This window comes from Blastococcus capsensis, from assembly GCF_030165005.1.
Classification (GTDB): Bacteria; Actinomycetota; Actinomycetes; order Mycobacteriales; family Geodermatophilaceae; genus Blastococcus; species Blastococcus capsensis.
The window spans coordinates 1-106,691 of the sequence record NZ_JASNNW010000023.1 but is presented as its reverse complement, the minus strand read 5'-3'; the positions used below and the strand labels follow the sequence as shown (position 1 = coordinate 106,691).

Here is a 106,691-nt window from a genome sequence, read left to right as displayed (position 1 = left end):
GGCTCTTCACGATCGAGGGTGTAGTCGACTCCTGAACCCGCCGGTCTCGAGAAGCGATCGGGCGATGTAGTTGGTCAGGTTGCGGAACCCGAGCGCGGAGCCTCGGAGGTGCTCGAGTCGTCCGTTGATCGCCTCGGTCGGTCCGTTGGAGGTACCGGGCCGGTCGAAGTAGGCCAGCACGTCGGCAGCGCGCTTCTTCAGCGTTCGGCCCAGCGTGATGACCTCGCTGAGCGACTTCGGCACGCCGGTGCTGACCGAGTCGATCAGGTCGATCATCAGCTTGCGGCCGCGCCGCCGGTCGTCTTCTCGGTAGGCAGCGATCATCCGCTGGTAGATCCCCCACGTGGCCTCGACCTCGACGTGCTCATCGGCAGCGAAGAGGGCTCGAAGGCGTTGGGTCTGCTTGTCGGTGAGCAGGTCGGCGCCGGTGTGCAGCGTCCGCCGGGCGCGGTAGAGCGGGTCGTTCTTCATGCCGCGGTGGCCGTGCAGGGCCTGCTGGACCCGTCGGCGGCACCGGTCCAGCGCATCGCCGGCCAGGCGGACCACGTGGAAGGGGTCCATGACCGCGACCGCCTCGGGCAGTTCCTCGGCCGTGGCGGTCTTGAAGCCGGTGAACCCGTCCATCGCGACCACCTCGACCTCGTCGCGCCAGGCTTTGGGGCGCTCACCGAGCCAGGTCTTGAACGCCTGCTTGGAGCGGCCCTCGACCATGTCCAGCAGCCGAGCTGGGCCAGTGCCGTCACGGATGCCGGTGAGGTCGATGATCACGGTCACGTACTTGTCGCCACGGCGGGTGTGGCGCCACACGTGCTCATCGACCCCGAGCACCTGCACGCCATCGAACCGGCCGGGGTCGTCGATGAGGACCCGCTTGCCCTCGGCGAGGACGGCGTCGTTGGCGGTGTTCCAGGCGACTCCGAGGCCCTCGGCGACCCGGGCGACGGTCAGGTGCTGGACCACGATGCCTTCCAGCGCCCACCGCAGCCCACGACGCGACAACTTCGCTCGCGGCTCGGCCGCCTTGCTGGTTTCTTGCCGCCACACGTGCCCACAACCGGAGCACCGGTAGCGGCGGATCGTGATCAGCAACGTGGTCGGTCGCCAGCCCAGCGGTTCGTGGGCCAGCCGCCGGGTCACGGTGTCACGCGGCGCGCCCTCGCACCCGCAGCGACGGCACCACTGGTCGGGTTCGACGACCCGGCAGGCCAGGACCGCACGGTCTGGGGAGAGCCGCTGCCCGACGACCTCGAGACCCAGCTCGTCCAAGCCGGCGAACGTGGTCAGGTCAGGGCAGCCGAAGGTAGCGTCAGGCACGTCGAGGTCTTCCGGATGGGCAGCGTGAGAACTCCCATCATCGGAAGGCCTCGACCCCTACCCGGCCAACGACGCGCCGCCTCCCGCTACACCCTCAACTGCGAAGAGCCGATCAAGACCGGCCGGGTCAGCACCGCGCTGGGCGCCGGCCCGCGCCGGGGCGCGACCCGGCTGCCGTTCACGATCGGTGACGGGATCGCCGCCGGACTGGACGTCGGGTCGGGGAACCTGATGGTCACGGTGGAGGCGTTCACGCTGCCGCGCCGGGCGGCCGCACCCATCCGGGTCGGGCTGACGCACAACAGCGTGACCGGTCTGTCCTCCGCCGACTTCGCCGGCTCGACCGGTCCGGCGAGCACCGGGTGGCGGCTGTCCACCGGCGCCGATGTGCGGCTGCGCCACGTCGCCGGGCACGGCGCTATCGTCCTCTCCGGCGAGGGCGGGCTGACCGGTACGTTCCTGCCCAACCCCGCCGCGCCGGGCACCTACACCTCTCCGGCCGGACTGAAGATGGACCTGACCGGCGATGAGGCCAACGGCTGGACCCTGCGCGACCGCGCGAGCATGACCAAGCGGCACTTCGGCACCAGCGGGCGGCTGCGCGCGATCGAGGACCGCAACGGCAACCAGGTGACCTTCGACTACACCTCCGGTGGAGCCCTGGCCTCGATCACCACCGACGTGGGCCCGGCCGACGCCCGCACCCTCGAGGTGATCACCACCGGCAGCGGGATCGGGCAGATCACCGGCATCACACAGCGGGCCACCGACGCCGCCGGGAACCCGATCAGCCGGTCGGTGGACTTCGGCTACGACAGCAGCAACCGGCTGATCAGCATGACTGACCGGCTGGGCCGCACCACCGGCTTCTCCTACGGTTCCGGGGATGTGCTGGCCAGCGTCACCGCCCCGGGTGGTGCGGTGACCTCCTTCGGCTACGACAGCAACCGGCGGGTGGTGTCGGTGACCCAGCCGGCCGCCGGCGGCGGCAGCGCGCTGACCCGGGTGGACTACCGCTCCTTCGGCGCGGACGTCGCCGGACCGAACACCGACCCCGCGGTCGCCGTCGGTTCCGGCCCGCACACCCGCTACCGGCTCACCGCCGACGGGATGCTGCTGGTCGCCAGCGTCACCGACCCGACCGGCGCGGTTCGCTCGGCCACCTACACCCCGGCCATGGACGTCGCCACGGCCACCGACAGCGCCGGCACCACCAGCTTCGGCTACGACCCGGCGGTCAACGCCGGTGAAACCCTCACCGGCACCACCGCGGCCACGGGGGCGGCGACCTCGTATGCCTACCAGTCCCCCTCGGCGGCGTACTCCCCGTCGGCGGGCACCGACGCGCAGCAGAACCCCACCAGCTACGGCTACGACACCGCCGGCAACCGGGTGAACGCCGCCGACGGCACCTCGGCGACGGCCAGCGTCACCTACAACCCCGACGGAACCGTGACCACCAGCACCTCCCCGTCCGGTGCGGCCACCAGCTACAGCTACGACACCGCCGGGCAGCTGGTGGGCATCACCCCGCCGGCCGGCAACAGCCTCGGCGCCCGCTCCTACACCCACGACGGCTACGGCCGGGTCGCCACCTACACCTCCGGGCGCGGGATCACCCAGACCTACCGCTACGACGCCGCCGACCGACTGCTGCAGGTCACCTACTCCGACGGCACCCCGCCCGTCGACTACGTCTACAACACCGCCGGACAGACCGAGTCCCGCACCGACGCCAGCGGCACCACCAGCTACACGTACGACCCGCTGGGCCGGCTGGCCTCCCGCTCCCACACCGCCGCCGGCGGCGTGCTGTCCTACGCCTACGACCTGGCCGGGAACCTGGTGTCCGAGACCGACGCGGCCGGCACCACCACCCACGGCTACGACAGCCGCAACCTGCTGACCAGCACCACCACCCCCGACGGGCTGACCATCGCGTTCGCCCACGACGCCGATGGCCGGCGCACCGACACCTGGTTCGCCACCAACAGCACCAACACCACCTGGGGCGCGCACACCCACACCGACTACGACGCCTCCGGCCGGCCTGTCCGGGTCTGGTCAGCCCGGGCCTCGGACGACACGCTGCGGGTCAGCGACCTGTCCTACTCCTACACCTCACCGGGCACGGCCTCCTGCGCCACCGCGCCGGCGGCCGGGGTGGACACCGAGCTGAAGTGGAGCATGACCGACCACCTCACCGGAGGCACCACCGCCTACTGCTACGACGACGCCAACCGGCTCACCTCCGCGTCGACCCCGGGCGGGGACTCCTGGGCGTACACCTACGACGTCAACGGCAACCGCACCCAGACGGTCAAGAACGGTGTGGCGGTGCAGACCCAGACCGTCAACAGCGCCGACCAGCTCACCGGCAGCGACCACGCCCACGACGGATCCGGGAACCGTACCGGCGCGCCGAGCAACGTCACCCTGGCCTACAACGGCAGCGAGCAGATGACCGCCCGCACCGACGCCAACGACGTCGGCTCCTACACCTACGCCGGCACCACCCAGAACGAGCTCATCTCCCAGACCATCCCCAACGGCGACAGCTTCACATACACCTGGGGCCGCACCGACAGCAACAACCTGCCCCTCATCGACACCATCGACAGCCCCAAGGGCAGGTCCCACCTGACCTACGACGACGCCGGCACCCCACTGGCCATCAAATCCTGGACCGGCACCACCGGCTACTTCATCCTCGACGCCGTCGGCTCCCCGATCGCGCTGGTCAAGCCCAACGGCGCGGTGGCCTCGGCCTACACCTACGACCCCTACGGGCAGATCACCAGCGAACAGGACATCACCGATAACACATTGACCGCGCTCAACCCCTACCGCTTCGCCGGCGGCATGCGCGACCGCACCACCGGCTACGTCAAATACGGCCAGCGCTGGTACGACCCCGAAACCGGCCGCTTCACCCAGCAGGACGCCCTCGAAACCCTCGCCGACCCGTCGCGCGCTAACCGCTACGAATACGCCAACAGCAACCCGGTCAACTTTATTGACCCCACCGGATTGCTCAGCAACGAGGCGATCGGCAGTATCATCGCGTCAGTCGGATGCTTCGGTCTCGGTCTGCTGGGAGGGCCTGTTGGGGCCGTTCTGGTGGGAGCTACCTGCCTTATAGACGGAACAATAATTACTGTTGGAAGCGACGACTAGGAATAGGCCGATGAAGAACCGCAAGTTGACGATGTTAGCAATATTGGTTTTCTCGGCCGCAGTAGCCCTGCAGTTGTGGGCCGCGTCGTCGAATAGCTACGATCTCGAAAAGGGCTTGGCAGGCGCCGTGTTGCTCTTCGTGTCCATGCTTATCTTGTCGAAGAGGTCTCCTCCGAAGGGTCCCTGAAGGGGTGCGTAGGGCATCGCGGTTAGAAGGCCCTCAGAGCTGAAGCGCCCAAAGTTGGCTGCCGCCTCCCCTTTTGTGAATGAGACTGCGAGTGGATTTGAGTTGGGTGCATGGAGCGCACTCGATTACACCCGCAGTAGAGCAAATTTGGTCTAAGAGAAGCTCACTCGGATCCTCGATGGTGTACTGCAGGACGTAACGATCCTGACGAGCGATGACCCGAACAGAGGAGCAACATTTCCAACGGCAAGATCCGCGTCTATCCCGGTTGAATTCTGTCCGCTGAACGACAACGCGCTGATGGAGAGCATGATCGGGCTCTACAAGACCGAGTGCATCCGCACTCGCGTCTTCCACGCCGGCCAGTACAAGACGATCGCCGACGTCGAGTACGCCACCGCCGGCTGGGCAGACTGGTGCAACAACCGCCGCCTGCGCGGGGCACTAGGCATGATCATCCCATCCGAGGTCAGGCACCCTCACTACGCTGCCCTCATCCCGCAGGAGCAGCCCGCATGAGCCCGGCACAGATCCCGGGACGGTCGAACGCTTCCAGCAGACGCTCGAGAAGTGGCTGCGCGCCCAACCCGCCCGCACCACCATCGCCGGACTGAAGGCACTGCTCGACCGCTTCACCGTCGAGTACACACCATCGACCCCAGCCGCGATTACCAGCCCACCGGCAAACCACCCGGCCCAGCACGTAAATGACGGACGCCCAAACCCAAGATTCGTGGGTCCGGGCGTCCGGAATGTCCTGAGACATCACATGGTGCCCCCGGCAGGATTCGAACCTGCGCACCCGCCTCCGGAGGGCGGTGCTCTATCCCCTGAGCTACGGGGGCTCGGTGGTGGGGCAGAGGAGAAGTTACCAGCCCCCCGAGGCGGTCCGGGCAGCGGCTCCCGGCCCGCCGGTCACGGCGCCGGGAGAGGGGTACCACCCCGAGCGGCGAGCATGTCGGTCATCGTCGCGGTCTCGGTGCCCTGCGACTGCACGATCGACCGGGCGAGGTCGCGCACGGCCTCCTCCTCGGCGTGCTGGGCGGCGTAGTCGGCCATGTCGAAGCCGCCCTGGTGGTGGCGGATCATCAGCTGCAGGAACTCCGCGTCGAACGCGGTGCCCGACAGGGTGCGCAGCTCCGCCAGCTCCTCCTCGGTGGCCATGCCCGGCATCAGGGCGCCGGCGCCCATCTCCATGTCCGCCATGTCGTGCCCGCCGTGGCCGCCCTCGCCGGCGGGCATCCAGGCCATCGTGTCGCCGCCGGAGAGCGGGACGTCCCAGAGCGTCAGCCAGCCCTGCATCCGCCCGGTCTGGTTGGTCTGGGTGGCGGAGATGTCGAAGGCCAGCGACTCGACCTCGGGGTCCTCGCTGCGCTCGGCGACCAGGTTGGCCATCTCCACCCCCTGCAGGTGGTGCAGGGACATGTCGCGTGCGAAACCGGCATCCACCGAGTCGGCCGCGGGACGGTCGTCCCGGCCGATGCCCAGGGCGACGGCCAGCCCGCCGCCCAGGAGGACCAGCCCGACGCCGATGACGGCGAGCAGGACGGTGCGCAGGGGACTGCGCGGGGTGCTGCTGGGTGCGGTCACGTGGTCACCTCCGCGGCGCTGTCGGTACGGGTCAGGGGGCGGTGGTGGTGCCGGCGTCGGCCGGGTCCTCCGCCGCGGCGGCCGGGTCGTCGTTCTCCAGGGGCGGGTCGGCGAGGAAGGTGGGCTGCTCGCACGTGGCGCCGGGCTCCGGGAAGTCGTCGGACTTGTAGGTCATCAGGTCGGCGAACTGCTTGATCCGCTCGTCCTCGGCGCTGTCCACCTGGAGCTGCTCGCCCCAGGACTGGACGCTGATCGGGGACTCCTGCCCCTCGGAGGGCGAGAGCATCCGGCCCGAGACGCCGTCCACCAGGCCGGCCAGCGTCTCGACGTCGGCGTCGGAGACCTCGTCGGGGTTGTAGGTGATCCACACGGCGCCGTGCTCCAAGCTGTGCACCGCGTTCTCGTGCCGGATGTCGACGTCGTAGACGGTGCCGGTGCAGTCGGCCCAGACCGGGTCGTGCTGGCCGCCCACCGGCGGGAACTGCTCGTAGTCGACCGGGGTCTGGACGTGCTCCCCGCCCTCGTACTCGTAGGCCACGGCCCCGGCGATCTCGTCGATCGAGTCGACGCTCAGGGCGTCGGCCTCGCGCACCTGCACCACGGCGTAGGTGATCACGGCCGCGGCGAACACCACGACGGCCAAGGCTCCGGCGATGAGCCCCCACGGGCGCTGCTGGGCCACGACCTGCGTCGGGGGCCTGGTCCGGCCGCCCGTGCCGCGCCCGCCGGAGCGGGAGGCCCCACTGCCGGTGGCTCGGCTCTTGTCGGGCGTGCTGTCCTTGGCCAAGGCCTCTCCTCGTGACGGGGCGCGTCCGCGCCGGTGCCGCGGGGCCCCGGACAGCCCCTCGTACCGGCGGCGAGTCTAGGTCGCGGACCTGTACGTCAGCTGGGAGCCGGGCGGCCCGCCGGGCGCGCCGGAGCCGGTCAGTACGCTCGCCGGGTGACACCGGAGCAGCTGCAGGACGCCGTTCGTACCGCCGTGGCCGCGGTGGTCGAGCGAGGTGCGCTGCCCGTGGAGGTGCCCGCCGACGTCGTGGTGGAGCGTCCGAAGAATCCCGAGCACGGCGACTACGCCACCAACCTGGCCATGCGGCTGGCCAAGCCGGCCGGGCGGCCGCCGCGCGAGGTGGCCGACCTGCTGGCGGCCGAGCTGCGCGGGCACGCGGGCATCGCCCGGGTGGACATCGCCGGGCCGGGCTTCCTCAACATCACCCTCGCGCAGGGCGCGCTGGGGAGGATCGCCGTCGACGCGGTCACCGCGGGCGGGGCCTACGGCAGCACCGCGACGCTGGCAGGTCAGAGGCTGAACCTGGAGTTCGTCTCGGCCAACCCGACCGGCCCCGTGCACATCGGTGGCACCCGGTGGGCGGCCGTCGGGGACGCCATCGCCCGGCTGCTCCAGACCAGCGGCGCCGACGTCACCCGGGAGTACTACCTGAACGACGCCGGGGCCCAGATCGACCGGTTCGCCCGGAGCCTGCAGGCCGCGGCCAACGGCCGGGAGGTGCCCGAGGACGGCTACGCCGGCAGCTACATCGGCGACATCGCCGCGCAGGTCGTCGCGGCCGAGCCCGGGCTGCTCGACCGGCTCGAGGGCGAGCAGTTGCCGGTGTTCCGCGCCCGCGGCGTGCAGCTCATGGTCAGCGAGATCCGCACCACCATGGAGGGCTTCGGGGTCCACTTCGACGTCTGGTTCTCCGAGACCTCGCTGCACCAGGCCGGTGCCCTCGAGAAGGCCGTGGCGCGGCTGCGCGAGCACGGGCACGTCTACGAGTTCGAGGGCGCAACGTGGCTGCGGACGACCACCTTCGGCGACGACAAGGACCGGGTCCTGGTCAAGGCCGACGGCGAGCCGACCTACTTCGCGGCCGACTGCGCCTACTACCTGGACAAGCGCGGGCGCGGCTTCGACAAGGTCGTGATCATGCTCGGCGCCGACCACTCGGGGTACGTCGGGCGCTACAAGGCGCTGGTCGCCGCGGCCGGTGACGACCCCGCGACGCACCTGGAGATCCTCCTCGGCCAGTTGGTGAACCTGCTGCGCGACGGGGAGCCGGTCCGGATGAGCAAGCGGGCGGGCACGGTGGTCAACCTCGAGGACCTGGTCGACGCGATCGGCGGCGACGCCGCCCGGTACGCGCTGGCGCGGGCGTCGGTCGACCAGCAGATCGACATCGACATCGATCTCTGGACCCGGAAGACCAACGACAACCCGGTCTTCTACGTCCAGTACGCCCACGCCCGCATCTCCTCGGTGCTGCGCAACGCCGGCGACCTCGGCCTGGCCCTCGGCGAGCCCGGCGACGTCGACGCCGGGCAGCTGACCCACGAGCGCGAGAACGACCTGCTGCGGGCGATCGGCGAGTTCCCACGCGTTCTCACCACCGCCGCCGAACTGCGGGCGCCGCACCGGGTGGCCCGGTACCTCGAGGAGCTGGCCGGCACCTACCACCGCTTCTACGACGTCTGCCGCGTGCTGCCGCGCGGCGACGAGGAGGCCGGCCCGCTCACCACCGCCCGGTTGAGGCTGTGTGCGGCCACCGCGGTGGTACTGCGCAACGGTCTCGCGGTGCTCGGCGTCTCCGCACCGGAGCGGATGTGAGCGCGCGGGCACACCCGGCGGGGCCGCTCCACGGGAACATCAGCCCGCCGTCGGCCGCCGGCGCGCCGCCGGCCGAGCTGGGCGTGCTCGACCCCCAGGTCTGGCCGCGGTCGGCGGAGCGGATCGACGGCGAGCTCCACCTGGGTGGCCGGGCGGTCACCGACCTCGCCCGCGCGCACGGCACCCCGCTGTTCGTGCTGGACGAGGCCGACTTCCGGAGCCGCGCGGCCGACTTCGCGACCGCGTTCGCCGGCGCCGACGTGCACTACGCGTCGAAGGCCTTCCTCTGCGGCCAGGTGGCCCGCTGGGTCGCCGACGACGGTCTGCACCTGGACGCGTGCAGCGGCAACGAGCTGGCGCTGGCGCTGGCCGCCGGTTTCCCGGCCGAGCGGATCGCGCTGCACGGCAACAACAAGTCGCTGGTGGAGCTGCAGCTGGCCGTCGACTCGGGGATCGGGCACATCGTCCTCGACTCCTTCGACGAGATCGACCGGCTGGTCCCGCTGGCCGCGGCCCGGGTGGCCGAGGGGAGCAGCCCGGTGCCGGTGCTCATCCGCTCCACCGTCGGCATCGAGGCGCACACCCACGAGTTCATCGCCACCGCCCACGAGGACCAGAAGTTCGGCTTCTCCCTCGCCACCGGCGACGCGCTGGAAGCCGCCCGCCGGGTGGCCGCCGAGCCGGCGCTGCACCTCGCCGGCCTGCACAGCCACATCGGCTCGCAGATCTTCGACACCGCCGGGTTCGAGGCCGCCGCGCACCGCGTCGTCGGCCTGATGGGTGCCGTGCGGGACGCCACCGGCCTGGTGCTCGGCGAGCTGAACCTCGGTGGCGGTTTCGGCATCGCCTACCTGCCCGAGGACGATCCCATCAGCCCGGCCGACGTCGCCGCCCGGCTGCGCGCCGTCGTGGCCGCGGAGTGCGCCGAACTGGAGCTCCCGGTGCCGCGCCTCGCGGTGGAGCCCGGGCGGGCGATCGCCGGCCCCGGGACGGTGACGCTCTACGAGATCGGCACCATCAAGCCGGTCCGGCTGGGGGCCTCCGGGGCACCGGGCACCCCGCTGGTGCGCAACTACGTCTCCGTCGACGGCGGGATGAGCGACAACATCCGCACCGCGCTCTACGACGCGTCCTACACCTGCGTGCTGGCCAACCGCGTCTCCGACGCCCCGCCGGCGCTGTGCCGGGTGGTGGGCAAGCACTGCGAGAGCGGCGACATCCTGGTCCGGGACCTGTGGCTGCCCGCCGACGTGCAGCCCGGCGACCTGCTCGCCGTCGCCGCCACCGGCGCGTACTGCTGGTCGATGGCGAGCAACTACAACTACCTGCTCAAGCCTCCGGTGGTCGCCGTCCGGGACGGCCACGCCACGGAGATCGTGCGACGTCAGACACTGTCCGACGTGTTCGCCCTCGACGCGGTCCTCGCCGACCGCCCCGCCCCCTCGCCGGCGATCGACCAGCCGGCGCCCGAGCACCCCGCGGGAGCGACCTCGTGACCGGACCCCTCAAGGTGGCCCTCCTCGGCTGCGGCACCGTCGGCAGCGCGGTGCTGCGCGTGCTGCAGGACCAGGCCGGCGATCTCGGTGCCCGCATCGGCCGCCCGGTCGAGGTGGCCGGCGTCGCCGTGCGCCGCCCGGCGCACCACCCCGACGTGCCGGCACACCTGCTCACCACCGACGCCCACGGCCTGGTCACCCGCGACGACGTCGACCTCGTCGTCGAGGTGATCGGCGGCATCGAGCCGGCGCGCTCGCTGATGCTGGCGGCGTTCGAGGCCGGCAAGTCGGTGGTCAGCGCGAACAAGGCGCTGCTCGCCGAGGACGGCGTCGCGCTGCACGCCGCGGCCGCCAAGGCAGGGGTGGACCTCTACTACGAGGCCGCCGTGGCCGGTGCCATCCCGATCCTGCGGCCGCTGCGCGAGTCGCTGGTGGGGGATCAGCTGTCCCGCGTCGTGGGCATCGTCAACGGGACGACGAACTACATCCTGTCGCGGATGGCCGAGACCGGCGCCGGTTTCGGCGAGGCGCTGGCCGAGGCGACGGAGCTGGGGTACGCCGAGGCCGACCCGACCGCCGACGTCGACGGGTTCGACGCGGCCGCGAAGGCGGCGATCCTCGCGTCGCTGGCGTTCCACACCCCGGTGTCCGCCGTCGACGTGTACCGGGAGGGCATCTCCACGGTCACCGCCACCGACGTCGCCCGGGCGGCCGAGATCGGCTGCACGGTGAAGTTGCTGGCCATCTGCGAGCGGGTGGGCAACGGTTCCCCCACCCACCCCGGTGACTCCGTCGCCGTGCGGGTGCACCCGGCGATGATCCCGACCTCGCACCCGCTGGCCTCGGTGGGCGGCGCGTTCAACGCCGTCTTCGTCGAGGCCGAGGCCGCCGGGCAGCTGATGTTCTACGGCCAGGGCGCCGGGGGAGAGCCCACCGCCAGCGCCGTGCTGGGTGATCTGGTCGCCGTCGCCCGCAGCCGGGTGACCGGTGCCCCCGGGCCGGGGGTGACCGGGTACGCCAACCTCGCCGTCCGCTCCATGGCCGAGACGCCGACGCGGTACCACGTGAGCCTCGACGTGGCCGACAAACCGGGTGTGCTCGCCGCCGTCGCGCAGGAGTTCGCGCGGCACGAGGTGAGCATCTCCACCGTTCGTCAGACCGGCCGCGGCGACGCCGCCACGCTGGTCATCGTGACCCACAGCGCCCCGGACGCGGCGCTGTCGGCCACCATTGCCGCACTGCGGGAGATGCCCGCGGTCCGGGGGGTCACCAGCGTGCTGCGCGTGGAGGGATTGTCATGACGGTCTCGTCGATCGTGTCCCCGGGCTGGCCGGGCCTCATCGAGGCCTACCGCTCCCGGCTGCCGGTGACCGACACGACCCCGGTGGTCACCCTCCAGGAGGGGGCGACCCCGCTGGTGCCGGCCCGCGAGCTGTCGGAGCGGACCGGCTGCGAGGTGTACCTCAAGGTCGAGGGTGCCAACCCGACCGGTTCGTTCAAGGACCGCGGCATGACGATGGCCATCACCAAGGCCGTCGAGGAGGGGGCGCAGGCGGTCATCTGCGCGTCCACCGGCAACACCAGCGCCAGCGCCGCCGCCTACGCCGCGCGAGCCGGCATCACCTGTGCGGTGCTGGTGCCGCAGGGCAAGATCGCGATGGGCAAGCTGGCGCAGGCCCTGGTGCACGGCGCCCGGCTGCTGCAGGTCGAGGGCAACTTCGACGACTGCCTGGCCCTGGCCAGCAAGCTCGCCATCGACTACCCGGTCAGCCTGGTCAACAGCGTCAACCAGTACCGCATCGAGGGGCAGAAGACGGCGTCGTTCGAGATCGTCGACGTGCTCGGGGACGCGCCCGACATCCACTGCCTGCCGGTCGGCAACGCCGGCAACATCACCGCCTACTGGCAGGGCTACCGGGAGTACCTCGTCGACTCCGTGACCCCCGGCCCCGCCTCGCGCACCCCCCGGATGTGGGGCTTCCAGGCGGCCGGCGCGGCGCCGATCGTCAGCGGGCAGGTGGTGGAGAACCCGAGCACGATCGCCACCGCGATCCGGATCGGCAACCCCGCGTCCTGGACCAGGGCGCTGGCCGCCCGCGACGAGTCCGGCGGTCGCATCGACGCCGTCACCGACCGCGCCATCCTGTCCGCGTACCGGCTGCTGGCCCGCAGCGAGGCCGTGTTCGTGGAGCCGGCGTCGGCGGCCTCGGTCGCCGGCCTGCTGCAGGTGGCCGCCGCCGGTGAGCTCGAGCCCGGGCAGCGGATCGTCTGCACCGTCACCGGCAACGGGCTCAAGGACCCGGAGTGGGCGATCACCGGGGCTCCCGCACCGGTCACCATCCCCGTGGACGCCGCCGCCGCCGCGTCCCAGCTCGGCCTGTGAGCCGGCTCGATCCCTTTCGGGTCCGCGTGCGGGTGCCGGCCACCAGCGCCAACCTCGGGCCGGCCTTCGACTGCGCCGGTCTGGCCCTGGCCCACCACGACGTCCTGCACTTCTCGGTGCAGGCGAGCGGCCTGACCGTCGAGGTCAGCGGCGTGGGCGCCGGGGAGCTGCCCACCGACGAGTCGCACCTCGTCGTGCGCGCCTTCCGCGCCGCCTGCGCGGAACTCGGCTGGACGCCGCCCGGGCTCCGGGTCGTCGCCGAGAACGCCATCCCGCAGGGGAGGGGCATGGGGTCCTCGGCCGCGGCGGTGGTCGCCGGGGTCATGGGCGCGTGGGCGCTGTGCCCGGAGGTCGACACCATCGACGGGAACGCAGTCCTGCGCCTGACCACCGCGATGGAGGGGCACCCGGACAACGTCGCCGCCTGCCTGCTCGGTGGGCTGACGCTGTCCTGGACGGGGGGCGAGGGCGTCGGCGCGGACAGCTTGACCGTGCACGAGGACGTGCTGCCCGTCGTCCTGGTCCCGGACGCGACCCTGTCGACCGAGGTGGCCCGCGGGCTGCTTCCCGACGTCGTGCCGCACGCCGATGCGGCCTTCAACGCGGGGCGGTCGGCGTTGCTCGTGCACGCCCTGACCTCGGGCGGCCTCCTGCTGGAGGCGACCGAGGACCGGTTGCACCAGCGGCAGCGCGCCGCCGCGATGCCGGGCACCCTCGCGCTGATCGAGCGCCTGCGCGGCGCCGGGCACGCGGCCGTCGTCTCCGGTGCGGGGCCGTCCGTCCTGGTGCTGGCCCGGCGGACGGTGCGGAGCGCGGACCGGGCACCCGGGGCGGAGGAGATCGAGGACGTCGCCGCGCTCGTCCCGGACGGCTGGCGGGTGCTGCCGCTGGACATCGATCCGACGGGTGCCCGGATCGACCGTCCGCGGCGGCAGGTATCGTCTCGATAACGAGGAACACGCCGAGATCATCCGGTGTTGTCACGCCCGTGAGCTGCGGCTAGGCTCACGGCGTAGCCGCCCACTCGGGTGTGCCTCGCGCGGGGCCGAAGCAGACGTTCGATTCTCTTCGCCGCTGATCCGCCTCGCACCTCTCAACCTGTCACCTGACGCGCACCCGTCCACTCCTCGGGCCGGTCCGCCGGGGACCGGGCATCCTCTGTGCCGACTCGGCGCAGGTCACCGCAGGGAAGGACCTGTACGTGAGCGAAACCACCGACCTCGCAGTGAACGGCGCGCCCGACGCAGCCGCCTCCACCGAGGACGCTGCCGCTTCTGGGACGGCGGGACGCCCCCGCCGCCGCGGCAACGGACTGTCGGGCATGCTCCTGCCCGAACTCCAGCGCCTGGCCGGTGAGCTCGGCATCCCCGGCACCGGCCGGATGCGCAAGAGCGACCTGGTCGCCGCCATCTCCGCGCGTCAGGTGGGCGGGGACCCCGGGGCCGCCGCCCCGGCTGCGCGCACCGAGATCGCCGGCACCGACACCGCCGGCACGGGCACCGCCGCCGGTGGCGCCGACACCGCCCGCGGTGTCGCCGCCTCCTCGGCTCCCCTCGAGGCGCCGATCAGCGGCGGTGCCAACGGTGGCCCGCTGACCGGTGAGAGCACCTCCGCACCGGTGCGCACCCGTCGTGGCGCGCGCCGGCCCGCGGGCTCGCCCGAGTCCACCACCGGGACTCCCGCGACCGAGGCGGCACCGGCCGACCCGTCCGCCCCCGCCGAGAACGCCGCTCCGGCCACCACCGAGCCCCGCGAGAGCGAGGTGCGCGAGGACGAGCAGCGCGACGGTGACCGGTCCCAGCGCAACCGCAACCGCAACCGCGGTGAGCGGGACGGCGGTCGCGACGGCGCCCGCGAGAACAGCGACCGCGGCGAGCGCGACAGCCGGGACGGCGGCAACCGCGACGGAGGCGACCGCAACGAGCGGGACCGCAACGAGCGGGCGGGCCGGGACGGGGGCGACCGCAGCGAGCGCGGCAACCGTGAGGGCAATCGTGAGGGCAACCGTGGCCCCGACCGGGACCGCAACGACCGGGGCGGGCGTCCGGACAACCGGAACGACAACCGCAACGACGGTGGCCGCGGTCCCGCGTCCAACGACGAGGACGACGACGACTTCGAGGGCGGCCGCGGCCGTCGCGGGCGCCGGTACCGCGACCGCAACAAGCGCGGCAACAGCCGGGACCGCTTCGACCAGGGGGAGCCGACCGTCAGCGAGGACGACGTCCTGCTGCCCGTCGCCGGCATCCTGGACGTCCTGGAGAACTACGCGTTCGTCCGCACCTCGGGCTACCTGACCGGCCCGAACGACGTCTACGTGTCCCTGTCGCAGGTCCGCCGCTACGGCCTGCGCCGAGGCGACGCGATCACCGGCGCCGTCCGGCAGCCGCGGGAGGGCGAGCGGAAGGACAAGTACAACGCGCTGGTCCGGCTCGACACGGTCAACGGCCTGGATCCCGAGCAGGCCCGGAACCGGCCGGAGTTCACCAAGCTGACCCCGCTCTACCCGCAGGAGCGCCTGCGGCTGGAGACCGAGGCGCACCTGCTGACCACCCGGGTCATCGACCTGGTCATGCCGATCGGCAAGGGGCAGCGCGCGCTGATCGTCAGCCCGCCGAAGGCCGGCAAGACGATGGTGCTGCAGTCGCTCGCCAACGCCATCACGACCAACAACCCCGAGTGCCACCTGATGGTCGTCCTGGTCGACGAGCGGCCCGAAGAGGTCACCGACATGCAGCGCTCGGTGAAGGGCGAGGTCATCGCCTCGACCTTCGACCGGCCGCCGTCGGACCACACCACGGTCGCCGAGCTCTCCATCGAGCGGGCCAAGCGCCTGGTCGAGATGGGCCACGACGTCGTCGTCCTGCTGGACTCGATCACCCGCCTGGGCCGCGCCTACAACCTGGCGGCGCCCGCCAGCGGGCGCATCCTCTCCGGCGGCGTCGACTCCACGGCGCTCTACCCGCCCAAGCGTTTCCTCGGCGCGGCCCGCAACATCGAGAACGGCGGGTCGCTGACGATCATCGCCTCGGCGCTGGTCGAGACCGGCTCCACGATGGACACGGTCATCTTCGAGGAGTTCAAGGGCACCGGTAACGCCGAGATCAAGCTCGACCGCCGCCTGGCGGACAAGCGGGTCTTCCCCGCGGTCGACGTGAACGCGTCGGGCACCCGCAAGGAGGAGATCCTCATGTCGCCCGACGAGCTGGCCATCGTCATCAAGCTGCGCCGGGTGCTCTCCGCACTAGAGCCCCAGCAGGCGCTGGAGCTGCTGCTCGACAAGCTGAAGAAGACCCGCAACAACGTCGAGTTCCTCATGCAGATCCAGAAGACCACGCTGGGCCCCGGCGGCGAATGAAGGATCCCGCTGCACCCCGTCACTCGCGAGCTCGCGGCGGGGCCCGGCAGCGGGGCCGGGTGCCGGCGGGGCACGGCGATCAGGGATACTGGTCGACCGAGCCCCGCCCCCGGCGCGGAATACCTCGCGCCGCCCGGCGTTCCACCACGTGAACCGCACAGACTTCTCGGAAGAGGCAGCAGGCATGAAGCCCGACATCCACCCCACGTACCACGAGACCACCGTGACCTGTGGTTGCGGGAACACCTTCACCACCCGCAGCACGTCGCCCAGCGGTCAGCTGACCGTCGAGGTCTGCTCGGCGTGCCACCCCTTCTACACCGGCAAGCAGAAGATCCTCGACACCGGTGGCCGCGTGGCCCGCTTCGAGAAGCGCTTCGGCAAGCGCAACGCCGGCGCGGCGGTCGACGCCCAGTAGCACCCCTGACGGCGCCCGTTCCACCTCACGGTGGGGCGGGCGCCGTCGTCATGTCCGGACCCGACGTGAGCCTGAGAGGCACCCCCTGATGAGCAGCACCGAGACGTCGGCACCCGACCGGCTGGCCGGGCTGCTCGCCGAGCACGCGCGCCTGGAGCAGGAGCTCGCCGACCCGGCGGTGCACGCCGACCAGTCGCGCGCCCGCCGGATGGGACGCCGCTACGCCCAGCTGGCGCCGCTGGTGGAGACCGCCCGCGGCCTGGACCAGGCGCGTGACGACCTGAGCGCCGCCCGCGAGCTGGCCGCCGAGGACGTGTCGTTCGCCGCCGAGGCGACGGCGCTGGAGCGCCGGATCTCCGAGCTGACCGACCGGTTGCGCGAGCAGCTGCTGCCCAAGGACCCCGACGACGACAAGGACGTCATCCTCGAGATCAAGGCCGGGGAGGGCGGCGCGGAGTCCGCGCTGTTCGCGGGCGATCTGCTGCGCATGTACCTGCGGTACGCCGAGCGGCGTGGCTGGGCCACCGAGGTGCTCGACGCCGTCGACGCGGAGCTGGGCGGGTACAAGGACGTCGCGGTCGCCATCAAGTCCCGCAACGATGAAGGCATCTGGTCCCGGTTGAAGTTCGAGGGCGGCGTGCACCGGGTCCAGCGGGTGCCGGCCACCGAGAGCCAGGGGCGCATCCACACCTCGGCGGCCGGCGTCCTCGTGCTGCCCGAGGCCGAGGAGGTCGACGTCACCGTCGACCCGAACGACCTGCGGATCGACGTGTTCCGCTCGTCGGGCCCTGGCGGGCAGAGCGTGAACACCACCGACTCCGCCGTCCGCATCACCCACCTGCCCACCGGCATCGTGGTCAGCTCGCAGAACGAGAAGAGCCAGCTGCAGAACCGGGAGTCGGCGCTGCGGGTGCTGCGCTCCCGGCTGCTGGCCGCCGCCCGGGAGGAGGCCGCGGCCACCGCCAGCGACCAGCGGCGCAGCCAGGTCCGCACCGTCGACCGCAGCGAGCGGGTGCGCACCTACAACTTCCCGGAGAACCGGATCTCCGACCACCGGGTCGGCTACAAGTCGCACAACCTCGACCAGGTGCTCGACGGTGACCTCGACGGCGTCATCGGCGCCCTGGTCAGCGCGCACACCGCCGAGCTGCTGGCGGCGGGCGCCTAGAACGCCATGCCCCTCACCTGCAGAGCCCTGCTCACCGCGGCGGCCGCCCGGCTGGCCGGGGCCGGCGTGGAGTCCCCGCGCGTCGACGCCGAGCTGCTGCTGGCGCACGCGCTCGGCGTGCCGCGCACACGGCTGGTCACCCTCGAGGACGTCGACGACGTGGCGGCCGCCCGGTTCGAGGCGCTGCTGGTCCAGCGGGCCGACCGCGTCCCACTGCAGCACCTGACCGGTCGGGCGCCGTTCCGGTACCTGGAGCTCGCGGTCGGGCCGGGCGTGTTCGTCCCCCGGCCCGAGACCGAGCAGCTGGTGGGGTGGGCGCTGCGGCAGGTGGCCGGCAGCGTCGATCCGGTCGTGGTCGACCTGGGGTCCGGCTCCGGGGCGATCGCGCTGTCGATCGCGCACGAGCACCCCGGTGCGCGGGTGACCGCGGTGGAGCGCGATCCCGGCGCCGTCGAATGGACCCGGCACAACGCGCGCACCCGTGCCGCCGCCGGGGACACCGCGGTCGATGTGCTCGCCGGGGACATGACCGACGGCGGGCTGCTGCGCGACCTCGACGGCACGGTCGACCTGGTCGTCTCCAACCCGCCCTACGTCCCCGACGGGGCACGGGTGCCGCGCGAGGTAGCCGACCACGACCCGCCGCTGGCGCTGTGGGGTGGGCCCGACGGGCTCGACGTCGTCCGCGGGCTCCTGGTCACCGCCGCCCGGCTGCTCCGGCCGGGCGGGGTGCTGGGCATCGAGCACGCCGACCAGCAGGGGGAGAGCCTGCCGGCGGTCGTCCGGGCGCACGGCGGCTTCGCCGACGTGGACGATCACCCGGACCTCGCCGGACGCTCGCGGTACACCACGGCCCGACGGGAGTGAGCGGGGCACCCGGACGGGTGCCCCGGGCCGGTTCGACGATTGCGGGCGGCGGTGCCGTGGCACCGGGGAACCGACGGCAGGGAGGCGCGATGCGACCGCGGACGGATCTGCTGGCGAACCGGTACGAGCTGAGCTCACCGATCGCCGGCGGCGGCATGGGCCAGGTATGGCGCGGGCGCGACACGCTGCTGGACCGGCCGGTCGCGGTGAAGGTGCTGCGCGACCAGTTCGCAGGGAACGCCACGTTCCTGGCGCGGTTCCGGGCCGAGGCGCAGCACGCCGCCCTCCTCACCCACCCGCACATCGCCGCGGTGTTCGACTACGGCGAGGTGCCGGCGGGCCCTGACGGTTCACCGCTGGCCTACCTGGTGATGGAGCTCGTCGAGGGCGAGTCCCTCGCCGACCTGCTCGCGAGGGAAGGGCGCCTCGACGCGGCACGGACGGTGGACGTCCTGGGGCAGGCGGCCGACGGGCTCGCGGCCGCGCACGCCGCCGGGGTCGTGCACCGCGACATCAAGCCGGCGAACCTGCTCGTCACCCCGCAGGGCGTCGTGAAGATCACCGACTTCGGGATCGCCCGGTCCGCTGCCAGCGTCGCGGTCACCGGCACCGGCCAGGTGATCGGGACGGCGCACTACTTCTCACCCGAGCAGGCAGCGGGCGGGCAGTCGACCCCGGCCAGCGACGTCTACGCCCTGGGGACGGTCGGCTACGAATGCCTGGCCGGGCGACGCCCGTTCGAGGCCGAGAACCCCGTCCAGATCGCGGTCATGCACATCCACGACGTGCCGCCTCCCCTACCGCCCGGGGTCCCGGCCGGCGTCCGGGCTCTCGTGGAGCGTGCCATGGCCAAGGACCCGCACGTGCGGTTCCCCGACGGTGCGGCGCTCCGGGATGCCGCCGAGCAGTTGGCCCCGGGCATGCCCACCTCCCCGACGCGACGGGCGACCACGGCGGTGCTGCCGGTCCTCGGCCCGGGCACCGCCCCGATGGCCGCTCCGCCGACGGCTGCGCGGGCGCGCCGCCGCAGGGCGATCCCCGTGCTGGCGGGGCTGGCCGCGATCCTGCTCGCCGTCGCCGTCGCCGTCGCCGTCCTGGCGGTAGTGCTCACCGGCCGCTCAGATCCTGTGCCTCCCGGCGACGCCCCGGTCGCGACGACTCCCGCCGGGATCGAGGTGGCCGCCGAGGACCACCTCGGCCGGCCGGTCCAGGAGGTCCAGGCAGAACTCGTCGGACGCGGTCTGCGGGTGGAGCTCGCCGCCGTCGAGACGGCGGACGTGCCGGCGGGTCAGGTGACCGCGCTGGATCCGGTCGGGACCCTCGCCCCAGGCGATCTCGTACTCCTGTCCTACGCGGTGCCGCCGGTGCCCGTGCCTGCTCCGGTGCCGCCTCCGGCCGACTCGCGCGACGACGAGCGCGAGGACCGGAGGGAGGCCGAGGAGGAGGCGAGGAAGGAGGCGAGGGAGGAGGCGAAGAAAGCCGAGAAGGAGGCGAGGAAGGAGGCCGAGGAGGCGAGGAAGGAGGCGAAGGAGGAGGCCGAGGACGAGCGGAAGGACGCGGAGGAGAGGAGGAAGGAGAGGGAGGGCGAAGGCGAGGACTGACGTCGTCCCCATGCGGTGCACCACCGGCTGCCGCCGCTGCTGGCTACGACCTCGTCGTAGGGGCGGCCTACCGGGCGGTGGACGAAGCGGGACACGACCACGGGCCGGATCGTCTCGATGAAGGAATCCCCGGGGCCGTACGAGGGCGTTCGCAAGGAACGATGACGTCCCGCCCGTTCGGTGTGGTCACCGTCCTCTGACGCCCGCCCGCGCGAGCAGTGTCAGACTGCTGCTTCGTGGCCGACATCTACGACTGCTCCGAACCCACCGCCCGCGCCGCGGGGCTCGACGCCGCCGCCGCGGCGATCGGCCGAGGTGAGCTGGTGCTGCTGCCGACCGACACCGTCTACGGCGTCGCGGCCGATGCCTTCACCCCGCCGGCGGTCACCCGCCTGCTGGCCGCGAAGAACCGGGGGCGCGCGATGCCCGTGCCGGTGCTGATCGGCGAGGCGTCCACGCTGGCCGGTCTGGTGCTGCAGACCCCGGAGACGGCGACGCGGCTCGCGCAGGAGTTCTGGCCCGGCGGACTCACGTTGGTGCTGGAGCACGCGCCGTCCCTCGCCTGGGACCTGGGCGACGCCGAGGGGACGGTCGCGATCCGGCTTCCGGACGACGAGCTGGCCCGGGACCTGCTGCGCCGCACCGGTCCGCTCGCGGTCTCCAGCGCCAACCGCTCGGGGCGTCCGGCGGCTGCCTCCGCCCAAGAGGCCGACATGCAGCTCGGCCCGCACGCTGCGGTGATCCTGGACGACGGCCCCCGCACCAGTTCTGCGGCCAGCACCATCGTCGACTGCACCGGTCCGACGCCGCGCGTGCTCCGCGTCGGTGCGGTCCCGGTGGACCGGCTGCGGGAGGTCGTCCCCGAACTCACGGACTGAGACCGATGAGTGGACCCCGGAGGGGTTCGCGAGGAGGGCTCGACCGCAGGTCCAGGGGTGCGGGGCGCCGACGAGGTGGGCCCGGAGGGTCCGGCGAGGAGCGCGCGGACGCGCTCAGCGCAGGCCGGGGACGGCACCTGGCCGCGGTGCGACGCGGAGCGTCGCGATGTGACAGCCCGCGGTGCGACGCGGAGCGTCGCAGTGTCGCCTTGTCGCAGTGTCATAGTTGTACGACCGCCGCGCCGCCCGAGCCCGGGCGTCGCGGGCGCCCGCACCGACTCCTGGAGTGCGCCTGAGATGAGCACCCCCGCCATGACACCGTATTGGGGGCCGGACTTCGACGCCCTGGCCGCCTTCGACCCCGACATCGCCGGTGTGGTCACCGGAGAGCTGGACCGGCTGCGCGGTGGGCTGCAGCTGATCGCCAGCGAGAACTTCACCAGCCCGGCCGTGCTGGCCGCGCTCGGGAGCACGCTGTCGAACAAGTACGCCGAGGGTTACCCCGGCCGGCGCTACTACGGCGGCTGCGAGGTCGTCGACGTCGCCGAGGAGATCGGCATCGCGCGGGCCAAGGAACTCTTCGGCGCCGAGCACGCCAACCTGCAGCCGCACTCCGGCGCGAACGCGAACCTGGCCGCCTACGGCGCCTTCCTGAAGCCGGGCGACACGTTCCTCGGCATGGCGCTGCCGCACGGCGGCCACCTGACCCACGGCACGAAGGTCAGCTTCAGCGGCAAGTGGTTCAACGCCGTGCAGTACGGGGTCGACGAGAAGACCGAGCACATCGACTACGACCAGGTGCGCGACCTGGCCCGAGAGCACCGGCCCAAGCTCATCGTGGCCGGCGGATCGGCGATCCCGCGGCTGATCGACTTCGCCGCGTTCCGCGAGATCGCCGACGAGGTCGGCGCGATCTTCATGGTCGACGCGGCGCACTTCATCGGCCTGGTCGCCGGCAAGGCGATCCCGAGCCCGGTGCCCTACGCCGACGTGGTCACCTTCACCACCCACAAGGTGCTGCGTGGTCCGCGCGGTGGCGCGATCGTCTGCAAGGCCGAGCACGCCAAGGCCATCGACAAGTCCGCCTTCCCGATGATGCAGGGCGGCCCGCTCATGCACGCCGTCGCCGCCAAGGCGGTGAACTTCAAGGAGTGCCTGCAGCCTGCGTACCAGGCCTACGCACGGCAAGTGGTCACGAACGCGCAGGCGCTCACCGAGGGCCTGGCGGCCGAGGGGCTGCGGCCGGTGGCCGGCGGCACCGACACCCACCTCGCGCTGCTGGACCTGCGGGAGACCGGCGTGACCGGGGCGGACGCCGAGGCGCGGTGCGGTGCCGCGGGCATCGTCCTGAACAAGAACGCGATCCCCTTCGACCCGCAGCCGGCCTCGGTCGCCTCGGGCATCCGGGTCGGCAGCCCCGCGGTGACCACGCAGGGCATGACGGAGACGCACATGAAGGAGATCGCCTCGCTCATCGGCACCGCCATCCGCGACGCCGACGGCAGCCGCACGGCCGAGGTCGCCGCCGGCGTCCGTGAGCTGGTCGGCGCCCACCCCGCATACCCCGAGCCCGCGCGGACCGACTGAGTCGTGCGCGAGTACGTCGTCGTCCTGCTCACCGCGGCGCTGGTCACCTTCCTGGCCACGCCCGTGGTGCGGATGACGGCGATCCGGCTGCGCATGATGGCCGCTCCGCGGGAGCGTGACGTGCACGTCATCCCGACCCCGCGGGGCGGTGGCGTGGCCATGTACCTCGGGGTGGTCGCCGCCGTCCTGGTGGCCTCCCGGCTGCCCGCGCTGCAGCGGACGTTCGAGGACACCCAGGTCTACGCGGTGCTGGTCGCCGGCGGGCTGATCTGCCTGCTGGGGGTGCTCGACGACAAGTGGGCTCTGGACGCACTGACGAAACTCACCGGGCAGATCGCCGCGGCCGGCGTCATGGTGCTGCTCGGTGTGCAGCTGGCCTTCCTGTTCCTGCCGTTCGCGGACATCGGGACGCTGATCCTCGGCCCGGACGTCGGCGTGCCGCTGACCATCCTGCTGACCGTCTTCGCGGTGAATGCGCTGAACTTCATCGACGGTCTGGACGGGCTGGCCGCGGGGGTGTCGGCGATCGCCGCGCTGGCGTTCTTCGCCTACAGCTACAACCTCGGCCAGATGCGGTACGAGGAGGCGGCGAGCGCCCCGGCGCTGATCACCGCCGTGCTGGCCGGCGCCTGCCTGGGCTTCCTGCCGCACAACTTCAGCCCGGCGCGCATCTTCATGGGCGATTCCGGGTCGATGCTCGTCGGGCTCATGCTGTCGGCGGCCGCGGTGACGGCGACCGGGGGAGTGGACGCCCAGACCTTCGGGTCGGCGGCCAGCCTGCTGCCCCTGACCCTGCCGCTGCTCGTGCCGATCGCGATCCTCTTCATCCCATTCATCGACCTGGTGCTGGCGGTGGTGCGGCGCACCCGCAAGGGCCGGTCGCCGTTCTCGCCGGACAAGATGCACCTGCACCACCGGCTGCTGTCGATCGGGCACTCGCACCGGCGGGCCGTGCTGGTCATGTACTTCTGGGCCGCACTGCTGTCCTTCGGCGCGGTCGGGGTGTCGATCACCGGCGGCCGGGTGGAGCTGCTGGTGGCCATCGCGGTGCTGCTGGTCGTCGGCGTCGTCGTGGTGCTGAGCCCGCGCGCGCGACGGGCCGCCCGCGAGGCGCGGGCCGCCGAGCTGGAGGCGCAGCGCCGCCGGAGCCGCGCCGACCACCCGACCTCCCGCGTGAAGCGGACCGAGGCGGGGGCGTCGGAGGTGCGCGAGGTGCTCCGCTGAACCGGGGGGTCCGCCGGGTCACCGCCGCCTCGAGGACCTTCGCGGCGAGCCGGATAAGGTAGGGCGTGATTGCTGAGCCGAGGGCCACAAAGCGCCCCGACCCCTACGGCGCCATGCTGCGCGGCGGGGCTGTGCCCTCGCTCGCGGTCGCCGTCGTCGCCATTGCGGTGTTCACCGTGCTGGAAGGAGCGCTCGGCGCGGCCGGCAGTGCCCTCGCCGCCGTCCTCGTCGTGGTGAGCGCCGCCTCGACCATGATCATCCTGGGACGGATGGCTGGGTTGGATCCGCGTGTGGTCTTCCTCGGCGCCATGGTCAGCTACTTCTTCAAGGTCGGTCTGCTCGGGGTCTTCCTCCTCCTGTTCCGGAATGCCGAGTGGCTGTCCCCGATCGCGTTCGCGGTCACGGCGATCGTGGTGTCCCTCGCCGGCACGATCGGGGAGATCGTCGCGTTCACCCGGGTCCGCACGTACATCTACGACGAACCGTCCTCGTCGCCCGAGGTGCGCTCTTGACCGGCGGTGCCGCGGACCCACCCGAGGGGCCGTCATCGGTGCACCACCAGATGGTGGCGGGGGCGCACCTCCGCGAGGGGTGGGACGCGCTGGGCACCATGCTCTCCGCGATGCTGGTCTTCGGGCTGCCGGCCTGGTGGCTCAGCGAAGCGCTCGGTCAGGTGTGGGTGCTCCCCGTGGCCCTGGTCCTCGGGATGGCCGCCGCGATCACCACGATCTGGGTCCGCTACTCTGACCACGGCCCGTGAGGAGTGCCTCGCCCCAGGAGCGTGGGGCGGCCCCTCCGGGCCGTGGTACGCATCCACCCGCAGCAGTTCATGACGGAGGCTGAGTAGTGACGACCGTGGTCTCGGCCGCCGAGGAGTTCGTACCGCCGAGCGCGCCAGACTTCTGGCAGCCGCTCATCGGTGACGGCGCCTTCGCCGTCACGCGTGCGATGGTCGTGATGGTGCTCGTCACCATCGGCCTCGCGGTCGTCATGATGCTGGCCACGCGTCGCCTGGCGGTGGTCCCCGGACGTGGTCAGTTCCGGCTCGAGGGCGTGTACGGCCTCGTCCGTAACTCGATCGGCCGGGACATCATCGGGACGGCGCACTTCCGGCCCTACGTCCCGCTGCTGTTCACCCTGTTCACGCTCATCCTGGTGAACAACCTGATGGGCATCATCCCGCCCGTCCAGTTCCCGACGATGAGCCGGATCGGCTTCCCGCTCGCCCTCGCGCTCGGGGTCTACGTCGTCTACCTGGTCGCCGGCGTCCGCCGTCGCGGGCTCGGGGGCTTCCTCAAGAACCTGGTGCCCAGCGGGCTTCCCTTCTGGGTCGTGCCGGTCGTCTTCGTCCTGGAGTTGGTGACGTTCCTCGTCACCCGTCCGGTGACCCTCACGCTGCGGCTCTTCGGCAACATGTTCGCCGGCCACATCCTCCTGCTGCTGTTCGCGCTGGGCGGGGAGTACCTGCTGCTGCACGGCGAGGGCCTGCTGAAGCTGGTGTCGATCCCGGCCTTCCTCATGTTCTTCCTGTTCAGCGCGTTCGAGATCCTGATCTCGTTCCTGCAGGCCTACGTCTTCATCCTGCTGGCCTCCGTCTACATCGCCGAGGTCTACGCGGACGACCACTGACGTCCGCGGAGCCGCCCGCCCAGAGTTGCACCACCGATGTGCGCCACCCGGCAGCACAGACCGACTGAGAGGAACGGACACACCCAATGGAAGGCAATCTTGCGATCATCGGCTACGGCCTGTCGGCCATCGGGCCGGGCGTGGGCATCGGCCTGATCTTCGCTGCCTACGTGAGCGGCGTGGCACGTCAGCCCGAGGTCCGCGGTGTGCTGCAGACCATCGCCATCCTGGGCTTCGTGCTCTGCGAGCAGCTGGCCATCTTCGGCATCGCCCTGGCCTTCGTCTTCTCGGGCTGACCGAGGACCGGAAGGAGCACACGTGATGGGCGCGATCGACAACGCGGCCGGCGTCCTGGCGGCCGAGATTGGCGAGGGCGGCTTCTGGGAGGACGCCTACCCCGTCATCCCGCACCCGGGTGAGCTGATCGTCGGAATCATCTCCTTCGCCATCCTCTACCTCCTGTACAAGCGCTACGTGGTCCCGCGCCTGGAGGCCATGCTGGCCGAGCGCCAGCGCGCCATCGAGGGCGGCATCGAACGCGCCGAGGCGATGCAGGCCGAGGCCAAGGCGGCGCTGGAGCAGTACCGCGCCCAACTGGCGGAGGCTCGGAACGAGGCCGCGCAGATCCGCGACCAGGCACGGGCCGAGGGCCAGCAGATCCTCGAGGAGCTGCGGGTCCAGGCGCAGGAGGAGTCGGCACGGATCGTCGCCCGCGGCGAGGAGCAGATCGCCGCGTCGCGCCAGCAGGTCGTCAACGAGCTGCGCGGGCAGGTCGGGGCGCTCGCCGTCGAACTGGCCGGCCGGGTGGTCGGGGAGTCCCTCGCCGACGACGCCCGCCGCCAGGGCACCGTCGACCGGTTCCTCGACGATCTCGACGGGATGGTCGGCACCGGGCACGGGGCAGTCGCCGCCGAGGGCACCCGCTGATGGAGGCCTCGAGCCGGGATGCGCTGGCAGTCGCCCTCGAGCGGCTGGAAGCGCTGACCCGGGACCCCTCCGGCCTGCTCGGCAAGGCCCGTGACCGGCTGACCGGTCAGGCCCGGGCCACCACCGCCGAGGGCCAGCTCGCGCTGGCCGAGGAGCTGTTCGCGGTGGCCCGGTTGCTCACCGGCCAGCCTTCGCTGCGCCGGGCGCTGTCCGACCCCTCGGGCAAGCCCGAGGAGCGGGTGGCCCTGGCCCAGCGGCTGTTCGGGGCGCGGCTGTCCCCGATCGCCCTCGAGCTGGTCGAGGTGAGCGTCCGGCAGCGCTGGTCGCGGCCGCTCGACCTGGTCGAGGCCGCCATGACGTTGGGCACCGAGGCGGCGCTCGACGCGGCGGACGTGCGCGGCGAGCTGGACGGCGTGGAGGACGAGCTCTTCCGCTTCGGCCGGATCGTCACCGGCGACCGCGAGCTGTCCCGCGTCCTCAGCGACCGCACCGCATCGTCGCAGGGCAAGACCGAGCTGCTGGACCGGTTGCTGTCGGGGCGGGTCAGCCCGGTCACCGAGCTGCTGCTCCGGAACGTCCTGACCGGCTCGCACGCCGGTACCGCCGGGGTCGCGATCGAGCGGCTCTCGGAGGTCGCCAGCCGTCGCCGCGGTCAGTCGGTGGCGCGGGTGACGACCGCCGTGCCGCTCACGCCGGCGCAGGAGCGGCGGCTGGTCGACGTGCTCTCCCGCCTCTACGGGCGGACCATCGGGCTGCAGGTGACCGTCGACCCGGGCATCGTCGGGGGACTCGTCGTCCAGGTGGGCGACGAGGTCATCGACGGCAGCATCGCCCACCGGCTGGAAGCCGCCCGCCGGCAGCTCGCCGGCTGACCGCCCACCACCACAGATCACCATCCCCGCAGGGAAGAGGACTCAGAGCCATGGCCGAGCTGACGATCTCCGCAGACGAGATCCGCAGTGCCATCCAGAACTACGTCACGGAGTACTCGCCTGACGTCTCCCGCGAAGAGGTCGGGATCGTCACCGAGGCCGGCGACGGCATCGCCCGGGTCGAGGGCCTGCCTTCGGTCATGACCAACGAGCTGCTCGAGTTCGAGAGCGGTGTCCGCGGTCTGGCGCTGAACCTCGACGTCCGCGAGGTCGGCGTGGTCATCCTGGGTGACTTCTCCGGCATCGAGGAAGGCCAGCAGGTCCGCCGCACCGGTGAGGTGCTCTCCGTCGCCGTCGGCGACGGCTACCTCGGCCGTGTCGTCGACCCGCTGGGCAACCCGATCGACGGTGCGGGCCCCATCGCCGCCACCGGTCGCCGCGCCCTGGAGCTCCAGGCCCCGACCGTGGTGCAGCGTCAGTCGGTGCACGAGCCGATGCAGACCGGTATCAAGGCCATCGACGCCATGACCCCGATCGGCCGTGGTCAGCGCCAGCTGATCATCGGCGACCGGCAGACCGGCCGGACCGCGATCGCGATCGACACGATCATCAACCAGAAGCAGGCCTGGGCCACCGGCGACCCGACGCAGCAGGTGCGCTGCATCTACGTCGCCGTCGGCCAGAAGGGCTCGACGATCGCCGCGATCCGCGCGTCCCTCGAGGACGCCGGCGCCCTGGAGTACACGACGATCGTCGCGGCTCCCGCGTCCGAGTCCGCCGGCATGAAGTACATCTCCCCCTACACCGGCTCGGCCATCGGCCAGCACTGGATGTACGAGGGCAAGCACGTCCTGATCGTCTTCGACGACCTGTCCCGGCAGGCCGAGGCCTACCGCGCGGTCTCCCTCCTGCTGCGCCGTCCGCCGGGTCGCGAGGCCTACCCCGGCGACGTCTTCTACCTGCACTCCCGGCTGCTGGAGCGCTGCGCCAAGCTCTCCGACGAGCTCGGGGCCGGTTCCATGACCGGTCTGCCGATCGTGGAGACCAAGGGCAACGACGTGTCGGCCTACATCCCGACGAACGTCATCTCGATCACCGACGGGCAGATCTTCCTCGAGACCGGTCTGTTCAACTCCGGCGTCCGGCCCGCCATCAACGTCGGCATCTCGGTGTCCCGCGTCGGTGGCTCGGCGCAGATCAAGGCGATGAAGTCGGTCGCCGGACGCCTGCGGCTCGACCTGGCCCAGTACCGCGAGCTGGAGGCCTTCGCGTCCTTCTCCTCCGACCTCGACGCCTCCAGCCGGGCCACGCTCGAGCGCGGGCAGCGTCTGGTCGAGCTGCTCAAGCAGGGCCAGTACTCGCCGTACCCGGTCGAGCGCGAGGTCGTCTCGCTGTGGCTGGGCACGACGGGCAAGCTCGACCGCGTGCCGGTCTCCGAGGTGCGCCGCTTCGAGTCGGAGTTCCTCGACTCCATCGGCCGCGGCGACAACGGCATCTTCGACACCATCCGGGAGTCGAAGAAGCTCGAGGACGACACCGTCGCCGCGCTGGAGCGGGCCGTCGATGCCTTCTACGGCCAGTTCACGACCTCCGAGGGGGAGTCGCTGGTGGTCAACGAGCCCGAGGCGGAGGCCCTGGACGCCTCGCAGCGGGGTCAGGAGCGCGTCCAGGTCAAGCGGGGCAGCTGACCCATGGCCGGCTCTCTCCGCGCGCTGCGGCGCCGCATCCGTTCCACGCAGTCGACGAAGAAGATCTTCTCGGCGCAGGAACTGATCGCCGGTGCGCGCATCGTTCGCGCCCAGGCCCGGGTGGAGGCGTCCAAGCCCTACGCCCGGGAGATCACCCGGGTGCTGTCGGCGCTGGCGTCGTCGGCGTCGCTGGACCACCCCCTGCTGACCGAGCGGCAGAACCCGCAGCGGGCGGCCGTCCTGGTGATCACCTCCGACCGGGGGTTCGCCGGGTCGTACAACGTGAACGTGCTCCGGCGCACCGAGGAGCTGCTCTCCCTGCTGCGGCAGGAGGGCAAGCAGCCGCTGCTCTACGTGGTCGGCCGGAAGGGAGAGACCTACTACTCCTTCCGCAACCGCGAGGTGACGGCGACGTTCACCGGTTTCTCCGAGCAGCCCAACTACACCGACGCGCAGGAGGTCGGCCGCCAGCTCATCGACGCCTTCACCGCCGGTGAGGACGATGACCGGGAAGCCGGAGCGGGCGGCTCCGCTGGTCGTGATGGCATCCTCGGGGTGGACGAGCTGCACATCGTCTACACCGAGTTCCGCTCGCTGCTCGCCCAGGTCCCGGTCGCCAAGCGGATGGCTCCGCTGGAGGTCGAGGAGGTCGACGAGTTCGACTACGAACGGGAGGAGCGCGCGGCGGGAGGCGCCGGCGACAGCGGCATCCCGACCTCGTACGAGTTCGAGCCCTCGGCCGAGGGGCTGCTCGACGCCCTGCTGCCGAAGTACATCACCACGCGGATCTACGCGGCGATGCTGGAGTCGGCGGCGTCGGAGTCGGCCTCGCGCCGCCGGGCCATGAAGTCGGCCTCGGACAACGCCGAAGAGCTGGCGAAGAACCTGTCGCGGCAGGCGAACCAGGCCCGCCAGGCGGAGATCACGCAGGAGATCAGCGAGATCGTCGGTGGCGCCGACGCGTTGGTCTCGTCCGGCGCCAACGACTGACCCCACCGAACAGCAGACCCCCGAGCCCCAGGGCAGGAGAGCACTACAGATGACCGTCACCGAGGACCGTCCGACCACCCAGCACACCCAGGCCACCGGCCGGGTCGTGCGGGTCACCGGGCCGGTCGTCGACGTCGAGTTCCCCCGCGACGCGATGCCCGACCTGTTCAACGCGCTGAAGGTCGACGTCACCCTGGCCGACCTGAGCAAGACGCTGACCCTCGAGGTCGCCCAGCACCTGGGCCAGAACGTCGTCCGGACCATCTCCATGGCTCCGACCGACGGCCTCGTGCGCAGCGCCGAGGTCACCGACACCGGCGGGCCGATCAGCGTGCCCGTCGGCGACGTGACCAAGGGGCACGTGTTCAACGCCCTGGGCGAGTGCCTGGACACCCCCGGCTACGCCGAGGACGCCCTGCACTGGTCGATCCACCGGCAGGCGCCGCGGTTCGACCAGCTCGAGGGCCGCACGGAGCTGCTGGAGACCGGCATCAAGGTCATCGACCTGCTGACGCCCTACGTGGCGGGCGGGAAGATCGGTCTGTTCGGCGGTGCCGGCGTCGGCAAGACGGTGCTCATCCAGGAGATGATCCGCCGGGTCGCCCAGGAGTTCGGTGGTGTGTCGGTGTTCGCCGGTGTCGGCGAGCGCACCCGCGAGGGCAACGACCTGATCACGGAGATGACCGAGTCCGGCGTCATCGAGGCGACCGCGCTGGTGTTCGGCCAGATGGACGAGCCGCCGGGCACGCGGCTGCGCGTGGCCCTGTCGGCCCTGACGATGGCGGAGTACTTCCGGGACGAGATGCACCAGGACGTGCTGCTGTTCATCGACAACATCTTCCGGTTCACCCAGGCCGGCTCGGAGGTGTCGACCCTGCTCGGCCGCATGCCCTCGGCCGTGGGTTACCAGCCGACCCTGGCCGACGAGATGGGTCAGCTCCAGGAGCGGATCACCTCGACGCGCGGGCGTTCCATCACCTCGCTGCAGGCGATCTACGTGCCCGCCGACGACATCACCGATCCGGCGCCGCACACCACGTTCGCCCACCTCGACGCGACGACCGTGCTCTCGCGGCCGATCTCGGAGAAGGGCATCTACCCGGCCGTGGATCCGCTGGACTCCACCAGCCGGATCCTCGACCCGCAGTACGTGGGCCAGGAGCACTACCAGATCGCCCAGACCGTGAAGCAGATCCTCCAGCGCTACCAGGAGCTGCAGGACATCATCGCCATCCTCGGTATCGACGAGCTCTCCGAGGAGGACAAGGTCACGGTCAACCGGGCCCGGCGCATCGAGCGCTTCCTCTCGCAGAACATGTTCGTGGCCGAGGCGTTCACCGGGCAGCCGGGCTCCTACGTGCCGCTGTCGGAGACCCTCGAGGCGTTCAAGGCGCTCACCGAGGGCACCTACGACCACGTGCCGGAGCAGGCCTTCTTCATGTGCGGTGGCCTCGAGGACCTCGAGAAGAACGCGGACAAGCTGAAGAAGTAGAAGGACCCGGCTGCCCCCTGGCTTCGCAAGCTCAGCCAGGGTCCCAGCCGCGCCGTTCCAGCTCGTCACCTGGCACGGCGCGGGACCGTGGGGTGGCCGTGCCAGCACGACATGGCGGCCGGGACCCCGTACGGGGCCCCGGCCGTCGTCGTCCGTGCGTCTCGGCATCGGTGGTCCACCGGTCAGCCTGCGTCGCTCGACCGGGTGGATTCGGACGTCGAGCCTGCGCAGGCGCTGCCGGTCTGCCGACCATCTGCACAGGCGCGCCCGCGGGGCGGGTGCCGGCACGAGGGGTGACGTGGAGCGGGACAGGCCGGTACGTCCGTTCAGCAGCCGGACCACCGGCGACTGGACGTGGCCGCCGTACGCGCCGGTCGAGGGGCCGGCCGCCGCCTTCGACATCGACGGCTGGGCGTCGTCCACGTGTGTGCGCCACCCCTGGGTGCGGCTCGGCCGCTGGACGCTGCTCTACCGCCGCGCCGCCTGACGACGGACCTTCCTGCGCCCAGTCCTCGCCGGCACTCGGCGCCGGTGGCCGCGGGAGCGCTGCTCCGGCGCGTTCACCGTGGCCGGCGGCGGTGCCGCGGGGAGGGCCACCGCGACACGCCGCTAGTAGAAGGACCCCGTCCTCCCCACCCCTCGCACGCTCGGGGTGGTGCCCTGGACGGGGCCGGTGTCGATCGCCTCGCTAGAGTGGGGGCCCCATCCGTGATCCCGAGGAGTGTCGTGGCGACCCTGCAGGTCGAATTGGTGGCCGTCGAGCGCAAGATCTGGTCCGGCGAGGCCACCCGCGTCATCGCCCGCACCACCGAGGGAGAGCTCGGCGTCCTGCCCGGCCACACCCCGCTGCTGGGTCAGCTGGCGGACGGTGGCGTGGTGACGATCCGCACCGAGGCCGGGGACGATCTGGTCGTCGCGGCGCACGGCGGCTTCCTGTCCGTCACCGAGCAGGGGGTCTCGATCCTCGCCGAGACTGCGGAGATCTCCTCCGAGATCGACGTCGAGCGCGCCCGCGAGGCGTTGCGCCGCGCCGAGAACGAGGGGGACACCCCAGAGGCGCAGGCGGCCGCCCGCCGCGCGCAGTCCCGGCTGAGGGCGGCCGGCGACAGCGCCTGATCCACCGGGCGAGCGCGCGGCATGACCACGGCCCTGCTGGTCCTCGTCGGGGTCCTGCTGCTGCTCGTCGTCGTGGTGTTCCTGCTGCGCCGCCGGTTCCTGCTGTCCGGGCTCGGCGCGGTCACCATGTGGTACCGGCCGGAGGGCACGCCCCGCTGGTCGGTGGGGGTCGCCTGGTACGGCGGCGACGCCCTGCTCTGGTACCGGGCACTGTCGCTGTCGGTGCGGCCGCAGCAGCGGCTGTCGCGGGCCGGTTTCCGGGTGCTGGCCCAGCGGCCCGCGGGACGGGAGGACCTGGCGCTGCCCGGCGACGTCCTGGTCCTGTCCTGCAGCACGGGAGGCGGCCGCTGCGAGCTGGCGATGGAGCCCTCGACCCTGACCGGTTTCTTGTCCTGGGTGGAGTCCGCACCGCCGGGCAGCTGAAAGACCCTGCCCTTCGCCCCGTCGAGAGGCCCGTCCTGAGCCTGCGAAGGGTGAGGAGGGCGGGGTCCTTTCAGTCGGGCCGCTCGTCCTGCGCCGCCGCGGCAGCCCGCTGCACGTGCGCCCCGCTGTGCGCACCGGGCTCCCAGAGGATGTCGCCGCCGGGATTGGCCACCCGGCCGAGGATGAAGACCAGGTCCGACAGCCGGTTGAGGTAGCGGGCGGTCTCCGGATTCGTGCGCTCCGGCTCGGCTTCCAGGATCGCCCACACACTTCGCTCGGCCCGCCGGACGACGACCCGGACCTGGTGCAGCAGCGCCGCCAGCGGGCTGCCACCGGGCAGGATGAAGCTGTTCAGCTTCGGCAGGGTCTCGTTGTAGGTGTCGCAGGCCGCCTCGAGCCGCTCGGTGTAGGCGGCGGTCACCCGCAGCGGCGGGTACTTCGGGGCCTCGACGATCGGCGTGCAGAGATCGGCGCCGACGTCGAACAGGTCGTTCTGGACGCTGCGCAGCAGTTCGGCGACGGCCGGATCGACCGAACCCAGCGCCAGAGCCACGCCGATCGCGCTGTTGGCCTCGTCGACGTCGGCGTAGGCCACCAGCCGCGGATCGGTCTTCGGCACCCGGCTCATGTCGCCCAGGTGCGTCTGACCGGCGTCACCGGTCTTGGTGTAGATGCGGGTCAGCCGGATGGTCATGATCGCAGCGTAGGCCGCGGCCCTGCCCGTCGCGGGCCAGGTCGGGGGAGCCGGCGCCGTAGGGTGTTCCGGTGGAGTGCTTCGAGGTGACCGGGGGAGCCAGGCTCGCGGGTCGGGTACGGGTCACCGGCGCGAAGAACAGCGCCCTCAAGCTCATGGCCGCCGCGCTGCTGGCCACCGGACGGACGACCATCGACGAGGTCCCCGACATCCTCGACGTCACGATCATGAGCGAGGTGCTGCGGCGGCTCGGGTGCGAGGTGTCCTACGAGCGTGCGCCGGGCACCGGCGGGGGCCGGCTGAGCATCGACGTGCCGGAGCGGCCGTCGACGGAGACCGACTACGACCTGGTGCGCCGGATGCGCGCCTCGATCAGCGTGCTCGGGCCGCTGGTCGCGCGCTGCGGCGGCGCGCGGGTGGCCCTCCCCGGTGGCGACGCGATCGGCTCGCGCGGACTGGACATGCACATCTCGGGGCTGGAGCGCCTCGGCGCCACCATCGTCAGCGAGCACGGCTTCCTGGTCGCCACCGCCCCGCGGCTCACCGGCACGTCGATCTGGCTCGACTTCCCCTCGGTCGGGGCGACGGAGAACCTCGTCATGGCCGCGGTCCTGGCGCAGGGGACGACCGTGGTGGACAACGCTGCCCGCGAGCCCGAGATCGTCGACCTCTGCCGGATGCTCGGTGAGATGGGCGCCCGCATCGACGGTGCGGGGACCTCCACCATCACCGTGGAGGGCGTGGACTCCCTGGAGCCGGTCGAGTACACGACCGTTCCGGACCGCATCGTGGCGGGCACCTGGGCGATCGGCGCGGTGATGACACGTGGCGACGTCGTCATCGAGCGCGGGGTGGCCGAGCACCTCACCGTGGCGCTGGACAAGCTGACCGACGCCGGCGCCACCGTCGAGGCGCTCACCGGCGGGATCCGGGTGGCGATGGACGGCCGGCCGCGCTGCGTCGACGTCGTCACGCTGCCCTTCCCGGGGTTCCCCACGGACCTGCAGCCCATGGCCGTCGCGCTCGCCGCCGTGTCCACCGGCACGGCGCTCATCACCGAGAACGTGTTCGAGGGCCGGTTCATGTTCGTCAACGAGCTGGTGCGGCTGGGAGCCGACGTCCGCATCGACGGCCACCACGCCGTCGTCCGAGGCCGCGAGCGGTTCTCCAGCGCGCCGGTCCTGGCGACCGACATCCGAGCCGGTGCCGGCCTCGTGCTGGGCGGGCTCTGCTCCGACGGCGTCACCGAGGTGCAGGACGTGCACCACGTCGACCGCGGCTACCCGGACTTCGTCGATCAGCTGCGCGGTCTGGGCGCCCACGTGGAGCGGACCCAGCGTCCCGGCTGAGTCATCGTGGGCCGCCGAAGGAGGCCGCCAGTGCGCGGGCGCGGTCGGCGTCCTCGGGGAACACGAGCACCTCGGCCCGGTGGGCGCCGGCGATGCGGATGGTGGAACGGATGCCGGCGTCGGACAGCAGCGCGCGGAACTGCTGCGCGGACTCCCGGCGGCCCAGCGTGGCCACCCGGGTGAGCAGCCCGTCCGCTCCCGGCGACGCGGCAGGCGTCTTCCGCCCGGCGAACGCCCAGCGCGTGAAGAGAGCCAGCAGCACCATGGCGACGACGGCCACGGCAGGGCCCACCACGTAGCTCAGGCCGCCCGTCTGGACCGGCATCGGACCTCCTCCGCAGCACCCCGTCCGAGTGTGCCACCGCGCACGGTGACCAGGGCGGGGCTGCTACCGGCGGGTAACCACCCTAGACTCCCGCGACATGCCGTTCTCGCACCTGCCGAAGGACCGCGACCGCCCGTGGGTCATGCGCACGTACGCCGGCCACTCCTCGCCCGCCGAGTCGAACGCCCTGTACCGGCGCAACCTGGCGAAGGGCCAGACCGGTCTCTCGGTCGCGTTCGACCTGCCGACGCAGACCGGGTACGACCCCGACGACGGGCTGGCCGTGGGCGAGGTCGGGAAGGTCGGCGTGCCGGTCACGCACATCGGTGACATGCGCGCGCTGTTCGACGGCATCCCGCTGGACGAGATGAACACGTCGATGACCATCAACGCCACGGCCATGTGGCTGCTGGCGCTCTACCAGGCGGTCGCGGAGGAGCAGGGCCACGACGTCGGCAAGCTGGCCGGGACGACGCAGAACGACATCATCAAGGAGTACCTGTCGCGGGGGACCTACGTGTTCCCGCCGGCCCCCTCGATGCGGTTGATCACCGACATGGTCGCCTACACGGTGACGGCCATGCCGAAGTGGAACCCGATCAACATCTGCAGCTACCACCTGCAGGAGGCCGGGGCCACGCCGGTGCAGGAGATCGCGTACGCGATGAGCACCGCCATCGCGGTGCTGGACAGCGTGCACGACTCCGGGCAGGTGCCCCAGGAGCGCTTCGGCGAGGTCGTGGCCCGCATCTCCTTCTTCGTCAACGCCGGTGTCCGGTTCGTGGAGGAGATGTGCAAGATGCGCGCCTTCACCCAGCTCTGGGACGAGCTGACGAGGCAGCGCTACGGCGTCGAGGACCCCAAGCACCGCCGCTTCCGCTACGGCGTCCAGGTGAACTCGCTGGGCCTGACCGAGGCGCAGCCGGAGAACAACGTCCAGCGCATCGTGCTGGAGATGCTGGGGGTCACCCTCTCCAAGGACGCCCGCGCCCGCGCCGTCCAGCTGCCGGCGTGGAACGAGGCGCTCGGCCTGCCCCGGCCGTGGGACCAGCAGTGGTCGCTCCGGCTGCAGCAGGTGCTCGCCTACGAGACCGACCTGCTCGAGTACGACGACCTGTTCACCGGCTCCGTCGTCGTCGAGGCGAAGGTCGCCGAGCTCGTCGAGGGCGCCCGGGCCGAGATCGCCCGGGTGCAGGAGATGGGTGGCGCCGTCGCCGCCGTCGAGTCCGGGTACATGAAGGGTGAGCTGGTCGCCTCCCTGGCCGAGCGGCGCCGGCGGATGGAGAGCGGTGCGGACGTCGTCGTCGGCGTCAACAGGTTCGACACCACCGAGCCCAACCCGCTGACCGCCGACCTGGACACCGCGATCATGGTCGTCGACCCCGCCGTCGAGGCGGCCGCCCAGGAAGCGGTGCAGAAGTGGCGGGCCGAGCGCGACCCGGATGCGGTGCGCGCCGCGCTGGCAGCGCTGCGCGAGGCGGCCGGTTCCGACGTCAACCTGATGCCCGCCACCCTCGACTGCGCCCGTGCCGGGGTGACGACGGGGGAATGGGCCGGCGTGCTGCGCGAGGCGTTCGGTGAGTACCGGGCGCCCACGGGGGTGGCCGCGGCCATCGGCGGCGGCGAGGCCGACCAGGCGCTGACCGACGTCCGGGATCGAGTGCGCAGCACGGGTGCGGAGATCGGCGGCCGGCTGCGGTTCCTCGTGGGCAAGCCCGGCCTGGACGGACACTCGAACGGCGCCGAGCAGATCGCCGTCCGGGCCCGCGACGCCGGGTTCGAGGTCATCTACCAGGGCATCCGGCTCACCCCCGAGCAGATCGTCTCCGCGGCGGTCGAGGAGGACGTGCACGTCGTCGGCCTGTCGGTGCTCTCCGGTTCGCACCTGCAGGTGGTGCCGGCGGTGCTGCGGGGACTCCGGGAGGCCGGGCTGGACGACGTCCCGGTCGTCGTGGGCGGGATCATCCCTGACAGCGACGCGCGGCGGCTGCGCGAGCAGGGCGTGGCCCGGGTCTTCACCCCCAAGGACTTCGGGCTCAACGAGATCATGGGGCAGGTGGTCGACGTGGTCCGCGAAGCGAACGGCCTTCCCGTCCAGCCTGACCAGAAGGTGCCCGCTCCGGCCTGACCTCGGCTAGCGTGCTGCCATGAGCGAGGGCGCACCCCGGGTCGAGCGGGACGGCAGGTTCAGCGAGGGGGTCGTCCGCATCACGATGGTGCGGGCGGCCCGCCGCAATGCCTTGTCGCGGGAGCACCTCGGCCAGCTCCTGGCCGCGGTCACCGAGGCGGGGGAGTCCGACGCGGCGGGCATCGTGCTCGCCGCCGAGGGGCCGGTGTTCAGCGCGGGCCACGACTTCGCGGACGTGGCCGGCGCATCCCTGCCGGAGGTCCGCGGTCTGCTGGCGCTGTGCACCGAGCTGATGCAGACCGTGCAGGACGTGCCGCAGGTGGTGCTGGCGCGCGTGCACGCCCTCGCGACGGCGGCCGGCTGCCAGTTGGTGGCCTCGTGCGACCTGGCGGTGGCGGCCGGGTCGGCCGGCTTCGCGGCGCCGGGCGGCAAGGGCGGCTGGTTCTGCCACACCCCCATGGTCGCGATCGCCCGCAACGTCGGGCGCAAGCGGGCGATGGAGCTGGCGCTGACCGGGGACGTCATCGACGCCGCCACCGCCCTGGACTGGGGGCTGGTCAACCGGGTCGTGCCCGATGACCAGCTGGACGCCGCGGTCGCCGACCTCATGGGCCGGGCCACCCGGGGATCGCGGGCGAGCAAGGCCTGGGGCAAGCAGACGATGTACGCCCAGCTGGACCGGCCCGAGCGCGACGCCTACACGACGGCGATCGAGGTCATGGCCGCGGCCAGCCAGCTGCCCGGGGCGGTGGAGGGCATGTCGGCGTTCCTCGAGAAGCGGCATCCCGTCTGGCCGGACTAGCCAACGTCTAGTCCGGTAGCCCCATGGGCTCGGCTTTCTTGCGAAGGTCGGACTCGTCAAGTGCGTTGCCCTCACTTCGGAGGCGAAGTGAGGGCAACGTCCGCAGCTGCACTCACTCGTACAGCCGTCTGCGACGGCTCGGGCACACGGTGTCCGCACGGCACGGGCCGACCGCGGACGCGGCATCGGTTGCTCTGTCAGTCGGCCAGCACTTCGAGCACCTCGTCGGCATACCAGGTGACAGGAGTGCCCTTTCCCTGCGTCTGAGGTCTCAGTACCCCGGCGTCCGACAGCTGCTTGAGCAGGTACGTGGCTCCCTGGATGGTCACCTCGAGCCGATCGGCCACCTGGCGGGTCTGCATGACCGGGCTCGACAGCATCAGATCCACAACCTCGACAGCTCTGCTGCGCGTGCCGCGTAGCGCCACGCGGTACTTCTCGCGGAGGTCGAGCAGTCGCTCCGCCCGTGACACCGCGTCGTTCGCTTGAACCTCCACGGCCGCGAGGAAGAATCGCAACCAGGCTTGGATCTCGCCGCGCTCGCGAACAGCCTGGAGCCGACTGTAGTAGTCCGACCGGTATCGCTCGAGGTACGGCGACAAGGGCAGCAACGGGCTCGGCAAGGCCGCCCGCTCCACCAGGTAGAGAACGATGAAGAGTCGGCCAAGACGGCCGTTGCCGTCGAGGAAGGGATGGATCGTCTCGAACTGATAGTGAAGGAGCGCTGTTCGGATGAGCAGCGGAAGTTCTGGCTCTTCGTCGTGTGCGTACAGCTCCCAGTCGTCGAGGGCGGGCATCATGTGCTCCACGGTTGGAGGCACGAAGACGGCCGTGCTGGGCTCGACGGCCCCGATCCAGTTCTGGCTGTGCCGGAACTCGCCGGGTGTCTTCTCCTGGCCGCGCACTCCTGTGAGCAGCACCGCATGCATCTCGCGCATCAGACGCTTGCTCAGCGGGAGCGCCTCCAGACGTGCAAGGCCGTGATCCATCGCCGCCATGTAGTTCGTCACCTCGCGAACGTCCTCGTTGCGGGGCGCGCCGCTCGCTTCGGCCTCGAACACGTCGGACAGCGACGCCTGAGTGCCTTCGATTCGCGAACTCGCGAGCGCCTCGCGACGCAACGAGGGGAGTAGCAGCAGGTGCGGAGCAGGTAGCAAGCGCCCGGCTCCCGCCAGTCGGCCCATGCTTGCATCAGCCGCAGACAACGCCTTGATCGTCTGCGGCTCCAGGATCAGCGACCTCGGGAGTTGCGCCGGCTGGAAGGCGACGTACGCGTGGGCGCCGCCCGTCGAGACCGCGCGGCCCCACTGGGGGGCTACAAAATTGCTTGCTTCCACCGCCGCAGGCTACAAGACAACCCTCCCATTACTTGTTTCTGATGTGTCGACCTTCAAGTGTGCTTGGCCCCGCCTGATCAGTCGGTCTCGAAGCCGGACTGCTCGAAGCGGAGGGTGCCGGCGTTCTCCGAGACGGTGCGGACGACGTCGTCGCCGAAGCCGTCGGCCTTGGTCGCCGAGATCTCCAGCTTCACCTCCAGCTGCGCGCCGGTGGCCGACAGCCGCTGCAGTACCTCTTCCACGACGACGGCGAAGTCCTTGCCGTACTTCTGCGGGTCCAGGGTCCGCACTCCGAAGAAGCGGGTCTTCTGCGTAGTCGTCGGTGAAGGCGTCGGCCCGGGTCCGGGTGGCGGCGTAGGACCGGGGCCTGGCGGCGGCGTCGGTCCAGGCCCGGGCGGCGGCGTGGGACCAGGTCGCTCGGCATCCTCTTTCGCGCGCTGGGCCAGTGCGACGTCCGGCCGCACGAGCAGGGTGGTGCCGGTGACGGTTAGCGGCGCCGAGTCGCCGGGCAGCCCCAGGTCGACGAAGCGCTTCGTCGACTCGTCGACGCCGGAGGCCAGCCCGAAGGTGGACACCTCCCACGCCATCGGTTCGTCGAGCGCCTGGGCGACGCCGGCCTCCAGCGCCCGCCGGTCGGTCAGCCGGGTCAGGTAGGGATACTGAGCGAACAACTCCCAGAGCGCGCCGACGCTGATCGAGCCGCCCTCCCACACTGTCGGCACCTTGTTCAGCTGCAGCCGGATCATCGCCGGCGCCAGCCGGTCGGCCAGCTCACTCTCGGCGCGCAGCTTGGCGATCGCCCGGTCGATCACCGAGGTCGCCGACGCATCCGCGCGCAGCGCCGACACCGCCCAGGGCTCCCCGGGCTGCTGGGTGGGCACCACCAGCCACGTGTAGCCGTCGAGCAGCCGCTGGGTGACCGTGCCGTCGGCCTGCCGCGCCCGGTCCTCGGCCTGGGTGCGCTGCTGGGCCGTGAGGTTCAAGCTGCGGTCGGCCTGGTCGGCGACGAATTTCCACCCCAGGTAATCCCGGACGGCCCGGTCCAGGTCGTCGGCGCGGGCGCTGTCCAGCGCCAGCAGGGCCAGCTGGTTTCGCCGCACCCGGGCGCCGCCGGCCCGGGTGTCGACGACGGCCCGCGCCGCGGTGACGGCGGGGTTCGCGGCCGGCGACTTGCGCTCGTACACGTGTTGCGGCGGGAGCACGACCAGGCGGAACTCGTCGGCGTCGGGTACGTCGGCCGGATCGGCGGTCAGGTGCACCGCGGGCGTACCGCCACGCTGCCGGCGGACGACGTCCAGCCGGCGCAACACCTCGGCGGCGACGTCCTCGGGGTGCAGCCCGGCGCCGTGGTCGCGGGCGGTGCGCGAGGTGTTGGCCTGGGTGTCGTACCAGTACGACGACCCGGAGAAGTAGAGGTAGGTGGCCTGGTCGGCGAGCTGGTTGAGGGCTGAGTGGAAATTGCCCGGCACGTCACCGGGGACGGCGGCGCCCAGGAACACCCGCTTGCGGTCGATGCCCTTGTTCGCGGTGTGCAGCGTCGGGGTGGCGCCGAGGAAGACGGTCCGGGCCAGCCGCTGGGTGACGACCCGGCTGCCCAGCAGCTGCTTGTTCGCCTCGTCGACCTGCCGCGGCACCGACTGCGGACCGTCGACGTCGGCGTCGACCACGCTCTTCCACTGGTCATCGACGTACTGGGTGAGCTCGGTGACGACGGCGTCGTCGGCCAGCGGCAGCGAGCCCGGCAGGATCAGCGGCGCGGTGTCGTTGGCCCGCCACAGCGCGCCGACGACGGTGTTCATCAGGCGCAGCACGCCGCGGGTGCGCTGGAAACGGTCGAGGGTCGACCAGTCCTCGTACAACCGGTCGAACAGCTCCGGGTGCACCGGGTACGAGCGGCGGATCCGCTCGACGTAGGCGTTGTCGATCGCGGTCGACGGGAACTCGCCGGAGTGCCGGCGGTAGAACTCGACGAACTGCTTCGCGGTGGCGCCGATGTGCGCCAGCGCCTCCGGATCAGGCCGCTCGAACAGTCGTTGCCGGACGATCTCGAACGCCTCGTCCGCCGACGCCGCGCGCCACTGGCTGGCCACCCGGCGCACCACGTTCTGCAGCCGGCGCAGCGCCAGCCGGCCGTTCTCGCCGCCGACCTCCTCGTCGAACCCCGCGGGGGCGTCGTCGTCCTGCTCGTTGTCCGGCGAGGCGGGGATCGAGACGACCACCAGGACGCCGGGTGTGGCGGCGGCTGCGGCGGTGAGTGTCTGGGCGAAGGTGAACTGGGTCTCGAAGGTGCCACCGACCAGCTTGTCGTCGTCCCGGCCGACCAGCTGGCGGGCGTAGGCGACCCATTCGTCGATGAGCACGACGGCCGGCGAGTACTCGGTGAACACGTCGTGCAGCGCATCACCGGGGTTGGTGCCGTTCCGGTCGGACTCGGCGATCATCGCGTATCCGGCCGCGCCCCCGAGCTGCCAGGCGAGCTCGCCCCACAGCGTGTGCACCTGGGTGCCGTCGGGCTTGGTGCGCACCTGGCCGGCGGCCAGGTGGTCACCGACGATCGCTGCCCGGTTGACTCCCGACGGCAGACCGTCGGCGCCGACCAGCTCCTGCACCTCTTGCGGCAGCCGGTCGAGCGGGGTGCCGGAGAACAGGTGCCACAGCGACAGCATCGAGTGGGTCTTGCCGCCGCCGAAAGTGGTCTGCAGGTTGACCACCGGGGAGGCGTTCGCGTCGCCGCGGATCCGCCGAGCCGCCCCGCCGAGCAGTTCGCGCAGGCCGTCGGTGAGGAAGGTGCGGGCGAAGAACTGCTGCGGATCGCCGTACTCGCCCTCGGCGGATCCGGTGGCCACCCGGTGCAGGTCGGCGGCGAACTCGGCGGCCTGGAAGTTGCCGGCCGCGACGTCGCGGTGCGGCTGCAGCACCTCCCGCCAGGGCTTGAGCCCTTCGGTGCCGACGGTGCTCACCGCGGTGACCACCCGGCGGTCCTGGCTCTCGGACGACAGTCGGCGCAGCTCCAGCCGGTCGTCGCGGACGGCGTCGGCCGCGGCCGGGGCGCCGATCGCGCGCAGGAAGCGCTCCGCCGAGTCCAGCGCCCGGTAGGCGTCGTCGGCGGAGAACGGCTTGAGGTGTGCCCACTGGTTGCGTGTGTCGCGCAGCTCCTCGGCCAGGCTCTTCTCCGACCGGGACAGCTTGTCGTCGAACGGGTACCAGCCCGGCTGCAGCGCGTGCCCGATGTTGTCGGTGAGCATCCGGAACTGGGCCTGGACGTCGCCGCGGTCGTACTCCTTGCCGCTGATGCCCTTCTTGGCGTCGCGGGCCGCGAGCAGCAGAGTCCAGTCCTTGCCGGCAGGTACGGCCTCGGCGACCGCGGCGGTGATGAAGGCGTCGAGCGCCGGTGCCATGCGCTCGAAGGCGCGGCCGACCCGGTCCCGGTTGCTGGTGGCCATCAGTACGGGTCCTCCGGGTTCTGGTCGATCTCGAGCTGGGCGGCGGCCGGGATCGACCGGCCGGTGGCGGCCGTGGCGATCTCGTTCCACGCGGCGGCCAGGGTGTTGAAGGCGACCGCGTCGGCGGTCTGCTTGCGCTGCTCGGAGATGCGGAACAGCAGGTAGGCGAGCTCTTGGCCAGCGCGAGGTCGACCGACCTCGGGATCGCCGCGTACAGGCCGGCGGCCGCCGGGACGCCACCCTCGGCCAGCACCCGCGACAGGTGCAGCACGACCTCCCACACCGTCAGGTGCGGGTCGGTGGCCGGATCCCACTCGTCCGGCAGGTCGCCGGGTGCGAGCAGCTGAACGACTCCGCCGTGCGCGGTAAGGACGCCGGACCGGCTGAGCCGCCCGAGCGATGCGCCGCGGCCGGTGGCCATGTTCTCGGCATGACCGAAGTCGCCACGCCCGAAGCCGTGCAGCCGGAACCACCCGAGCGAGAACCGGGTATCCGAGTCGAAGTCGCCCTCCTGCTCGTTGAGCACCTCGTCGAGCAGGTGGTTGATCTGCTGCAGCGCCTCGCGGACGGGCATGGGCTTGCCGTCGTTGCCCAGCACGGCGGCGTAGCGAGTGAACACGGCCATGCCCGGTCCGATCGCCGCCTGCGGCAGGTCGACCGGCGCGATGGCCCCTTGCTGCAACTCCCGGAGCGCCTCGGGCAGCTCCGCGCGGAGCGCGGCGAGGAACCCGCGCCGGTCCGTGGTCGGCGCATCCGCCGGCCGTGGCCGGAGCGCGAGCACGATGGACGACGCCAGCGCATTGCTGTCGATGCTGCGCATGCGATTCCCCAGTTCGCTGCGCATGGGCCAGGTGGCTGTGATCGCCCAGCCGGCGTGGATCATCGACCCGAGTAGCGTTTCCCAGCCGGTGGACGATTCTGCGCCCGCATCGGACTCGGACTGCTTAAAGGCGTAGTACACGGTGATGGGAAAGTCGGCAGCGGCATGCTGGCGTGCGCTGGTAAACACTTTCTCGAACCCGGATTCAAAAAACTGCTGTGCCTCCGTCTTCCCGCCCTGGCGAAAGGGATTCGCCACCAGCTCGTCAGCTTTCGGGGTAAGCAGGGTAGAGAGTAGAGTTGGGTGGACGAGCCGCAGGGAGTGTCGGAGCCACACGTAAAAGAAATCCGACAATTCGGAATACCCGATGTTGTCGTAGTACGGCGGGTCGGTCGACAAGAGTGCACCCGCGTAGTTCGGTGCAGCGGCGTTCGCCTGCACTGCTGTCCCGGCACCTGCTGGCGGCAAGCCGACGAGAGCCTTCAGGGGGAGCGAGGCATTCGCCGACCAGCCGCCGGCCGCTGTTGTCTGGAAGCTGGCTTCCGCGAAGTCCCAGTTCATGGGAATGGCTTGGCGTGCAAACAGATGACCGACCTGCTCCTTGCCGGCGTCTGGTCGCCATTGACAGAAGCTGTTCTGGAAGTTCGTGAAGCGACTGACCTGCTGGCCGAGATAAGTGGCGACTGCATCGGCATAGGCGGCTGCCCCAGTGTCACCGGCTTCGAGACGGTCACCATCGCGCAGGCCGGTAGCCAAGGCGTCAACGTGGGCCCGTTCCCGGGCCTCGCCGATGAGATCGCTGAACGTCGTCAGCGTCGTGAGCTGCCGTGGGGTGAACAGGTCCGCGTAGAGCTTGAATCCGTAGCCTTGTACTCGGAACCCGAGTGCCTCGTCGGGCAGCGGTCCGTCAGGTACTGACTCAGGCGGGACCACTTGGGCCGCGTGCTCATGTTCAGTGGTCGGGGCGACGTAGTGGCGTGTCCGCTTTCCCTCCGCCACCGTGGCCATGAGCTGCGTGCCCATCCGGCCGGCCTTGCCTTCGGTGCGGATGTGATCGAACGGCACAGCCGTTCCGCAGGCGATGCAGCGGGCACCCGTGCGGCCGACAGTGCCGTCGTTGTCCGGCGTCGGCGCGTTCGCGGGGTCGCGCCCGATGGTGAACCGCACACGGCCGTTCTCGATGATCGGGACGATGTAGGTTTCCTTGCCCTTCTTCTTGCCCAGCCACCACTTGCTGGTCAGAGGCATGGAGACGCGGCAGGCCGGGTTGGGGCAGGTCACCGTGCGGGCCCAGATCCAGGCGATCACCGGCGCCGTCGTCCCGTCCGGCAGCACCGCGTCGGGGTAGAGGTGGCCGATCCGCTTCTGCGCCTCATCGCGCATCCACTCGCCGTAGCGGCGCACGTCCTCGGCCAGCCCGGTGGCCCGCGGCCAGTCTCCGAGCCGCGCCTCCGCTGCACCGGGGAACACCGGCGGCCGGCCGGCGAACTTCGGCGGGATCTCAATGAGAGCCTTGTTGATCAGCACCGCGACCGGGTTGAGGTCGGAGGCGTGCGCCTTAAGCCTCAGCCGCTGGGCCTCGAGCGGGATCGATCCACCGCCAGCGAACGGGTCGAGCACCGGCGGTGGATTGCCGCCGGTGTCGCGCAGGATCTCCTCGTGGGCCCGGGCGAAGAGCTTCTCGTCACCGGTGTTCTCCCAGACCACAAGCTCCTCGATCAGCTGGTGCAGCCGGTCGCGCTCCGCGATAATCCAGGCCTCGCGGGCGTCGTCGTCCTCGATCGCCAGTGCCTCCGGCCGGCACGACGGGTCGTCGACCAGCTGGGCGAACAGCACCGCCCGGGCAGTGGCCAGCGGCTTACGGGACCACCAGAGATGCAGCGTCGACGGGTGGCCGTGCCGGATCGACTTCTCCCGGGCGGACTCGGCGTTGATCTTCTCCAGGGGGAGCGAGACCTCGATCAGCTTGCGGCGGGGGACTGCAGACACAGCGGAACGTCCTGACGATGGAGGAAACAAGAGGGGAGAGGCTCAGTGCGGCGGTGAGCCGCGGGCCCACATGGCCGTCCAGTCGCCGCGGATGCCGGTGGCGGCGAAGCCGCCCAGCTCGGTGGTGGCGAACGGGTCGTCGACGTACCGGACCTCGTCGCGCGCCGGGTCGTCCGGGTCGACGCAGACCAGGGCCAGCCGGTAGTGCGGCGCAGCGGTCTTGCCGCGCAGCACCTCGGTGTAGGTGACGAAGAAGTCGGTGGCCCCGGCGATCCGGCCCTTGACCTCGAGGAACACCAGGTGCCCGTCGGGGGAGAGGGACTCGATGTCGTAGCCGGGGTTGTTGTGCGGCATCTCCCGCGGCCGCCGGCCCAGCGCCCGCTCGGCGCCGAGCACCGCGTCCACCGCTCGGCGCTCGGTGATGGAGGTGTCGGCGGCCGTCGCCGTCGGGAAATCCGCCGCGGGCAGCAGCCCGGCGGGCAGCACCAGCGCCGCGGTGAGCACGCGCGGCGGCCGGGCGGCGAGATGCGCCTCGTCGGCCAGCTGGGCCAGTCGCCGGTCCAGTCGCACCTCGAGTTCGTCGGCCCACCGGCGGGCGCGATCCGGTGTCATCCGCACGCTGCGGCCGGCGGCGACCTCGTCGGCCAGCCGCACCGCCTGCGCCGACCAGTGGTTCACCTGCTGCAGCAGCCGGTCCTGCACCTGGTGGCGGGTGCGCTCGACCAGCGGCAGCACGCGGGCGGCGACCTCGGCCCGGTGCTCGGGCTGGCTGTGCTCCGCGGCCCAGCCCAGCGCCAGCTGCTCCACACCGCCGCACAGCCAGCTCTCGCCGAGCACGTGGTCGGCAGCGGCCCGGCCCGACGGCGGCAGTGGCTGAAGGTCGAGGTACGGCGCCGGCCCGGCCAGCTGAGCCTGTCCCGCGGCGTTGAGCGTGACGAAGCCGAACCGCTTGCTGACCGGATGCCCGGTGCCGTCGACCACCTCCTCGCCGAGCGCGACCAGGAGCCGGGGCACCACGCCGTCGTCCGCCGGGTCGACCAGCACCGCACCCCGCCGCAGCACATCGGCGTGGCGGGCCAGCGTCTCGGCCACCACGGTGTCCATCAGCGGATGGCCGGGCGCGAGCAGGTCGGCGCGGGGACTGCCAAGCTGCGGGCCGGCCAGGTACGCGGGGTCGAAGGCGATTCGCGCGTAGCGCGGGGCCAGGGGGATCCGGCCGTGCATCGCCGAGGCTCGCTCACGCAGGGCCGCCGGAATGAACGTGACCTCGTCGCGGCCGGCCTCCCGGCGGGACATCCTGCCGCCCAGCCGGGCGAAGGCGTCGCGGAAGAACAACTCGACGAAGTGCGGCTGCAGCCGGCGGGCCCGAGCCCGCTCCATCGTCAGCCGCAACTCCTCCAGACCGGTGGGGTCGAGGACGTCGTCGTGGAGCGCCCGCTCGGCGAGCAGCTCGGCCAGCCCGTCGGCCACCTGCGCGTCGACCACGCGATCCAGCCGGGCGCGCACCTCCGGCTGCTCGCCGTAGCGGATCGCCTCCACCAGGAGGTCGCGCAGCGGCACGTCGCTGAACGCCGGTCCCAGGACGTCGAAGATCCGGCCGTCGTAGGCCTTCCGTTGCTGATCGATCTTGTCCAGCAGGCGGACGAAGACCTGGCCCTCCCGGGTGCCCTCGGCGACCAGGTTCCACAGCCGGCAGACCTCGGTCTGCCCGATCCGGTGAATGCGACCGAACCGCTGCTCGATGCGGTTGGGGTTCCAGGGCAGGTCGTAGTTCACCATCAGGTGCGCGGCCTGCAGGTTCAGCCCCTCACCGGCGGCGTCGGTGGCCACGAGCACCGAGCAGCGCGGGTCGTGGGTGAACCGCTCGCGCACCTCGCGCCGCTCCTCGCGGCGCACCCCACCGTGGATCGCGACGACGGCCGTCGGGTCGCCGAGCAGCTCGCCGATCCGCCGCTGCAGGTAGGCCAGCGTGTCGCGGTGCTCGGTGAAGACAATCAGCTTGCGTCGGTCGCCCGCTGGGCCGGTGAGCACCTGGTCGGTGAGCAGTGCGCGCAGCTCGGCCCACTTGCGGTCCTCGCCGCTCGCCCGGACCCGGGCGGCCAGCTCCTCCAGCTCGCCGAGCAGTGCGATCTCGACGTCCAGTTCGGCCCGGGTGCGGGCGGCGGTGGCGGCGTCGGTGACGTCCTCCTCGAGCTCCTCCAGCTCCGCGGCGCCGAGCTCCTCGTCCTCCGCGCGCTCGACATCCACTGCTCGCCACGCCGGCCGGTCGGTCTCGCCCCGCCGGGCGACCAGCCGTGCGCGACGGCGCTGCAGCGACCGCCAGATGGCCTCCGGACTGGACGCGAGCCGCCGCTGGAGCACGGTGAGCGCGAAGCCGACGGTGCGGGTGCGGCCGTCCGCGGCATCGAGTCGGGCGGCTCGATCCCACTCGTTGCGCACGTACTCGGTGACCTGCTCGTAGAGCTCCTGCTCACCGGGGCTGAGTTCGTACGGCACGGTCTCGGCGATCCGCTCCGGGAACAGCGGCCGGCCGTCGAAGGTGAGCAGCTGCTCCTTGACCATGCGCCGCATGAGGCCGCTCGCCTCGGCGGTCTGGGCGCCCCGGCCCTCGAACCGATCGGTGTCGAGCAGCTGGAGGAAGGCGGCGAAGTCCTCGTCCTTGCCGGCGTGTGGCGTCGCCGTCATCAGCAGGAGGTTCCGGGTGACCCGGCCCAGCAGTTGGCCCAGCCGGTAGCGCCGGGTCGTGTTGAGCTCGGTGCCGTACCAATGCGCCGACATCCGGTGCGCCTCGTCGACGACGACCAGGTCCCACGAGCTGTCGGCGAGCTGTGCGAGGAGGTCGTCGTCCCGGGAGAGCTGGTCCATCCGGGCGATGAGCATCGGATGGTGCTCGAACACCGAGCCGCCCAGCGCGCCGTCGGCCATCGACCGGGAGAGCACCTCGAACTGCAGGCCGACCTTGCCGGCCAGCTCCTCCTGCCACTGCTCGACCAGACTGCCCGGGGCGACGATCAGACATCGCTGCAGATCACCGCGCAGCGCGAGTTCTTTGGCGTAGAGCCCGGCCATGATCGTCTTGCCGGCGCCCGGGTCGTCGGCAAGTAGAAAGCGCAGCGGCGAGCGCGGCAGCATCTCCTCGTAGACCGCGCGGATCTGGTGCGGCAGCGGCTCCAGGTCGCTGGTGGCGACGGCGAGCATCGGGTCGGACAGTGCGGCCAGCTGCATCCGCTGTGCCTCGGCGGCCAGCCGGAACTCGGCGCCGTCGGCATCGAAGGACCAGCGTGGTCCGGCTGCGCGCGTCGTGAGCCGCGCCTCGGCGTCGCGGCCGAGCAGGACCTCGGCGAGCCGGGCGTCGGGATCGCGGTAGGTGAGCGTCAGCGCCGACGTGCCGTGCCAGTCGACGGCGACGACGGTGACGGGAAACCTCGGTAGCACGCCGTCGACGTGCATGCCGGCGCGCAGGTCCTCCAGGACCATCCGCACCGGTCCGCCGTCCCGCATGTGGACCGATGTATTGGTCCGTACCGATATCGAGACGGGGCCGCTGGGGCTGCCCTGCCCGATCGGGGCAGGCGGTGCGCAGACCAACATGTGTGGCTGACGAGGGACGGGAGGCCACCGACGCTCGTCCGGTGCCTTCCGCCGGTCATTCCCCCGAGTGGGACTGGCCGGCCTACGCAGTCGCCTTCGGGCGCCGGCTCCAGCGACTTCGGAAAGGGAGTGGGCTCTCGCAGCTCGCACTGGCGCAGCGAGCGGAGCTGACACCGAACAGCGTCAAGCTGCTGGAGCTGGGGCGCAGCTCGGGGGACAAGCCGGCGAATCCGGAGCTGCGCACGGTCTACCGGCTGGCCGAGGCGCTCGGGGTGACGCCCGCGGATCTGCTGCCGAGCGTGGCTGACGTCCCGACAGCGCTGCCGCGGGAGGCGCACGCGGACTTCAGCTGGTCCGACCTGGAGCAGCGGGCACGCGGCGACCGCTCCGGCGGGTAAGGACCTTCCATCCCGGTGGCTCTCCTCCGGGGCGGAACGTCGACGTGCGTGCGTCGCCCTGGAATCCACGCCATTCGAGGCGCTTCAGCCGATGGGCCCGCCCCTCCTCGCGGAGCGGCCGGCCCGCCGGCGATCCCGACCTCAGTCCGTCAGGTCCGCGCACCCGGACTCGTGCGGCAGCAGCGGCCGGAGGACCACCGACCAGCGGGTGCCGTCGTCCGTCGTCCACGGGGTCGCGCTGGAGGCGTCGGCTGCGGCAGCGAGCACGGCGTCGGCCTGCTCCCCGGTGGCGGTCACGCAGGTGACCCCGGGTGCGATCGGCTCACCAGGCAGCGCCGGACCGGGCCACGGCTGCTCCGGCTGAGAAAGCTCCGGCGCCGGGTCGACGTAGGGGGAGACCAGCGCGGCCACCGCCTCGGGTTCGTAGGGCTCCGGGCCGGTCACCCGTTCGGCGCCCAGTGCGCTCGCCGGGTCGCGAAGCTGGTCGATCAGCTGAGACAGCCGGGCCCGCGCGGCGAGCTGGTCCTCGGTCAGCCCGTAGGTCTCCTCCATGCCGGGCAGTGGGCGATCCGTCCCCTCGGTCCCGGGCAGTGAGCCGATGCCGAGGGCGTAGACCTCGCGGGTGACGGTCTCGCCGCCCGTGCGGACCGTGATGCGGGTGCTGGTGACGTCGGCGACCGGCGGGCTGCCGAGATCGGTCGTCTCGCTGACGCCCGCGGCCACGGCCTGCTCGACGAGCTCGCGCACCCCGCCGTCGTCGAGCCGGTAGAGCTGCAGGTTCGGCAGCGCGGGCGCGGGCCAGATGGCCATCACCGGGCCGTCGGTGATCACCCGCCCGTCGGCGTACACCGTCACGCTGGGCACCCGGCCGGCCAGCAGGGCCGGGGTCGTGTAGCCGCCGACCTCGCTGACCTGCAGCACGACCGTCGCGGGGTCCGGCTCCGGTTCCGGCGACGGGCCGGCCGGGGAGCCGCCGCCCCCGGCGCGGGTGGCGCAGGCGCTGAGCAGCAGGGCCAGCAGCACGGCGGCTGCGGAGTGCAGTCGATGGTTGCTCATACGGGTGTGACGGGGCGGGCGGCAGGAGAGGTTCCGGCCCGCCGGCTCCCGCGCTACCGGCCGTGGGCGGCCAGGACGTCGCCGGCCGGACGGGGCCGGCCGAACAGGTATCCCTGCCCGTACCGGACGCCGCGCGCGATCAGGGTGTCCCGCTCTGCAGCCTCCTCCACCCCCTCGGCGACCAGGCGTGCGCCGGTCTCGCCGGCGAACGCGACCATCGCCGAGGTCATGGCCTGGCGGGCGCGGTCGGTGTGCAGGCCCATCACCAGGCCGCTGTCCAGCTTGATCACGTCCGGGTTCAGCCGGAGGATGTGCTGGAGGCTGGCGTACCCGGCGCCGGCGTCGTCCACGCTGATGGCGACTCCGGCGCGGCGCAGCCGCCTCGTGATCGCGATGACGGCCGGGTAGTCCTCGACGGGGCTGTGCTCGGTGATCTCCACGGCCAGCGGGCAGCCCGCGTGGTCCAGGAGCACGTCGACCACCGCCGGGCACAGCAACGCGTCGGCCGAGAGGTTGATCGCCAGCGTGAGATCACCGGGCAGCCGGCCGGCCTCCAGCAGCGCGGCGCGGACGGCGACCTCCTCCAGCTCGACGCCGACGCCGGTGGCGGCGGCCTCGCTGAACAGGTCCGCGGGTCCGTCGCCTCCCCACGCCGGGAAACGGCTGAGCGCCTCGTGCCCGGCGACCGCGCCGGTGACCATGTCGACCACCGGTTGCAGGTGGATCTCGACGGCGCCGCGCTCCAGGAAGGCGCGCACCCGGGCTCGGCGGGCGGCGAGGTCACGGCCGGTCTCCGGACCGGCGTGCTGGAGGTGGTCGCTGATCAGGTCGGCGAGCAGCTCCACCGTGCGGACCGATTCGCCGTCCAGCTGGGTGCCCGGGTCGCGGCTGAGGCAGCAGAGCATGCCGACGGGGCGGGAGTCCTGCCCCCGCACGGGTGCGCCGACGTAGGAGCCGATGCCCAGGTCGCTGGTCACCGACAGGTCCCGGGTGCGGGGGTCGCGGGCCGCGCCGGTGACCACCGGCGGGAGCTGGCCGCTGAGCACCCGCACGCAGTACGACCCCGCCAAGGGGGCGCTCATGCCCTCCTGCACGTTCATGGCGTCGAGATCGCCGGTGGCGGAGGTGATCAGCTGGCGCCCCTCGCTGAACAGGGACACCCAGGCGATCTCCATGCCGAGCCGGGCGCGGGCGGCATCGAGCAGCCAGTGCACCCAGTCGTCAGCGAGCCGGCCGTCGGATGCAGCAGCCGTGGTGGTTCCCCGCGGAGGCGGCACGGGCCCATTCTGGGCGGATGTGCGCTCCGCCACCACGACTTCCGGTCCGGCTCTTTCCGTAACCGGTGGGTCCTCCGGGTCCGGTGCCCGACCGGTACCGTCGTCGCCCGTGCGTCTGGTCATCGCCCGCTGCTCCGTCGACTACATCGGTCGGCTCACCGCCCATCTGCCGATGGCGACCCGTCTGCTGCTGGTCAAGGCCGACGGCTCGGTGTCCATCCACGCCGACGACCGCGCCTACAAGCCGCTGAACTGGATGACCCCACCCTGCACGCTCATGGACGAGCTCGTGGACGGGGCGGGCACGTGGACGGTGACGAACAAGGCCGGCGAGCAGCTGGTCATCACGATCGACGCGGTCGAGCTCGACCACTCCCACGAGCTCGGCGTCGACCCGGGGCTGCAGAAGGACGGCGTCGAGGCCGAGCTCCAGCGCCTGCTCGCCCTGCACGTGGAGACCTTCGGTGCCGGCTGGTCGCTCGTCCGGCGCGAGTACCCGACGGCGATCGGGCCGGTCGACCTCCTGTGTCGCGACGCCGGCGGCACCACCGTCGCCGTGGAGATCAAGCGCCGCGGCGAGATCGACGGTGTCGAGCAGCTGACCCGCTACCTGGAACTGCTCAACCGCGACCCGCTGCTGGCGCCGGTCCGCGGGGTCTTCGCCGCCCAGGAGATCAAGCCGCAGGCCCGCGTGCTGGCCACCGACCGCGGCATCGACTGCGTGACCGTCGACTACGCCGTCCTGAAGGGCACCGACGATCCCACCCAGCGCCTCTTCTAGGAGGACCACGTCCTCCCGCGACCGGCGGGTGAGAGACTTCCCCGCGATCACCGGCGGTGGGAGGAGATGGCAGCGTGGCCAGGGAACTGAACGAGGTCGGCGTCGTGGGGCTGGGCACCATGGGTGCCGGCATCGTGGAGGTGCTCGCACGGGCGGGTCTGTCGGTCACCGCCGTGGAGGTCACCGACGGGGCGCTGGCGCGTGGCCGGGGTCACGTGGAGCAGTCCACCGACCGGGCCGTCGCCCGCGGGAAGCTGGACGCCGCCGAGCGCGACGCGATCTTCGAACGGATCCGGTTCACCACCTCGCTGGAGGACCTGGCGAGCTCGGAGCTGGTGATCGAGGCCATTCCCGAGCGGATGGAGCTCAAGGCCGAGGTCTTCGCCAAGCTGGACAAGATCTGCCCGCCGGACACCATCCTGGCGACGAACACCTCGAGCCTCTCGGTCACCGAGCTCTCGGTGGTCACCGGCCGGCCGAGCAAGGTCATCGGGATGCACTTCTTCAACCCGGCCCCGGTCATGAAGCTCGTCGAGGTCGTGCGCACCGTCGTCACGGAGCCGTCGGTGGTCGAGGACGTCGAGGCGCTGGCCGAGCGGCTCGGCAAGGTCGACGTGACGATCGGCGACAAGGCGGGCTTCATCGCCAACGCCTTGCTGTTCGGCTACCTCAACCACGCGGTCGCCATGTACGAGAACCGCTACGCCACCCGTGAGGACATCGACGCCGCCATGCGACTGGGCTGCGGCCTGCCCATGGGGCCGCTGGCTCTCATGGACCTCATCGGCATCGACACCGCCTACGAGATCCTCGACACGATGTACAAGCAGTCGCGCAACCGACTGCACGCACCCAGCCCGGTCATCAAGCAGATGATGACCGCCGGGCTGCTCGGCCGGAAGGTCGGCCGCGGTTTCTACACCTACGCCGAGGCCGGCTCCGCCGAGGTCGTCCCCGACGCGGCCACCCCGACTCCCGGCGGCGCCGCCGAGGGCGCCCGGCCGGTGTCGACCGTGGGCGTCGTCGGCTCCGGCACGATGGCCACCGGCATCATCGAGGTCGTGGCCAAGGGCGGCTTCGACGTGGTCTTCGTCGCCCGCGGGGCCGAGAAGGTCGAGGCGGTCCGCACGGCGCTGGCCAAGTCGCTCGACAAGCAGGTGGTCCGCGGGCGGCTCGAGGAGGCCGTCCGGGAGGAGATCCTCGGCCGGGTCACCGGCACCACGTCGCTGGACGACCTCGCCGACAGCGACCTGGTCATCGAGGCCGTCGTGGAGTCGTTGCCGGTCAAGGAGGCACTGTTCGCCAACCTCGGCGAGATCGCCAAGCCGGGTGCCGTCCTCGCCACCACGACCTCCAGCCTCCCGGTCATCGAGTGCGCCAAGGCCAGCGGCCGCCCGGCCGACGTAATCGGGATGCACTTCTTCAATCCGGCGCAGGTCATGAAGTTGGTGGAGGTCGTCTCGACGATCTCCACCGCGCCCGCCGTCGCGGCGACCGTGCACGCGGTTTCGGCGCAGCTGATGAAGCACGCGGTCTCGTGCACCGACCGGGCAGGCTTCATCGTCAACGCCCTGCTCTTCCCGTACCTGAACGACGCGGTGAAGATGCTCGAGGCGCACTACGCGACCGCGGATGACATCGACGCCGCCATGAAGGTCGGCTGCGGCTACCCGATGGGTCCGTTCGAGTTGCTCGACGTCGTCGGCCTCGACGTCTCCCTGGCGATCGAGCGGGAGCTCTACACCGAGTTCCGCGAGCCCGGCTTCGCCCCGGCCCCGCTGCTCGAGCACCTGGTGACCGCCGGCTACCTGGGCCGCAAGACCGGCCGCGGGTTCCGGGACTACGCCAGCCGCTGACGCGTGCCCCGTCGTCGCCCCCGGGCCGGTCCACGATCTTCGGATCGTGAGCCGGGTGGGCGGGAATCCCGGCAGCGTCGCGTCGAGCAGGTCGAGGAAGCCGGGGACGGCGACTGGGTGGTGCGCGCGATCACCGGGGCGGCGACCGGTAAGACCTACCGCTGTCCGGGCTGCGACCAGGAGATCCGTCCCGGCACCCCGCACGTGGTGACCTGGCCGGCGTACGCCCGGAACTCCGACCTCCAACCCTGGGACGTCGACTCCGCCGCCGACTGGCGGCGGCACTGGCACACAGCCTGCTGGCGGGCCCGCGACCGTCGCCGCTGAAAGAGGACCACCCTTCTCCCCACGCCTCGCAAGCTCGGCGCGGGACCCTGAACGGTGGCCGTTCCAGTACGTCACCAGGCTCGCGTCGGGGCCCTGAAGGGTGGCCGTTCCATCAGCTCACGAGGCGGGTGGTCACCACGACGTTGTCACGGTAGCTGCGCCGCTCGCGGTCGAAATCCCCGCCGCAGGTGATCAGCTTGAGCTCGGCGCGGGGTGTCGGGCCGTAGACGTCCTGGGTCGGGAACCGGTCCTTCGGGAAGCGGTCGGCACCGGTGACGGTGAAACGGGCCGTCGTGCCGTCGGCGCGGTCGACCAGCACCTCGTCGCCGGCCACCAGTTCGTCCAGCCGGAAGAACACCGCGGGCCCGTCCCTGGAGTCGACGTGGCCGGCGATCACGGACGGCCCGACGTCACCGGGGGCCGGTCCTCCGGCGAACCAACCGGCGCGGGCGAAGTCCGCGGGCGGCACCAGCGCGCCGACGCCGTCGATGCCGAGCTCGACAAGCGGGCTGTCCACGCCGATCGCCGGAACCCGCAGCCGGACCGGCGGCGCGGCCGTGCTGACGGTGCCGGACCCGGCCACCACGGGGGCCGGCGCGGCCGCGGTGGCCCCCGCCGCGGGGACGTTCCCGCCGGGAGAGGTCAGCGCGACCGTGCCGGCGACCAGCGCGGTGCCGGCGAGCAGCCGCAGCAGCGGCTGCACCGGCCGCCGCGGCCGACGGTGGCAGCTCACCGGGCGCGCCTCAGGAGCGGGCGGCGTGCCGGGCCGGACCGCGGCCCGACCGCCGTGCCAGCAGCAGGCCGGTGAGGATCGTCAGACCCACGGCACCGCCCACGACGGCCGGGTCCAGCTCACCGGCCGCGGTACCGCCGGCTCCCGTCTCCACGCCGCCGGTCGGCACCACGCCCGAGCCCGCGGCGTCCAGGACCGTGCGCACGGTCAGCCCGCCCTCGGGTCGGTCCAGGACGAAGAGGCTGTACACGGAGCCCGGGGCGAGGTCCAGCGGCAACTCGGTGGGCTCGCCGTCCACCGTGAGCTGCAACGAGCCGACGTCGCCGGGCACGGTGGCGTAGTCGCCGGCCTCGGCGAAGGCCAGATCGGTGGCCAGGTCCGTGCCGCCGACGGCGGCGTCCAGCGTCGGTGCCGTAGCTGCGGCGGAGATGACCCGCACGCGGGCCTGGCCGGACGGCGCGATCGTGAGGTCGTCCTCGAGCACCTCCAGGCCGAGGTCGGCGAAGCGGCCGACCCCGGCGACGGTGCGAGCGTCGCCGGGGTCGATCTCCACGGTGGTCGACAGCACCGGCGGAGCGGTCGGGTCGGCGCCGGCCTGCCGCATGCTCACCGTGTAGACCCCCGCGGGCACGCTCTGGTAGTCGGAGATGGTCCCGTAACCGACGCCGGGCACGGTGAGCAGCGCCGTCCCGTCGCCCGGGTCGGCGACCGAGTCGACGTACACGTCGACCGCCGGGGTGTCCGGCGAGAGGTGGGCCAGGCGCAGCAGTCCGTCCTCCTCGGCGGCGGCGCCCGCTCCGGCGGGGGCGACGAGCAGGAAGCCGGCGCTCAGCGCGGCGACGGACAGCAGACGGGTCAACCGGTCCACAGTTCCTCCAGGAGGTCGGGAACGGACCGGAAACGGTCCTGGGGGTCCATTCGCCCACTCCACGCGACTCCTGTCCAACCGAGCGTCACGGGGACGCCTCGGCGACCAGCGCGTCGGGGTCCGATGCGTAGCGGTACGACAGCAGAACGCCCTCGTCCGTGACCTCGACGCGGTCGGGGGCGAACGGCGGGAGTTGGGCCTCCAGCCAGGTGAGCAGTTCCGCGGTGGCCGCGTCGCCGGCGCCGACCGGCGCGCTCCCCACGGCGCCGAGCAGCACGGTGCGCGCAGGCCCCTCGGCTCCCTCGGCCCGCGGGAAGGCGGCCACGCCGAGGCCCTCCCGGGCGGTGAGCACCGCTAGCAGGGACAGCAGCCGCATGTCCACGTCGGCCGACCGCAGCACCGCGGCGGCCTGCTCCGGGGCGCGCGTCGTGGGGTTGGCCAGCACCGCCTCGGCCAGCGCCCGGCGCCGTTCGAGGTGCTCCACCGTGGGGGTGCCGGGGGAGGGGTCGCCCAGGACGAGGCCGTCGAAGCGGGCGACCACCCGGCCGCCGGGCTCGGCGGCACCGTCGGTCACCGTGAGGACGAGGTCGTCCGGGCCGGTGGGCCGATCGGTCGCCACCAGGTCGTCGGGCGCTCCGGCGGCGAGCAGGTCGTCGCGCACGTTCCCCTCGGCGCGCAGGTGTGTGCCGGGAGGGAGTTCGCGGTCGGCCCAGTCCAGGAGGGCCGCCGCAGCCGGAGCGGTGGTCTGCGTGGCGGTGCCGGATGCGGATGCGGTTGTGGAGGCGGTTCCGGGTCCGGTTCCGGGGACGGTGTTCGTCGCCGGGGCGACGGACCGGTCCGTCTGGTCAGGCCCCGCCACCAGGGCGACCGCCGCCGCGGTCAGCACCGCGACGAGCGCCACCAGCAGGAGAAGCTGCCCGCGCCGGCCGCCGAGGGTCGCGTCGAGCGGCCCCCCGGCGCGGTGCCGGGGACGGTGCCGTGCACGTCGGGTCGGCACCGCACCTCCTCCCGGCGTCCGTGGACGGCTCTGCCCGCCGCGCCGGTTGGCCCGCGCGTGCGGTGGTGCGGTGGCTCGCTACCGCGGCTGGTGGGCCACCGGCGTCAGCCCTGGGCCCGGACCGGCTGGTCGATGGACTGGGTGGCCGGGTTCGCGGCCGGAGCGGCCGTGGCGCCCGCCATGGAGTCCGCGGTGGACTCCGACGGTGCGGAGGTGGGGCGCGGCGGCAGCGGCAGTTGCCGGGTCGGGGGCTCGCCCGCGCGCTGGCCGGTGGCGAACGTGGCGGTCACCGGGTCGGAACGGGTCGGCTGCCGCGCTGCCGCGGCCTCGCCCTGGGGTACGTGGACCGCGGGCTGCTGCCCGGTCTGCGGTCCGGCGACCGGGGCCGGTGAGTGGGACGGGGCGGGCCTGGCGGTCTGCGCCACGGGCGCGTCCTCCGCCGCAGGCTCCGCGTTCCCGGTAGCCGGCTCGGTGCGCCGGTCGGTGGCCCCGGCGTCGTCCTGGGGCTGCTGGGGACGGTCGCCCAGGTCGGGCAGGGTGTCCAGCAGCCGGCGGGCCTGGAGCAGCCGGCTGGTCAGCTCGTCCCGGACCTCGCGGATCGCCTCGGCGCGGGCCTCTGCCTCGGCGACGAGCTGGGCCGAGTGCTGTTCGGCGGCCGAGATCCGCTGGCGGGCAGCCTGCGTGGAGACCCGCTCCCGCTCCTCCTCGGCGCGGGCGGCCTCCGCGCGGCGGGCGCGCTGGGCGATCTCGAAGTCCTCCTCGACCTTCGCCCGGCGAGCCTGCGACTCGGCGTCGAGACGCGCGACCCGCTCCTGTGCCTTGGCGACCAGCTCGTCGGCGCGGATCTGGGCCTTCTGCGCGATCTGCTCGGCGCCCTGGCGGGCCTCGGCGATCATCCGCTCGATCTCGGCCTGCCCGGCCGCGTGCCGCTCGAGCAGGGCCCGCTCCTCGGCGGCGGTCTGCTCGCGGACTGCCATGGCGTCGATCTCGGCGGCGCGGCGGATCTCGCCCGCCTCCTCCTCGGCGAGCTGCAGCATGTGCTGGATGCGCTCGCTGATGTTCTCGAAGGTCGGGGCCGCGGCGGTGGCGGCCTTGCGCCGCAGTGACTCGATCTCGCCGTGCAGCGCCGACAGCTGGCCGGACATGTCGGCCGAGCGGGCGACCGCGGCGTCGCGATCGGCCAGCGCGATGCGGAAGTCCGCCTCCAGCCGCTCGATGGTGTCGGCCACCTGGCTGCGGTCGTATCCCCGCAGGACGACGTCGAACGAGTGCTGCGCCTCGTGCATCGGCAGATCGCGGGAGTCGCTCATGGGTTCATCCTCGCAGAAGGCGAGGGGCTCGTCACCGTTCCCTGGGTGGTCGAATCACACCTGTCCCGGGCACCTCGCGCGACACGCCGGACGGTGCCCGGTGGGGCCGGCGTGCGGCCGGCCCCACCGTGGCCCTCTTGCAGGGGCCCACCGCGAGCGTGCGAGCGGTGGGGGGGCAAGAGGGTCCTTCCTCAGACCCCGCGGAAGCGGTTGATCGCCGCCAGGTGCTTCTCGCGCTTCTCGGCGTCCTTGACGCCCAGCCCCTCCTCGGGAGCGAGGGTGAGCACGCCGACCTTGCCCTGGTGCAGGTTGCCCTTGACGTCGCAGGCCGCCTGGCCGACCTCCTCCATCGGGTAGACCTTCGACAGCGTCGGGTGGATCAGCCCCTTGTCGATGAGCCGGTTGGCCTCCCACGCCTCCTTGTAGTTGGCGAAGTGCGAGCTGACGATCCGCTTGAGGTTCATCCAGAGGTACCGGTTGTCGTACTGGTGCATGTACCCGGTGGTGGAGGCGCAGGTGACGATCGTCCCGCCCTTCTTGGCGACGTAGACGCTGGCGCCGAAGGTGTCCCGGCCGGGGTGCTCGAAGACGATGTCGACGTCCTCGCCCCCGGTCAGCTCACGGATCTTCTTGCCCAGGCGCTGCCACTCCTTCGGGTCCTGGGTGTTCTCGTCCTTCCAGAACTGATAGCCCTCGGCGGAGCGGTCGATGACCAGCTCGGCGCCCATCTTGCGGACGATCTCGGCCTTCTCCGGGCTGCCGACGACGCAGACGGGGATGGCGCCGCCGTTGAGCGCCATCTGGGTGGCGTAGGACCCCAGCCCGCCAGAGGCGCCCCAGATGAGCACGGTGTCGCCCTGCTTCATGGCCGCACCGTTCTTGCTGACCAGCTGCCGGTAGGCGGTGGAGTTGACCAGTCCGGGCGCTGCGGCCTCCTCCCAGGACAGGTGGGCCGGCTTGGGCATGAGCTGGTTGCTCTTGACGAGGGCCAGCTCGGCGAGGCCGCCGAAGTTCGTCTCGAAGCCCCAGATCCGCTGCTCCGGGTCCATCATCGTGTCGTCGTGGCCGGCCGGGTCCTCGAGCTCCACGGACAGGCAGTGCGCGACGACCTCGTCGCCGGGCTTCCACTTGTTCACGCCGGGCCCGACCCGCAGCACGACGCCGGCCAGGTCGGACCCCACCACGTGGTAGGGCAGGTCGTGCCGCTTGGTCAGCTCGGAGACCCGGCCGTAGCGCTCCAGGAAGCCGAAGGTCGAGACCGGCTCGAAGATGGAGGTCCAGACGGTGTTGTAGTTCACCGAGGACGCCATGACGGCGACGATCGCCTCGCCCGGGCCCAGCTCGGGGGTCGCCACCTCCTCGACGTGCAGCGACTTGCGGGGGTCCTTGTCCTTGGTGGACATCCCCTCGAACATGTTCTGCTCGTCCTTGCGGACCAGCACGGCGCGGTAGGACTCCGGCACGGCCAGGCCTGCCAACGCATCCAGCTGGTCGCCGAGGATGGCGTCCCTGATCTCGTTCACGCGTACTCCCGGGTCATCGGCGGCCGTCGTCGGCCGGGCTCGGAGGGCGGTTGCGGTGGGGTGGTGCGGGGGGAAGCGGAGAGCGAGGTTACCGGTCGGTAGCCGTGCCCGTGTGGTCGGTCAGTGGGCGGGCTTCGCGGCGGGCTCGACGAGCTCCACCAGGACGCCGCCGGCGTCCTTCGGGTGGATGAAGTTCACCCGGCTGTCCGACGTCCCGCGCTTGGGCACGTCGTAGAGCAGACGCAGGCCGCGTTCGCGCAGCGTGGCGCTGACCGCCTCGACGTCGTCGACCCGGAAGGCCAGCTGCTGCAGGCCCGGGCCGGAGCGGCCGATGAACTTCGCGATGGTCGACTCCGGGGTCAGCGGCGCGAGCAGCTGGATGCGCGTGTCGCCGGAGCCGACGGCGAGCATGGCCTCGCGGACGCCCTGCTCCTCGTTGGTCTCCTCGTGCACGGAGCGCACCCCGAAGGCCCGGGCGTAGAAGGTGATCGCCTCGTCCAGGTCCGGCACGGCGATGCCCACGTGGTCGATGGTGGTGAACAGCTCCGCGGGCAGGCCGGCGGCGCTGCTGTGATCGGCGTCGTTGGTGGTCACCCGGGCATCCTGACGCCAGGACGTCCCGGACGACAGCTCGGTGTGGTGGGCATCACCCGTCCGGCGTGACGCCGGCCACAGAAGTGGCCCTGCCGCAGGCCCGAGCGCCGTCCTATCCTTCCGGGGAGGCCCGACGCCGCGCCGGTTCCCGCCGTCGCGATGCGTCCCGACAACGTGGTCGCCAACGGCGGCGGCCCGCCCCTGGAGGCAGCATGTCCCGCTCGGTCATCGTCAGCGGCGCCCGTACCCCGATGGGCCGGCTGCTGGGCTCGCTCAAGGACTTCTCCGCGGCCGACCTCGGCGGTGTCGCGATCAAGGCCGCGCTGGAGCGCGCCGGGATCTCCGGCGACCAGGTGGACTACGTGATCATGGGTCAGGTCATCCAGGCCGGTGCCGGCCAGAACCCCGCCCGCCCGGCGGCGGTCGCCGGTGGCATCCCGATGTCCGTGCCGTCGTTCACGCTCAACAAGGTGTGTCTCTCGGGTCTCGACGCGATCGCCCTGGCCGACCAGCTCATCCGCGCCGGCGAGTTCGACGTCGTCGTCGCCGGTGGCATGGAATCGATGACCCAGGCCCCGCACATCCTCGCCAACTCGCGGACCGGCACCAAGTACGGCGACACCAAGCTCGTCGACTCGATGGCGCACGACGGCCTCTCCGACACCTTCGACCAGGTGGCGATGGGCGTGCTCACCGAGCAGGCCAACAGCCGGTACGACCTGACCCGCGAGGAGCAGGACGAGTTCGCCGCCGCCAGCCACCAGAAGGCCGCGCGCGCCGCCAAGGACGGCATCTTCGACGAGGAGATCACCCCGGTCCTCATCCCGCAGCGCAAGGGCGACCCGATCGAGTTCCGCGAGGACGAGGGCATCCGTCCGGACACCACGGCCGAGAGCCTCTCCAAGCTCAAGCCGGCGTTCGCCAAGGACGGCACGATCACCGCGGGCACCGCCTCGCAGATCTCCGACGGCGCCTGCGCGGTCGTGGTCATGAGCGCCGAGAAGGCCGCCGAGCTGGGCTGCACCGTGATCGCCGAGATCGGCGCGCACGGCGTCGTGGCCGGGCCGGACGCGACGCTGCAGAGCCAGCCGTCGCGGGCCATCCAGAAGGCCTGCGAGCGCGAGGGCATCGCGCCCACGAGCCTGGACCTGGTGGAGCTCAACGAGGCGTTCGCCGCCGTCGGCATCGTCTCCACCCGCGAGCTCGGGATCGACCCGGAGAAGGTCAACCCCAACGGTGGCGCCATCGCCCTGGGCCACCCGGTCGGCATGAGCGGCGCGCGCATCGTCCTCGACCTCGCGCTGGAGCTGCGCCGCCGCGGTGGCGGTGTCGGCGCCGCGGCGCTGTGCGGCGGCGGCGGCCAGGGCGACGCGCTGATCCTGCACGTGCCCGCCAAGGGGTGAACGAGCTCGCGAGTCCACCAGAGGGCGGAGCAGTCCAGGGCACGCGGCTGACGCACTGGGGACACCTCCCGCTTGCGGGGGACAGCGAGGAGGTGGCGTGACCTCGGACGGTCTCGCGGTCCAGACGGAGGCTGCCGCCGCGCCGAAGGGGCGGCGGAGTCGCCGTGCCGTCGACGTCCCCGCGCTGGTCGCGGGAGCCCGGAAGGGCGACGCCCGGTCCGTGGCGCGGCTGATCTCCCTGGTGGAGGACGCCAGCCCGGCCCTGCGCGAGGTGGCGGCGGCCCTGGCCCCGTACACGGGCTCCGCCCAGGTGATCGGGCTGACCGGCTCACCGGGGGTCGGCAAGTCGACGTCGACCACGGCGCTGGTGCGTGCCCTCCGTCAGGCCGGCAAGCGCGTCGGCGTGCTCGCCGTCGACCCGTCGTCGCCCTTCTCCGGTGGCGCGCTGCTCGGTGACCGCGTGCGCATGCAGGACCATGCCGGCGACGGCGGGGTCTTCATCCGCTCCATGGCCTCGCGCGGCCACCTCGGGGGCCTCTCGTGGGCGACCCCGCAGGCCCTGCGGGTGCTGGACGCCGCCGGCTGCGACGTCGTGCTCATCGAGACCGTCGGGGTGGGCCAGTCGGAACTGGAGATCGCGTCGCTGGCCGACACCACGCTGGTGCTGGTGGCCCCCGGCATGGGCGACGGCATCCAGGCGGCGAAGGCCGGCATCCTCGAGGTCGCCGACGTCTTCGTCGTCAACAAGGCCGATCGGGACGGCGCCGACCAGACCGTGCGCGACCTGCGCTACATGCTCTCCCTCGGTGGCCGGCACTCCGAGGCCGGTCACTGGCGGCCCCCGATCTGCCGCACCGTCGCCGCCCGCGACACCGACAACGGCGTCGAGGAGGTGCTGGCGGAGATCGAGGACCACCGCCAGTGGCTGGAGGCCTCCGGGGAGGGACGCCGCCGGCGCAGCGAGCGGGCGGCCCGGGAGATCGAGGCGATCGCCCTGGCGACGCTGCGCGGGCGGATGGGTGACGTGCGCGGTTCCGCGGCGCTCGGCGCGCTTGCCGACGAGGTGGTGAGCGGGGGCACCGACCCCTACCGCGCCGCCGACGAGCTGCTCGGCCGGCTCTGACGGCGCCCGTGGGCCGGGTCGGCGCAACAGGCCCGCGCCGGGCTCACCTCCGGGACCGACGGCTCGGTCGGCGCCCGGCGCCGTGCGGTCAGCCGTTCCCACGGCAGGATCGACAGGATGGCCACGCAGTGCGGCAGGAAGATGATCTGCACGCCGGCGTAGACCATGACGTGGAAGCCGAGCAGGAACACCGCCAGGGCGATCCGCGCCCGGTCGCTGCGCACCAGCAGCATGAGCGGGGCGGCGAACTCCAGGATCAGCATCACCCACTGCGCGGTCGCCAGCAGGTAGGGCACGTCGAGGGTCCACTCGGACAGATCCGTGCCGCGGCGCACCAGCGCACGGGTGAGCGTTGCCCCGGTCGGCCAGTCGAGGCCGCCGAACCGGATCTTGGCCCAGGCGGCGAAGAAGTACGTCAGCATGATCGTCACGAGCACGGCGGCCATGGCCCAACCGGCGGCCTCGGACGGACGCCGGTCGCGGAACCGGGCCCGCCCGATGGTCGGCAGCACCGCGAGCGCGACCAGGTAGGCGATCCGGTCGTGGTCGACCTTGCCGTAGCTCATCGCGATCACCATCCACTCCATGTAGAGGAGGAAGACGGCGGTGCCCAGCAGCCGCGGTGCCCGGCCGGTCGCGGCGGCGAGGGCGGCGAGCACCAGAGACCACTGGACGACCACCACCACGGTGTGCGTAGGGGTGGGCAGGTCCAGCAGTCGGCCGATGAGCAGCGGGTCGTACCACTCGACGGGCACGTCGGCATGCGCCTTGACCCAGGCGGTGGTGAGGAAGACGTCGACCGGGACGAACAGGTAGGCGATCGCGCGGAAGACCGCGATGCGGGCGAGCGGGACCGGCCGGAACCACCAGCGGTCCGGCGGCGGTGCGCTCGGGGACGTCGATGTGCTCATGCGCCCTCGTCCTCCAGTTCGTGCTCGACCAGGACCCGGTCGGTCCACGTCCCGGTCTGCCGGCCGTCGACCAGCTCGATCCGGCGCTGCACCACCTGCACGGCCACCAGGTCCGGCGCGGACGGATGGGCGTCGGCGAAGGCCTCGGCGAGCAGGCCCAGCAGCTCCGGGTCCTCCTGGATCCGGTCCAGCTGCCCCTCGAACTCCGCGCGGCGGAGCCCGACCTGACCGCCGGACAGCCGGACCTCCTCGCCGGTCGCGGTCAGCCCCACCGTGCGGGTGGAGACCACGGGTGCGTCCGGGTCGGCGCGGGTCGAGTACATCCGGAAGGGGCCGAACGGGAACTCGTCGTCGTCGCCGAACAGGGTGCCGGCGAACAGCAGAGCCAGGACGACGACCGTCGCGGCCAGCCGCCTTCGGCGCGCGGCCGGGGGCAGCCGGAGCACGGGCGGCTCCGCCGCGGGCGCGGGGGAGGAGTGGAGCGACACGGGGGCAGGCTAGGACGGGCCGGTGCCGGAAGGGGGCTGCCGCGCGCGGCTGCCCGCCGGGGCGGCACAGCCGTCACAGTCGACCCGCCGACCGCGAACTTGCGCTTGCTCCGTGCCCTCGTGAGGATCGCCGGATGAGCGCGGCTGCGGGACGACCGGACGCCGTCGTCATCGGGGCGGGGCCGAACGGCCTGGCCGCCGCCCTGCGCCTGTCGGCCGCGGGCCTGCGGGTCCAGGTGGTGGACGCCGGCGAGCGCGCCGGCGGTGGGATGCGCACCGAGGAGCTCATGCGCCCCGGCTACCACCACGACGTCTGCTCGACCGTGCAGCCCCTGGCCGTCGCGGCGCCGTTCTTCCGGGAGTTCGACCTCGAGAGCCGCGGTGTGCGCTTCGTGCACCCGGAGGTCAACTTCGCCCACCCGCTGGACGGCGGGGGAGCGGCGCTGTCGTTCCGGTCGCTGGAGGAGACCGCGGCCGGCCTGGGTGCCGACGGTGATGCGTACCGCCGGCTGTTCGAACCGCTGGTGGAGCACGGCACCGACATCGTCGACTTCTTCCTGACCAGCCGGCTGCGATCGCTGCCCACGAAGAGCGTCGCCCAGGTCGTGAAGTTCGGCCTGACCGGCCTGCCCAACGTGCGCTGGCTGTCGCACCGCTACTTCGACACCGATGAGGGGCGGGCGCTGGTCGCGGGCGCCGGGGCGCACGGGATGCTCGACCTCACCCAGCCGCTGACCTCCGCGCTCGGCATGCTGCTGGCGATGCTGTCCCACCACGTCGGGTGGCCGGTGATCGAGGGCGGGTCGCAGAAGCTGGCCGACGCGATGGTCACCGCGCTCGAGGAGCAGGGCGGTGAGGTGGTCACCGGCCACCGGGTGACCGACCTGCGGGAGTTCGAGGGCGTGCCCGCCGTGCTGCTGGACACCGCGCCCGAGGACTTCGTCACGATGGCGGGGGACCGGCTCAACCAGGGCTACCGCCGCTGGGTGGAGCGGTACCGGCACGGGGCCGGCGTCTTCAAGATCGATTGGATCGTCTCCGAACCCGTGCCGTGGGCGAATCCCGACGTGCGGCGCGCGGGGACGATCCACGTCGCGGGGAACCTCGACGAGACGATCGCGGGCGAGCGGGCCCCGAACGAGGGCCGGATCACCGACCGGCCGTACGTCCTCGCGGTGCAGCCCACGGTGCCCGATCCCACCCGCGCGCCCGAGGGTGGGCACATCTTCTGGGCCTACGTGCACGTGCCGCACGGCTCCGACGTCGACATGACCGAGGCCATCGAGAACCAGATCGAGCGCTTCGCGCCCGGCTTCCGCGACACCGTGCTGGAGCGGTGCACGAAGACCGCCGTCCAGATGGAGCAGTGGAACCCCAGCTACCTGGGCGGGGACATCTCGAACGGCCAGACCACGCTGTGGCAGATGCTGGCCCGGCCCGTGCCCCGGTGGAACACCTACAAGACACCGGTCACGGGTGTGTACCTGGCGTCGGCGGCCACCCCGCCCGGGCCTGCGGTGCACGGTGCCTGCGGCGACAACGCCGCCCGCGTCGCGCTGCGGGAAGTCTTCGGCGTCCGGGACATCCCGCCGCTGCGCCCCGCCGCCTCCTGATCCGTCGACCGCGCCTGGGCCGATCGTCGCCGTTATGCGCACGAGCGCGGTTATCGCAGCCGGATAACCGCGTTCATACGTGACAGCCGTCAGCCGCGCGGATGCGCATGGTGGCGGTTATGAGGCGCTGATAACCGCCGCCGTGCGCAGATCGGCGGCACCAGGCGGAAATCGGGGCCGGTAGCGTTCCGCGCATGGTCCGACCGCTGGGGCTGCCCTTCGACCCGATCGAGCGGGCCGGGGAGACGTGGGAGCAGCGCTTCGGTCCGGCCTCGGCCATGCGTGCGGCGACGTCGGTCTTCCGGGTGCAGCAGATCCTGCTCGCCCGCTTCGACGAGGTGCTCAAGCCGCACGGCCTGACGTTCGCCCGCTACGAGGTGCTCGTGCTGCTCACCTTCAGCCGACGGGGAGAGCTGCCGCTGAAGGTCGTCGGCAGCCGGCTGATGGTCCACCCGACCAGCGTCACCAACGCCATCGACCGGCTGGTCGCCGCCGGCTACGTGGACCGTCGGCCGAACCCGGCCGACGGGCGCGGCGTCCTGGCGGCGATCACCGAGCGGGGGCGGACGGTGGTGGAGGAGGCGACGAGGGCGCTGACCGCGCTGGACTTCGGTCTCGCCGAGCTCTCCCGAGCCGAGCGGGAGCAGCTGTTCGGCATCCTGCGGGCCGTGCGGCTGGGCGCCGGCGACGTCCACCAGGGGGACGGCGATCCTGTGGGGTGACGGTCGACACACGATAGTTGGACGTCCTAGCATCTGTGCATGACCCAGGACGCCCGGCAGCGGTGGCAGCAGCGGTACGACTCGGCGCTGGCCGCGGGGCGGGTCCGGGACGCCGACTTCACCACGCTCTCCGGTGACGAGGTGCAGCCGGTCTACGGCCCGGCCGACGAGAGCGCCGTCGAGAACTTCGAGCGCATCGGCTATCCGGGCGAGTTCCCCTTCACCCGAGGGCTGCACGCCACGGGCTACCGCGGACGGCCGTGGACGATCCGCCAGTTCGCCGGCTTCGGCAACGCCCGGCAGACCAACGAGCGCTACAGGATGATCCTCGCGGAGGGCGGCGGTGGCCTGTCCGTCGCGTTCGACATGCCCACCCTCATGGGGCGCGACTCCGACGACCCGCGCAGCCTCGGCGAGGTCGGGCACTGCGGGGTCGCGATCGACACCGCCGCCGACATGGACGTCCTGTTCGACGGCATCGACCTGGCCGGCACGACGACGTCGATGACGATCAGCGGCCCCGCCGTCCCGGTGTTCTGCATGTACCTGGTGGCCGCTGAAAGACAAGGTGCGGCAGTCGAGTCGCTCAACGGCACGCTGCAGACCGACATCTTCAAGGAGTACATCGCGCAGAAGGAGTGGCTCTTCGCCCCCGAGCCGCACCTGCGCCTGATCGGCGATCTCATGGAGTACTGCGCCGAGAACATCCCGGCCTACAAGCCGATCAGCGTCTCGGGCTACCACATCCGCGAGGCCGGCTCGACCGCTGCGCAGGAGCTGGCCTACACGCTGGCGGACGGCTTCGCCTACGTGGAGCTCGGCCTCTCCCGCGGCCTGGACATCGAGACGTTCGCCCCCGGGTTGTCCTTCTTCTTCGACGCGCACATCGACTTCTTCGAGGAGATCGCCAAGTTCCGCGCCGCGCGTCGCATCTGGGCCCGCTGGCTGCGCGACGTCTACGGGGCGACGACGGAGAAGGCCCAGCAGCTGCGGTTCCACACCCAGACGGCCGGCGTCTCGCTGACCGCCCAGCAGCCGGACAACAACATCGTCCGGACGACGATCGAAGCGATGGCGGCGGTCATGGGCGGCACCCAGTCGCTGCACACCAACGCCCTCGACGAGGTGCTCGCGCTGCCCAGCGCCAAGGCGGCGCAGATCGCCCTGCGCACCCAGCAGGTCATCGCCGAGGAGACCGGCGTGATGAACGTGGCCGATCCCCTCGGCGGTTCCTGGTACGTCGAGGCGTTGACCGACGAGATGGAACGCCAGGCCGAGGCGATCTTCGCTCGCATCACGGGCATGGGCAGCGACGGCACCATGACGTCGGGCATCCTCCGGGGCATCGAGGACGGCTGGTTCACCGGCGACATCGCCGAGGCGGCGTTCGTCTACCAGCGGGCGCTGGAGAAGGGTGACAAGAAGGTCGTCGGCGTGAACACCCTGACCGGCTCGGTCGACGCCGACGACAAGCTGGAGATCCTGCGGGTCAGCCACGAGGTGGAGAGGGACCAGAAAGCCGAGCTGGCGGGCCGCCGGCAGCACCGGGACGACGCCGCCGCGCGGGCCGCCGTGGCACGCATGGTCGAGGTCGGCCGGACGGAGCAGAACATGATCCCGGCCATGCTGGACGCGGTCCGGGCCGAGGCCACGCTCGGTGAGATCTGCGACGCCCTGCGCGCGGAGTGGGGCGGCTACACCGAGCCCGCGAGATTTTGAGCGGGCCTCGTCGCGGGGCCCGGAGGGTCCCCGGCGAGGAGCCGCGGAGACGCGGCAGGCAGTAGGGGACGGCACTCCCGTCGCGGTACGGCGAGCGAGCCGCCCTGCGGGGGTCGTGCCGCACGGCGGGGCCGGAGGTTCCCCGGGCGGTGCGGCAGAAGGGCTCCACGCCGGTCCGGGAAGGCGCCTGGCAGCGGTCGGAGCCCGGAGGGCGACAATGGACATATGACTCGACCCGGACATCCTGACCCGCGCACGCAGGCCCAGCAGGCCCAGATGGCGGCCGCGATGGCCGGCGCGGTGGACCTCGCCGCCGTCAAGGCGCGCTCCGAGGCCGCCGCGCGCGCCCAGGCGGCCCCACCGCCGAGCGCCGATGCCCCGGCGGGGACACCGGGTGGCGCCGTGGTCGACGTCACCGAAGCCACGTTCCAGGCCGAGGTGCTCGACCGCTCCTTCCAGGTGCCCGTGGTGCTGGACCTGTGGGCGGAGTGGTGCGGGCCGTGCAAGCAGCTGTCCCCGGTCCTGGAGGCGCTGGCCGTCGAGGGCGGCGGCTCGTGGGTCCTCGCGAAGGTCGATGTGGAGGCCAACCCGGCGCTGGCCCAGGGGCTGCGCGTGCAAGGCATCCCCGCGGTGAAGGCCGTGTGGCAGGGGCAGTTGGTCGCCGAGTTCACCGGCGCCATCCCGGAGGAGCAGGCGCGGCAGTTCGTCACGGAGCTGGTGCAGGCCACCACCGGGGGCGCGATCCCCGGGGCCGCCGCGCCCGAGGAAGCCGACGACCCCCGCCTGGACGCGGCCGAGGCCGCGCTGGAGCGCGGTGACCTCGCCGCTGCGGAGTCGGCCTACCAGGCAATCCTCGCCGAGGAGCCCGACCACCCCGACGCGGCGCTGGCGCTGCGTCAGGTGCAGTTGTTCCGGCGCGCCGAGGAGGCCGGTCCCGACGCGCTGGCCGCCGCCGAAGCCGCACCGGACGACGTCGCCGCGCAGACCCGCGCGGCCGACTACCTGCTGGGCACCGGTGACGTCGACGCCGCGTTCGACCGGCTGCTGGACGTGGTGCGGCGCACCGCGGGTGAGGACCGCGACCAGGCACGCAAGCACCTGGTCGAGCTGTTCGCCGTCGTGGGTGACCAGGACCCCCGGGTCAACCAGGCCCGCCGGCAGCTCACCGCCGCGCTGTTCTGAGCCAGGGGTCCTTGCTCAGAGGCCGAGGTCGCACGCCTCGCCGCCGTCGAGGAAGCCGGCGCGGAAAGCGCCCACCAGCTGGAAGCCGGAGATGTCGACGTTCGGGAACACCCGGTCGTCGACCCCGTACTGCAGCAGGAACTGGACGGCCTCGTCGAGGTCCCCGGGGCTGATCTCGGCCTCGAGCAGGTCGCCGAACGCGTCGGTGTACCACTGCGCCTCGTACCAGCCGGTGAGGCAGACGGCCGACCGGGTGGCCGCGCTGTCGTCGACCGAGAGGCCGGCCTGGTCGCGCACCGCCAGGGCATAGGGGAGGGCCATGGCGGTGGCCAGCGCGAAGTCGCCGATCTCGTCGTACGCCGGGACGGCGAGGTCGCTCTCGTCGATGTAGACGGTGCCGTCGTCGGCGCAGTAGCCCAGGTCGCGGCCGTCGAGCCCGTCGCAGTCGGGGGCGTCGCCCTGGAAGCCCTCGATCCCGGGCGCATCGAACTCGGCGCCGAGAGCCGCGGGGAACACCTCGCCCCAGAACGCGGGCAGCGTGGTGCCCACCCAGTCGACGATGTCCTCGAACCCGGCGTTGCCTTGGTCGAGGTCGCCGGGGGTGAACTCCGCGGCGGTGAACAGCCGGTCCGCGCCGAACGCGTCGCGGCAGGTGGCCAGGCCGGTGTCGAATCCGTCGTAGAAGGCCGAGACACGGTCGAAGTACGACCCGTGCGCCTCCACGTCGTCGGGGTCGCTCCCGACGTCGTCGCGGAGCAGGAGGAAGCCCCGGATCACGTCGTCGAGCTCGGGCTCCCGCAGCGTCAGGTGGTCGGACCGGCCGTCGGCGACCCAGCGGGTCCACGCGCCGGCCAGGCAGTCGGCCTGCGTCTCGTCCTGGATGCTGCGTCCCGACGCGGCGAAACCGAAGCGCCCCTGCATGGCGTGGCCGTACTCGTGCGCCATGACCACCGGCACCAGGAAGCGACCGTAGTCGGCGGCGAGCTCCTGCAGCATCGAGCGGTCGTAGGCGATGACGTCACAGACGGCGTCGTAGAAGGCGTTGCCGGCCACGTACTCCGGAGCGGTGTACGAACCCTCGCAGCCGATGCCGGTCTCCGGGTACGCGCTCTCGTCCAGGTTCACGGAGTCCACCGAGAAGTAGCCGCCCTGGAGCGGGGTGTACTGCTCCCCGAAGAACTCCGGATAGGCCTGCGACCAGAAGGCGTCGAGGTCGGCGAGCGCGTTGCGGGCGAACTGGTCGATGGGTTCCTCGCTCACCCCGGTGATCGGGAACTCCTCGGCCGGGACGTCGACCGGCTCACCCGGGCCCGGGGACGCCTGCCCGCGGACCGATGGGGAGGCGCAGCCGGTGAGCAGCACGCCGGCGAGGGCCACGCAGCCCGCACGGAGCAGCAGCTGTCTCATCCGGAGGTCCTCCACGTGCGCGCGGCCGCCCGTGCGGCCGGACGGGCGCCGAACAGCATGCCCGCTACGCCGTGGCCCCGGCCATCTCCGACGCGCCGCGGGGCGGCGCGCCGGAGAGGCGGTCAGCCCTCGTGCAGGAACCAGACCGTGCCCAGCGGAGGAGCGGAGATGGTCGCCGAGTACGGCTGGCCGTGCCAGGGCTCGGCCACTGCCTCGACACCGCCGTAGTTGCCGACGCCGGACCCGCCGTAGCCCTCCGCGTCGCTGTTGAGCACCTCGCGCCACTGGCCGGGGCGGGGCAGGCCGATCCGGTACTCGTGGTACGGGGAGCCGGAGAAGTTGACCACGCAGGCCAGCGCGGACCCCTGCGCGGCGGCCGACTCGCCGTCGGATTCGTCGTCGGCGTCGTTGCCGGATTCGTCATCGGGGTTGTTGCCGGGGCCGTCGCCGGGCTCCTCGGCCGCACCGAAGCGCAGGAACGACAGCACGTTGCCCGATGCGTCGTTGGCATCGATCCACTGGAAGCCGGCGGGGTCGACGTCCTGCGACCAGAGCGCGTCGATCTCCTTGTACCGGCCGTTGAGATCGGTGACCAGCTGGAGCATGCCGCGGTGGGCGGGGTCGTCGAGGTGCCACCAGTCCAGCGAGCGGCTCTCGGCCCACTCGGAGTCCTGCGCGAACTCCGACCCCATGAACAGCAGCTGCTTGCCCGGGTGGGCCCACATGTACGAGAGGTAGGCGCGCAGGTTGGCCAGCTGCTGCCACCGGTCACCCGGCATCTTCCGCAGCATCGAGCCCTTGCCGTACACGACCTCGTCGTGGCTGATCGGCAGGACGTAGTTCTCGCTGTACGCGTAGTGCATCGAGAACGTGAGCTGGCCGTGGTGGTAGCTGCGGTAGACCGGCTCCCGCTCGACGTAGGCGAGCGAGTCGTGCATCCAGCCCATGTTCCACTTGAAGCCGAAGCCCAACCCGCCCAGGTGCGTCGGCCGGGTGACCCCCGGCCAGGCGGTGGACTCCTCGGCGATGGTCACCACGCCGGGCACCTCGCGGTAGACGGTGGCGTTGAACTCCTGCAGGAAGGCGACCGCCTCCAGGTTCTCCCGCCCGCCGTATTTGTTGGGCAGCCACTCGGTGCGCGAGTAGTCGAGGTACAGCATCGAGGCCACGGCGTCGACGCGGACGCCGTCGACGTGGAACTCCTTGCACCAGAACAGCGCGTTCGCGACCAGGAAGTTCCGGACCTCGGAGCGGCCGAAGTCGAAGACGTACGTGCCCCAGTCCTGCTGCTCGCCCCGGCGCGGATCACCGTGCTCGTAGAGCGGCGTGCCGTCGAAGCGGGCCAGCGCCCACTCGTCCTTGGGGAAGTGGGCGGGCACCCAGTCGACGATGACGCCGATCCCGGCCTGGTGGGCGCGGTCGATCAGGTAGCGGAGGTCGTCGGGGCTGCCGAAGCGGGACGTGGGCGCGTAGTAGGAGGTGACCTGGTAGCCCCAGGAGCCGCCGAAAGGGTGCTCGGCCAGCGGCATGAACTCGAGGTGGGTGAAACCGGCCGAGACGACGTAGTCGACCAGCTCGTCGGCGAGCTCGCGGTAGGACAGGCCCTGCCGCCACGAGCCGGCGTGGACCTCGTAGACGCTCATCGGGCGGGCGTGCCAGCCGGCCTCGGCCCGCTTCGCCAGCCACTCGTCGTCGCTCCACTCGTAGGTGGACTCGGTGACGACCGAGGCGTTCAGCGGCGGGACCTCGGTGGCGAAGGCCAGCGGGTCGGACTTCTCCCGCCACGTGCCGTCGGCGCCGAGGACGTGGTAGCGGTACCGGCTACCGACCTGGGCGCCGGGGATGAAGATCTCCCAGACGCCGGAGGACCCCAGGTGCCGCATCGGGTAGGCGCGGGCCTCCCAGTAGTCGAAGTCGCCGGTCACCTTGACGCCGCGGGCGCTGGGCGCCCAGACGGCGAAGGAGACGCCCTCGACCGTGCCGCGGGGCGTCTCGTAGCGCCGGACGTGCGCGCCCAGCACTTCCCAGAGCCGTTCGTGCCGGCCCTCGCGGATCAGGTGCTCGTCCATCGGACCGAGCGTCGGCAGCCAGCGGAACGGGTCGTCGACGGTGTGGGTGGTGGTGGCGTCACCGTCGCCGTAGACGACCTCGATGCGGTAGTCACCGGGCTGGCGGGGAAGGGTCGCCTCGTAGATCCCGCCGTCGTGCAACCGGGTGGCGTCGTAGCGGGTGCCGTCCTCGTCCAGGACGGCGACGGCGACGGCGTCGGGGCGCAGCGTCCGCACCACCCAGTCCGTGCCGGTCCGGTGCGCGCCGAGCACCGCGTGCGGGTCGCGGGACCAGCCCTCGACGATCGCGCGCAGGTACTCCTCGGTGAGCTGCCGGATCTCCGCCACCGTGGTGGTGCCACCGGCCGGCCCGTCGGTGTCCGCGCCGGCCGCCACGCCGGGCGACGGGGCGTCGGCCGGGACCGGTTCGACGGGGGCAGCGGGCTGGGCGGAGCCGGCGTCCCGGGGCGGCTCGCTGCCGGCGCCTTCGCCGGGCGCCTGGGGGGTGCTCGGCTCGGCCGGGTCGGGGCTGGGCGCCTCCGGCTGCTCGGCGGGCGCGCCGCTGGGCGACCCGGGCTCGGCGATCGGCGCCGGGGCCACCACCGGGTTGGCGGTGATCTCGGTGTCCTCGCTGCCGGGCTCGGGCGTGGCCTCGGTCGCCGTCGGCGCGGCCGCCACCTTCTTCGCCGTCGTCCGCTTGGCCGCGGTGGCCTTCGTGTCGGCGGCGGCCGCCCCCTTGGCCGGGGCCGTCTTCTTCGCGGCCGCGGTCTTCCTGGGCGGCTTGTCGGCGGCGTCTCCCGCAGCCGTGGCCGGTGCCTTCTTCGCGGTGGCGCGCTTCGTCGTCTTCTTCGCCGGTTCGGCGTTCACCACGGGGCCGCCGGCGGCCGCCTCGGCCTCGGCCACCTTCCGATCCACGGCGCGCTGCAGATCGTCCTTGCCGGCCACGGGCTTCTCGCCTCGGTCGTCGGTCGTCATCGTCTCGCCGTCCTCGTCCGTTCTCGGTGCTCTGGTCCGTCGGTTCGGTGCCTCAGTCGCGGCCGGCGAGCCGGGCGATCGACTGCAGCGGGATCATCAGCCAGTGCGGGCGGTTCCTCGCCTCGTAGACGCATTCGTAAACCGCCTTGTCCGCCTCGAACGCCCGGAGGAGTGGTGAATCGCCGCACGGGTCGAGGCCACTGGCCCCGGAGTAGCCGGCGCAGTAGGCGGCACGGTTGCGGGCCGCCCACTCCTGGGCGCGGTACTCGCGCTGTGGGTCCTCCGGCTGCTCCACGAGCAGGTGCCGGGCGGCGTAGTCGAAGCTGCGCAGCATCCCGGCCACGTCGCGCAGCGGACTGTCGAGCTCCCGGCGGGACGCCAGCGGCCTGGCGGGCTCGCCCTCGAAGTCGAGGATGATCCAGCCGGTCACGGTGCGCAGCACCTGGCCGAGGTGGAGGTCGCCGTGCACCCGCTGGCGGACCACCCGCTCGTCGGTACCGGCGACGGCGGCGTACACGTCCCGGAGGACGTCGGCGTACTCCGCCAGCTGGGGCACGACCTCGATCGCCGCGTCCAGCCGCTCCGACATCTGCCGTGAGACGGTGGTGAACCACTCCGCCGCGGCGTCCTCCGTGGGCAGGACCTCCGCCATGTCGGCGTGCACGGATGCCGTGGCCGCACCCAGCCGCTCGCTGTCGGCCGCGAAGTCGCCGCCCACCTCATCGGCGTGCAGGTCCCCCTCGGCGTAGAGGTCCCGGACGCTCGCGGTGGCCAGCCGCCAGCCGTCACTGGCGTTGGGCACGAACGTCTGGAGCATGGCCACCGTGGCGGGCTCCGCCCCCGACGGGTCGTCGATCTCCACGTGCCCCAGCAGGGAGGCGATGTGCGGGTTGTCCGCCCGGTGCAGCGCGCCGTGGATCTCCACGTCCGGGTTCAGCCCGGGCTCCAGCCGCCGGAACAGCTTGAAGATCGCCTCCTGGCCGTAGACCAGGGACGTGTTGCTCTGCTCGGTGGAGACGATGTCGCCGGGCAGCCCCTCGGGGATGTCGCCGTCGCCGGCGGGGGAGAAGTGCATCGGGCCGACCGACGATCCCTGGGCCAGGTGGATCAGCCAGGGCGCGGTGGCCTCGCGATCCCGCATCGCGTCGTAGGCGAACGTCTCGTTCCCCTCGTTCGCGACCGCGCCGATGAACGCCGTCTCCAGTTCGTCGGCCTGCTGGTCCCGCCAGGACAACGGCACCAGGTAGGTCTCGCGGGCACCGTCGGTGTACTCGATCTGCACCCGGTGGACCGATAGCACGGGGTTCCCGCGGTCGAGGAAGAAGCCCTCCTCGGTCACGCCGGCCCACTCCCGGCCCTTGCCGCCGAACCACCGCTGCTGCGGGATCCACTCGCGGAACAGCTCTGTCAGTGCGCTCATCGGGGGCCTCCGGACTCGTCGGACGGGGTCTCGTCAGCGGCGCTGACCACCCCGGCGGCCAGCAGGGAGTCGGCGACGGCGCTGGAGGTGGCGTTGGCCCAGTCCTCGTGCTCGTCGGGGGCCGGCTCGGTCGGCTTGGAGAGCTCGAACCAGTAGAAGCCGTGCCCGGCGAGGGTCAGCATGTACGGCAGGACGCCGATCTGCGGGAACTCCACCCGGCCGGTGAGCTCGACCGGGGTGTAGCCCTCGAACCGCCGTAGGTCCAGCTCGACCGGCTGCGGGAACCGCGACAGGTTGTTCACGCACAGCACCACGTCGTCGCCGAACTCGCGGACGAACGACAGCACCGTGGGGTTGCGCGACCCGATCTCGGCGAAGCTGCCCAGGCCGAACGTGGGGTGCTGGCCGCGGACCTGGATCATCCGGCGCAGCCACTGCAGCAACGAGTTGGTGTTGCGCAGCTGCGACTCCACGTTGGTGACCTGGTAGCCGTAGACCGGGTCCTGGTTGAGCGGCAGGTACATGCGCTGGGGGTCCGCGGTCGAGAAGCCGCCGTTGCGGTCGGGGGTCCACTGCATCGGGGTGCGGACGCCGTCGCGGTCACCGAGCCAGATGTTGTCGCCCATCCCGATCTCGTCGCCGTAGTAGAGGACCGGCGACCCGGGCAGCGACAGCAGCAGCGCGTTGAACAGCTCGAGGGTGTTCACGTCGTTGTCCAGCAGCGGGGCCAGCCGCCGGCGGATGCCGATGTTGGCCTTCATGCGGGGATCCTTGGCGTATTCGTCCCACATGTAGTCGCGTTCCTCGTCGGTGACCATCTCGAGGGTCAGCTCGTCGTGGTTGCGGAGGAAGACGCCCCAGGTGCAGTTGTCGGGGATGGCCGGCGTCTGGGCCATGATCTCCGAGATCGGGAAGCGCTGCTCCCGGCGGACGGCCATGAACAGGCGCGGCATGACCGGGAAGTGGAAGGCCATCTGGCACTCGTCGCCGTTCTCGCCGAAGTACTCGACGACGTCGGCCGGCCACTGGTTGGCCTCGCAGAGCAGGACCGTGTCGGGGTAGTCGGCGTCGACCACCTTGCGCACGTGCTTGAGGAACTCGTGGGTCTTCGGCAGGTTCTCGCAGTTGGTGCCCTCCTCCTCGAAGAGGTAGGGGACGGCGTCGAGCCGGAAGCCGTCGATGCCCAGGTCCAGCCAGAAGCGCAGGGCGTCGATGATCGCCTCCTGCACCTTCGGGTTCTCGAAGTTGAGGTCCGGCTGGTGGGAGAAGAAGCGGTGCCAGAAGTACTGCTTGCGGACCGGGTCGAAGCTCCAGTTCGAGCTCTCGGTGTCGACGAAGATGATCCGCGCGTCGGCGTAGCCGGTGTCGTCGTCGGCCCATACGTAGAAGTCACCGTAATCGCCGTCCGGATCACTGCGGCTGGCCTGGAACCAGGGGTGCTGGTCCGAGGTGTGGTTCATGACGAAGTCGATGATCACGCGCATCCCCCGGGCGTGGGCCTCGTCGAGGAACTCGTGGAAGTCCTCGATGTTGCCGAACTCCGGCAGGACGGCGGTGTAGTCGCTGACGTCGTAGCCGCCGTCACGCAGGGGCGAGGCGAAGAACGGCGGCAGCCACAGGCAGTCGACACCCAGCCACTGGAGGTAGTCCAGCTTGTCGATCATGCCGCGCAGGTCGCCGACGCCGTCGGCGTTGCTGTCCGAGAAGCCGCGGACCAGGACCTCGTAGAAGACCGCGCGCTTGTACCACTCGGGATCGGTCCCGGGCGGCGGGAGCGGGGAGTGGTTGCCTCGGGAGTCGGGGACGGGAACGGTCATCGGGAGTGGGTTCCCTCTCGGTAGAAGGACCCCGTCCTCCCCACCCTTCGCAGGCTCAGGGCGGGACCCGGGACGGGGCCGGGAATCGATTCTCAGGCGATAGGCGGGGGGAACTGCACGGACCGCGGGAAGGTGACCGCGAAGACGTGCGCCGGGTCCCGGTAGGGGTCGAGCTCCACGTAGTTGAACTGGCCCCAGTCGTACCGGGCGCCGCTGAGCTCGTCGGTGACCGCGAAGCGTTCGTGCCAGTCCAGACCGAGGAGAGGCAGGTCCAGCGCCGTCGTCCCGATCTGGGTGTTGTGGCTCGAGAGGTTGACCACGACCAGGACGGCGTCCTGCGACCCGGGGTCGGTCTTGGTGAAGCAGAGCAGGTTCGGGTTGTCGACCTGGTGGAACCGCAGCGTGCGCAGCTGCTGCAGTGCCGGGTGCGCCCGCCGGATCTCGTTGAGCCGCCGCAGGTACGGGGCGAGGCTGCGGCCCGACGTCTCGGCGCCGGCCCAGTCACGGGGACGCAGCGAGTACTTCTCGCTGTCGAGGTACTCCTCGCTGCCCGGCTTCACCGCCACGTGCTCGAACAGCTCGAAGCCGGAGTAGACGCCCCACGTCGGGCTCATCATCGAGGCGAGCGCGGCCCGGATCTTGAACATCGGCGGGCCGCCGAACTGCAGCGACTCGTGCAGGATGTCCGGGGTGTTCACGAAGAAGTTCGGCCGCATGTAGTGGCTGTTCGCGGCCAGTTCCCGGCCGTACTCCTCGAGCTCCTGCCGTTCCGTGCGCCAGGTGAAGTACGTGTAGGACTGCGTGAACCCGAGCCTGGCCAGCTGGTGCATCATCGCCGGCCGGGTGAACGCCTCGGCGAGGAAGAGCACGTCCGGATCGGTCTTCTTGACCTCCCAGATCAGCCAGTGCCAGAAGTTCAGCGGCTTGGTGTGCGGGTTGTCGACGCGGAAGATCCGCACGCCGGCGTCCATCCACACCCGCACGACCCGCAGCACCTCGGCGTAGAGGCCCTCGGGGTCGTTGTCGAAGTTGACCGGGTAGATGTCCTGGTACTTCTTCGGCGGGTTCTCCGCGTAGGCGATCGTGCCGTCCGGCTTGGTGGTGAACCACTCCGGGTGCGCGGCGACCCACGGGTGGTCGGGCGCCGCCTGCAGCGCGAGGTCGAGCGCGACCTCCATGCCGAGATCGCGGGAGCGCTGCACGAACGCGCGGAAGTCGTCCATCGTGCCGAGTTGCGGGTGCACGGCGTCGTGCCCGCCCTCGTCGCTGCCGATGGCCCAGGGTGACCCGACCTCGTCCGGGCCGATGTCGTGCGGGTTGCCGCCGGGGAACTGCGGGGAGTTCGGGCCCTTGCGGTTGACCTTGCCGATCGGGTGGATCGGGGGCAGGTAGACGACGTCGAAACCCATGTCGGCGATCGCGGGCAGCCGGTCGCCGGCGGTGGTGAACGTCCCGTGCGTCGGCGCGCCTCCGACCACCGGCCCCTCCGAGCGCGGGAAGAACTCGTACCAGGAGCCGTAGAGCGCCTCGCGCCGGTCGACCCACACCTCGTACCGCGGCGAGCGGGTGACCAGCTCGCGCACCGGGTGCTCGTACAGGTAGCGCTGGAGACCGGCCGCGAGCGCCGGCGCGATGCGCACGGTGAGCTCCTGGGAGGAGTCGCGCAGGGCCGTGGCTGCCGCGGCGACGCGGTCCCGCCACCCGCCGTCGGCCCCGGCGGCGACCCGGTCCAGCAGCCGGGCGCCCTCCTCCAGGTCGTTGGCGAGCTCGTCCGGCCCCTGACCGGCCTCCACCTTCACCTCGACGGCGTGCTTCCACGTGGCGAGCGGGTCGCTCCACGCCTCGACGCAGAACGACCACCGCCCCTCCCGGTCCGGGACGACGCCGGCGATCCAGCGGTCGGGTTCCGGCGGGAGCTTCGCCATGCGCACGAAGGGTGCGGTCGAGTCGTCCTCACCCGGGGCGGTCCAGACGACGTTCGCCGCGACGGCGTCGTGGCCTTCGCGGAAGACGGTGGCGGTGATCGGCAGGTGTTCCCCGACGACCGCACGGGCCGAGAAGGACCCGCCGGACACGACGGGGGCGACATCGGTGATGCCGAGGCGGAGGTCAGCGCGGCCATTCATCCGGGTCACGCTATCGAGGTGCCGCCCCACCAGCATCTCGGCCGATCATCTGCCCCCGCCGTCTCACCCGTCCGAGCTGCCGGGGACGCCGGCGCGGCGTACCGGGAAGTCTCCGGAGAAGCCTCCCCGGTACGCCGGGACTCGTTAGTCTCGTCCGGTGCGAGCTCTCCGTCGGTTCACCGTCCGTGCCGCTCTGCCCGAGCCGCTCCTGCCGCTGTCCCAGCTGGTGATGAACCTCCGCTGGTCCTGGCACGCGGAGACCCGGGACCTGTTCGAGACCCTCGACCCGGACCTGTGGCAGCGCTGCGGCGGGGACCCGGTGCGTGCGCTCGGCGAGGTGTCGGCCGATCGGCTCGCGGCGCTGGCCAAGGACCGACGCTTCGTCCGCCGGCTGACCGACGCGGTCGACGACCTCGAGGAGTACCTCGCCACCCCGCGCTGGTACCAGTCGCTGGGGGCCGAGGTGCCGGCGACGATCGCCTACTTCTCCGCGGAGTTCGGCATCAGCGAGGTGCTGCCGCAGTACTCCGGCGGGCTGGGCATCCTTGCGGGCGACCACCTCAAGGCGGCCTCCGACCTCGGCGTCCCCCTGATCGGCGTGGGTCTGCTCTACCGGGCCGGCTACTTCAGCCAGGGGCTGTCGGCCGACGGCTGGCAGCTGGAGCACTACCCGTCCCTCGACCCGCACGGCCTGCCGATCAAGCTGCTGCGCCAGGCCGACGGCTCGGCCGTGGTCATCAACGTGCCGCTGCCCGAGGGCCGCACCCTGCACGCGCACGTCTGGCGCGTCCAGGTCGGCCGGGTGTCGTTGCTGCTCCTCGACAGCGACATCGAGGAGAACACCCCCGTCGAGCGGCTGGTCACCGACCGGCTGTACGGCGGCGACGAGGACCACCGCCTCCGCCAGGAGATGCTGCTGGGCATCGGCGGCGTGCGGGCGCTGCGCGCCTACTGCTCGCTGACCGGCACCCCGCAGCCGGAGGTGTTCCACGCCAACGAGGGCCACGCCGGCTTCCAGGGCGTCGAGCGCATCCGCGAGCTGACCGAGGCGCACGGCCTGACCTTCGCCGAGGCACTGCAGGCGGTCCGCGCCGGCACCGTGTTCACCACGCACACGCCGGTGCCGGCAGGCATCGACCGGTTCCCGAAGGCCCTCATCGAGCGCTACTTCACCGGGTTCGGCGTGCCCATGGACCAGCTGCTCCCGCTCGGGTCAGAGGACGACCCGGCGAAGTTCAACATGGCGCACATGGGGCTGCGGCTCGGCCAGCGCGCCAACGGCGTCAGCATGCTGCACGGGCACGTCAGCCGCGGGATGTTCAATGATCTGTGGCCGGGCTTCGACGAGCGCGACGTGCCGATCGGCTCGATCACCAACGGCGTGCACGCCCCCACCTGGACCGCGCGCGAGCTGGTGGAGATGGGCACCCAGACGTCGAGCCAGGGTGACTCGGTGTACATCGACGGCCCGGTGCACTTCGACGGGGTGGACCGCATCCCCGCCGCGGAGCTGTGGGCGACCCGCCGCAGGCTGCGGGCCCGTCTGGTCGACGAGGTCCGCCGCCGCATCCGGGAGACGGCGCTCTCGCGCGGCGCGACCGGGGTAGAGGTCGGCTGGACCGACACCGCCTTCGACCCCGACGTCCTCACCATCGGCTTCGCCCGGCGGGTGCCCTCGTACAAGCGGCTGACCCTCATGCTGCGCGACCCCGAACGGCTCAAGGCGCTCCTGCTCGACCCGGAACGTCCGCTGCAGCTCGTCATCGCCGGGAAGAGCCACCCGGCCGACGACGGCGGCAAGAAGCTCATCCAGCAGATGGTCGCGTTCGCCGACGACCCGGAGATCCGCCACCGGATCGCCTTCCTGCCCGGCTACGACATCGGCATGGCCCGCTACCTCTACTGGGGCTGCGACGTCTGGCTGAACAACCCGCTGCGGCCGCTCGAGGCCTGCGGGACCTCCGGGATGAAGGCCGCGCTCAACGGCGGCCTGAACCTCTCCATCCGCGACGGTTGGTGGGACGAGTGGTTCGACGGCCAGAACGGCTGGGCGATCCCGACCGCCGACGGCGTGAGCGACCAGGACCGGCGGGACGAGGTCGAGGCGCGGGCGATCTACGAGCTGCTCGACACCCAGGTGCTCCCGCGGTTCTACGAGACCGACCGCGACGGGGTCCCGGGCCGGTGGGTGGAGATGGTCCGGCACACGCTGCGCGAGACCGGGCCCAAGGTGCTGGCCACGCGGATGGTCCGCGACTACGTGCAGGCGCTCTACGTGCCGGCCGCGGGGTCGGCTCGCGCGATGGCCACCGACGGTTACGCCCCGGCGCGGACCGAGGCCGCGTGGCGCGCGCACCTGCTGCACCACTGGCACGACGTCCGGGTCGCCCACGTGGAGGCGACCGGAGCCGGGGACACCCCGGAGATCGGGTCGAGCGTGGCGCTGCGCGCCGAGGTGGAGCTGCCCGGCCTCGAGCCCGCCGACGTCGAGGTGCAGGCGGCCTACGGCCGGGTGGACGACGCCGACGGGCTGCACGAGGTGACGACGGTGCCGATGACCCACGAGCACGGAGACGGTTCGCGGCACTGGTTCACCGCCACGGTCCCCCTCGAGCGGACCGGCGCCTTCGGCTACACCGTGCGGGTGCTCCCGCACTCCGAGTACCTGGCCGATCCGGCGGAGCTCGGCGTGGTGAGCATCGCCTGACGACAGCACAGCGGACACTCGGACCACGCCGACCACAGTGACCTCGTGTGACGTCGCGACACCCCGGCGTGGCGGGAGCCTGCGCCCAGCCAGACCGGCTGGACATCACTAGGCTGGACGCCATGCCCGACCGCTGTGAAGTCCTCCCCGGAGATGCCGTCGTCGCCCGCCGTGGCGGCGGCCTGCTGTGGGTCGACGCTCCCGGTTCGCCCGCCCTGGTGTCGGCTCTCCACGCCTGCCTGGGCGTGGCGGGTCCCGGCGCCGACCGCGTCCTGGCCGCCGTAGGGGCGCAGGTGAGCTCGCTCGCCTCCGGCGGCGCCTCCTTCGCGCTCGTCCTGACCAGCGACGCCGGTACCGGCGTCGCGCTCTGGGCAGGCAAAGGCCAGCCGGCCGTCGACGGCGTCCCCGTCTCCGGCTCGTCGGTGGACGGCGGCACGCTCGCGTCCGGCTTCTCGCTGGGGCAGTCGCTGTACGTCGGCCCCGGTCAGTCGGCCCCCGGTACCCCGCCAGGCGTGAGCTACGACCTCGTCGAGGGCACCGTGCCCGGGAGCGGCGCGACGCTGCACCTGACCGGTCCCGCCCCGGTCGGCGCGGCGCCCACGGCCGCAGCGCCGGCGCAGTCGCCGTTCTCGGCCGGCACCGACGCCGGGTTCGGCGCGACCCGCGGCTCCTCGTCGGCGTCGGCGGCCCGTCCGGAGTCCGGTGAGCAGACCGCCTTCTGGCGCCCGGACCCGTCGGACGCCGCGCCGATCCTGCGCTTCGACGACGGCATGGTCGTCACGATCGACGAGGACCTCGTGCTGGGCCGGCGCCCCGACAACCACGAGATGGTGAGCAGCGGATCGGCGCGGGCCGTGCCGATCGCCGACACCCAGAACGTGCTGTCCTCGGCGCACGCCGCGCTGACCCGTTCCGGTCGTGAGGTCTCGCTGGTCGACCTGGGCTCGCTCAACGGCACCCACGTCGCCGGCCCCGAGGCCACCGAGTGGACCCAGCTGGAGCCGGGGGTGGCCCACCCGCTCTCCGACGGCGACCGCCTGCTGCTGGGCTGGACCGTCATCACCTTCGAGCAGCCGCAGGAATAGCGGGGCGCCCCGGGCGGAGGTCGTCCGAGTGCGACGAAGTCGTGGCCATCGAGCGCTGATGGCCACGACTTCGTCGCACTGGCATCAGGGGCGGCGTTCGATGCGCAGCAGCCAGACGCAGCGGCCGGGGACCTCGACCGGCCCCGGTGCGAGGAATGTGAGCTCGGGCGGCGTGCCGCGGGGATACTCCGTGGCGAGCACCAGCTCGTAGCCATCGGCCCAGGGCGGTCCGGGCAGCGTCACGGTCACCGGCTCCGGCCCGGCGTGCAGCTGCACCAGGTAGGAGTCGTCGAGCACGGGGTGACCGTGCTCGTCGCGGTGCCGGATGCCGCGGCCGTCCAGGTACATGCCCACGGTCTGCAGCCTGGTGTCGAACCAGTCGGCGGTGGTGAGCTGGCCGCCGGCGGGGGCGAACCACGCCAGGTCGCGGGTGCCCCCGGTCCCAGGCAGTTCGTGGCCCTCGAAGAACGCCTCCTGGCGCAGCACCGGGGCGCCGCGGCGCAGCCGCACGAGCCGGGTGACGAAGGCCCTCAGGTCCTCGTCCACGTGCTCCCAGTCCAGCCACGAGAGCTCGTTGTCCTGGCAGTAGGCGTTGTTGTTGCCGCGCTGTGTCCGGCCGAGCTCGTCGCCGGCCGTGAGCATCGGGACCCCGGTGGACAGCAGGAGCGTCGTCAGCAGGTTGCGGGCCTGCCGGGCCCGCAGCGCCCGCACGTCCGGGTCGGAGGTCTCGCCCTCGACGCCGCAGTTCCAGTTCCGGTTGTGGCTCTCGCCGTCCCGGTTGTCCTCGCCGTTGGCCTCGTTGCACTTCTGCTCGTAGGTGACCAGGTCGGCGAGCGGGAAGCCGTCGTGCGCGGTGACGAAGTTGATGGAGGCGAACGGGCGGCGGCCGTCGGAGCGGTAGAGATCGGACGACCCGGTCAGCCGGTACGCCAGGTCCCGGACGCCCACGTGCGCACCGGACCAGACGTCGCGCACCGTGTCGCGGTACTTGCCGTTCCACTCCGTCCACGGTGGCGGGAAGTTGCCCACCTGGTAGCCGCCCGGGCCGACGTCCCACGGCTCGGCGATGAGCTTCACCTGGCTGACCACCGGGTCCTGGTGCACGACGTCGAAGAAGGCCGAGAGCCGGTCGACGTCGTGCATCGAGCGGGCCAGCGCCGAGGCGAGGTCGAACCGGAAGCCGTCGACGTGCATCTCGGTGGCCCAGTACCGCAGCGAGTCCATGAGCAGGCCGAGCACCGCCGGCCGGCGCACGTCGAGGGTGTTCCCACAGCCGGTGTAGTCGGTGTAGCGGGCGGGGTTGGCGCCGTCGAGGCGGTAGTAGCCGGGGTTGTCGATGCCCTTGAACGACAGCGTCGGCCCGGTGTGGTCGCCCTCGGCGGTGTGGTTGTAGACGACGTCGAGGATCACCTCGATGCCGGCGGCGTGCAGCTCCTTCACCATCGTCTTGAACTCGGTGACCTGGCCGCCACCACTGCCGGAGGCGCTGTAGGCGGCGTGCGGGGCGAAGTAGCCGAGGGTGTTGTAGCCCCAGTAGTTGGTCAGGCCGCGGCGCAGCAGGTGCGGCTCGCTGACGAAGTGGTGGACGGGCAGCAGTTCCACCGCGGTGACCCCGAGCGCCAGCAGATGCTCCACGAACGCCGGGTGCGCCAGCCCCGCGTACGTCCCGCGCAGGTGCGGCGGTACGCCGGGGTGCGCGGCGGTGGCGCCCTTGACGTGCACCTCGTAGATGACGGTGTCCGACCAGGAACGGCGCAGCGGCCGGTCGCCGTCCCACGGGAACGGGTCGTGGACCACCACGCCGCGCGGGACGAAGGGTGCGGAGTCCCGGGGGTCGGGCACCGCGGAGTCCACGCCGTCGGCGGGGTGGCCGAACAGGGCCGGGTCCAGCCGCAGCTCGCCGTCGACGGCGCGGGCGTAGGGGTCCAGCAGCAGCTTGGCCGAGTTGTACCGCAGGCCGGACCGCGGGTCGTAGCCGCCGTGCACGCGGTACCCGTAGCGCTGGCCGGGCCCGACGCCGGGCAGCCGGCCGTGCCACACCTGGTGGGTGGTCTCCTCCAGCCGGTGACGCTGCTCGGTGCCGTCGGGGGTGAACAGGCACAGGTCGACGGCGGAGGCGCCGGCCGACCACAGCGCGAAGTTCGTCCCGCGGCCGTCCCAGGAGGCGCCGAGCGGGGTGGGCGTGCCGGGAAGCACCCCGGGGACCAGGGATCCGGCAGCGGGGGAGTCGGTCACCTGCGTGATCGTGCCAACTCCGGGCCCGGAGCGGGCGCACCGACGGCGGGGAAGGTTGGTTGGATGGGGGCGTGTCGAACCCTGGCGCCCCTGAGGGCGCGGTCGTACGGATGACCGGTGTCGACGTCGTCCGCGGGCAGGACCACCTGCTGCGCGGCGTCGACTGGAGCGTCGAGGCCGACCACCGGTGGGTGGTGCTCGGGCCCAACGGGGCGGGGAAGACGACGCTGCTGCAGCTGGCCGCGGCGCTGATGCACCCGACCCGCGGCGAGGTCCGGCTGCTGGGGGAGACCCTGGGCGCGGTCGACGTCTTCGAGCTGCGCCCGCGGATCGGCCTCACCAGTGCGTCGCTGGCCCAGCGCATCAGCGGCGCCGAGCGCACCGGCGACGTCGTCGTCTCGGCGGGCTACGCCGTGGTGGGACGGTGGCGGGAGCGGTACGACGTCCACGACCTCACCCGCGCCGGGCTGCTCATGCAGCAGTGGGGCGTCGCTCAGTACGCGCACCGCCCCTTCGGCACGCTGAGCGAGGGCGAACGCAAGCGCACCCAGATCGCCCGGGCGCTCATGCCCGACCCGGAGCTGCTGCTGCTCGACGAACCCGGTGCGGGACTGGACCTCGCCGGGCGGGAGGACCTCGTCGCCCGGCTCACCGACCTCGCGAAGTACCACTACGCGCCGGCGCAGGTGCTGGTCACCCACCACGTCGAGGAGATCCCGCCCGGGTACACCCACGCCCTGCTGCTGCGCGACGGCGAGGTGGTGGCCGCGGGCGCCGCCGACGACGTGCTCACCGCCGCGACGCTCTCGGACACCTTCGGGCTCCCGCTGTCGCTCACCCGCACCGACGGCCGGTTCACCGCCCGCCGCGCGACCTGAACGGCCCCGTCCAGGGGCCCGCCACGAGCCTGCGAGCGGCGGGGTGGACGGGGTCCCTTCTAGGGTGCCCTCGACGACGTCGTCCGCACCTGGAGGTACCGCACATGGCCGAGCCCGAGTTCGTGACGCTGCAGGTCGAGGACGGAGTCGGCACCATCCGCCTCGACCGGCCGAAGATGAACGCGATCGACGAGCAGCTGCACCTGGAGGTGCGGGCCGCGGCGGTCGAGGCCGGCGAGCGGACCGACGTGCGCGCCGTGATCATCTACGGCGGCGAGCGGGTGTTCGCCGCCGGCGCCGACATCAAGGCGATGTCGCAGCTCGACGCCGCCGGCATGACGGCCTGGGGCAAGGAGCTGCAGGACTCGTTCCGGGCCGTGGCCGGCATCCCGAAGCCGGTCATCGCCGCGGTCACCGGCTACGCCCTCGGCGGCGGCTACGAGCTGGCGCTGTGCGCCGACTTCCGGGTGCTCGGCGCGTCGGCGAAGGTCGGCCAGCCGGAGATCCTGCTCGGCGTGATCCCGGGGGCCGGCGGGAGCCAGCGGCTGGCCCGCCTGGTCGGCCCGGCCCGGGCGAAGGACCTGGTCTTCACCGGCCGGCACGTCGGTGCCGAGGAGGCGATGGACATGGGGCTGGCCGACGCCGTGGTCCCCGACGCGGAGGTGTACGAGACCGCGCGGGCCATGGCACGGAAGCTCGCCGCGGGGCCGCCGCTGGCGCTGGCCGCGGCCAAGCGGGCGATCGACGAGGGGCTCGACCTCCCGCTCGACGAGGGCCTGGACCTGGAGAGCCGGCTGTTCGCCGAGCTGTTCGACACCGAGGACCAGGCCGCCGGCATGCGATCGTTCCTGGAGAGCGGCCCGGGCAAGGCGACCTTCACCGGGCGCTGAGCAGGCCCTCCGTCGCCCAACGGTCACATAACGATCACCTGCGGTACTGCCCAGGGCGGTAACCGGTCGGCGACAATCCCCGAGGCCGTCCGGCAGGGTCACCAGGACCTTGCGCGGGACGGACCCCACCTCAGGAGGACATGTGCGACGAAGCACCCTGCGTACCGCGGTCGCGGCGGTCACCGCCGGCCTGGCGCTGACCGCCTGCGGATCGGACGAGGGCGGCTCGGCCGGTGCGGGCTCCGATCTGGCGACGGCGGCGTCCGCCGAGGAGGCCGGAGGCATGGAGGCGCTGATCGAGGCGGCCCAGGCCGAGGGTGAGCTCAACGTCATCGCGCTGCCGCGGGACTGGGCCAACTACGGCGAGATGATCGACACCTTCAGCGAGAAGTACGGCATCGAGGTCAACGAGGCCACCCCGGACGGCTCCAGCCAGGACGAGCTCAACGCGGTGACCAGCCAGCGGGGCCAGGACCGCGCCCCCGACGTCCTCGACCTGGGCACGGCGTTCGCCCGCCAGGCCCAGGCGCAGGACCTGACCGCGCCGTACCAGGTCCAGACCTGGGAGGACATCCCCGACGACCAGAAGGACCCCGACGGTCACTGGGTGAACGACTACGGCGGCTACATCTCCATCGGCTGCAACGCCTCGGTGATCGCCGAGTGCCCGACCACGTTCGCCGACCTGCTGGAGCCCCAGTACGCCGGCCAGGTCGCCCTCAACGGCAACCCGACCCAGGCCGCGGCGGCGTTCAGCGGCGTGTGGGCCGCCTCGCTGGCCAACGGGGGCAGCCTCGACGACATCGGCCCGGGGATCGACTTCTTCAGCCAGATCAAGGACGTCGGCAACTTCAACCCGGTGGAGATCACCCCCGCCACGATCCAGAGCGGCGAGACGCCCATCTCGATCGACTGGGACTACCTCAACGCCTCGTTCACCGAGGACTTCGCCGACCAGGGCGTCGAGTGGGAGGTGCACGTGCCCACCGACGGGCTCTTCGGCAGCTACTACAGCCAGGCGATCAACACGTTCGCCCCGCACCCGGCCGCCGCCCGCCTGTGGCAGGAGTTCCTCTACAGCGACGAGGGCCAGAACATCTGGCTCGAGGGTGGTGCCCGCCCCGTCCGGCTGCCGGTGATGCAGGAGGACGGCACCGCGGACGCCGAGGCGCTCGCCCTGCTCCCCGAGGTCGAGGGCACGGCGGAGTTCCCGACCGAGGAGCAGCAGACGGCGGCGCAACAGGTGGTCGCTGAGCGCTGGAACGCGGAGATGTCCGGCTGAGCACGCAGACGACGACGGCGGCGGCCGCGCCGGTCTCCTCCGGGGACCGGCGCGGCCGCCTGCTGGCGTGGCTCGGCGCCCTGCCGTTCCTGCTCTACGTCGCGGTCGTGCTGCTGCTCCCGATCGCGGTGCTGGCGATCGAGGCGTTCCGCGCCACCGACCCGACCACGTTCGAGGAGAGCTGGTCCACCGCGTCGATCGCCGCGGTCACCGAGGGGCCCTATCGCCGGGCCTACCTCGGCAGCCTGCAGCTGTCGGCGGTGACCGCGGTGCTGGGGGCGGCGCTCGGCCTGGCGCTCGCCGTGGCGGTGCTGCGGGCACGGCGCGGCCGGCTGCTGCGACGGCTGGTGCTCACCGCCTCGGGCGTGCTGGCGAACTTCGGCGGCATCCCGCTGGCGTTCGCGTTCCTCGCCACGATCGGCAACGCCGGGGTGGTCACCGCCCTGCTCACCGACACGCTCGGCCTCGGGCTGGGCGGTTTCTCGCTGTACTCGATGACCGGCCTGGCGCTGGTCTACCTGTACTTCCTGATCCCCCTGATGGTCCTCACGATCACGCCCGCGCTCGAGGCGCTGCGGCCGCAGTGGCGGGAGGCGGCGGACAACCTGGGCGCCAGCAGCTGGCAGTACTGGCGGCACGTGGGTGGACCGGTGCTCGCGCCGCCGGTCATCGGCGCCACCATGCTGCTGTTCGCCTCCTCGTTCGCGGCGTACGCGACGGCGAAGGCGCTGGTCGGCAGCAGCGTCCCGCTGGTCACCCTGCAGATCGCCGACGCGCTGTCGAGCAACGTCGTCGTCGGTGCGGAGAACCTGGGCAAGGCGCTCGCCCTGGGCATGGTGGTCGTCGTCGGCCTGGTCATGGCCTTCTACGCCTGGGTCCAGCGGCGCACCCAGCGGTGGATGACGTGACAGCCCTGGCAGAGGGCGTCGCGGGCGCCGGCAGCGTCGAGCCACCGGCCCCGGTGCGTCCGGTCCGCCGCCGCGGTGGCTGGCGGGTCGCCGTCCTGGTCGTGCTCGGGCTGTACTTCGCGATCCCGCTGGCCGCCTCCACGTGGTTCACCGTCCGCGACCGCGGGGCCGGGGGCTTCACCGCCGAGCACTACGCCGGCATCCCCGGCGCCGAGGGTTTCGCCGCGGCCTTCGGCCGGTCGCTGGCCCTGGGCGCGCTCACCGTCGGCCTCGCGCTGCTGCTCATGGTGCCGACGATCGTGCTGGTGGAGCTGCGGCTCCCGCGGCTGCGGACGACGGTGGAGCTGCTGACCCTGATGCCGCTGGTCGTTCCGCCGATCGCGCTCGTCGTCGGGGTGCGCAGCGTGCTCGCCTGGGCGCCCGAGCACTTCTACGGCACCCCGGTGGCCGAGGCCATGTTCGCCCTCCAGGAGCCGGCGCTGCCCTGGATCCTGGTGTTGGTCTACGTGGTGCTGGCGCTGCCGTTCGTGTACCGGGCGCTGGACGCCGGCGTCCGGGGCGCGGACCTGCGCACCCTGACCGAGGCGGCGCGCAACCTGGGCGCCTCCTGGCCGCGGGTGCTGGTCTCGGTGGTGCTGCCCGTGCTGCGCACCTCCGTGCTCAACGCCTCGTTCCTGGCCTTCGCCCTGGTGCTGGGCGAGTACACGGTGGCCGCCATCCTCGGCTTCGAGACCTTCCCCACCTGGATCGTCCGGATCTCCGGTTCCCAGCCCCAGCTGTCGGTGGCGGTCTCCGTGCTCTCGCTGGTGGTCACCTGGGGCCTGCTGCTGCTGATCTCCGCGCTGGACCGCCGGCGACGGATCGAGGAGACCTCATGACGACGGTGCCGACGACGACGTCCCACGGGCCCACCGGTGCGGCTGCCGCCGACCTCCGGTCCCGCCCCGGCACGCCGGTCCGGCTGGAAGGGCTGACCCGCCGCTACGGCCCGGTGGTCGCGCTCGACGGGCTGGACCTCGAGATCGCCGGCGGCGAGCTGCTGGCGCTGCTCGGCCCCTCGGGGTGCGGCAAGACGACGGCGCTGCGGGCCATCGCCGGCTTCGACCGGCCGGACTCCGGCCGGGTGCTGCTGGACGACCGGGACATCACCGGCGTCCCGGCGAGCAAGCGGGACATGGGCATGGTCTTCCAGGCCTACAGCCTCTTCCCGAACCTCACCGTGGCCGAGAACGTGGCCTTCGGGCTGCGGGTGCGGCGCCGGGCGCGGTCCGAGCGGGCCGGCCGCGCGGCGGAGCTGCTGGAGCTGGTCGGGCTCGCCGACCGGGGCAAGCGCTACCCGCACCAGCTCTCCGGCGGCCAGCAGCAGCGGGTCGCACTGGCCCGGGCCCTCGCGGTGGCGCCGCAGGTGCTGCTGCTCGACGAGCCGCTGTCGGCCCTCGATGCGCAGGTGCGCGTGCAGCTCCGGGAGGAGATCCGCCGCATCCAGCTGGAGCTGGGCATCACCACCGTCTTCGTCACCCACGACCAGGCAGAGGCGCTGTCGGTCGCCGACCGGGTGGGCGTCATGCGCGCCGGGCGGCTCGAGCAGGTGGCCTCGCCCGACGAGCTCTACGAGCGCCCGGCGACCGCCTTCGTGGCGGAGTTCGTCGGCACGATGAACCGGGTGCCCGCCATCCTCACCGGCGGTGCGGTGGAACTGCTCGGCACCCGCCGCCCGGTCACCGGGGCCACGCCGGCCGGGGGGCCGGTCGTGGCGCTGGTCCGCCCGGAGTCGCTGGTGGTGGCCGCCGATCCGGCCGGCCGGGGTCGCGTGGTCACCCGGACGTTCTCCGGCGCCTCCACCCGGGTGCTCGTCGCCCTGCCCGACGGCGTGGAGGTCCGCATCGACGTCGCCAGCGCCGACAGCCAGCTGCTGACCCCGGGTGCTCCGGTGGGGGTCACCCCTGCCGACCGGCCGGTCCTGGTGGCGCCGGCCGAGCCGGCATGACCGCCGAAGCGGTGGTCGACCGCTCCGACCCGGCGGGCCGGGCGTGGGTGGACCGGGCCGTCGCCGTGGTCGAGGCCGACGCCCGGCGCAGCGCCGACACGCACCTGCTCGTCTACCCGCTGCCGCCGGAGTGGGGCGTCGACCTCTACCTCAAGGACGAGTCGACCCATCCCACCGGCAGCCTCAAGCACCGGCTGGCGCGGTCGCTGTTCCTCTACGGGCTGTGCTCCGGGCAGATCACCGAGGGCAGCACGGTCGTCGAGGCGTCCAGCGGGTCGACCGCGGTCAGCGAGGCGTACTTCGCGCGGATGCTCGGCCTGCCGTTCGTCGCGGTCATGCCCCGGTCCACCAGCCCGGAGAAGATCGCCCTCATCGAGTTCCACGGCGGCGTGTGCCACTACGTCGACCGTGCCCCGGAGATGTACGAGGAGGCGCGGAGGCTGGCCGCCGAGTGCGGGGGGCACTACCTCGACCAGTTCACCTACGCCGAGCGGGCGACCGACTGGCGGGGCAACAACAACATCGCCGAGTCGATCTTCGAGCAGCTCGCCGCCGAGCGGCACCCGGTCCCCGAATGGGTCGTCGTGGGCGCCGGCACGGGCGGCACGAGCGCCACCATCGGCCGGTACATCCGCTACCGCCGCCACCCCACCCGGCTGGCCGTCGTCGACCCGGAGAACTCGGCGTTCCTCCCCGGCTACGCCGCGGGCGAGCCCGGCTGGATGACCGGCATGCCCTCGCGCATCGAGGGCATCGGCCGGCCGCGGGTGGAGCCCTCGTTCGTCCCGACGATCGTCGACCGGATGATCGGGGTGCCCGACGCGGCGTCGCTGGCGGCCATGCGGCACCTGGAGCAGGTGACCGGACGCCGCGCGGGCGGCTCCACGGGCACCAACCTCTGGGGGGCCTTCGGGCTGGTCGCCGAGATGGTGGCGGCCGGCCGCCGGGGCAGCGTGGTGACCCTGCTGTGCGACGGGGGCGAGCGGTACGCCCGCACGTACTACTCAGACGACTGGGTGGCCGCGCAGGGACTGGACCTCACGGCGGCCACCGGGACGCTGGCGCGCTTCACGGCGACGGGGGCGTGGACCCCGCCCGGCGGGGGTGCGTGACCGGGCTCACCCGCCCCTCGGCGCCCCACCGCATTACCGGGCAGTAGCCTCCATGATCGGTGCAGATCTCATCTTGAGTGCAGGCGGGCCTCGTGCCCGCGCCCCGACCCCATCGCGGAGGTAGGTCTGGCGATGAACATCGTCGTTCTGGTCAAGCAGGTTCCCGACTCCGGCAGCGAGCGCAAACTGGACCCGGCGGACAACACCGTCGCCCGCGCCGCCGCGGACAACGTCATCAACGAGATGGACGAGTACGCCATCGAGGAGGCGCTCACCATCAAGGAGGCGCAGGGCGGTGAGGTCACGGTCCTGACCGTCGGTCCCGACGGCGCGACCGACGCCATCCGCAAGGCGCTGTCGATGGGCGCCGACAAGGCGGTCCACGTCAGCGACGAGGCGATCCACGGCTCCGACGCCGTGCAGATCAGCGGCATCCTGGCCGCGGCCCTCCAGCAGGTGGAGTACGACCTCGTGCTCTGCGGTGCGGAGGCCACCGACAGCCAGATGAGCGTCATGCCGGCGCTGCTGTCCGAGCGTCTCGGCATCCCGCAGCTCTCCGGTGCCCGCAAGGTCACCATCGACGGCGGCACCGCCAAGGTGGAGCGGCAGACCGACGGCGGCTACTGGGCCCTCGAGGCCCCGCTGCCGGCGATCGTCTCGACCTGGGACACCATCAACGAGCCGCGCTACCCCTCGTTCAAGGGGATCATGGCCGCCAAGAAGAAGCCGGTCACGACCTTGACCCTGGCCGACATCGGCGTCGACGCCTCTGCCGTGGGCCTGGCCAACGCCACCACGCAGGTGCTCGACTTCGCCGGCCGCCCGCCGAAGGGCGAGGGCGTGAAGGTCACCGACGAGGGCGACGGCGCGCAGAAGTTCGTCGACTTCCTCGCCGGCCAGAAGATCGTCTGAGCCCGGCCCGGATCGAACGAAGAGGAGAAACCCATGGCAGAGATCCTCGTCCTGGCCGAGCTGAACCCGGCCGGCGGCGGCGTCCGCAAGACCACCCTGGAAGCCCTCACCGCGGCCCGCGCGCTCGGTGAGCCCTCGGCCGTCGTGCTCGGTGCCCCCGGCACCGCGGCCGGCGTCCGCGACCAGCTCGCGGAGTACGGCGCGGCCACGGTGTACGTCGCCGAGTCTCCCGACGTCGACGACTACCTGGTGGCGCCCAAGGCCGAGGTGCTGGCGCAGCTGGTCGGCGAGAAGTCCCCGGCCGCCGTCGTCATCCCGTCCTCCCCGGAGGGCAAGGAGATCGCCGCCCGCCTGGCCGTCAAGACGGGCAGCGGCTTCCTCACCGACGTCACGGAGATCACCGCCGACGGCACCGCGACCCAGGTCGCGTTCGCCGGGGCGACGATCGTCCACTCGAAGGTCACCGCCGGCACGCCCATCTACACCCTGCGGGGCAACTCGGTCACCCCCGAGGCCGCGCCGGCCGCAGGCGCCGAGCAGCCCGTGTCGGTGTCGGTGAGCGACCAGGCCAAGCAGGTCCGGGTCGTCGAGCGCGTCGTCGAGCAGAAGAGCAACCGCCCCGAGCTCACCGAGGCCTCGATCGTGGTCTCCGGTGGTCGTGGTGTCGCGAGCGCCGAGAACTTCTCGGTCATCGAGGGCCTGGCCGACTCCCTCGGCGCGGCCGTCGGCGCCTCGCGGGCTGCGGTCGACTCCGGGTTCTACCCGCACAGCTTCCAGGTCGGGCAGACCGGCAAGACCGTCTCGCCGCAGCTCTACGTGGCCGTCGGCATCTCCGGCGCGATCCAGCACCGCGCCGGCATGCAGACCTCGAAGACCATCGTGGCCATCAACAAGGACCCCGAGGCCCCGATCTTCGAGCTGGCCGACTTCGGTGTCGTCGGCGACCTGAACACGGTCGTGCCGGCCGCCACCGAGCAGATCAACGCCCGCAAGTAGCAGCACAGCACCACCACGCGTCGAGCGCCGGTCCCCAGAGGGGATCGGCGCTCTACGCTTTCCAGCCCCGTGACTCGCTACAGGTACGCCACAGGGGATGTAGCAGCCAGGACGACACGAGTGTGCGCTATTCGCACGTATGGCTGTCTCTTGGGCTGACGTCGGGGACAGGGTTCGGCAAGCCCGGCTCGCCCGGGGGCTGACTCAGGGCCAGCTGGCAGAGCAGGTGACGCTCCACCGCACCGCCGTGGCCAGGATCGAAGCGGGGGACCGTCAGTTTTCTGCACTGGAGCTTTTTGCTCTCGCGGACGCGCTTCGCCTCCCCCGAGCCTTGCTGGCATCGTCGCCGCCAGTCGCGGTCACGAGCCGACGAGCTGTGAAGGTGGGCGCCGAGACACCCGTGGCCGCCTCGAGCATGGTTGACGCAATGATTGCTGACGGCGCCCGCTTTCCTTTTCAGGCAGTTGGGTTCACGGTCTGGCACGCCAGACACTTTCAGGACTCCACCGAACCGTCGAACGCCGATCCCCGCGGGGGTCGGCGCTCGACCGTGTCCGGGGCGGGAAGCGTCAGGGACCGGAGGGAGTTGGCGAGGGCGTGGACACCAGCGGGGCGCCGTCGGTCTTCGACCGGGCGCACCGGCTCACCACCGCGGGGCTGCTGATGCTGGTCACCTTCGTGGCCTTCGAGTCGATGGCCGTCGCGACGGCGATGCCGACCGCGGTCGCCGAGCTCGACGGGCTGGCCTGGTACGCCTGGCCGTTCAGCGCCTACCTGGTCGCCTCGGTCGTCGGCATGGTCGTGGGCGGCGACGTGGGCGACCGCCGGGGGCCCCGGGCGGCGCTGCTCAGCGGCGTCGCGATCTTCGCCACCGGGCTGCTCGTCGCCGGCGTGGCCGGCTCCATGGCGGTGCTCGTCGCAGGCCGCGCGGTGCAGGGCATCGGCGGCGGCGTCATCGCCGTCTCCCTCTACGTCGTGGCCGGGCAGGCCTACGAGGCACGCCTGCGGCCTCGGCTGTTCGGCGCGATCTCGGCGGCCTGGGTGCTGCCGGCGCTGATCGGCCCGACCCTCGCCGGCCTGCTCACCACCCACCTGACCTGGCGGCTGGTCTTCCTCGGCCTGCTGCCGCTGATCGTGCTGGGCCTGGCGCTGGTGCTGCCCGCCGTGCGCGGTCTGGCCGTTCCCGGGCCGGGGGGCGTCCCCGCGCCCGCGCGGCGCTGGTGGGCGCTGCTGGCCGGGGCCGGCATCGTCGCGCTGCAGTACGCCGGCCAGCGGCTGGACCTCCTCGCGGCAGTGGTGGCCGTCGCCGGGCTCGCCGCCCTCGCGCTGGGTCTGCGGGCGCTGCTGCCACCGGGGACGGCGACCGCGCGGCCGGGGTTGCCGGCCGTCGTGGGTGCCCGCGGGCTGCTCGCCGGCGCCTTCTTCGGCATGGACATGCTGCTGCCGCTCGCGCTGACCGAGCTGCACGGCTACCCCGCGGCCGCCGCCGGGGTGCCGCTCACCGCCGGTGCGCTGGGCTGGGCGATCGCCTCCCAGCTGCAGGGCCGCCGGCCGGACTGGAGCCGCACGGTCGTGCTCCGTGCCGGCTTCCTGCTGCTGGCGGCCGGGCTGGCCGGTACGGCGCTGATCACGCTGCCCGGGATCGGCGGCTGGCCCGCCTATCTCACCTGGGCGGTCGCCGGCCTCGGCATGGGCCTGGGCATGCCGAGCCTGGGGGTGCTCCTGCTCGACCAGTCACCCGAGCACCGGCGGGGTGCGGACTCGGCGGCCTTCCAGATCGCCGACGTCACCGGTTCGGCGCTGCTCGTGGGTGTGGTCGGCGTGCTGGTCGCCGCCTCCGCCGCCGGTGCGCTGCCCCTGTCGGCGGCGGTGCTGGCCGGGGTGGCCGTGCTGACCCTGGTGGCGCTGGGCGGCGCCCTGGTGACGCCCCGGGCGGGTGCCCGTACGGCCGGCCCGGCGGCCGTGTCGCTGACCGCGACTACCCTGAGCGGGTCATGAGCCACCCGGAGCCGGTCTACCTCGACCACGCGGCGACCACGCCGATGCTTCCCGAGGTCCTGGCCGCGATGACCGAGCAGCTGGGCCGGGTGGGCAACGCCTCGTCGTTGCACGCCAGCGGCCGGGCCGCCCGCCGGGCCGCCGAGCAGGCCCGCGAGCGGCTGGCCGAGGCGCTGGGCGCCCGGCCGTCGGAGGTGCTGTTCACCGGCGGCGGGACCGAGAGCGACAACCTCGCGGTGAAGGGGCTCTTCTGGGCCCGGCGCCAGGCCGACTCCCGTCGTCGACGGATCGTGGTCAGCCCCGTCGAGCACCACGCGGTGCTCGACAGCGTCGAGTGGCTGGCCAAGCACGAGGGCGCCGAGGTCACCTGGCTGCACGTGGCGCCCTCCGGGCGCGTCACCCCGGATGCGCTGGCCGACGCGCTGGGCGACGGCACCGACGTCGCCGTCGCCAGCGTCATGTGGGCGAACAACGAGATCGGCACGGTCAGCGACATCGCCGCGCTGGCGGTCACCGCCCACGACGTCGGCGTTCCCCTGCACACCGACGCCGTGCAGGCCGTGGGTCACGTGCTGGTCGACTTCGGCGCCACCGGGGTGGACGCGCTGACCATGACCGGGCACAAGCTCGGTGGCCCGATGGGCGCCGGGGTGCTGCTGCTGCGCCGCGATGCCGAGTGCACCCCCCTGCTGCACGGCGGCGGGCAGGAGCGCGACGTCCGCTCCGGCACGCTCGACGTCGCGGCGATCGTGGGGCTGGCCGTGGCGGCCACCGTGGCCGTCGAGGGCCGGGTGGAACGCGCCGCGGAGCTCGCACGCCTGCGGGACCGGCTGGTCACCGGCGTCGTCGGCCAGGTGCCCGACGCGCAGCTCAACGGTGCACCGCTGGACGACGTGGTCCGCTCCGGCCCCGGCCGGCTGCCCGGCAACGCCCACCTGTCCTTCCCGGGGGCGGAGGGGGACGCGCTGCTCATGCTGCTCGACGCCCGGGGCATCGAGTGCTCGACGGGATCGGCGTGCAGCGCCGGGGTGGCCCGGCCCAGCCACGTCCTGCTCGCCGTGGGTGCCGACCCCGATCGCGCCCGCAGCTCGCTCCGGTTCAGCCTCGGGCACACCAGCGCCGACGCCGACGTCGACGCCGTGCTCGACGTGATCGGCCCGGTCGTGGAGCGCGCCCGCCGGGCCGGGATGGGGCGGCGATGAGGGACTGGACATGAGGGTGCTCGCCGCCATGAGCGGGGGAGTGGACTCCGCCGTCGCCGCGGCCCTCGCGGTCGACGCCGGGCACGACGTCACCGGCGTGCACCTGGCGCTCTCGCCCGACCGGCAGACCCTGCGCAGCGGTGCCCGCGGGTGCTGCAGCGTCGAGGACGCCCACGACGCGCGCCGGGTCGCCGACGAGCTCGGCATCCCCTTCTACGTCTGGGACCTCGCCGACCGCTTCCGCGAGGACGTCGTCGAGGACTTCGTGGCCGAGTACGCCGCCGGGCGGACACCGAACCCGTGCCTGCGGTGCAACGAGAAGATCAAGTTCACCGCGGTGCTCGACCGGGCGCGGGCGCTGGGGTTCGACGCGGTCGTCACCGGTCACCACGCCCGGCTGGCCGACGGCGAGCTGCGCCGGTCGGTGGACGCGGCCAAGGACCAGTCCTACGTGCTGGGCGTGCTGACCCCCGAGCAGCTCGCCGCGGCCGTGTTCCCGCTCGGCGGCATGACCAAGGACCGCGTCCGCGAGATCGCCGCCCAGCGCGGCTTCGCCGTCGCCGGCAAGGCCGACTCGCACGACATCTGCTTCATCCCCGACGGGGACACCCGCGGCTTCCTCGCGCGCCGGCTGGGCAGTCGCCCGGGTCCCGTGGTGGACGCCGCCACCGGGGCGACCGTCGGCGAGCACGACGGCACCTACGGGTTCACCGTGGGCCAGCGGCGGGGCCTGGGGGTGAGCGTCGGCGACCAGCGGCCCCGCTACGTGCTGGGGATCGAGCCGGTGACCCGCACGGTCACGATCGGCACCGCCGACCTCGCGGGCGTCGAGGTGGTGGTCACCGGGGCTCCGACGTGGACGGGGGCGGCTCCGGAGCTGCCGGTCCGAGCCGAGGTGCAGCTGCGTGCGCACGGCGCTCCCGTGCCGTGCGAGGTGACCGCGAACGCCGACGGCGGGCTGCGGATCGCGCTCCAGGAGCAGCAGCGGGGCGTGGCCGCCGGGCAGTCGGCGGTGCTGTACGAACCCGACGCGGAGCGCGGCGACCGTGTCCTGGGGCAGGCCGCGATACATACCACCGGTGAACGTGGCGAAACGGTTCGTCACTACCCCTTGGCATGACCCGGGGCGCCCGCTAGCTTTTCTGCGAGCCACCCCCTCGGCGCGAGCGGCCCGGCTCACAGCAGGCCCTGTACAGGCCGCCCCTCCCAGGCGGCCTGATCCCGCATGTCCTCCGGAGGACCTCCCTTGCGCAGAACGCGCCTCACCCTCACCGCTGCCGTCGTGGCGGCGACGTCGGCCGCCCTGGTCGCGGGCCCGACGACGGCCGCGGCCACCCACCAGGCCGAGCCGAACGTGCCGGTCCAGCTGATCGCCATGAACGACTTCCACGGCCGCATCTCGCAGACGACCGGTGGCGACGCCCTGCAGGTGACCGCCGCCGGGCCCGACGGCGCCTACGGCACGCCCGACGACGTCGAGGACACCGTCGGCGGCTCCGCCCACGTCGCCGCCACCGTGCAGCGCCTGACCGCGGAGTTCCAGGCCGCGCACGGCGCCGAGGCCGCGTCGGTCTTCGTCGGCGCCGGTGACCTGATCAGCGCCTCGTCGTTCGAGTCCAGCGTCTTCAAGGACGAGCCGACGATCGAGGTCCTCAACGCCATGGGGTTGGACGTCACCTCGGTGGGCAACCACGAGTTCGACCGCGGCACCGAGGAGCTCCGCCGGGTCTCCGCCGCCACCGACGGCACCTACACCGACGACGTGGTGGCCTGTCCCGAGACGCTCGGCGGCGAGGCGTTCCGGGCGGGTGTCGACGGCTGCTTCGGAGCGGACGAGCACGCCTTCCACGGCGCCGACTTCCCCTTCCTCGCGGCCAACGTGCTCGACCGCGAGACCGGCCGGCCGATGCTGCCGCCGTACCAGATCGTCGACGTGGGCGGCGGCGAGCGCATGGCCCTGATCGGCGTGGTGACCGAGTCCACGCCGACGATCGTCTCCCCGGGAGGCGTGGCCGACGTCGAGTTCATCGACGAGGCCGACGCGATCAACCGGGTGGTCCCCGAACTGCTCAAGCAGGGGGTCAAGGCGATCGGCGTCCTGGTCCACGAGGGTGGCTTCCAGCAGGGTCCCAGCGCGGCGAACCCGAACGGCTGCGACGACCTCGGCGGGCCGCTGCTGGACATCAACCAGCGCACCCACCCCCAGGTGGACCTGATCGTCAGCGCGCACACCCACTCGGCGTACAACTGTCTGCTGCCCGTGCCGGACAGCCGGGACCGGCTGGTCACCTCGGCCGGGTACTACGGCCGGCTGGTGTCGGACATCCGGGTGATGATCAAGCCGAGCAACGGCGACGTCGACCGCAAGGCCACCTACGCCGCGACGAACGTCCCGGTCCTGCGGACGGCGGCCGACGCGCGGGTGCAGTCCATCGTCGACTACTGGAACGCCCGTGCGGCCGAGGCCAGGAACCGCGTCGTCGGGACGGCCGGCGCCGACATCGAGCGGGCCGCGAGCCGGGACCAGGAGTCCAGCCTGGGCAACCTCGTCGCGCAGATGCAGTTGGAGGCCGTGGACGAGGCGCAGTTCGGCACGCCGGTCATCGCCTTCATGAACCCGGGCGGTCTGCGCACCGACATCGCCGCCGGTGAGGTCACCTACGGCGAGCTCTACGCGGTCCAGCCCTTCGGCAACACGGTCAACGTGGTCACGCTGACCGGGGCGGACATCGAGGAGGTCCTGGAGCAGCAGTTCCAGGCCGACCAGGCCCGCCAGTCCACCCTGATGCTCGGGACCTCGGAAGGGTTCGCGTACAGCTTCGACCCGTCGCGGGCCTTCGGGGACCGGGTCGACGCCTGCTCGATCACGCTGGACGGCGTGCGGATCGACCCGGCAGCCAGCTACCGGGTGGCGGCCAACTCCTTCCTGATCGGCGGCGGTGACAGCTTCACCGCGTTCACCAAGGGCACCAGCCCGGCCACTGGCCCGGTGGACGTGGAGACCGCGGTCGAGTACTTCGGCCAGAACTCGCCGGTCAGCCCGCCGGCCGCCGACCACGCCACCCTCAGCACCGTGCGTGGCACCTGCTGACCCTGCAGGGGTGCGCGGCCGCGACCGGATAACGTCGCGTCCGTGAGCTCCGATGACACCGACCCGAGGCCGGTCCCCACGACGTGGGGGCCGGCCTCCGGCGTCGGGTCCCTCCCCGGCACCGACCCCGCCGAGGCGCTGCGGCTGGTCGTGGGGGAGCTGCCCGGGTTCGCGCACCTCCCCGAGCTCCCCGGCCGGGGCGCCGGTGCCGACATGCTCGGACGCTCGGCTGCGTTACTGGTCGACCTCGCGGTCGACCTCACCCCGGCCGGCTGGCGGCTGGTGCCCCGGCCGGGGGCCGACCAGAGACGGGCCGAGGAGTTCCTCGCCCGCGACCTCGACGCGCTCCACGAGGTCGCCGATGCGTGGACGGGGCCCTTCAAGGTGCAGGCCGCCGGGCCGTGGACGCTGGCCGCAGGGCTCGAGCGCACCCGGGGAGACCGTGCGGTCACCGACGCCGGCGCCCGCCGCGACCTGAGGCAGTCGCTCACCGAGGGGCTGGCGGCCCACGTGATGGCCGTCCGGGCCCGGGTGCCCGGCGCACAGGTCGTCGTCCAGCTCGACGAGCCGTCGGTTCCGGCCGTCCTCCAGGGTGGGCTGCCGACCGCGAGCGGGTTCGGCAAGCTCCCCGCGGTGGCCGCGGACGTCGTCGAGCAGGAGCTCGCCGCCGTGGTCCGGGCGCTGCCGGCCCCGGTCGTGGTGCACTGCTGCGCACCGCGGACGCCCCTGGAGCTGTTCCGGGCGGCCGGAGCGGCCGGGCTGTCGTTCGACCTGGGGCTGGTCCAGGACCTCGACGCGGTGGGCACCGCCGTCGAGGCCGGCGTGCACCTGCTGCTGGGCGTCGTGCCCGGCACCGACGCCCCGCTCGGCGCGCCGAAGGCCACCGCCTCCCGTGTGCAGGCGTGGTGGAGCGAGCTCGGTTTCCCGGCCCAGCAGCTGCCCGACGCGGTGACGCTCACCCCCGCGTGCGGGCTGGCCGGGGCGACGCCGTCCTACGCCCGCGCGGCGATGCGGCAGGTCCGCGAGGCCGCGAAGTACCTGCGCCCGGAGTGATCGCCCCGACCGGGTGAGCGCCGGTTGGCCGTCGTACCCGCCGGATACCGTTCCGGCGTGACCAGCGAGGCCGGAGCCGAGGAACCCAGCGTCGAGCAGCTGCCGGTCGGGGCGCCGACCGGCCGGGAAGACCTCACCGAGGTGGCCGACGACGCCCGCACCCGGCACCGCGACCTGTCCGAGGAACTCGACCGGTACGCCTTCGCCTACTACGTCCGCGACGAGCCGCTGGTCAGCGACGGCCAGTACGACGAGCTGATGGGCGAGCTCAGGGCGCTCGAGGCCGCGCACCCCGCGCTGGTGACGCCGGACTCGCCCAGCCAGAAGGTCAACGGCGGCTTCACCGCCACGTTCGCCCCGGTGCAGCACCTGGAGCGGATGCAGAGCCTGGACAACGCCTTCAGCAGCGACGAGCTGTCGGCGTGGGCAGCCCGCGTCGACCGCGAGGGCGCGGCCGGGGCCAGCTACCTGTGCGAACTGAAGGTCGACGGCGTCGCCGTTGACCTCGTCTACGAGAAGGGGCGTCTCGTCCGGGCCGCCACCCGCGGCGACGGCGTCACGGGGGAGGACGTCACCGCCAACGTGCGCACCATGGCCGACGTGCCCCAGCAGCTCATCGGGCCGGACGTGCCCGAGTTGCTCGAGGTGCGCGGCGAGATCTACTTCCCGGTCGCCGCGTTCGCCGACGTCAACGCCACCATGGTGGAGCAGGGCAGGCCGCCGTTCGCGAACCCTCGCAACGCGGCCGCGGGTTCGCTGCGGCAGAAGGACCCGAAGGTCACCGCAGCGCGCCCGCTCCGCCTCGTGGTGCACGGGCTGGGGGTCCGGAAGGGCTTCGAGCCCGACCGCCAGTCGGCGGCCTACGACGGGCTGCGGGCGCTGGGGCTGCCGGTCAGCGACCGGTACGAGGTCGTCGACGACCTCACGGGCGTGTGGGCCTTCATCGAGCGCTACCGCGAGCAGCGGCACTCGGTGGCGCACGAGATCGACGGCGTCGTCGTGAAGGTCGACCGGGTGGCCCTGCAGCGCCGGCTCGGGTCGACGTCCCGCGCCCCGCGCTGGGCGATCGCGTTCAAGTACCCGCCGGAGGAGGCCACCACGAAGCTCCTGGACATCCGGGTCAACGTCGGCCGCACCGGGCGGGTCACGCCGTTCGCCTACATGGAGCCGATCAAGGTCGCCGGGTCCACCGTGCAGCTGGCCACGCTGCACAACGCCAGCGAGGTCGTGCGCAAGGGCGTGCTGATCGGCGACACCGTCGTCATCCGCAAGGCCGGGGACGTCATCCCCGAGGTGCTCGGCCCGGTGGTGGCGGCGCGCGACGGGTCCGAGCGCGAGTTCGTCATGCCCACGCACTGCCCCGAGTGCGGCACCGAACTGCGGCCGGAGAAGGAGGGCGACGCCGACATCCGCTGCCCCAATGCGCGCTCCTGCCCTGCGCAGCTGCGGGAGCGGGTCTTCCACGTGGCCGGCCGCGGCGCCTTCGACATCGAGAACCTCGGGTACGAGGCGGCGATCGCCCTGCTGCAGAGCTCCCTCCTGCAGGACGAGGGGGATCTCTTCTCCCTCGACGAGGAGCAGCTGCAGCGCTCGGCGTTCTTCACGAGGAAGAACGGCACCCTGTCGGCCAACGGCGCGAAGCTGCTCACCAACCTGCAGACCCGCAAGGACGTCCCGCTGTGGCGGGTCCTGGTCGCCCTCTCGATCCGGCACGTCGGCCCGACGGCGGCCCAGGCACTGGCCCGCGACTTCCGCTCGCTCGACCGCATCGCCGAGGCGAGCGAGGAAGAGCTCGGGGCCGCGGACGGCGTGGGGCCCACGATCGCGAAGTCGATCCGTGACTGGTTCGCCGTCGACTGGCACCGCGACGTGGTCGAGAAGTGGCGGCAGGCCGGGGTCCGCATGGCCGACGAGGGGGAGGATGTCGGACCCGGTCCGCTCACCGGCGTGACCGTCGTCGTCACCGGGTCCCTCCGTGACCACAGCCGCGACCAGGCCATCGCGGCGATCCAGGAACGCGGCGGCAAGGTCACCGGCTCGGTGTCGAAGAAGACCGGCTTCGTGGTGGTGGGCACCGACCCCGGCGGCAAGTACGACAAGGCGGTGCAGGTGAAGGCGCCGATCCTCGACGACGACGGTTTTCAGGTCCTGCTCGACGAGGGCCCCGACGCCGCCCGCGAGGTCGCGACGATCGGGGACGGCAGCGACTCCTGACGCCTGGACCTCCGCATCAGAACGGTGGCGGTGCGGTGCTGGCGACCATTCCGGTGGGTGTGGTGACGGTGAGTGTGCCGTCGGGCGTCAGGTCGTAGGCCCAGTCCGGTGCCTGGTGCTTGCCGCGGTGGTCGCCGGTGCAGAAGCCGGTCAGGTTCTCCGCGGCGGTCGGCCCGTCGGGGTAGGGCGTGTTGTGGTCCAGTTCACCGCTCCCGGGCACGCGGCGGCGGCAGCCGGGGAAGCGGCAGCGGTGGTCACGGGCGCGCAGGTACCGGTCGAGGTCGGCGGCGGGCCGGTAGCCGTCGGTGGGTGGCGGCGGGCCGAGGCCCGGGCGGTCGCTGAGGTCGTGGTCGCAGCGGGCCGGTCTCCGGCGGCAGGCCGGGCGGCCGCAGGTCGCGCGGCGGCGTAGTTCGCGGCTGTCGGTGAGCGCCAGCAGGGCGCCGGTGAGCTCGTCGACGACCGCGATGCGCGGCCGGTCGACCAGCGTGCCACCACCGGACAGGTCGAGCAGCGCGGCGAGCTCGGCGCGCTGGGCGACGGTCGCCGCGGCCAGCGCTGCCAGGTCCGATCGGGCCGCGTCGACCCGGCCGTCCGGGGTGTGTCGCCAGCTCTGCTCGTCCTTGCGGTCGGCCAGTCGCGCCCGGTCGACCGCCCCGGAGGCGCGGTCGATCGCCCGGTCCAGCTCCAGCTGGGCGAGGTTCGCTTCATCCACTGCCGCATGCGCGGCCGGCCACAGTTCGACCGGGGTCGGCGACCTGGAGGGATCGGACTCCGTGGCCGCCCACCTCTGGTCCTTCCGCGTGAGGACGTCTGTGTGCGCTGCTCCGGACTCGCGATCGTCGGCCGGCGGCTGGGCGGCCCACCGGGCTTCTTCCGCCCAGATCCGTTGCTGCACCTCCGGTGGCGGATCCTCTTCACCGGCCCATACGCCGGCCAGGGCGCGGGCCTCCAGCTCGGCCCACCACCGCTGGTCGGCTTCGCGCAGCCAGTCCGGCCACATCTGCTGTGCCGGGTCCTCGGGATCCCACCGGGTGAGCGGTCGCTCGGGGCTCCGGTCCCCGCCGACGGGGTCGGGAGGCGCCGGGCCGGCTGCGGGGGTCGGCAGCAGGCCCAGGGCGCGGGCGACGGCGCGGACCATCTCCGCCGGCACCGGCTCGCCGCCGATCTCCCCGGCCTGGCTGCCGCCGAGCACGGTGCGGACGCCGGCGACGACGGTCAGCTGCGCCTGCACCGGCGGCAGCCGGCTCTCGCCCGGGCGCAGCACCAGGTCCAGCAGCACGTCGGCCATCCGCTGACCCCGGGTGCGGCGGTCGGCGGGGTCGTCGAGGGCGTCGGCGTAGCGGCCCAGGACGTCGACCACCGCCTGGGCCTCGGGCTGGGTGAGCAGCGAGGTCAGCGCCGCCATGCCGGGGCGGCGGTCCGGCCGTGCCCACACCCCACGCTCCTTGAGCGCCGCCAGCAGCTCGTTCGCTTCCTCCCGAGGGTCGCGGCCCAGACCCATCCGGCGCAGCTTCGCACCGAGCTGTGCGGGGGTGGTGAGCTGCCGCTTGCCGGCCCGCGTAGCCACCCAGGCCAGCACGTCCCGCTCCAGCTCGGCCCGCTTCCGGTCATCGGGAACCGGCGCGACCCGCTCCAGCAGCGCCCACAGGTGCCCGGCGTGCAACAGCCCGGACTCCAGCGCGTCCAGCGTTCCCGGCAGCCGGTGCACCAGGGTGAGGGAGCGCTCCAGCAGCTGCCCGGCGGCCTCCTTGCTCGACCCCAGGGCGATCGACAGCTCCTGGGCCGCCCACTCCGACACATCGGCCAGCACCGCCGGCCGGGCCGCCCGCCGCGCCGCGCTCATCGCACCGCGTTCACCGGGCTGCCGGTCGGCCGACGCCGGCCGGGACGCCGCGAACTCCGCCACCGCCCGCGCCCGCGCCGCCGTCTGCCGGGCGATCTCCCGATCGGCGACCTGCACCGCACCCAACGGCCCCGACGCCCAGCCGGCCACCGGCGCGCC

At 72.4% G+C, this 106,691-nt stretch carries 85 protein-coding genes, 1 tRNA gene and 3 pseudogenes; 60 read left to right on the top strand and 29 right to left on the bottom strand.

What is annotated here, in order from left to right:
* Nucleotides 1-6: 6 nt before the first annotated feature.
* Entirely contained in the window at nucleotides 7-1,314 is a 1,308-nt protein-coding gene (locus QOZ86_RS17940; protein ID WP_284493341.1) for an ISL3 family transposase, read from the bottom strand.
* Nucleotides 1,315-1,338: 24 nt separating this feature from the next.
* Between QOZ86_RS17940 and QOZ86_RS17935 the strand changes: the two genes are divergently transcribed.
* Both QOZ86_RS17935 and QOZ86_RS17930 read left to right on the top strand, forming a co-directional pair.
* Nucleotides 1,339-4,491: an RHS repeat-associated core domain-containing protein gene (locus tag QOZ86_RS17935; protein WP_284493340.1), complete on the top strand. Its 3,153-nt coding sequence runs from the start codon at nucleotides 1,339-1,341 to the stop codon at nucleotides 4,489-4,491.
* A gap of 475 nt (nucleotides 4,492-4,966) precedes the next feature.
* A pseudogene (locus QOZ86_RS17930) lies at nucleotides 4,967-5,197 on the top strand (integrase core domain-containing protein); the annotation flags it as partial.
* A gap of 251 nt (nucleotides 5,198-5,448) precedes the next feature.
* On the opposite strand, the gene QOZ86_RS17925 reads toward QOZ86_RS17930, so the two are convergent.
* The 3 genes from QOZ86_RS17925 to QOZ86_RS17915 form a co-directional block, all read right to left on the bottom strand.
* Nucleotides 5,449-5,523: transfer RNA gene (locus tag QOZ86_RS17925), tRNA-Arg, on the bottom strand.
* 70 nt (nucleotides 5,524-5,593) lie between these two features.
* Nucleotides 5,594-6,268: a DUF305 domain-containing protein gene (locus QOZ86_RS17920; protein ID WP_284493339.1), complete on the bottom strand. Its 675-nt coding sequence runs from the start codon at nucleotides 6,266-6,268 to the stop codon at nucleotides 5,594-5,596.
* Between the two features lie 31 nt (nucleotides 6,269-6,299).
* Nucleotides 6,300-7,055, bottom strand: coding sequence for a thioredoxin-like domain-containing protein (locus QOZ86_RS17915; RefSeq protein ID WP_284493338.1), 756 nt, complete (start codon nucleotides 7,053-7,055; stop codon nucleotides 6,300-6,302).
* Between the two features lie 153 nt (nucleotides 7,056-7,208).
* Here QOZ86_RS17915 and argS point away from each other — a divergent pair, with 153 nt between their 5' ends.
* From argS to QOZ86_RS17790, 25 genes are all read left to right on the top strand, one after another.
* Nucleotides 7,209-8,870, top strand: coding sequence for an arginine--tRNA ligase (gene argS, locus QOZ86_RS17910; RefSeq protein WP_284493337.1), 1,662 nt, complete (start codon nucleotides 7,209-7,211; stop codon nucleotides 8,868-8,870).
* Nucleotides 8,867-10,366 carry a diaminopimelate decarboxylase gene (lysA, locus tag QOZ86_RS17905; protein WP_284493336.1) on the top strand — a complete coding sequence of 500 codons (1,500 nt, stop codon included), beginning with the start codon at nucleotides 8,867-8,869 and terminating at the stop codon, nucleotides 10,364-10,366. The genes argS and lysA overlap by 4 nt, the downstream gene beginning before the upstream one ends.
* Nucleotides 10,363-11,667 (top strand): homoserine dehydrogenase, encoded by a 1,305-nt coding sequence (locus QOZ86_RS17900; protein WP_284493335.1) that lies wholly within the window; start codon nucleotides 10,363-10,365, stop codon nucleotides 11,665-11,667. The genes lysA and QOZ86_RS17900 overlap by 4 nt, the downstream gene beginning before the upstream one ends.
* Nucleotides 11,664-12,749 (top strand): threonine synthase, encoded by a 1,086-nt coding sequence (gene thrC, locus QOZ86_RS17895; RefSeq protein ID WP_284493334.1) that lies wholly within the window; start codon nucleotides 11,664-11,666, stop codon nucleotides 12,747-12,749. The genes QOZ86_RS17900 and thrC overlap by 4 nt, the downstream gene beginning before the upstream one ends.
* Nucleotides 12,746-13,699 (top strand): homoserine kinase, encoded by a 954-nt coding sequence (thrB, locus tag QOZ86_RS17890; protein WP_284493333.1) that lies wholly within the window; start codon nucleotides 12,746-12,748, stop codon nucleotides 13,697-13,699. Before thrC ends, thrB begins: the two co-directional genes overlap by 4 nt.
* Nucleotides 13,700-13,950: 251 nt before the next feature.
* Complete coding sequence (rho, locus tag QOZ86_RS17885; RefSeq protein WP_284493332.1) at nucleotides 13,951-16,107, top strand: transcription termination factor Rho; 2,157 nt, start codon at nucleotides 13,951-13,953, stop codon at nucleotides 16,105-16,107.
* A 184-nt stretch (nucleotides 16,108-16,291) separates the two neighbouring features.
* Complete coding sequence (rpmE, locus tag QOZ86_RS17880; protein WP_284493331.1) at nucleotides 16,292-16,525, top strand: 50S ribosomal protein L31; 234 nt, start codon at nucleotides 16,292-16,294, stop codon at nucleotides 16,523-16,525.
* 88 nt (nucleotides 16,526-16,613) lie between these two features.
* The gene (gene prfA / locus QOZ86_RS17875) at nucleotides 16,614-17,693 is read left to right on the top strand and encodes a peptide chain release factor 1 (protein WP_284493330.1); all 1,080 of its coding nucleotides are present in this window, start codon (nucleotides 16,614-16,616) and stop codon (nucleotides 17,691-17,693) included.
* A gap of 6 nt (nucleotides 17,694-17,699) precedes the next feature.
* Nucleotides 17,700-18,560 (top strand): peptide chain release factor N(5)-glutamine methyltransferase, encoded by an 861-nt coding sequence (gene prmC, locus QOZ86_RS17870; RefSeq protein WP_284493329.1) that lies wholly within the window; start codon nucleotides 17,700-17,702, stop codon nucleotides 18,558-18,560.
* A gap of 89 nt (nucleotides 18,561-18,649) precedes the next feature.
* Nucleotides 18,650-20,161, top strand: a complete 1,512-nt coding sequence (locus QOZ86_RS17865) for a protein kinase domain-containing protein (protein ID WP_284493328.1) — start codon at nucleotides 18,650-18,652, stop codon at nucleotides 20,159-20,161.
* 236 nt (nucleotides 20,162-20,397) lie between these two features.
* Nucleotides 20,398-21,039 (top strand): L-threonylcarbamoyladenylate synthase, encoded by a 642-nt coding sequence (locus QOZ86_RS17860; protein ID WP_284493327.1) that lies wholly within the window; start codon nucleotides 20,398-20,400, stop codon nucleotides 21,037-21,039.
* A gap of 297 nt (nucleotides 21,040-21,336) precedes the next feature.
* Nucleotides 21,337-22,626: a serine hydroxymethyltransferase gene (glyA, locus tag QOZ86_RS17855; protein ID WP_284493326.1), complete on the top strand. Its 1,290-nt coding sequence runs from the start codon at nucleotides 21,337-21,339 to the stop codon at nucleotides 22,624-22,626.
* A 3-nt stretch (nucleotides 22,627-22,629) separates the two neighbouring features.
* A complete protein-coding gene (locus QOZ86_RS17850) occupies nucleotides 22,630-23,850 on the top strand; it encodes a glycosyltransferase family 4 protein (protein WP_284493325.1) in 1,221 nt (406 codons plus the stop codon).
* Nucleotides 23,851-23,915: 65 nt separating this feature from the next.
* A complete protein-coding gene (locus tag QOZ86_RS17845) occupies nucleotides 23,916-24,362 on the top strand; it encodes a Cg1360 family ATP-synthase-associated protein (RefSeq protein ID WP_284493324.1) in 447 nt (148 codons plus the stop codon).
* Nucleotides 24,359-24,610: a DUF4349 domain-containing protein gene (locus QOZ86_RS17840; protein WP_284493323.1), complete on the top strand. Its 252-nt coding sequence runs from the start codon at nucleotides 24,359-24,361 to the stop codon at nucleotides 24,608-24,610. Before QOZ86_RS17845 ends, QOZ86_RS17840 begins: the two co-directional genes overlap by 4 nt.
* Nucleotides 24,611-24,696: 86 nt before the next feature.
* Complete coding sequence (gene atpB / locus QOZ86_RS17835; RefSeq protein WP_284493322.1) at nucleotides 24,697-25,479, top strand: F0F1 ATP synthase subunit A; 783 nt, start codon at nucleotides 24,697-24,699, stop codon at nucleotides 25,477-25,479.
* Between the two features lie 86 nt (nucleotides 25,480-25,565).
* Entirely contained in the window at nucleotides 25,566-25,775 is a 210-nt protein-coding gene (locus QOZ86_RS17830; RefSeq protein WP_284493321.1) for an ATP synthase F0 subunit C, read from the top strand.
* A gap of 25 nt (nucleotides 25,776-25,800) precedes the next feature.
* A complete protein-coding gene (locus QOZ86_RS17825) occupies nucleotides 25,801-26,406 on the top strand; it encodes a F0F1 ATP synthase subunit B (RefSeq protein ID WP_284493320.1) in 606 nt (201 codons plus the stop codon).
* Entirely contained in the window at nucleotides 26,406-27,278 is an 873-nt protein-coding gene (locus tag QOZ86_RS17820; RefSeq protein WP_284493319.1) for a F0F1 ATP synthase subunit delta, read from the top strand. The genes QOZ86_RS17825 and QOZ86_RS17820 overlap by 1 nt, the downstream gene beginning before the upstream one ends.
* Nucleotides 27,279-27,328: 50 nt before the next feature.
* Nucleotides 27,329-28,966 carry a F0F1 ATP synthase subunit alpha gene (atpA, locus tag QOZ86_RS17815; protein ID WP_284493318.1) on the top strand — a complete coding sequence of 546 codons (1,638 nt, stop codon included), beginning with the start codon at nucleotides 27,329-27,331 and terminating at the stop codon, nucleotides 28,964-28,966.
* Nucleotides 28,967-28,969: 3 nt separating this feature from the next.
* Entirely contained in the window at nucleotides 28,970-29,956 is a 987-nt protein-coding gene (locus tag QOZ86_RS17810; RefSeq protein ID WP_284493317.1) for a F0F1 ATP synthase subunit gamma, read from the top strand.
* A gap of 49 nt (nucleotides 29,957-30,005) precedes the next feature.
* Nucleotides 30,006-31,448, top strand: a complete 1,443-nt coding sequence (atpD, locus tag QOZ86_RS17805) for a F0F1 ATP synthase subunit beta (protein WP_284493316.1) — start codon at nucleotides 30,006-30,008, stop codon at nucleotides 31,446-31,448.
* Between the two features lie 298 nt (nucleotides 31,449-31,746).
* Nucleotides 31,747-31,935, top strand: coding sequence for a hypothetical protein (locus QOZ86_RS17800; protein WP_284493315.1), 189 nt, complete (start codon nucleotides 31,747-31,749; stop codon nucleotides 31,933-31,935).
* Between the two features lie 239 nt (nucleotides 31,936-32,174).
* Nucleotides 32,175-32,564 carry a F0F1 ATP synthase subunit epsilon gene (locus QOZ86_RS17795; protein ID WP_284493314.1) on the top strand — a complete coding sequence of 130 codons (390 nt, stop codon included), beginning with the start codon at nucleotides 32,175-32,177 and terminating at the stop codon, nucleotides 32,562-32,564.
* A gap of 21 nt (nucleotides 32,565-32,585) precedes the next feature.
* Nucleotides 32,586-32,987 (top strand): DUF2550 domain-containing protein, encoded by a 402-nt coding sequence (locus QOZ86_RS17790; protein WP_284493313.1) that lies wholly within the window; start codon nucleotides 32,586-32,588, stop codon nucleotides 32,985-32,987.
* Nucleotides 32,988-33,057: 70 nt separating this feature from the next.
* On the opposite strand, the gene QOZ86_RS17785 is transcribed toward QOZ86_RS17790, so the two are convergent.
* The gene (locus tag QOZ86_RS17785) at nucleotides 33,058-33,681 is read right to left on the bottom strand and encodes a cob(I)yrinic acid a,c-diamide adenosyltransferase (protein ID WP_284493312.1); all 624 of its coding nucleotides are present in this window, start codon (nucleotides 33,679-33,681) and stop codon (nucleotides 33,058-33,060) included.
* 71 nt (nucleotides 33,682-33,752) lie between these two features.
* Here QOZ86_RS17785 and murA point away from each other — a divergent pair, with 71 nt between their 5' ends.
* Nucleotides 33,753-35,030 (top strand): UDP-N-acetylglucosamine 1-carboxyvinyltransferase, encoded by a 1,278-nt coding sequence (gene murA, locus QOZ86_RS17780; protein WP_284493311.1) that lies wholly within the window; start codon nucleotides 33,753-33,755, stop codon nucleotides 35,028-35,030.
* Between the two features lies 1 nt (nucleotide 35,031).
* Here murA and QOZ86_RS17775 read toward each other — a convergent pair whose 3' ends face one another.
* Nucleotides 35,032-35,355, bottom strand: coding sequence for a hypothetical protein (locus tag QOZ86_RS17775; protein WP_284493310.1), 324 nt, complete (start codon nucleotides 35,353-35,355; stop codon nucleotides 35,032-35,034).
* A 97-nt stretch (nucleotides 35,356-35,452) separates the two neighbouring features.
* On the opposite strand from QOZ86_RS17775, the gene QOZ86_RS17770 reads away from it, so the two are divergent.
* On the top strand, nucleotides 35,453-37,483 hold the full coding sequence (locus QOZ86_RS17770) for a protein meaA (RefSeq protein WP_284493309.1): 2,031 nt from the start codon (nucleotides 35,453-35,455) through the stop codon (nucleotides 37,481-37,483).
* Between the two features lie 19 nt (nucleotides 37,484-37,502).
* Entirely contained in the window at nucleotides 37,503-38,285 is a 783-nt protein-coding gene (locus QOZ86_RS17765) for an enoyl-CoA hydratase-related protein (RefSeq protein ID WP_284493308.1), read from the top strand.
* Between the two features lie 197 nt (nucleotides 38,286-38,482).
* On the opposite strand, the gene QOZ86_RS17760 is transcribed toward QOZ86_RS17765, so the two are convergent.
* The 4 genes and pseudogenes from QOZ86_RS17760 to QOZ86_RS21345 form a co-directional block, all read right to left on the bottom strand.
* Nucleotides 38,483-39,622, bottom strand: coding sequence for a Fic family protein (locus tag QOZ86_RS17760; RefSeq protein WP_284493307.1), 1,140 nt, complete (start codon nucleotides 39,620-39,622; stop codon nucleotides 38,483-38,485).
* Nucleotides 39,623-39,699: 77 nt separating this feature from the next.
* On the bottom strand, nucleotides 39,700-43,065 hold the full coding sequence (locus QOZ86_RS17755) for a Swt1 family HEPN domain-containing protein (protein WP_284493306.1): 3,366 nt from the start codon (nucleotides 43,063-43,065) through the stop codon (nucleotides 39,700-39,702).
* On the bottom strand, nucleotides 43,065-43,346 hold the full coding sequence (locus QOZ86_RS17750) for a DUF8807 domain-containing protein (RefSeq protein WP_284493305.1): 282 nt from the start codon (nucleotides 43,344-43,346) through the stop codon (nucleotides 43,065-43,067). Before QOZ86_RS17750 ends, QOZ86_RS17755 begins: the two co-directional genes overlap by 1 nt.
* Nucleotides 43,310-43,504: pseudogene (locus QOZ86_RS21345) on the bottom strand (DUF8807 domain-containing protein); the annotation flags it as partial. The gene QOZ86_RS17750 and the pseudogene QOZ86_RS21345, both read right to left, overlap by 37 nt.
* On the opposite strand from QOZ86_RS21345, the gene QOZ86_RS17745 reads away from it, so the two are divergent.
* Together QOZ86_RS17745 and QOZ86_RS17740 are read left to right on the top strand one after the other, a co-directional pair.
* Nucleotides 43,496-43,960, top strand: coding sequence for a hypothetical protein (locus tag QOZ86_RS17745; protein ID WP_284493304.1), 465 nt, complete (start codon nucleotides 43,496-43,498; stop codon nucleotides 43,958-43,960). The pseudogene QOZ86_RS21345 and the gene QOZ86_RS17745 overlap by 9 nt on opposite strands.
* A 510-nt stretch (nucleotides 43,961-44,470) precedes the next feature.
* Complete coding sequence (locus QOZ86_RS17740) at nucleotides 44,471-44,803, top strand: hypothetical protein (RefSeq protein WP_284493303.1); 333 nt, start codon at nucleotides 44,471-44,473, stop codon at nucleotides 44,801-44,803.
* A gap of 897 nt (nucleotides 44,804-45,700) precedes the next feature.
* Here the strand turns inward: QOZ86_RS17740 and QOZ86_RS21285 are convergent.
* Nucleotides 45,701-45,874, bottom strand: a pseudogene (locus QOZ86_RS21285) (DUF1156 domain-containing protein); the annotation flags it as partial.
* Between the two features lie 42 nt (nucleotides 45,875-45,916).
* Entirely contained in the window at nucleotides 45,917-49,375 is a 3,459-nt protein-coding gene (locus QOZ86_RS17730; RefSeq protein ID WP_284493301.1) for a helicase-related protein, read from the bottom strand.
* Nucleotides 49,376-49,506: 131 nt separating this feature from the next.
* Here QOZ86_RS17730 and QOZ86_RS17725 point away from each other — a divergent pair, with 131 nt between their 5' ends.
* Entirely contained in the window at nucleotides 49,507-49,863 is a 357-nt protein-coding gene (locus QOZ86_RS17725; RefSeq protein ID WP_284493300.1) for a helix-turn-helix domain-containing protein, read from the top strand.
* A gap of 141 nt (nucleotides 49,864-50,004) precedes the next feature.
* Here the strand turns inward: QOZ86_RS17725 and QOZ86_RS17720 are convergent, their stop codons facing one another.
* Nucleotides 50,005-50,919: a hypothetical protein gene (locus QOZ86_RS17720; RefSeq protein WP_284493299.1), complete on the bottom strand. Its 915-nt coding sequence runs from the start codon at nucleotides 50,917-50,919 to the stop codon at nucleotides 50,005-50,007.
* 53 nt (nucleotides 50,920-50,972) lie between these two features.
* A complete protein-coding gene (locus QOZ86_RS17715; protein ID WP_284493298.1) occupies nucleotides 50,973-52,196 on the bottom strand; it encodes a sensor domain-containing phosphodiesterase in 1,224 nt (407 codons plus the stop codon).
* 109 nt (nucleotides 52,197-52,305) lie between these two features.
* Between QOZ86_RS17715 and nucS the strand changes: the two genes are divergently transcribed.
* The 3 genes from nucS to QOZ86_RS21340 all read left to right on the top strand — a co-directional run bounded on the left by nucS (nucleotide 52,306) and on the right by QOZ86_RS21340 (nucleotide 55,160).
* The gene (gene nucS, locus QOZ86_RS17710) at nucleotides 52,306-52,977 is read left to right on the top strand and encodes an endonuclease NucS (RefSeq protein WP_284493297.1); all 672 of its coding nucleotides are present in this window, start codon (nucleotides 52,306-52,308) and stop codon (nucleotides 52,975-52,977) included.
* A gap of 74 nt (nucleotides 52,978-53,051) precedes the next feature.
* A complete protein-coding gene (locus tag QOZ86_RS17705; RefSeq protein WP_284493296.1) occupies nucleotides 53,052-54,833 on the top strand; it encodes a 3-hydroxyacyl-CoA dehydrogenase family protein in 1,782 nt (593 codons plus the stop codon).
* 3 nt (nucleotides 54,834-54,836) lie between these two features.
* Nucleotides 54,837-55,160: a hypothetical protein gene (locus QOZ86_RS21340; protein WP_489433519.1), complete on the top strand. Its 324-nt coding sequence runs from the start codon at nucleotides 54,837-54,839 to the stop codon at nucleotides 55,158-55,160.
* A 112-nt stretch (nucleotides 55,161-55,272) separates the two neighbouring features.
* Here the strand turns inward: QOZ86_RS21340 and QOZ86_RS17695 are convergent, their stop codons facing one another.
* From QOZ86_RS17695 to mce, 6 genes are all read right to left on the bottom strand, one after another.
* Complete coding sequence (locus QOZ86_RS17695; protein ID WP_284493294.1) at nucleotides 55,273-55,893, bottom strand: class F sortase; 621 nt, start codon at nucleotides 55,891-55,893, stop codon at nucleotides 55,273-55,275.
* Between the two features lie 10 nt (nucleotides 55,894-55,903).
* Nucleotides 55,904-56,761, bottom strand: coding sequence for a DUF4397 domain-containing protein (locus tag QOZ86_RS17690; protein WP_284493293.1), 858 nt, complete (start codon nucleotides 56,759-56,761; stop codon nucleotides 55,904-55,906).
* Between the two features lie 85 nt (nucleotides 56,762-56,846).
* Nucleotides 56,847-57,758 (bottom strand): hypothetical protein, encoded by a 912-nt coding sequence (locus QOZ86_RS17685; protein ID WP_284493292.1) that lies wholly within the window; start codon nucleotides 57,756-57,758, stop codon nucleotides 56,847-56,849.
* A 104-nt stretch (nucleotides 57,759-57,862) separates the two neighbouring features.
* Nucleotides 57,863-59,068: a coiled-coil domain-containing protein gene (locus QOZ86_RS17680; RefSeq protein ID WP_284493291.1), complete on the bottom strand. Its 1,206-nt coding sequence runs from the start codon at nucleotides 59,066-59,068 to the stop codon at nucleotides 57,863-57,865.
* Between the two features lie 191 nt (nucleotides 59,069-59,259).
* Nucleotides 59,260-60,591 (bottom strand): crotonyl-CoA carboxylase/reductase, encoded by a 1,332-nt coding sequence (gene ccrA, locus QOZ86_RS17675; protein ID WP_284493290.1) that lies wholly within the window; start codon nucleotides 60,589-60,591, stop codon nucleotides 59,260-59,262.
* A 120-nt stretch (nucleotides 60,592-60,711) separates the two neighbouring features.
* The gene (gene mce, locus QOZ86_RS17670) at nucleotides 60,712-61,185 is read right to left on the bottom strand and encodes a methylmalonyl-CoA epimerase (protein WP_284493289.1); all 474 of its coding nucleotides are present in this window, start codon (nucleotides 61,183-61,185) and stop codon (nucleotides 60,712-60,714) included.
* 212 nt (nucleotides 61,186-61,397) lie between these two features.
* On the opposite strand from mce, the gene QOZ86_RS17665 reads away from it, so the two are divergent.
* Together QOZ86_RS17665 and meaB are read left to right on the top strand one after the other, a co-directional pair.
* Nucleotides 61,398-62,588: an acetyl-CoA C-acetyltransferase gene (locus tag QOZ86_RS17665; RefSeq protein ID WP_284493288.1), complete on the top strand. Its 1,191-nt coding sequence runs from the start codon at nucleotides 61,398-61,400 to the stop codon at nucleotides 62,586-62,588.
* A gap of 97 nt (nucleotides 62,589-62,685) precedes the next feature.
* Nucleotides 62,686-63,711 carry a methylmalonyl Co-A mutase-associated GTPase MeaB gene (gene meaB, locus QOZ86_RS17660; protein WP_284493287.1) on the top strand — a complete coding sequence of 342 codons (1,026 nt, stop codon included), beginning with the start codon at nucleotides 62,686-62,688 and terminating at the stop codon, nucleotides 63,709-63,711.
* Here meaB and QOZ86_RS17655 read toward each other — a convergent pair.
* The gene (locus QOZ86_RS17655) at nucleotides 63,675-64,622 is read right to left on the bottom strand and encodes an HTTM domain-containing protein (protein ID WP_284493286.1); all 948 of its coding nucleotides are present in this window, start codon (nucleotides 64,620-64,622) and stop codon (nucleotides 63,675-63,677) included. The genes meaB and QOZ86_RS17655 overlap by 37 nt on opposite strands.
* On the bottom strand, nucleotides 64,619-65,110 hold the full coding sequence (locus tag QOZ86_RS17650) for a hypothetical protein (RefSeq protein WP_284493285.1): 492 nt from the start codon (nucleotides 65,108-65,110) through the stop codon (nucleotides 64,619-64,621). Before QOZ86_RS17650 ends, QOZ86_RS17655 begins: the two co-directional genes overlap by 4 nt.
* 134 nt (nucleotides 65,111-65,244) lie before the next feature.
* Between QOZ86_RS17650 and QOZ86_RS17645 the strand changes: the two genes are divergently transcribed.
* From QOZ86_RS17645 to QOZ86_RS17630, 4 genes are all read left to right on the top strand, one after another.
* Nucleotides 65,245-66,723, top strand: a complete 1,479-nt coding sequence (locus QOZ86_RS17645; protein ID WP_284493284.1) for a phytoene desaturase family protein — start codon at nucleotides 65,245-65,247, stop codon at nucleotides 66,721-66,723.
* A 194-nt stretch (nucleotides 66,724-66,917) separates the two neighbouring features.
* Nucleotides 66,918-67,445 (top strand): MarR family winged helix-turn-helix transcriptional regulator, encoded by a 528-nt coding sequence (locus QOZ86_RS17640; protein WP_284493283.1) that lies wholly within the window; start codon nucleotides 66,918-66,920, stop codon nucleotides 67,443-67,445.
* A gap of 39 nt (nucleotides 67,446-67,484) precedes the next feature.
* Entirely contained in the window at nucleotides 67,485-69,164 is a 1,680-nt protein-coding gene (gene icmA / locus QOZ86_RS17635) for a coenzyme B12-dependent isobutyryl-CoA mutase large subunit (RefSeq protein ID WP_284493282.1), read from the top strand.
* Between the two features lie 225 nt (nucleotides 69,165-69,389).
* Nucleotides 69,390-70,346, top strand: a complete 957-nt coding sequence (locus QOZ86_RS17630) for a tetratricopeptide repeat protein (protein WP_284493281.1) — start codon at nucleotides 69,390-69,392, stop codon at nucleotides 70,344-70,346.
* 15 nt (nucleotides 70,347-70,361) lie between these two features.
* Here the strand turns inward: QOZ86_RS17630 and QOZ86_RS17625 are convergent, their stop codons facing one another.
* From QOZ86_RS17625 to QOZ86_RS17605, 5 genes are all read right to left on the bottom strand, one after another.
* Nucleotides 70,362-71,753, bottom strand: coding sequence for a neutral zinc metallopeptidase (locus tag QOZ86_RS17625; protein ID WP_284493280.1), 1,392 nt, complete (start codon nucleotides 71,751-71,753; stop codon nucleotides 70,362-70,364).
* A gap of 122 nt (nucleotides 71,754-71,875) precedes the next feature.
* Complete coding sequence (gene glgB / locus QOZ86_RS17620) at nucleotides 71,876-74,776, bottom strand: 1,4-alpha-glucan branching protein GlgB (protein WP_284493279.1); 2,901 nt, start codon at nucleotides 74,774-74,776, stop codon at nucleotides 71,876-71,878.
* Between the two features lie 52 nt (nucleotides 74,777-74,828).
* Entirely contained in the window at nucleotides 74,829-76,196 is a 1,368-nt protein-coding gene (locus QOZ86_RS17615; RefSeq protein WP_284493278.1) for a maltokinase N-terminal cap-like domain-containing protein, read from the bottom strand.
* The gene (gene treS / locus QOZ86_RS17610; RefSeq protein ID WP_284493277.1) at nucleotides 76,193-78,013 is read right to left on the bottom strand and encodes a maltose alpha-D-glucosyltransferase; all 1,821 of its coding nucleotides are present in this window, start codon (nucleotides 78,011-78,013) and stop codon (nucleotides 76,193-76,195) included. Before treS ends, QOZ86_RS17615 begins: the two co-directional genes overlap by 4 nt.
* A 92-nt stretch (nucleotides 78,014-78,105) precedes the next feature.
* Nucleotides 78,106-80,139, bottom strand: a complete 2,034-nt coding sequence (locus QOZ86_RS17605; RefSeq protein WP_284493276.1) for an alpha-1,4-glucan--maltose-1-phosphate maltosyltransferase — start codon at nucleotides 80,137-80,139, stop codon at nucleotides 78,106-78,108.
* A gap of 157 nt (nucleotides 80,140-80,296) precedes the next feature.
* On the opposite strand from QOZ86_RS17605, the gene glgP reads away from it, so the two are divergent.
* Together glgP and QOZ86_RS17595 are read left to right on the top strand one after the other, a co-directional pair.
* Nucleotides 80,297-82,846, top strand: coding sequence for an alpha-glucan family phosphorylase (gene glgP, locus QOZ86_RS17600; protein ID WP_284493275.1), 2,550 nt, complete (start codon nucleotides 80,297-80,299; stop codon nucleotides 82,844-82,846).
* A gap of 122 nt (nucleotides 82,847-82,968) precedes the next feature.
* On the top strand, nucleotides 82,969-83,931 hold the full coding sequence (locus tag QOZ86_RS17595) for an FHA domain-containing protein (RefSeq protein WP_284493274.1): 963 nt from the start codon (nucleotides 82,969-82,971) through the stop codon (nucleotides 83,929-83,931).
* Between the two features lie 84 nt (nucleotides 83,932-84,015).
* Here the strand turns inward: QOZ86_RS17595 and glgX are convergent, their stop codons facing one another.
* Nucleotides 84,016-86,166, bottom strand: a complete 2,151-nt coding sequence (glgX, locus tag QOZ86_RS17590; protein ID WP_284493273.1) for a glycogen debranching protein GlgX — start codon at nucleotides 86,164-86,166, stop codon at nucleotides 84,016-84,018.
* Nucleotides 86,167-86,276: 110 nt separating this feature from the next.
* Between glgX and QOZ86_RS17585 the strand changes: the two genes are divergently transcribed.
* From QOZ86_RS17585 to ligA, 16 genes are all read left to right on the top strand, one after another.
* The gene (locus tag QOZ86_RS17585) at nucleotides 86,277-87,044 is read left to right on the top strand and encodes an ABC transporter ATP-binding protein (protein ID WP_284493272.1); all 768 of its coding nucleotides are present in this window, start codon (nucleotides 86,277-86,279) and stop codon (nucleotides 87,042-87,044) included.
* A 104-nt stretch (nucleotides 87,045-87,148) separates the two neighbouring features.
* Nucleotides 87,149-87,934: an enoyl-CoA hydratase/isomerase family protein gene (locus tag QOZ86_RS17580; RefSeq protein WP_284493271.1), complete on the top strand. Its 786-nt coding sequence runs from the start codon at nucleotides 87,149-87,151 to the stop codon at nucleotides 87,932-87,934.
* Nucleotides 87,935-88,076: 142 nt separating this feature from the next.
* On the top strand, nucleotides 88,077-89,216 hold the full coding sequence (locus QOZ86_RS17575; RefSeq protein ID WP_284493270.1) for an ABC transporter substrate-binding protein: 1,140 nt from the start codon (nucleotides 88,077-88,079) through the stop codon (nucleotides 89,214-89,216).
* 107 nt (nucleotides 89,217-89,323) lie between these two features.
* Complete coding sequence (locus QOZ86_RS17570) at nucleotides 89,324-90,124, top strand: ABC transporter permease (RefSeq protein WP_284493269.1); 801 nt, start codon at nucleotides 89,324-89,326, stop codon at nucleotides 90,122-90,124.
* Nucleotides 90,121-91,002, top strand: a complete 882-nt coding sequence (locus QOZ86_RS17565) for an ABC transporter permease subunit (RefSeq protein WP_284493268.1) — start codon at nucleotides 90,121-90,123, stop codon at nucleotides 91,000-91,002. The genes QOZ86_RS17570 and QOZ86_RS17565 overlap by 4 nt, the downstream gene beginning before the upstream one ends.
* Entirely contained in the window at nucleotides 90,999-92,111 is a 1,113-nt protein-coding gene (locus tag QOZ86_RS17560) for an ABC transporter ATP-binding protein (RefSeq protein ID WP_284493267.1), read from the top strand. Before QOZ86_RS17565 ends, QOZ86_RS17560 begins: the two co-directional genes overlap by 4 nt.
* Nucleotides 92,108-93,223: an L-cysteine desulfhydrase Cds1 gene (cds1, locus tag QOZ86_RS17555; protein ID WP_284493266.1), complete on the top strand. Its 1,116-nt coding sequence runs from the start codon at nucleotides 92,108-92,110 to the stop codon at nucleotides 93,221-93,223. Before QOZ86_RS17560 ends, cds1 begins: the two co-directional genes overlap by 4 nt.
* A gap of 132 nt (nucleotides 93,224-93,355) precedes the next feature.
* On the top strand, nucleotides 93,356-94,135 hold the full coding sequence (locus QOZ86_RS17550; protein ID WP_284493265.1) for an electron transfer flavoprotein subunit beta/FixA family protein: 780 nt from the start codon (nucleotides 93,356-93,358) through the stop codon (nucleotides 94,133-94,135).
* A gap of 33 nt (nucleotides 94,136-94,168) precedes the next feature.
* The gene (locus QOZ86_RS17545) at nucleotides 94,169-95,131 is read left to right on the top strand and encodes an electron transfer flavoprotein subunit alpha/FixB family protein (RefSeq protein WP_284493264.1); all 963 of its coding nucleotides are present in this window, start codon (nucleotides 94,169-94,171) and stop codon (nucleotides 95,129-95,131) included.
* Nucleotides 95,132-95,270: 139 nt separating this feature from the next.
* Nucleotides 95,271-95,795 (top strand): helix-turn-helix transcriptional regulator, encoded by a 525-nt coding sequence (locus tag QOZ86_RS21055; RefSeq protein WP_348637987.1) that lies wholly within the window; start codon nucleotides 95,271-95,273, stop codon nucleotides 95,793-95,795.
* Complete coding sequence (locus QOZ86_RS17540; protein ID WP_284493263.1) at nucleotides 95,729-97,129, top strand: MFS transporter; 1,401 nt, start codon at nucleotides 95,729-95,731, stop codon at nucleotides 97,127-97,129. Before QOZ86_RS21055 ends, QOZ86_RS17540 begins: the two co-directional genes overlap by 67 nt.
* Nucleotides 97,126-98,331 (top strand): cysteine desulfurase family protein, encoded by a 1,206-nt coding sequence (locus QOZ86_RS17535; protein ID WP_284493262.1) that lies wholly within the window; start codon nucleotides 97,126-97,128, stop codon nucleotides 98,329-98,331. Before QOZ86_RS17540 ends, QOZ86_RS17535 begins: the two co-directional genes overlap by 4 nt.
* Before the next feature lie 10 nt (nucleotides 98,332-98,341).
* Nucleotides 98,342-99,451, top strand: a complete 1,110-nt coding sequence (gene mnmA, locus QOZ86_RS17530) for a tRNA 2-thiouridine(34) synthase MnmA (protein ID WP_284493261.1) — start codon at nucleotides 98,342-98,344, stop codon at nucleotides 99,449-99,451.
* A 126-nt stretch (nucleotides 99,452-99,577) separates the two neighbouring features.
* A complete protein-coding gene (locus QOZ86_RS17525; RefSeq protein ID WP_284493260.1) occupies nucleotides 99,578-101,422 on the top strand; it encodes a bifunctional metallophosphatase/5'-nucleotidase in 1,845 nt (614 codons plus the stop codon).
* A gap of 42 nt (nucleotides 101,423-101,464) precedes the next feature.
* Nucleotides 101,465-102,475 (top strand): methionine synthase, encoded by a 1,011-nt coding sequence (locus QOZ86_RS17520; RefSeq protein WP_284493259.1) that lies wholly within the window; start codon nucleotides 101,465-101,467, stop codon nucleotides 102,473-102,475.
* Between the two features lie 57 nt (nucleotides 102,476-102,532).
* Complete coding sequence (ligA, locus tag QOZ86_RS17515; protein WP_284493258.1) at nucleotides 102,533-104,689, top strand: NAD-dependent DNA ligase LigA; 2,157 nt, start codon at nucleotides 102,533-102,535, stop codon at nucleotides 104,687-104,689.
* Nucleotides 104,690-104,705: 16 nt separating this feature from the next.
* Here ligA and QOZ86_RS17510 read toward each other — a convergent pair.
* The coding region (locus tag QOZ86_RS17510; protein WP_284493257.1) for an HNH endonuclease signature motif containing protein at nucleotides 104,706-106,691 on the bottom strand (1,986 nt) is incomplete at its 5' end.

Bases quoted from the DNA above. Each gene is read 5' to 3' on its own strand.
- thrC (WP_284493334.1), top strand. From the start codon at position 11,664: ATGACGGTCTCGTCGATCGTGTCCCCGGGCTGGCCGGGCCTCATCGAG.
- QOZ86_RS17740 (WP_284493303.1), top strand. From the start codon at position 44,471: ATGACCGACCTGCTCCTTGCCGGCGTCTGGTCGCCATTGACAGAAGCT.
- QOZ86_RS17560 (WP_284493267.1), top strand. From the start codon at position 90,999: ATGACGACGGTGCCGACGACGACGTCCCACGGGCCCACCGGTGCGGCT.
- QOZ86_RS17645 (WP_284493284.1), top strand. From the start codon at position 65,245: ATGAGCGCGGCTGCGGGACGACCGGACGCCGTCGTCATCGGGGCGGGG.
- glyA (WP_284493326.1), top strand. From the start codon at position 21,337: ATGAGCACCCCCGCCATGACACCGTATTGGGGGCCGGACTTCGACGCC.
- QOZ86_RS17755 (WP_284493306.1), bottom strand. From the start codon at position 43,065: ATGGCCACCAGCAACCGGGACCGGGTCGGCCGCGCCTTCGAGCGCATG.
- cds1 (WP_284493266.1), top strand. From the start codon at position 92,108: ATGACCGCCGAAGCGGTGGTCGACCGCTCCGACCCGGCGGGCCGGGCG.
- QOZ86_RS17595 (WP_284493274.1), top strand. From the start codon at position 82,969: ATGCCCGACCGCTGTGAAGTCCTCCCCGGAGATGCCGTCGTCGCCCGC.
- glgB (WP_284493279.1), bottom strand. From the start codon at position 74,776: ATGACGACCGACGACCGAGGCGAGAAGCCCGTGGCCGGCAAGGACGAT.
- QOZ86_RS17545 (WP_284493264.1), top strand. From the start codon at position 94,169: ATGGCAGAGATCCTCGTCCTGGCCGAGCTGAACCCGGCCGGCGGCGGC.
- icmA (WP_284493282.1), top strand. From the start codon at position 67,485: ATGACCCAGGACGCCCGGCAGCGGTGGCAGCAGCGGTACGACTCGGCG.
- QOZ86_RS17820 (WP_284493319.1), top strand. From the start codon at position 26,406: ATGGAGGCCTCGAGCCGGGATGCGCTGGCAGTCGCCCTCGAGCGGCTG.
- QOZ86_RS17790 (WP_284493313.1), top strand. From the start codon at position 32,586: ATGACCACGGCCCTGCTGGTCCTCGTCGGGGTCCTGCTGCTGCTCGTC.
- QOZ86_RS17665 (WP_284493288.1), top strand. From the start codon at position 61,398: ATGTCCCGCTCGGTCATCGTCAGCGGCGCCCGTACCCCGATGGGCCGG.
- QOZ86_RS17550 (WP_284493265.1), top strand. From the start codon at position 93,356: ATGAACATCGTCGTTCTGGTCAAGCAGGTTCCCGACTCCGGCAGCGAG.
- QOZ86_RS17535 (WP_284493262.1), top strand. From the start codon at position 97,126: ATGAGCCACCCGGAGCCGGTCTACCTCGACCACGCGGCGACCACGCCG.
- atpA (WP_284493318.1), top strand. From the start codon at position 27,329: ATGGCCGAGCTGACGATCTCCGCAGACGAGATCCGCAGTGCCATCCAG.
- QOZ86_RS17640 (WP_284493283.1), top strand. From the start codon at position 66,918: ATGGTCCGACCGCTGGGGCTGCCCTTCGACCCGATCGAGCGGGCCGGG.
- QOZ86_RS17770 (WP_284493309.1), top strand. From the start codon at position 35,453: ATGCCGTTCTCGCACCTGCCGAAGGACCGCGACCGCCCGTGGGTCATG.
- rpmE (WP_284493331.1), top strand. From the start codon at position 16,292: ATGAAGCCCGACATCCACCCCACGTACCACGAGACCACCGTGACCTGT.
- QOZ86_RS17585 (WP_284493272.1), top strand. From the start codon at position 86,277: ATGACCGGTGTCGACGTCGTCCGCGGGCAGGACCACCTGCTGCGCGGC.
- atpD (WP_284493316.1), top strand. From the start codon at position 30,006: ATGACCGTCACCGAGGACCGTCCGACCACCCAGCACACCCAGGCCACC.
- QOZ86_RS17630 (WP_284493281.1), top strand. From the start codon at position 69,390: ATGACTCGACCCGGACATCCTGACCCGCGCACGCAGGCCCAGCAGGCC.
- QOZ86_RS21055 (WP_348637987.1), top strand. From the start codon at position 95,271: ATGGCTGTCTCTTGGGCTGACGTCGGGGACAGGGTTCGGCAAGCCCGG.
- QOZ86_RS17730 (WP_284493301.1), bottom strand. From the start codon at position 49,375: ATGCGGGACGGCGGACCGGTGCGGATGGTCCTGGAGGACCTGCGCGCC.
- QOZ86_RS17745 (WP_284493304.1), top strand. From the start codon at position 43,496: ATGACCGAAGTCGCCACGCCCGAAGCCGTGCAGCCGGAACCACCCGAG.
- QOZ86_RS17625 (WP_284493280.1), bottom strand. From the start codon at position 71,753: ATGAGACAGCTGCTGCTCCGTGCGGGCTGCGTGGCCCTCGCCGGCGTG.
- QOZ86_RS17580 (WP_284493271.1), top strand. From the start codon at position 87,149: ATGGCCGAGCCCGAGTTCGTGACGCTGCAGGTCGAGGACGGAGTCGGC.
- mnmA (WP_284493261.1), top strand. From the start codon at position 98,342: ATGAGGGTGCTCGCCGCCATGAGCGGGGGAGTGGACTCCGCCGTCGCC.
- QOZ86_RS17605 (WP_284493276.1), bottom strand. From the start codon at position 80,139: ATGAATGGCCGCGCTGACCTCCGCCTCGGCATCACCGATGTCGCCCCC.
- QOZ86_RS17775 (WP_284493310.1), bottom strand. From the start codon at position 35,355: ATGCCGGTCCAGACGGGCGGCCTGAGCTACGTGGTGGGCCCTGCCGTG.
- QOZ86_RS17865 (WP_284493328.1), top strand. From the start codon at position 18,650: ATGCGACCGCGGACGGATCTGCTGGCGAACCGGTACGAGCTGAGCTCA.
- QOZ86_RS17655 (WP_284493286.1), bottom strand. From the start codon at position 64,622: ATGAGCACATCGACGTCCCCGAGCGCACCGCCGCCGGACCGCTGGTGG.
- QOZ86_RS17830 (WP_284493321.1), top strand. From the start codon at position 25,566: ATGGAAGGCAATCTTGCGATCATCGGCTACGGCCTGTCGGCCATCGGG.
- QOZ86_RS17810 (WP_284493317.1), top strand. From the start codon at position 28,970: ATGGCCGGCTCTCTCCGCGCGCTGCGGCGCCGCATCCGTTCCACGCAG.
- QOZ86_RS17615 (WP_284493278.1), bottom strand. From the start codon at position 76,196: ATGAGCGCACTGACAGAGCTGTTCCGCGAGTGGATCCCGCAGCAGCGG.
- QOZ86_RS17825 (WP_284493320.1), top strand. From the start codon at position 25,801: ATGGGCGCGATCGACAACGCGGCCGGCGTCCTGGCGGCCGAGATTGGC.
- prfA (WP_284493330.1), top strand. From the start codon at position 16,614: ATGAGCAGCACCGAGACGTCGGCACCCGACCGGCTGGCCGGGCTGCTC.
- prmC (WP_284493329.1), top strand. From the start codon at position 17,700: ATGCCCCTCACCTGCAGAGCCCTGCTCACCGCGGCGGCCGCCCGGCTG.
- QOZ86_RS17765 (WP_284493308.1), top strand. From the start codon at position 37,503: ATGAGCGAGGGCGCACCCCGGGTCGAGCGGGACGGCAGGTTCAGCGAG.
- QOZ86_RS17680 (WP_284493291.1), bottom strand. From the start codon at position 59,068: ATGAGCGACTCCCGCGATCTGCCGATGCACGAGGCGCAGCACTCGTTC.
- QOZ86_RS17785 (WP_284493312.1), bottom strand. From the start codon at position 33,681: ATGACCATCCGGCTGACCCGCATCTACACCAAGACCGGTGACGCCGGT.
- QOZ86_RS17720 (WP_284493299.1), bottom strand. From the start codon at position 50,919: ATGAGCAACCATCGACTGCACTCCGCAGCCGCCGTGCTGCTGGCCCTG.
- treS (WP_284493277.1), bottom strand. From the start codon at position 78,013: ATGACCGTTCCCGTCCCCGACTCCCGAGGCAACCACTCCCCGCTCCCG.